This window comes from Frigoribacterium sp. NBH87 (genome assembly GCF_014217665.1).
Classification (GTDB): domain Bacteria; phylum Actinomycetota; class Actinomycetes; order Actinomycetales; family Microbacteriaceae; genus Frigoribacterium; species Frigoribacterium endophyticum.
Genome location: NZ_CP043650.1, coordinates 2,833,756 through 2,949,098 on the forward strand (window position 1 = coordinate 2,833,756; position 115,343 = coordinate 2,949,098).

The 115,343-nt window shown below is 73.4% G+C and carries 99 protein-coding genes, 5 tRNA genes, 1 other RNA gene and 1 pseudogene (2 of these 106 only partly in view); 79 read left to right on the forward strand and 27 right to left on the reverse strand.

Annotated elements, in window-relative coordinates:
* Window positions 1-188: the 5' end (the start) of a TrkA family potassium uptake protein gene (locus tag F1C15_RS13245; RefSeq protein ID WP_056052929.1), read on the reverse strand. 484 nt of this gene lie to the left of the window's left edge; 188 of the gene's 672 nt are visible here — the first part of the coding sequence; the start codon lies at window positions 186-188; its stop codon lies off the left edge, out of view.
* Window positions 181-1,629, reverse strand: a complete 1,449-nt coding sequence (locus F1C15_RS13250; protein WP_369814244.1) for a TrkH family potassium uptake protein — start codon at window positions 1,627-1,629, stop codon at window positions 181-183. Before F1C15_RS13250 ends, F1C15_RS13245 begins: the two co-directional genes overlap by 8 nt.
* A 43-nt stretch (window positions 1,630-1,672) precedes the next feature.
* On the opposite strand from F1C15_RS13250, the gene F1C15_RS13255 reads away from it, so the two are divergent.
* The 4 genes from F1C15_RS13255 to F1C15_RS13270 all read left to right on the forward strand — a co-directional run bounded on the left by F1C15_RS13255 (window position 1,673) and on the right by F1C15_RS13270 (window position 3,342).
* A complete protein-coding gene (locus F1C15_RS13255) occupies window positions 1,673-2,194 on the forward strand; it encodes a helix-turn-helix transcriptional regulator (RefSeq protein WP_056052936.1) in 522 nt (173 codons plus the stop codon).
* A gap of 146 nt (window positions 2,195-2,340) precedes the next feature.
* Window positions 2,341-2,481: a helix-turn-helix domain-containing protein gene (locus F1C15_RS13260; RefSeq protein WP_056055643.1), complete on the forward strand. Its 141-nt coding sequence runs from the start codon at window positions 2,341-2,343 to the stop codon at window positions 2,479-2,481.
* 108 nt (window positions 2,482-2,589) lie between these two features.
* A complete protein-coding gene (locus F1C15_RS13265) occupies window positions 2,590-2,688 on the forward strand; it encodes a 30S ribosomal protein bS22 (protein WP_003792170.1) in 99 nt (32 codons plus the stop codon).
* A gap of 387 nt (window positions 2,689-3,075) precedes the next feature.
* Entirely contained in the window at window positions 3,076-3,342 is a 267-nt protein-coding gene (locus tag F1C15_RS13270; protein WP_056052939.1) for a glutaredoxin family protein, read from the forward strand.
* 146 nt (window positions 3,343-3,488) lie between these two features.
* Here F1C15_RS13270 and aspS read toward each other — a convergent pair whose 3' ends face one another.
* Window positions 3,489-4,823, reverse strand: coding sequence for an aspartate--tRNA(Asn) ligase (aspS, locus tag F1C15_RS13275; protein ID WP_185231744.1), 1,335 nt, complete (start codon window positions 4,821-4,823; stop codon window positions 3,489-3,491).
* A 108-nt stretch (window positions 4,824-4,931) separates the two neighbouring features.
* Here aspS and F1C15_RS13280 point away from each other — a divergent pair, with 108 nt between their 5' ends.
* From F1C15_RS13280 to ccsB, 5 genes are read left to right on the forward strand one after another with little or no spacing between them, the layout of a single operon-like run.
* Window positions 4,932-5,579 carry a histidine phosphatase family protein gene (locus F1C15_RS13280; RefSeq protein WP_056052943.1) on the forward strand — a complete coding sequence of 216 codons (648 nt, stop codon included), beginning with the start codon at window positions 4,932-4,934 and terminating at the stop codon, window positions 5,577-5,579.
* Window positions 5,576-6,238 (forward strand): TlpA disulfide reductase family protein, encoded by a 663-nt coding sequence (locus F1C15_RS13285; protein WP_255465273.1) that lies wholly within the window; start codon window positions 5,576-5,578, stop codon window positions 6,236-6,238. The genes F1C15_RS13280 and F1C15_RS13285 overlap by 4 nt, the downstream gene beginning before the upstream one ends.
* On the forward strand, window positions 6,239-7,003 hold the full coding sequence (locus F1C15_RS13290) for a cytochrome c biogenesis CcdA family protein (protein ID WP_056052949.1): 765 nt from the start codon (window positions 6,239-6,241) through the stop codon (window positions 7,001-7,003).
* Window positions 6,987-8,846, forward strand: coding sequence for a cytochrome c biogenesis protein ResB (locus tag F1C15_RS13295; RefSeq protein ID WP_185231746.1), 1,860 nt, complete (start codon window positions 6,987-6,989; stop codon window positions 8,844-8,846). The genes F1C15_RS13290 and F1C15_RS13295 overlap by 17 nt, the downstream gene beginning before the upstream one ends.
* Window positions 8,843-9,862, forward strand: a complete 1,020-nt coding sequence (gene ccsB, locus F1C15_RS13300) for a c-type cytochrome biogenesis protein CcsB (RefSeq protein ID WP_370543595.1) — start codon at window positions 8,843-8,845, stop codon at window positions 9,860-9,862. Before F1C15_RS13295 ends, ccsB begins: the two co-directional genes overlap by 4 nt.
* Before the next feature lie 37 nt (window positions 9,863-9,899).
* Here the strand turns inward: ccsB and F1C15_RS13305 are convergent, their stop codons facing one another.
* Window positions 9,900-10,913: an o-succinylbenzoate synthase gene (locus tag F1C15_RS13305; protein WP_185231748.1), complete on the reverse strand. Its 1,014-nt coding sequence runs from the start codon at window positions 10,911-10,913 to the stop codon at window positions 9,900-9,902.
* A gap of 42 nt (window positions 10,914-10,955) precedes the next feature.
* Between F1C15_RS13305 and F1C15_RS13310 the strand changes: the two genes are divergently transcribed.
* From F1C15_RS13310 to F1C15_RS13325, 4 genes are all read left to right on the forward strand, one after another.
* Window positions 10,956-11,369 carry a hypothetical protein gene (locus F1C15_RS13310; RefSeq protein WP_185231750.1) on the forward strand — a complete coding sequence of 138 codons (414 nt, stop codon included), beginning with the start codon at window positions 10,956-10,958 and terminating at the stop codon, window positions 11,367-11,369.
* A 115-nt stretch (window positions 11,370-11,484) separates the two neighbouring features.
* Window positions 11,485-12,393 carry a 1,4-dihydroxy-2-naphthoyl-CoA synthase gene (locus F1C15_RS13315; protein WP_056052957.1) on the forward strand — a complete coding sequence of 303 codons (909 nt, stop codon included), beginning with the start codon at window positions 11,485-11,487 and terminating at the stop codon, window positions 12,391-12,393.
* A 28-nt stretch (window positions 12,394-12,421) separates the two neighbouring features.
* A complete protein-coding gene (locus F1C15_RS13320; protein ID WP_185231752.1) occupies window positions 12,422-13,561 on the forward strand; it encodes an AMP-binding protein in 1,140 nt (379 codons plus the stop codon).
* A 31-nt stretch (window positions 13,562-13,592) separates the two neighbouring features.
* Entirely contained in the window at window positions 13,593-14,537 is a 945-nt protein-coding gene (locus F1C15_RS13325) for a 1,4-dihydroxy-2-naphthoate polyprenyltransferase (protein WP_056052963.1), read from the forward strand.
* Here F1C15_RS13325 and F1C15_RS13330 read toward each other — a convergent pair.
* Window positions 14,534-14,884, reverse strand: a complete 351-nt coding sequence (locus F1C15_RS13330; protein ID WP_185231754.1) for a DUF4229 domain-containing protein — start codon at window positions 14,882-14,884, stop codon at window positions 14,534-14,536. The two genes, F1C15_RS13325 and F1C15_RS13330, sit on opposite strands and share 4 nt — an antisense overlap.
* Before the next feature lie 107 nt (window positions 14,885-14,991).
* On the opposite strand from F1C15_RS13330, the gene F1C15_RS13335 reads away from it, so the two are divergent.
* The 3 genes from F1C15_RS13335 (at window position 14,992) to F1C15_RS13345 (ending at window position 18,140) form a co-directional block, all read left to right on the forward strand.
* The gene (locus tag F1C15_RS13335) at window positions 14,992-15,351 is read left to right on the forward strand and encodes a PLD nuclease N-terminal domain-containing protein (RefSeq protein WP_056055651.1); all 360 of its coding nucleotides are present in this window, start codon (window positions 14,992-14,994) and stop codon (window positions 15,349-15,351) included.
* 172 nt (window positions 15,352-15,523) lie between these two features.
* Window positions 15,524-17,197, forward strand: a complete 1,674-nt coding sequence (gene menD, locus F1C15_RS13340) for a 2-succinyl-5-enolpyruvyl-6-hydroxy-3-cyclohexene-1-carboxylic-acid synthase (protein WP_255465607.1) — start codon at window positions 15,524-15,526, stop codon at window positions 17,195-17,197.
* Between the two features lie 91 nt (window positions 17,198-17,288).
* The gene (locus F1C15_RS13345; RefSeq protein ID WP_185231756.1) at window positions 17,289-18,140 is read left to right on the forward strand and encodes a PPK2 family polyphosphate kinase; all 852 of its coding nucleotides are present in this window, start codon (window positions 17,289-17,291) and stop codon (window positions 18,138-18,140) included.
* A gap of 33 nt (window positions 18,141-18,173) precedes the next feature.
* Here F1C15_RS13345 and F1C15_RS13350 read toward each other — a convergent pair whose 3' ends face one another.
* Both F1C15_RS13350 and F1C15_RS13355 read right to left on the reverse strand, forming a co-directional pair.
* Complete coding sequence (locus F1C15_RS13350) at window positions 18,174-19,640, reverse strand: MFS transporter (RefSeq protein WP_185231758.1); 1,467 nt, start codon at window positions 19,638-19,640, stop codon at window positions 18,174-18,176.
* Window positions 19,637-20,869, reverse strand: coding sequence for an isochorismate synthase MenF (locus tag F1C15_RS13355; protein WP_185231760.1), 1,233 nt, complete (start codon window positions 20,867-20,869; stop codon window positions 19,637-19,639). Before F1C15_RS13355 ends, F1C15_RS13350 begins: the two co-directional genes overlap by 4 nt.
* 52 nt (window positions 20,870-20,921) lie before the next feature.
* Here F1C15_RS13355 and ubiE point away from each other — a divergent pair, with 52 nt between their 5' ends.
* From ubiE to cls, 5 genes are all read left to right on the forward strand, one after another.
* On the forward strand, window positions 20,922-21,656 hold the full coding sequence (gene ubiE / locus F1C15_RS13360; protein WP_056052980.1) for a bifunctional demethylmenaquinone methyltransferase/2-methoxy-6-polyprenyl-1,4-benzoquinol methylase UbiE: 735 nt from the start codon (window positions 20,922-20,924) through the stop codon (window positions 21,654-21,656).
* 43 nt (window positions 21,657-21,699) lie between these two features.
* Window positions 21,700-22,785: a polyprenyl synthetase family protein gene (locus tag F1C15_RS13365; protein WP_056052981.1), complete on the forward strand. Its 1,086-nt coding sequence runs from the start codon at window positions 21,700-21,702 to the stop codon at window positions 22,783-22,785.
* Between the two features lie 119 nt (window positions 22,786-22,904).
* The gene (locus F1C15_RS13370) at window positions 22,905-24,281 is read left to right on the forward strand and encodes an FAD-dependent oxidoreductase (RefSeq protein WP_056052984.1); all 1,377 of its coding nucleotides are present in this window, start codon (window positions 22,905-22,907) and stop codon (window positions 24,279-24,281) included.
* A gap of 159 nt (window positions 24,282-24,440) precedes the next feature.
* Window positions 24,441-24,929: a YajQ family cyclic di-GMP-binding protein gene (locus F1C15_RS13375; RefSeq protein ID WP_056052987.1), complete on the forward strand. Its 489-nt coding sequence runs from the start codon at window positions 24,441-24,443 to the stop codon at window positions 24,927-24,929.
* Between the two features lie 6 nt (window positions 24,930-24,935).
* Entirely contained in the window at window positions 24,936-26,402 is a 1,467-nt protein-coding gene (cls, locus tag F1C15_RS13380) for a cardiolipin synthase (protein ID WP_235491142.1), read from the forward strand.
* A gap of 216 nt (window positions 26,403-26,618) precedes the next feature.
* On the opposite strand, the gene F1C15_RS16245 is transcribed toward cls, so the two are convergent.
* Window positions 26,619-26,984, reverse strand: a complete 366-nt coding sequence (locus tag F1C15_RS16245; protein ID WP_255465277.1) for a hypothetical protein — start codon at window positions 26,982-26,984, stop codon at window positions 26,619-26,621.
* On the opposite strand from F1C15_RS16245, the gene F1C15_RS16250 reads away from it, so the two are divergent.
* A complete protein-coding gene (locus F1C15_RS16250) occupies window positions 26,964-27,212 on the forward strand; it encodes a hypothetical protein (RefSeq protein ID WP_255465278.1) in 249 nt (82 codons plus the stop codon). The genes F1C15_RS16245 and F1C15_RS16250 overlap by 21 nt on opposite strands.
* A 231-nt stretch (window positions 27,213-27,443) precedes the next feature.
* On the opposite strand, the pseudogene F1C15_RS16370 reads toward F1C15_RS16250, so the two are convergent.
* Window positions 27,444-27,530 (reverse strand): annotated as a pseudogene (locus F1C15_RS16370) (hypothetical protein); the annotation flags it as partial.
* A gap of 397 nt (window positions 27,531-27,927) precedes the next feature.
* Between F1C15_RS16370 and F1C15_RS13390 the strand changes: the two are divergent.
* From F1C15_RS13390 to F1C15_RS13400, 3 genes are all read left to right on the forward strand, one after another.
* Window positions 27,928-28,009, forward strand: a tRNA-Tyr gene (locus F1C15_RS13390).
* 116 nt (window positions 28,010-28,125) lie between these two features.
* Window positions 28,126-28,977, forward strand: a complete 852-nt coding sequence (locus F1C15_RS13395; protein ID WP_185231764.1) for an inositol monophosphatase family protein — start codon at window positions 28,126-28,128, stop codon at window positions 28,975-28,977.
* Window positions 28,978-29,199: 222 nt separating this feature from the next.
* On the forward strand, window positions 29,200-30,390 hold the full coding sequence (locus F1C15_RS13400; protein ID WP_185231766.1) for a M23 family metallopeptidase: 1,191 nt from the start codon (window positions 29,200-29,202) through the stop codon (window positions 30,388-30,390).
* 64 nt (window positions 30,391-30,454) lie between these two features.
* Here the strand turns inward: F1C15_RS13400 and F1C15_RS13405 are convergent, their stop codons facing one another.
* Window positions 30,455-32,212 (reverse strand): glycoside hydrolase family 13 protein, encoded by a 1,758-nt coding sequence (locus tag F1C15_RS13405; RefSeq protein WP_082514251.1) that lies wholly within the window; start codon window positions 32,210-32,212, stop codon window positions 30,455-30,457.
* A 110-nt stretch (window positions 32,213-32,322) separates the two neighbouring features.
* Between F1C15_RS13405 and F1C15_RS13410 the strand changes: the two genes are divergently transcribed.
* A complete protein-coding gene (locus F1C15_RS13410) occupies window positions 32,323-33,255 on the forward strand; it encodes an aldo/keto reductase (protein WP_185231768.1) in 933 nt (310 codons plus the stop codon).
* Here the strand turns inward: F1C15_RS13410 and F1C15_RS13415 are convergent.
* Window positions 33,252-33,851, reverse strand: coding sequence for a 2'-5' RNA ligase family protein (locus F1C15_RS13415; RefSeq protein ID WP_185231770.1), 600 nt, complete (start codon window positions 33,849-33,851; stop codon window positions 33,252-33,254). The genes F1C15_RS13410 and F1C15_RS13415 overlap by 4 nt on opposite strands.
* A gap of 125 nt (window positions 33,852-33,976) precedes the next feature.
* Here F1C15_RS13415 and F1C15_RS13420 point away from each other — a divergent pair.
* From F1C15_RS13420 to F1C15_RS13440, 5 genes are all read left to right on the forward strand, one after another.
* A tRNA-Thr gene (locus tag F1C15_RS13420) sits at window positions 33,977-34,051 on the forward strand.
* Between the two features lie 31 nt (window positions 34,052-34,082).
* Window positions 34,083-34,156, forward strand: a tRNA-Met gene (locus F1C15_RS13425).
* A 194-nt stretch (window positions 34,157-34,350) separates the two neighbouring features.
* Window positions 34,351-35,604: a type III polyketide synthase gene (locus F1C15_RS13430; RefSeq protein ID WP_185231772.1), complete on the forward strand. Its 1,254-nt coding sequence runs from the start codon at window positions 34,351-34,353 to the stop codon at window positions 35,602-35,604.
* Window positions 35,601-36,362, forward strand: a complete 762-nt coding sequence (locus F1C15_RS13435; RefSeq protein ID WP_255465282.1) for a methyltransferase domain-containing protein — start codon at window positions 35,601-35,603, stop codon at window positions 36,360-36,362. The genes F1C15_RS13430 and F1C15_RS13435 overlap by 4 nt, the downstream gene beginning before the upstream one ends.
* Window positions 36,359-37,519, forward strand: coding sequence for an NAD(P)/FAD-dependent oxidoreductase (locus tag F1C15_RS13440; protein WP_185231774.1), 1,161 nt, complete (start codon window positions 36,359-36,361; stop codon window positions 37,517-37,519). Before F1C15_RS13435 ends, F1C15_RS13440 begins: the two co-directional genes overlap by 4 nt.
* Before the next feature lie 88 nt (window positions 37,520-37,607).
* Here the strand turns inward: F1C15_RS13440 and F1C15_RS13445 are convergent, their stop codons facing one another.
* Complete coding sequence (locus F1C15_RS13445; protein WP_185231776.1) at window positions 37,608-38,453, reverse strand: UbiA family prenyltransferase; 846 nt, start codon at window positions 38,451-38,453, stop codon at window positions 37,608-37,610.
* Window positions 38,454-38,568: 115 nt separating this feature from the next.
* A complete protein-coding gene (locus tag F1C15_RS16255; RefSeq protein WP_056055668.1) occupies window positions 38,569-38,778 on the reverse strand; it encodes a DUF3072 domain-containing protein in 210 nt (69 codons plus the stop codon).
* Window positions 38,779-39,033: 255 nt separating this feature from the next.
* Here F1C15_RS16255 and F1C15_RS13455 point away from each other — a divergent pair, with 255 nt between their 5' ends.
* From F1C15_RS13455 to F1C15_RS13465, 3 genes are read left to right on the forward strand one after another with little or no spacing between them, the layout of a single operon-like run.
* A complete protein-coding gene (locus F1C15_RS13455; protein WP_185231778.1) occupies window positions 39,034-39,483 on the forward strand; it encodes a MaoC family dehydratase N-terminal domain-containing protein in 450 nt (149 codons plus the stop codon).
* Window positions 39,480-39,911, forward strand: coding sequence for a MaoC/PaaZ C-terminal domain-containing protein (locus F1C15_RS13460; protein WP_185231780.1), 432 nt, complete (start codon window positions 39,480-39,482; stop codon window positions 39,909-39,911). Before F1C15_RS13455 ends, F1C15_RS13460 begins: the two co-directional genes overlap by 4 nt.
* A gap of 23 nt (window positions 39,912-39,934) precedes the next feature.
* Window positions 39,935-40,999: a UDP-N-acetylmuramate dehydrogenase gene (locus F1C15_RS13465; RefSeq protein ID WP_185234372.1), complete on the forward strand. Its 1,065-nt coding sequence runs from the start codon at window positions 39,935-39,937 to the stop codon at window positions 40,997-40,999.
* A 61-nt stretch (window positions 41,000-41,060) separates the two neighbouring features.
* Here the strand turns inward: F1C15_RS13465 and F1C15_RS13470 are convergent, their stop codons facing one another.
* Window positions 41,061-42,263, reverse strand: coding sequence for a pyridoxal phosphate-dependent aminotransferase (locus tag F1C15_RS13470; protein WP_185231782.1), 1,203 nt, complete (start codon window positions 42,261-42,263; stop codon window positions 41,061-41,063).
* Between the two features lie 156 nt (window positions 42,264-42,419).
* Here F1C15_RS13470 and F1C15_RS13475 point away from each other — a divergent pair.
* The 6 genes from F1C15_RS13475 to F1C15_RS13500 all read left to right on the forward strand — a co-directional run bounded on the left by F1C15_RS13475 (window position 42,420) and on the right by F1C15_RS13500 (window position 46,157).
* Window positions 42,420-42,492, forward strand: a tRNA-Trp gene (locus F1C15_RS13475).
* Between the two features lie 136 nt (window positions 42,493-42,628).
* On the forward strand, window positions 42,629-42,910 hold the full coding sequence (gene secE / locus F1C15_RS13480; RefSeq protein WP_056053021.1) for a preprotein translocase subunit SecE: 282 nt from the start codon (window positions 42,629-42,631) through the stop codon (window positions 42,908-42,910).
* Window positions 42,911-42,996: 86 nt separating this feature from the next.
* Window positions 42,997-44,085, forward strand: coding sequence for a transcription termination/antitermination protein NusG (gene nusG, locus F1C15_RS13485; protein ID WP_056053024.1), 1,089 nt, complete (start codon window positions 42,997-42,999; stop codon window positions 44,083-44,085).
* A 178-nt stretch (window positions 44,086-44,263) separates the two neighbouring features.
* The gene (rplK, locus tag F1C15_RS13490) at window positions 44,264-44,695 is read left to right on the forward strand and encodes a 50S ribosomal protein L11 (protein WP_056053026.1); all 432 of its coding nucleotides are present in this window, start codon (window positions 44,264-44,266) and stop codon (window positions 44,693-44,695) included.
* 100 nt (window positions 44,696-44,795) lie between these two features.
* On the forward strand, window positions 44,796-45,485 hold the full coding sequence (gene rplA / locus F1C15_RS13495) for a 50S ribosomal protein L1 (RefSeq protein WP_043592944.1): 690 nt from the start codon (window positions 44,796-44,798) through the stop codon (window positions 45,483-45,485).
* 135 nt (window positions 45,486-45,620) lie between these two features.
* Window positions 45,621-46,157 carry a GNAT family N-acetyltransferase gene (locus tag F1C15_RS13500; protein WP_056053030.1) on the forward strand — a complete coding sequence of 179 codons (537 nt, stop codon included), beginning with the start codon at window positions 45,621-45,623 and terminating at the stop codon, window positions 46,155-46,157.
* Window positions 46,158-46,187: 30 nt separating this feature from the next.
* On the opposite strand, the gene F1C15_RS13505 is transcribed toward F1C15_RS13500, so the two are convergent.
* The 3 genes from F1C15_RS13505 to F1C15_RS13515 all read right to left on the reverse strand — a co-directional run bounded on the left by F1C15_RS13505 (window position 46,188) and on the right by F1C15_RS13515 (window position 49,294).
* Window positions 46,188-47,153, reverse strand: coding sequence for an NADP-dependent oxidoreductase (locus F1C15_RS13505; protein ID WP_370543596.1), 966 nt, complete (start codon window positions 47,151-47,153; stop codon window positions 46,188-46,190).
* A 157-nt stretch (window positions 47,154-47,310) separates the two neighbouring features.
* On the reverse strand, window positions 47,311-48,015 hold the full coding sequence (locus F1C15_RS13510) for a YqaJ viral recombinase family protein (protein ID WP_235491144.1): 705 nt from the start codon (window positions 48,013-48,015) through the stop codon (window positions 47,311-47,313).
* Between the two features lie 88 nt (window positions 48,016-48,103).
* Window positions 48,104-49,294: an ROK family transcriptional regulator gene (locus tag F1C15_RS13515; protein WP_185231784.1), complete on the reverse strand. Its 1,191-nt coding sequence runs from the start codon at window positions 49,292-49,294 to the stop codon at window positions 48,104-48,106.
* Window positions 49,295-49,468: 174 nt separating this feature from the next.
* On the opposite strand from F1C15_RS13515, the gene F1C15_RS13520 reads away from it, so the two are divergent.
* From F1C15_RS13520 to rplL, 12 genes are all read left to right on the forward strand, one after another.
* Window positions 49,469-50,206, forward strand: a complete 738-nt coding sequence (locus F1C15_RS13520; protein ID WP_255465284.1) for a sugar phosphate isomerase/epimerase — start codon at window positions 49,469-49,471, stop codon at window positions 50,204-50,206.
* Window positions 50,203-51,357 (forward strand): Gfo/Idh/MocA family protein, encoded by a 1,155-nt coding sequence (locus F1C15_RS13525; protein WP_056053041.1) that lies wholly within the window; start codon window positions 50,203-50,205, stop codon window positions 51,355-51,357. Before F1C15_RS13520 ends, F1C15_RS13525 begins: the two co-directional genes overlap by 4 nt.
* A gap of 243 nt (window positions 51,358-51,600) precedes the next feature.
* The gene (locus F1C15_RS13530) at window positions 51,601-52,869 is read left to right on the forward strand and encodes an extracellular solute-binding protein (protein ID WP_185231788.1); all 1,269 of its coding nucleotides are present in this window, start codon (window positions 51,601-51,603) and stop codon (window positions 52,867-52,869) included.
* A gap of 77 nt (window positions 52,870-52,946) precedes the next feature.
* Complete coding sequence (locus F1C15_RS13535) at window positions 52,947-53,945, forward strand: carbohydrate ABC transporter permease (protein ID WP_082514255.1); 999 nt, start codon at window positions 52,947-52,949, stop codon at window positions 53,943-53,945.
* Window positions 53,938-54,777: a carbohydrate ABC transporter permease gene (locus F1C15_RS13540; RefSeq protein WP_056053048.1), complete on the forward strand. Its 840-nt coding sequence runs from the start codon at window positions 53,938-53,940 to the stop codon at window positions 54,775-54,777. The genes F1C15_RS13535 and F1C15_RS13540 overlap by 8 nt, the downstream gene beginning before the upstream one ends.
* A gap of 122 nt (window positions 54,778-54,899) precedes the next feature.
* Window positions 54,900-55,943 (forward strand): Gfo/Idh/MocA family protein, encoded by a 1,044-nt coding sequence (locus tag F1C15_RS13545; protein WP_197981125.1) that lies wholly within the window; start codon window positions 54,900-54,902, stop codon window positions 55,941-55,943.
* A gap of 137 nt (window positions 55,944-56,080) precedes the next feature.
* On the forward strand, window positions 56,081-57,094 hold the full coding sequence (locus tag F1C15_RS13550; protein WP_056053051.1) for a sugar phosphate isomerase/epimerase: 1,014 nt from the start codon (window positions 56,081-56,083) through the stop codon (window positions 57,092-57,094).
* Between the two features lie 15 nt (window positions 57,095-57,109).
* Window positions 57,110-58,075 carry a PD40 domain-containing protein gene (locus F1C15_RS13555; RefSeq protein WP_185231791.1) on the forward strand — a complete coding sequence of 322 codons (966 nt, stop codon included), beginning with the start codon at window positions 57,110-57,112 and terminating at the stop codon, window positions 58,073-58,075.
* Between the two features lie 145 nt (window positions 58,076-58,220).
* Window positions 58,221-58,979, forward strand: a complete 759-nt coding sequence (locus F1C15_RS13560) for a response regulator transcription factor (protein WP_235491201.1) — start codon at window positions 58,221-58,223, stop codon at window positions 58,977-58,979.
* Window positions 58,976-60,634 (forward strand): cell wall metabolism sensor histidine kinase WalK, encoded by a 1,659-nt coding sequence (locus F1C15_RS13565; protein WP_082514256.1) that lies wholly within the window; start codon window positions 58,976-58,978, stop codon window positions 60,632-60,634. The genes F1C15_RS13560 and F1C15_RS13565 overlap by 4 nt, the downstream gene beginning before the upstream one ends.
* Window positions 60,635-60,888: 254 nt before the next feature.
* Window positions 60,889-61,404 (forward strand): 50S ribosomal protein L10, encoded by a 516-nt coding sequence (gene rplJ, locus F1C15_RS13570; RefSeq protein WP_056053061.1) that lies wholly within the window; start codon window positions 60,889-60,891, stop codon window positions 61,402-61,404.
* Window positions 61,405-61,455: 51 nt separating this feature from the next.
* A complete protein-coding gene (gene rplL, locus F1C15_RS13575; protein ID WP_056053063.1) occupies window positions 61,456-61,839 on the forward strand; it encodes a 50S ribosomal protein L7/L12 in 384 nt (127 codons plus the stop codon).
* Window positions 61,840-62,009: 170 nt separating this feature from the next.
* Here rplL and F1C15_RS13580 read toward each other — a convergent pair whose 3' ends face one another.
* Both F1C15_RS13580 and F1C15_RS13585 read right to left on the reverse strand, forming a co-directional pair.
* Complete coding sequence (locus F1C15_RS13580; RefSeq protein ID WP_185231793.1) at window positions 62,010-63,461, reverse strand: APC family permease; 1,452 nt, start codon at window positions 63,459-63,461, stop codon at window positions 62,010-62,012.
* Between the two features lie 91 nt (window positions 63,462-63,552).
* Window positions 63,553-65,151 (reverse strand): LuxR C-terminal-related transcriptional regulator, encoded by a 1,599-nt coding sequence (locus tag F1C15_RS13585; protein ID WP_056053068.1) that lies wholly within the window; start codon window positions 65,149-65,151, stop codon window positions 63,553-63,555.
* A 228-nt stretch (window positions 65,152-65,379) separates the two neighbouring features.
* On the opposite strand from F1C15_RS13585, the gene F1C15_RS13590 reads away from it, so the two are divergent.
* Window positions 65,380-67,302, forward strand: a complete 1,923-nt coding sequence (locus tag F1C15_RS13590) for an ABC transporter ATP-binding protein (RefSeq protein WP_056053070.1) — start codon at window positions 65,380-65,382, stop codon at window positions 67,300-67,302.
* On the opposite strand, the gene F1C15_RS13595 is transcribed toward F1C15_RS13590, so the two are convergent.
* Window positions 67,299-68,039: a DUF305 domain-containing protein gene (locus F1C15_RS13595; protein ID WP_255465287.1), complete on the reverse strand. Its 741-nt coding sequence runs from the start codon at window positions 68,037-68,039 to the stop codon at window positions 67,299-67,301. The genes F1C15_RS13590 and F1C15_RS13595 overlap by 4 nt on opposite strands.
* Window positions 68,036-68,698 carry a DUF3105 domain-containing protein gene (locus tag F1C15_RS13600; RefSeq protein WP_255465288.1) on the reverse strand — a complete coding sequence of 221 codons (663 nt, stop codon included), beginning with the start codon at window positions 68,696-68,698 and terminating at the stop codon, window positions 68,036-68,038. Before F1C15_RS13600 ends, F1C15_RS13595 begins: the two co-directional genes overlap by 4 nt.
* Before the next feature lie 397 nt (window positions 68,699-69,095).
* Here F1C15_RS13600 and F1C15_RS13605 point away from each other — a divergent pair, with 397 nt between their 5' ends.
* From F1C15_RS13605 to F1C15_RS13640, 8 genes are all read left to right on the forward strand, one after another.
* Entirely contained in the window at window positions 69,096-70,460 is a 1,365-nt protein-coding gene (locus F1C15_RS13605; protein WP_185231797.1) for a cystathionine beta-synthase, read from the forward strand.
* Between the two features lie 76 nt (window positions 70,461-70,536).
* Window positions 70,537-71,715, forward strand: coding sequence for a cystathionine gamma-synthase (locus F1C15_RS13610; protein WP_185231799.1), 1,179 nt, complete (start codon window positions 70,537-70,539; stop codon window positions 71,713-71,715).
* Window positions 71,716-71,744: 29 nt separating this feature from the next.
* Window positions 71,745-73,130, forward strand: a complete 1,386-nt coding sequence (locus tag F1C15_RS13615; RefSeq protein WP_185231801.1) for an MFS transporter — start codon at window positions 71,745-71,747, stop codon at window positions 73,128-73,130.
* A 112-nt stretch (window positions 73,131-73,242) separates the two neighbouring features.
* Window positions 73,243-74,262, forward strand: a complete 1,020-nt coding sequence (locus tag F1C15_RS13620; protein WP_255465289.1) for a LacI family DNA-binding transcriptional regulator — start codon at window positions 73,243-73,245, stop codon at window positions 74,260-74,262.
* A 407-nt stretch (window positions 74,263-74,669) separates the two neighbouring features.
* Entirely contained in the window at window positions 74,670-76,193 is a 1,524-nt protein-coding gene (gene mmsA / locus F1C15_RS13625; protein WP_056055678.1) for a multiple monosaccharide ABC transporter ATP-binding protein, read from the forward strand.
* The gene (gene mmsB / locus F1C15_RS13630; RefSeq protein WP_082514259.1) at window positions 76,190-77,563 is read left to right on the forward strand and encodes a multiple monosaccharide ABC transporter permease; all 1,374 of its coding nucleotides are present in this window, start codon (window positions 76,190-76,192) and stop codon (window positions 77,561-77,563) included. Before mmsA ends, mmsB begins: the two co-directional genes overlap by 4 nt.
* A 108-nt stretch (window positions 77,564-77,671) precedes the next feature.
* Window positions 77,672-78,769: a sugar-binding protein gene (locus F1C15_RS13635; RefSeq protein ID WP_167258530.1), complete on the forward strand. Its 1,098-nt coding sequence runs from the start codon at window positions 77,672-77,674 to the stop codon at window positions 78,767-78,769.
* 99 nt (window positions 78,770-78,868) lie between these two features.
* Entirely contained in the window at window positions 78,869-79,462 is a 594-nt protein-coding gene (locus F1C15_RS13640; RefSeq protein WP_255465291.1) for an MOSC domain-containing protein, read from the forward strand.
* Window positions 79,463-79,544: 82 nt separating this feature from the next.
* On the opposite strand, the gene F1C15_RS13645 is transcribed toward F1C15_RS13640, so the two are convergent.
* Entirely contained in the window at window positions 79,545-80,114 is a 570-nt protein-coding gene (locus F1C15_RS13645; RefSeq protein ID WP_056053096.1) for a TetR/AcrR family transcriptional regulator, read from the reverse strand.
* A 265-nt stretch (window positions 80,115-80,379) separates the two neighbouring features.
* Here F1C15_RS13645 and F1C15_RS13650 point away from each other — a divergent pair, with 265 nt between their 5' ends.
* Genes F1C15_RS13650 through F1C15_RS13660 form a run of 3 tightly spaced genes read left to right on the forward strand, consistent with a single transcriptional unit; the run spans window position 80,380 to window position 84,230 of the window.
* On the forward strand, window positions 80,380-81,609 hold the full coding sequence (locus tag F1C15_RS13650) for a multidrug effflux MFS transporter (RefSeq protein WP_056053098.1): 1,230 nt from the start codon (window positions 80,380-80,382) through the stop codon (window positions 81,607-81,609).
* A gap of 27 nt (window positions 81,610-81,636) precedes the next feature.
* Window positions 81,637-82,362: a phosphatase PAP2 family protein gene (locus F1C15_RS13655; protein WP_185231804.1), complete on the forward strand. Its 726-nt coding sequence runs from the start codon at window positions 81,637-81,639 to the stop codon at window positions 82,360-82,362.
* Complete coding sequence (locus tag F1C15_RS13660) at window positions 82,359-84,230, forward strand: helicase HerA-like domain-containing protein (protein ID WP_185231806.1); 1,872 nt, start codon at window positions 82,359-82,361, stop codon at window positions 84,228-84,230. The genes F1C15_RS13655 and F1C15_RS13660 overlap by 4 nt, the downstream gene beginning before the upstream one ends.
* 16 nt (window positions 84,231-84,246) lie before the next feature.
* On the opposite strand, the gene F1C15_RS13665 is transcribed toward F1C15_RS13660, so the two are convergent.
* Entirely contained in the window at window positions 84,247-84,873 is a 627-nt protein-coding gene (locus tag F1C15_RS13665) for a hypothetical protein (RefSeq protein ID WP_056053109.1), read from the reverse strand.
* A 205-nt stretch (window positions 84,874-85,078) separates the two neighbouring features.
* The gene (locus F1C15_RS13670; protein WP_185231808.1) at window positions 85,079-85,450 is read right to left on the reverse strand and encodes an RNA-binding S4 domain-containing protein; all 372 of its coding nucleotides are present in this window, start codon (window positions 85,448-85,450) and stop codon (window positions 85,079-85,081) included.
* 102 nt (window positions 85,451-85,552) lie between these two features.
* On the opposite strand from F1C15_RS13670, the gene F1C15_RS13675 reads away from it, so the two are divergent.
* Window positions 85,553-85,637 (forward strand) — tRNA-Ser (locus tag F1C15_RS13675).
* On the opposite strand, the gene F1C15_RS13680 is transcribed toward F1C15_RS13675, so the two are convergent.
* Window positions 85,628-86,299, reverse strand: coding sequence for a GNAT family N-acetyltransferase (locus F1C15_RS13680; protein WP_185231810.1), 672 nt, complete (start codon window positions 86,297-86,299; stop codon window positions 85,628-85,630). The genes F1C15_RS13675 and F1C15_RS13680 overlap by 10 nt on opposite strands.
* Before the next feature lie 64 nt (window positions 86,300-86,363).
* Between F1C15_RS13680 and F1C15_RS13685 the strand changes: the two genes are divergently transcribed.
* The 4 genes from F1C15_RS13685 to F1C15_RS13700 all read left to right on the forward strand — a co-directional run bounded on the left by F1C15_RS13685 (window position 86,364) and on the right by F1C15_RS13700 (window position 91,581).
* Complete coding sequence (locus F1C15_RS13685) at window positions 86,364-86,582, forward strand: hypothetical protein (protein WP_056053120.1); 219 nt, start codon at window positions 86,364-86,366, stop codon at window positions 86,580-86,582.
* A gap of 91 nt (window positions 86,583-86,673) precedes the next feature.
* Window positions 86,674-88,110: an amino acid permease gene (locus F1C15_RS13690; protein ID WP_185231812.1), complete on the forward strand. Its 1,437-nt coding sequence runs from the start codon at window positions 86,674-86,676 to the stop codon at window positions 88,108-88,110.
* 82 nt (window positions 88,111-88,192) lie between these two features.
* Window positions 88,193-90,391, forward strand: coding sequence for a phosphate acetyltransferase (gene pta / locus F1C15_RS13695; protein ID WP_056053128.1), 2,199 nt, complete (start codon window positions 88,193-88,195; stop codon window positions 90,389-90,391).
* Entirely contained in the window at window positions 90,388-91,581 is a 1,194-nt protein-coding gene (locus tag F1C15_RS13700) for an acetate/propionate family kinase (RefSeq protein WP_185231814.1), read from the forward strand. The genes pta and F1C15_RS13700 overlap by 4 nt, the downstream gene beginning before the upstream one ends.
* 105 nt (window positions 91,582-91,686) lie before the next feature.
* Here F1C15_RS13700 and F1C15_RS13705 read toward each other — a convergent pair whose 3' ends face one another.
* Entirely contained in the window at window positions 91,687-92,367 is a 681-nt protein-coding gene (locus F1C15_RS13705; RefSeq protein WP_185231816.1) for an SDR family oxidoreductase, read from the reverse strand.
* A gap of 54 nt (window positions 92,368-92,421) precedes the next feature.
* Between F1C15_RS13705 and ffs the strand changes: the two genes are divergently transcribed.
* The 4 genes from ffs (at window position 92,422) to recR (ending at window position 107,296) form a co-directional block, all read left to right on the forward strand.
* An RNA gene (ffs, locus tag F1C15_RS13710) (signal recognition particle sRNA small type) lies at window positions 92,422-92,518 on the forward strand.
* Window positions 92,519-93,118: 600 nt separating this feature from the next.
* On the forward strand, window positions 93,119-104,137 hold the full coding sequence (locus F1C15_RS13715; protein ID WP_185231818.1) for a hypothetical protein: 11,019 nt from the start codon (window positions 93,119-93,121) through the stop codon (window positions 104,135-104,137).
* Between the two features lie 144 nt (window positions 104,138-104,281).
* Window positions 104,282-106,693: a DNA polymerase III subunit gamma and tau gene (locus F1C15_RS13720; protein WP_185231820.1), complete on the forward strand. Its 2,412-nt coding sequence runs from the start codon at window positions 104,282-104,284 to the stop codon at window positions 106,691-106,693.
* Window positions 106,694-106,696: 3 nt separating this feature from the next.
* Window positions 106,697-107,296 (forward strand): recombination mediator RecR, encoded by a 600-nt coding sequence (gene recR, locus F1C15_RS13725; RefSeq protein WP_056053137.1) that lies wholly within the window; start codon window positions 106,697-106,699, stop codon window positions 107,294-107,296.
* Between the two features lie 24 nt (window positions 107,297-107,320).
* Here recR and F1C15_RS13730 read toward each other — a convergent pair whose 3' ends face one another.
* A complete protein-coding gene (locus tag F1C15_RS13730; protein ID WP_185231822.1) occupies window positions 107,321-108,127 on the reverse strand; it encodes a DUF1206 domain-containing protein in 807 nt (268 codons plus the stop codon).
* Window positions 108,128-108,261: 134 nt separating this feature from the next.
* On the opposite strand from F1C15_RS13730, the gene F1C15_RS13735 reads away from it, so the two are divergent.
* The 6 genes from F1C15_RS13735 to F1C15_RS13760 form a co-directional block, all read left to right on the forward strand.
* Window positions 108,262-109,527, forward strand: coding sequence for an aspartate kinase (locus tag F1C15_RS13735; protein WP_056053143.1), 1,266 nt, complete (start codon window positions 108,262-108,264; stop codon window positions 109,525-109,527).
* 88 nt (window positions 109,528-109,615) lie between these two features.
* Window positions 109,616-110,686 (forward strand): aspartate-semialdehyde dehydrogenase, encoded by a 1,071-nt coding sequence (locus F1C15_RS13740; protein WP_056053146.1) that lies wholly within the window; start codon window positions 109,616-109,618, stop codon window positions 110,684-110,686.
* A gap of 67 nt (window positions 110,687-110,753) precedes the next feature.
* Window positions 110,754-111,434, forward strand: a complete 681-nt coding sequence (locus tag F1C15_RS13745; RefSeq protein WP_185231824.1) for an SGNH/GDSL hydrolase family protein — start codon at window positions 110,754-110,756, stop codon at window positions 111,432-111,434.
* Between the two features lie 166 nt (window positions 111,435-111,600).
* Complete coding sequence (locus F1C15_RS13750) at window positions 111,601-113,031, forward strand: malate:quinone oxidoreductase (RefSeq protein WP_255465608.1); 1,431 nt, start codon at window positions 111,601-111,603, stop codon at window positions 113,029-113,031.
* 49 nt (window positions 113,032-113,080) lie between these two features.
* On the forward strand, window positions 113,081-114,193 hold the full coding sequence (locus tag F1C15_RS13755) for an Rv2578c family radical SAM protein (protein WP_185231828.1): 1,113 nt from the start codon (window positions 113,081-113,083) through the stop codon (window positions 114,191-114,193).
* A gap of 126 nt (window positions 114,194-114,319) precedes the next feature.
* On the forward strand, window positions 114,320-115,343 hold the 5' portion of the coding sequence (locus tag F1C15_RS13760; RefSeq protein ID WP_185231830.1) for a sensor histidine kinase. Its footprint extends 254 nt past the window's final position; only the first 1,024 of its 1,278 coding nucleotides appear in the window; the start codon lies at window positions 114,320-114,322; its stop codon lies beyond the right edge, outside the window.

Consider the following 115,343-nt stretch of genomic DNA (forward strand, 5'->3'; position numbering starts at 1 on the left):
TCGATGCTGCGGGCGTCGGCCTGCACCGCGTGGGTGACCCGGTCGGCCCACTTCTGCACGAGGCCCGCGTCGGTGTCGACGGCGAGCACGTCCCTGTCTTGTCGCTCGAGCTGGCCGGCGGTGGCGGCGCCGAACCGGCCGAGGCCGATGACGAGCACCGGGGCGTCGTGCTTGATCTTGTCAACCAACGATCGGTCGCTCCTCGGCTCGCGTGAACAGCTGGCGTCGCTGGCTGGCGGCCAGGGCGACGGAGAGTGTCACTGTACCAACGCGGCCCATCCACATCGTGACCGCGAGGATGTACTTGCCGGAGTCGGGGAGGCGGTCGGTCAGCCCCGTCGACAGGCCCGAGGTGGCGAAGGCCGAGATCGACTCGAACAGCACGTGGTCGAGGGGCTCCTTGGTGATGTGCATGATCAGGATGCTCGACACGGCGACGATCGTCGCGCCCCAGAGCACCACGCTGACCGACAGGCGGAGGACGTCGCTCGGGATCCGGCGGCCGAACGCCTCCATCGAGCGGTTGCCCCGGGCCTCGGCGAACGCGGCGAGGAAGAGGACGGCCAGGGTCGTCACCTTGATGCCGCCGGCCGTCGACGCCGACCCGCCGCCGATGAACATGAGCATGTCGGTGACGAGCAGCGACGACCCGTTGAGCTCGGAGATGTCGATGGTCGCGAACCCGCCCGACCTCGTCATCGTGCTGAGGAAGAGCGACTGGAAGATCGTCGGGCCCGCCGCGATGTCGCCGAAGGTCTCCGGGTTGTCGAACTCGAGCACGATGTAGAGGACGGTGCCCGCCAGGAGCAGGACTCCGCTGGTGACCAGCGTGAGCTTGACGTGGACCGACCAGCGTCGCGGGTTGCGGGGGTTGCGGGCCAGCGCGTAGATGACGGGGAACCCGATGCTGCCGAGGAAGACGCCGACCATGATCAGCGACAAGAACCAGTAGTCGTCGGCGAACGGGGCGAGCCCGTCGGCGTTCGGCGTGAAGCCCGTGTTCGTGAAGGCCATCGCCGAGTAGTAGAAGCTGTCGAGCACCGCGTCGCCGAGGGGGATGCCGTCGAGCAGCACGCGGGGGATGAGCAGCAGTGCGATGACGGTCTGGATCACGGCCGAGCTGAGCGCCACGGTGGCGAGCAGCCCGCCCACCTCGCCGAGCCGCACGGCCTGGCCCTCGGGCACCGGGCCCGCGTGCACGCGGAGCGGGTTGCTGTCGGAGGCGGCCATCAGCCGGGCGCGGAGGCCCAGCTTCCGCGAGACCACCAGCCCCATGATCGACGCGAGCGTCAGCACGCCGATGGCGCCGATCTGCACCCCGACGAAGATGACGACGTGCCCGAACAGCGACCAGTGCGTGGCCATGTCGACGGTCGCGAGCCCGGTGACGCAGATGACCGAGACGGCGGTGAAGAGGGAGTCGGCCAACGGCGTCCTGCTGCCCTCGGCCGACGAGACCGGCAGCGAGAAGACGAGCGTGAAGACCACGATGAGGCCGGTGAAGATCATGATGGCGAACCGCGCCGGCGAGTGCCGCCCGATGTCGTCGATCCACTCGGAGAGCCGCGCGAAGGGGCTGCGGGGGTCTCGACGGGGCAGGCGCCGATCGGCGACGGAGGGGCGCGACACGGTCGTCATGGTACTCGGGGGCCGTGGTCGTTACTGTGGCTGCATGCCCGACATCTTCAGCGTGATCGCCGACGGGACGCGCCGCGACCTCCTGAAGGTGCTGCTCGACGCGCACGTCTCGGCCGACTCGGCCACCGGCGACGTCAGCGTCGGCGAGATGGTCACGGCCCTCGGCCTCAGCCAGCCGACGGTGTCGAAGCACCTCCGCGTGCTCCGCGACGCCGGGCTCGTGCACGTCCGCGAGGTCGGCCAGCACCGCTACTACGGCATCGAGACCGTCCCGCTCGAGACCGTCGAGGACTGGCTCATCCCCTTCCTCGGCGCGGGCGCCGCGGACGAGCTCGACGGCGTCGCCTCCGGCGCGTTCGCCGCGTGGGCGGGGGTGGCCATGCCGGCGCCCATCCGCCGGGCGGCCGAGAACCTCCCCGACGCGGGCGACGTCGGGAGCACGCTGGGCCGTGCCGTCGCGGACGCGCAGCACCGCGCCTCCTCGGCCCTGCACGACGCCCAGAGCGCCCTCGACGAGCGGGTCATCGAGCCGGTGCGCAAGCGCCTCGGCCGCTGACGACCGATCCGTTGCACGGGGTCGGCCACGCCCCTAGAGTGGCCACGACCCGGGAGCTGCCGCTGCCGGTGCCCGACGACGAAGGTGGACCCGTGGCGCACGACCTGTCAGACGTGAGGTTCCTCACGGTGGCCGAGGTGGCCGACATGATGCGCGTGTCGCGGATGACCGTGTACCGCATGGTGCACTCCGGCGAGCTGCCCGCGATCCGCTTCGGCCGCTCGTTCCGGGTGCCCGAGTCGGCCGTCGCGGCCGTCCTGCAGATCGGCGTCGCCGACGTCGGCTGACGCCACTTCGACATTCGGGTCCGGCCCTTGTAGACTGCCCCGAGGTATTTTTCCGCGGTTCTGTTTCGGACCCGGTTGTTCCGATCCAGTCCAATCAGCGAGGTCCACATGGGTTCTGTCATCAAGAAGCGTCGCAAGCGCATGGCGAAGAAGAAGCACCGCAAGCTGCTCCGCAAGACGCGCCACCAGCGTCGCAACAAGAAGTAGTCGCAACTGTTCGCGTGCCCCTGGCCCTTCGGGCCAGGGGCCGCTTTCTTTTCACGACCTACTTCCGTGCCCATGGCGCCCTGCCGGGCGCGGCGCCCTGCCGGGCGCGGCGCCCTGCCGGGCGCGGCCCTGCGGGCCAGTCGCCGACGCCGTAGCTTCCTGCTTCCCTTCCCTGCTGATGCTGCTGCTGCGGCTTCGTCGTTGGTGACAGCAAATGCCGACCGATCTGCAGCTTGGACTCGTCCAGGGCGTGGATTTTCCCGTATCAGGAGGCCGTGAGTCGGCAATTGCGACAGAGGGGAGAGGAAGCGGGGAGCAGGGGAGCTGGGGATCGGTGGCACATCACGCCGCGGGATGCGCGGAGGTGGGGGCCGGTAGGGTCGGGGCGTGAGTGCTCCCCGCCTGTCCCTGCTGACGAAGCCCGGCTGCCACCTGTGCGACGACGCCCGGACAGCCCTCGACGCCGTGCTCGCTGAGCCGGAGTTCGCGGCCCACGACCTCGGCTACGTCGAGACGAACATCCTCGACGACGCCGCCCTCCGCGACGAGTACGCGGAGGAGATCCCCGTCGTCCTCATCGACGACCGGGTGCACACCATCTGGCGCGTCGAGCCCGACCGACTCCGCACCGCGCTGCGCAAGGCCGTCCTCTGAGGGGCTGATGCCCCGGCGCTCCGCCGCTGCTGTCCCGGCCGCACCGCACCGCACCGCTCGGCGACCCCCTACCACGACGGGCCCGACGAGATCGCTCTCGTCGGGCCCGTCGCGGCGTCGCGCTCCGCCCCGCGGGGCGGTGTCGACTACGGCGTGAGGCGCGTCGGCCCGCGGAACAGGTACGTCACCTCGCGGAGGTTCGGCTGGTGCAGCATCAGCATCAGCACGCGGGCCAGGCCCATGCCGAAGCCGCCGTGCGACGGGGCGCCGTAGCGGAAGAAGTCGAGGTAGCCGCCGAGCTCCTCCGGCTTCATGCCCTTCTCGCGGATCTGCGCCTCGAGCACCTCGACGCGGTGCTCGCGCTGGGCGCCCGTGGTGATCTCCGTGCCGTTGTAGATGAGGTCGTAGCTCTTCGTGAGCTGCGGGTCGTCGTCGTGGCGCATGTGGTAGAACGGCCGGATCGACGCGTCGTAGTCGGTGAGGAAGACGAAGTCGTGGTCGAACGTCTCCTTCACGTAGGCGGCGATCTGGCGCTCGCCCTCCGGGTCCATGTCGGCGTCGGCGCGGGGCACGACGTAGCCGCGGTCGGCGACGATCTGCTTCGCCTCGGCCAGGGGGATGCGCGGGAAGGGCGTCGTGGGCACGGTCAGCTCGACGTCGAAGAGCTCCGCGATCTCGGCGCCGTGCTTCTCGACGACGGCCGTGAACGCGGCGACCAGGAGCTCCTCCTGCATCTGCATGACGTCCTCGTGGGAGTCGACGTAGCTGATCTCGGCGTCGACGCTGGTGTACTCGGTCGCGTGCCGCGAGGTGAACGACGGGTCGGCACGGAAGACCGGGGCGATCTCGAAGATCTTGCCGAAGCCCGCCGACTGCGCCATCTGCTTGAAGAACTGGGGGCTCTGCGCGAGGAAGGCGCTGCCCTCGAAGTAGTCGACCTTGAAGAGCTCGGCGTTCGACTCGCTGGCCGACGCCATGATCTTGGGGGTGTGGATCTCGATGTACCCGCGCTCGACCCAGTAGGTGCGCATGGCGTGCTCGAAGGTCGTCTGCACGCGGAAGATGAGGGCGTTCCGCGGCACGCGCAGGTCGAGGAAGCGCCAGTCCATGCGCTTGTCGATGCCGCTGTCGGCGGCGATCGGGGTCTCGGGGTCGGCGAGGCTGTCGACGACGAGGGTGTCGATCTTCACCTCGATGCCGCCGAGCTTGACCCGCTCGTCGTGCTTGAGCTGGCCCGTCACGGTGACGAAGCTGCCCTGCGAGAGGCCGGAGATCGCGTCGGCGACCTCGTCGGTCTCGCCCGCCTCGGCGAGGACGTCGGCCGCGGTGCGCGGGCGGACGAGCTGGACGGCGCCGGACTCGTCGCGGAGGACGACGAACTGCACCTTCTTCTGGTCACGGACCGTGTCGACCCAGCCCGCCACCGTGACGGTGCCGTCGGGGAGGGGAGCGAGGTCGTTGATGAGGGTGCGTTCGATCACGAGGCCCGAGTTTACCGTGCGCGGGCGTCCCTGCGGGCCCCGCACCGCGCCTCCTGTGGGTCTCCCCGGTGGGAGGTGTGCGCCGGGCCCCGACCTAGACTGGGGCGCATGCCCGCCCAGCAGATCCACCTCGTGCGCCACGGTGAGGTGCAGAACCCCGACCACGTCCTCTACGGCCGACTCGAGGGCTTCGGGCTCAGCGAGCTCGGCCACCGCATGGCGGCCTCGTCGGCCGCGATGCTGCAGGCGCAGGGCGCCCCGGTCGCCGCGATCGTCGCCAGCCCGCTGCAGCGCACGCGCGAGAGCGCGGCTCCGTGGGCCGAGGCCTTCGAGCTGCCGGTGCAGGTCGACGAGCGCCTCATCGAGCCGACCAACAAGTACGAGGGGCGCCGCAGCGACTTCACGGTCGCGAAGCAGCTGGCCGTGCCCGCCGAGTGGCCGTGGATCGTCAACCCGCTCAAGCCGAGCTGGGGCGAGGCCTACGTCAGCATCGCCGCCCGCATGCTCGCCGCGGTCGACGAGGCCTGGTCGAGCGTCGACGGCGGCGACGTCGTCCTCGTCAGCCACCAGCTGCCGATCTGGATGGTGCACCGCAGCGTCACCGGCGCGCGCCTCTTCCACGACCCGCGTCGCCGCCGCTGCTCGCTGTCGAGCGTGACGACCCTCGAGCGCCGCGGCGACCGCTTCGTCGAGGTGGGCTATCAGGATCCCGCGGCAGACTTGCTCGCGAACGCCGTCGACCTGGGAGCAGTGTGACCACCCGAACACCGTCCGACGGGGCCTCCGCGGCTCCGTCCACCACCCGTCCGTCCCTGCGTCGGCGCACCGTCCGCGGCCTCGCCGCCGCGGCCGTGCTCGCCCTCGCCCTCACCGGCTGCACGTCGGCGAACGACGGCCTCGCGCAGCAGTACGCCGACGGCGGCACCGAGAACTACATCTCCGGCGAGGGCACCGTGACGGAGGTCCCCGTCGACGAGCGACGCGACCCGGTCGAGTTCACGGCGACGACCGACGCGGGCGACGAGGTCTCGCGCTCCGACCTCGACGGCCAGGTCGTCGTGCTCAACTTCTGGTACGCCAGCTGCCCGCCCTGCCGGCAGGAGGCGCCCGACCTGCAGCAGCTCAGCGAGGCCCACGAGGGCGACGGCGTGCAGTTCCTCGGCGTGAACGTGCGCGACCAGGCCAAGACGTCGCTCGCCTTCGCCGAGAAGTTCGGCGTCACCTACCCCTCGGTCGTCGACACCAACGACGGCACCGTGCAGCTCGCGCTGGCGGGCACCATCGCCCCGAACTCCGTGCCGACGACGATCGTGCTCGACAAGCAGGGCCGCATCGCCGCGCGCATCCTGGGCGGGCTGCAGGGCCCCAGCATCCTCGACCAGCTGATCAAAGACGCCGTCGTCGAGCAGGCCTAGGTGTACCAGGGCAACCCCTTCTTCGACGCGGTCGCCGGCGGGCAGCTGGCCGTCGCGCTGCCCGTGGCGGTGCTGGCGGGCCTCATCTCGTTCCTGTCGCCCTGCGTCCTCCCGCTCGTGCCCGGCTACCTCGGCTACGTCGGCGGCCTGACCGGCGGCGCCCGTGACGACGCCGGCCGCGCCCGCGACCGTCGCCGGGTGGTCATCGGCGTGCTCCTCTTCATCGCCGGCTTCTCGGTCGTGTTCGTCGGGGCGAACCTCGCCTTCGGCGCCGTCGGCTTCTGGCTGATCCAGTGGCGCGAGCTGATCGTGCGCGTGATGGGGCTCGTCGTGATCGCGCTCGGCCTCGTCTTCATCGGCCAGTTCACGGTGCTGCAGCGCACCCTCAAGCCGGGCTTCACCCCGGCGACCGGCCTCGCCGGCGCCCCGCTGCTCGGCATCGTCTTCGGCCTCGGCTGGACCCCGTGCGTCGGGCCGACGCTCGCCGCGATCACGGCGATGTCGCTGAACACCGGGTCGGTCGGCCAGAGCGTGCTGCTCGGCGTGGCCTACTGCGTCGGCCTCGGCGTGCCCTTCCTGCTCGTCGCCCTCGGCCTCGGCTGGGCGTCGCGCTCCATCTCGTTCGTCAAGCGGCACATCCGCGTCGTCAACATCGTCGGAGGTTCCGTCCTGGTGGTCATCGGTCTTCTCATGGTCACCGGGCTCTGGTCCGCGCTGATGTCCGAGGTCGGGGCGGTGATCGCGGGCTATGGCACGATCGTCTGACCGAGCGCCCGGCGCGACCGGCACCCCCGACGCCGTCGACAGCACCGAGGTCACCGACGGCTCCGACGCCGTCGGCGACCCGCTGAGGCCGAGCGACCACTACGACTCGGTCGCCCCCGCCGAGCCCGCCGCCGGCGACGCGGCCGCGTCCGCCGGTGGCGACCGCGACGGCGGGGTCACGAACCCGCGCCTCGGCCTGGTCGGCTACCTGCGCTTCTTCTGGCGCCAGCTGACGAGCATGAAGACGGCGCTCTTCCTCCTCATGCTGCTCGCGGTGGCGGCGATCCCCGGCTCGCTCGTGCCGCAGCGCACCTCCGACCCGAACGGCGTGGTCCAGTACCGGGCCGACCACCCCGACCTCTTCCCCGTGCTCGACAAGCTGGGCGTCTTCGACACCTACTCGTCGCCGTGGTTCTCCGCCGTCTACCTGCTGCTCTTCATCTCGCTGATCGGCTGCATCATCCCGCGCACGAAGCACCACTTCGAGGCGCTCCGGGCCCGCCCGCCGAGGACGCCCGCGCGGCTCTCCCGCCTGGCCGGCTACCGCTCGGTCACGCTGGAGGCCGGCGAGGGAGGCGCGTCGGGCGTCGACCTCGACCCCGCCGCCGCCGTCACGGCGGCCCGCGCCCAGCTGAAGCGCGCCGGCTACCGCACCGAGGTCTTCGGCGACTCGGTCAGCGCCGAGCGCGGCTACCTCCGCGAGACCGGCAACCTCGTCTTCCACTCGGCGCTCGTCGGGGTGCTGCTCACGGTCGGCGTCGGCGGGGGGTTCGGCTACACCGGCCAGCGCGTGATCGTCGAGGGCCAGACCTTCACGAACGCGCTCGTGTCGTACGACTCGTTCAACCCCGGCCGGTGGTTCAGCGACTCGCAGCTGTCGCCGTACAACATCACGCTCGACAAGTTCCGCACGACGTACGAGGAGACCAACACCGACGCCCTGGGGCAGCCGACCGACTACACGGCCGACGTCACCACCCGGACGCAGGGCGGCGACCCGCGGTCGACCCAGATCAAGGTCAACAGCCCGCTCGCCATCGGCGGCTCGACCGTCTACCTGCTCGGCAACGGCTACGCGGTCGACGTGACCGTCACCGCGCCCGACGGCAGCGAGCCGTTCACCGACACGATCCCCTTCCTCCCGCAGGACGCGAACCTCACGTCGCAGGGGGTCGTCAAGGTGCCCGACGGGCTCTCCGAGCAGGTCGGCATGATCGGCTTCTTCTACCCGTCGGCGGTCGAGACCGGGGACGGCTCGGGGATCCTCGCCTCCAGCTACCCCGACCTCCTCAACCCGGTGCTGAGCCTCAACGTCTACGACGGCGACCTCGCGCTCGACGACGGCGTGCCGCAGTCGGTCTACTCGCTGAAGACCGACGACATGACCGAGATCGCCGGCGCGGGGGCGGAGAACGGCCAGAAGGCCCTCCAGCTCAGCCCGGGCGAGACGGTCGACCTGCCGAACGGCCTCGGCACGATCACGTTCAACGACGTGAAGCGCTTCGCGTCGCTCGACGTGCACCACGACCCCTCGCAGGTGTGGGTGCTGCTCTTCGCCGTGCTCACCTTCGGCGGCCTGCTCACGGCCCTCTTCGTGCCCCGTCGCCGCGTCTGGGTCAAGGCCACGGCCACGGCCACCGGCACCGGCCTCCGGCTCGAGTACGCCGGCCTCGCGCGCGGGGAGGACCCGACGCTCGACCGGGCCGTCGGCGAGGTCGCCCGCACGCACCTCACGACCCTCGGCGTGCCCGCCGAGGCGGCGAGGGCGGCGTCGCGCCCCGGCTCGACGTCGAACGACACGGGGCCCTCCGCGTCGCGCGGCGGACGTAGGATCACTCCGTGACCGCCGACCTCGCCTACTACTCGCTCGTCGCCGTCTACTCGGCGATGGCGATCTACACGATCTCCTTCGTGACCTTCGCCCTCGACCTGGCGAAGCGCTCCGGCGACGCCCAGCAGGCCGCCTCGGCCGTCGCCGTCCCGGCCGCCCCGGTGGGGTCGTCGGGCGGCACGCTCCGCAAGGGCGCCGGCGGGGGCAGCACCATCGTGCTCGACCGTGCCGACACCGTCACCGGCGGGGGCGACGTGCCCGGCGCCTCCGGCGGTCGTCGTGCCTCGAAGTTCGAGCGCGTCGCCACGTCGCTGCTCGTGCTCGGCCTGCTCGTGCACGTCGCCTCGGTCGTCATGCGCGGCGTCGCCGCGGGTCGTGTGCCGTGGGCCAACATGTTCGAGTTCTCGCTGACCGGCACGGCGATCATCGTCGGCGTCTACCTCGTGGTGAAGCTCTTCGTCGACATCTCGTACCTCGGCGCCTACGTCACCGGGCTCAACCTCATCCTGCTGGCGATCGGCACGGTCAACTACTACGTCGCCGTCTCGCCGCTGCAGCCCGCGCTGCAGTCGGCCTGGCTGGTCATCCACGTGCTCGTGGCCATCCTCGGCACCGGGTTCTTCGCGATCGCGGCCGGCCTCTCCGTCGCGCAGCTGATCCAGACCAAGCGCGAGCAGGCGAAGCTGGCGAACCTCCGCTTCATGGACACCCTGCCCGCGGCCGACCGCTTGGAGGACCTGGCGTACCGCGTGGCCCTCGTCGGCTTCGTGCTCTGGACCTTCACCCTCATCGCCGGCGCCGTCTGGGCCGAGCGGGCCTGGGGCCGCTACTGGGGCTGGGACACCAAGGAGGTCTGGACCTTCATCATCTGGGTCCTCTACGCCGGCTACATCCACGCCCGCGCGACGCGCGGCTGGCGCGGTGCCCGCTCGTCGTGGCTGTCGATCATCGGCTTCGCGGCCGTCATGTTCAACTTCTCGATCGTCAACGTGTTCTTCAAGGGCCTGCACGCCTACTCGGGCCTCTGATCCGACCGCCGGCCCGTGCGGGCCGGCGCCGGGACCCTCAGGAGTCGCGGGTCGCGGAGAGCACGTCGTGGCAGGCCCGCAGCCGCTCACGCCACCAGCGCACCCTCTCGTCGGGGGCGGCGTGCTCGCGCAGCAGGTCGTGGTCGACCTCGACCCGGCGCACGTCGATCGCCCCGTCGACCGGGAGCAGTGGCTGCCGGGTGACGTCCGCCGCGAGGAGCGCGGCCGTGCCGAGGCCGCAGTCGTGCTCGAGGCCGGGCAGCGCCGCCGCGAGGTGGGCGCCCGTGCTGAGGCCGACGGAGGTGTCGAGGGCGCTCGAGACGACGACGGGCAGGCCCGCCGCCTCGACGACCTCGAGCGCTGCACGGATCCCGCCGAGCGGCTGGGCCTTGATCACGAGCAGGTCGGCGGCGCCCGCCCGGGCGACCGCCAGGGGGTCGTCGGCTCGCCGCACGCTCTCGTCGGCCGCCACCAGGACCCCGAGGCCGGCCGTGCGGCGTCGCAGCTCGGCGAGCTCGGGCACCGTGGCGCACGGCTGCTCCGCGTACTCCAGGGCGTACGGGGCCAGCGCGAGCAGCGCCTCCTCGGCCTCGTCGACCGACCAGCCGCCGTTGGCGTCGACCCGGACGCGGCCCTCGGGGCCGACGTGTCGGCGGGCGGCGGCGACGCGGGCGACGTCGTCGGCGAGCGTCTGGGTGCGGTCGGCGACCTTGACCTTCACGGTGCGGCAGCCGGGGAAGCGTGCGAGGACGCCGGGGACCTCGGCAGGGCCGACGGCGGGCAGGGTCGCGTTCACGCGCACGGTGTCGGCCCGGACGACGTGCGGGGCGCCCCAGCCGAAGTCGACGGAGGCGGCGAGCCAGGTGGCGGCCTCGGCCGGGAGGTACTCGACGAACGGGCTGAACTCGGTCCAGCCCCGCGGCCCCTCGACCAGCAGGGCCTCGCGCACGACGATGCCGCGGAACCGCGTGCGCAGCGGGAGGGCCACGACGTGGGCGCCGTCGAGCAGCTCGCCGACGGGCGGGAGGACGGCAGGTACGACGCTCGGCACGTCTCCAGTCTGTCACCGGGTCGGCCGCTAGGGTCGGTCACCATGGCCGTTCCCGAGACCGACCCGACCGAGCCCCGTGACGCCCGGCAGCGCTCCGGGCAGCCCGGCTCCGCCGCCGCCGACGACGGCCTCACCGTCTTCGACGAGGCCACTCACGACGAGGCCGCCCAGCCGGCCCGCAGCCGGCGGCTCGGCGTCGTGACCCTCGGCCTCGGCCTCCTCCTCCTCGCGCTCGACGGCCTGGCCGTCGGCCTCCTCGCCGCCGACCTCGTCGCCGCGGCCGCCTCGATCGCGCTCGTCACGATGCTCGCCTCGGTCGTCGTCGGGGTCGTCGCGCTGGTCGCCGTGGCCCTCCGCCGCGGCCGCTGGCAGGGCGTCGCCGCCGTGCTGGTCTGCGTGCTGGCGAACCCGTTCGTCTTCGTCTACCTGCTGGGCCGCGCGCTGCCGCAGTTCTAGGCCCGTCGAGCCGGGGACGCGGCCGTCGCGGAGGGCCCGTTCCCGGCCGGGCCCTGCTCCGAGCGCAGGCCCCGCGCGAGGCCCCGTCCCCGCCGCCGGTCGTAGGCTGGCGGGCATGCGCGACACCGTCTCCGACCTCTTCGACCCGACCGAGTGGCGCGAGGTGCCCGGCTTCGCCGACCTCACCGACGTCACGTACCACCTCGACGTCGAGGGCCGCGTGGCGCGCGTCGCCATCGACCGCCCCGAGGTCCGCAACGCCTTCCGGCCGCGCACGGTCGACGAGCTCTACCGCACGCTCGACCACGCCCGGCAGCAGAGCCGGGTCGGCGTCGTGCTGCTGACCGGCAACGGCCCCAGCGCGAAGGACGGCGGCTGGGCCTTCTGCAGCGGCGGCGACCAGCGCATCCGCGGCCGCGACGGCTACAAGGCCGAGGGCGACGAGGCGAACGTGGCCGACCCCGCCTCGGCCGGCCGCCTCCACATCCTCGAGGTGCAGCGGCTGATCCGCTTCATGCCCAAGGTCGTCGTCGCCGTGGTGCCCGGGTGGGCCGCGGGCGGCGGCCACTCGCTGCACGTCGTGTGCGACCTCACGATCGCCAGCCGCGAGCACGGCAGGTTCAAGCAGACCGACGCCGACGTCGGCTCGTTCGACGCCGGGTACGGCAGCGCCTACTTCGCGAAGCAGATCGGCCAGAAGCTCGCCCGCGAGGTCTTCTTCCTCGCCGAGGAGTACAGCGCCGACCGTGCCCACGAGATGGGCGCGGTCAACCGCGTCGTGCCCCACGCCGACCTGGAGAAGGAGGCGCTGGCGATGGCGCGCGTCGTGCTCACGAAGTCGCCCACCGCGATCCGCATGCTCAAGTTCGCGTTCAACGCGACCGACGACGGCATCGTGGGCCAGCAGGTCTTCGCGGGCGAAGCGACGCGCCTGGCGTACGGCACCGACGAGGCCGTCGAGGGCCGGGACTCCTTCCTCGAGAAGCGCGAGCCCGACTGGTCGCCGTTCCCGTGGCAGTACTGAGGGCGGCGGGGCCGGGGAGGCGCGGGGCATGACCCGGCCCCTGGTCGCGGTCGACGCCCGCTCGCCCGAGCGCGTGCTGCTCGCGCTCCGGGCAGCGCTCGCGGGCGGCCCCGCCGTCGCCCCGCGGACGGACGACGTCGTGCCGGCCGACCTGCCGACGACCGTGCCGCTGCCGGTCGCCCTCGTGATCGAGACGAGCGGCTCGAGCGGCCGGCCCAAGCGGGTCGCGCTCGGCACCGACGCGCTCCTGGCCGGCGCGGCCGCCGCCGACGGGGCGCTGGGCGGGCCGGGGCAGTGGCTCCTCGCCCTGCCCGCGCACTACGTGGCCGGCACGAACGTGCTCGTGCGCTCGATCGCCGCCGGCACCGAGCCGGAGCTGCTCGCGCCCGGCCACTTCGACGCCGCGACGTTCGCGCGGGCGGCCGCCCGCCTCACGCACCCGGTGCGGTACACCTCGCTCGTCCCGGCGCAGCTGGTGACCGCGCTCGACGCCGCCGAGCACGACGAGGGCGTCGCCGCGGCGCTCCGCGGCTTCACGGCCGTGCTGGTGGGCGGGCAGGCGACGCCGGCCTCCGTCGTCGACCGGGCCCGCGCCTCCGGCGTCCCCCTGGTGCGCACCTACGGGTCGAGCGAGACGGGCGGCGGCTGCGTGTACGACGGCCGTCCGGTCGGGCAGGCCCGGGTGGCCGTGGTGGGCGGCCAGGTCGAGCTCTCCGGCCCGTCGCTCGCCGAGGGCTACCTCGACGACGAGGCCCGGACGGCCGCCGCGTTCGTCGAGCGGGACGGGCGGCGTTGGTACCGCACGGGCGACGCGGGCACGGTGAGCGACGAGGGCCTCCTCACGGTGACCGGGCGCCTCGACGACGTCGTGGTCTCGGGCGGCGAGAAGGTGTCGCTCGGCGCCGTCGAGCGGGTCGTCCGCGAGCTGCCGGGCTGGGCCGGGGCCGTCGTCGTCCGGTCGACGCACGAGCGCTGGGGCGAGGTCCCCGTCGTCGTGCGCGCGGGGGAGGGCCCGGACGGCGGGACGCTGGCCGAGCTCCGCGCCGCCGTGGTGGCCGAGGCGGGCCGTGGCGCCGCGCCCGACCGGGTGGTGGTCGTCGAGCGGCTGCCCCTGCTGCCGAGCGGCAAGCCCGACCGGCTCGCGCTGGAGCGCCTCGTCGCGCCCTGACCGCGATCGGGGCGGGAACTACACTCGTCGGGTGGCCAAGACGACGACATCCAGGACGAAGCGCAGCGGACGACCGGGCGGCCGCCCGGGGAAGCAGCCCGCACGTCGGGTCACGGCCCGCGACTGGATCGGCGGGGCCCGGCTCCGCACCCTGCCGCTCGCCGTCGCGCCCGTCGCCCTCGGCACCGGGGTCGCCCGCGCGAACGGCGACTGGGACCTGCTGCTCGCCCTGCTCTGCCTCGCCGTCGCGGTGTTCCTGCAGGTCGGCGTCAACTACTCGAACGACTACTCCGACGGCATCCGGGGCACCGACGAGTTCCGGGTCGGGCCGGCCCGCCTGACGGGCTCGGGCGCCGTCCGGCCCCGCACGGTGCTGCGCGTCGCCCTCGTCTCGTTCGCCGTCGCCGCGGTCGCCGGCGTCGCGGTCGTCGTGCTCACGCAGCAGTGGTGGATGCTGGCGGTCGGCGCCGCCGCCGTGGTCGCCGCCTGGTTCTACACCGGGGGCAAGCGGCCCTACGGCTACAACGCGCTCGGCGAGGTCTTCGTCTTCGTCTTCTTCGGCCTCGTGGCGACGGTCGGCACGACCTTCGTGCAGCTCGGGCGCTTCCCCGCCGACGCCTGGGTCGCGGGCGTCTCGGCCGGGCTGTTCGCCTGCGCGGTGCTGATGGTCAACAACATCCGCGACATCCCCCAGGACCGCGCGGCCGGCAAGCGCACCCTGGCGGTCGTCGTCGGCGACCCGGTGGCCCGCGCGCTGTACGCGTCGTTCCTGCTGCTGCCGTTCCTCATCCTCGTGTACTTCGGCTTCCTGTACTTCCACGCGCCGTACGTGTACTTCACGCTGCTGACGGCCGTGCCCGCGGCCGTCATCGGCGTCACGGGCAAGACCCCGAAGGAGCTGATCCTCGCCCTGCAGCTGGCGTCGCTCACGGCGCTCCTGTACGGGCTCGCCCTCGCCGCCGTGCTGTTCGCCTAGGCGCCGCGGGCGGGGCCCTCGGGACGGTCGTCGGCGGGGCGCGACCCGGCGTCGTCCGGGGCAGCGGGGGCGGCGTCGGCCTCGGCCAGACGGGCGTCCTGCTCGGCGAGGTCGTCGTCCTCCGCCAGGGTGTCGCGGTCGAGGGGCTCGGGCCGCGAGCGACGATCGGCCAGCTCGAGCGCGACCTCGCGCCGCAGGCCGGCGAAGAAGATGTACGAGACGCAGAACGCCACCACCGCGGCGAGCAGGGTCGCGAGGTAGGGGTTCGGCAGCAGCAGCACGAACAGGACCAGCGCCACGAGGAAGATGCCGAGGCGCAGGACCGTGTACTTGACCCAGGGTTTCACGCGCTGATCCTAGCCGCGGCCGCCGGTGCGCCCGCCGTGGGCCGCTCTCCGGCACCGGGCGTCGCGTGCCCAGCCGACCCCCGGGAGCGACGCCTATGATCGTCGCCATGGTCAAGTTCTGGGTGGTGGCGGTCGTCGCGGCGTCGGCGTTCGTGATCTACGCCCTCGTCGACTGCCTCTTCGCGGAGTCGAGCCGGTTCCGGGCGCTGAACAAGCCCCTCTGGGCAGCGATCATCGTCCTGCTGCCCGTCGTCGGCGCCGTACTGTGGTTCCTGCTCGGCCGGGCCCGCAAGGCGGGCCGGGGCCCGCAGCGTCGCTTCATCGCCCCCGACGACGACCCCGACTTCTCCGGCCGCTCGGCCGCGACGGTCACCGACCTCGACCGGGAGACCACCGACGAGCGCATCCGGCGCCTCGAGCAGGAGCTCTCCGAGCTCGACAACGACGACAAGACCGGCACGGCCTGAGGCCGTGAGCACCGACTCCTCGGGCTCCGTGCTGCCCGACGACCACGACGCCGTCCGGGGCGAGGCGGAGGCCGACACCGACGGGGCCGCCTCCAGGCCCGTCGAGACCGGCACCGCTCACGGCCTCCCGGCGGAGCGCTCCGGCAGCGTCGCCACCGACTACGCCGTCGCGCTGCTCGCCGCGCTCGTCGACGCGGGCGTGCACGAGCTCGTCCTCAGCCCCGGATCGCGCTCGCAGGCCCTGGCGCTCGCCGCCGCCGAGTTCGAGCGGGCGGGCCGGCTCCGGCTCCGCGTGCGCATCGACGAGCGGAGCGCCGGCTTCACCGCCCTGGGCCTCGCCGTCGAGACCGGCCGCCCGACCGCGGTCGTGACGACCTCCGGCACGGCCGTGGCCAACCTCCACCCGGCCGTCCTGGAGGCCCACCACTCCGGCGTGCCGCTCGTCCTCCTCACCGCCGACCGGCCGGTCGAGCTGCGGGGCGTCGGCAGCAACCAGACGACCGTGCAGCCCGGTCTCTTCGGCCCGGCCGTCCCGTGGGTGCGCGACGTCGAGGCCCCCTCCGAGGGCGACGTCGACGTCGAGGCCGTCCGTCGGCTCGCCCGGGCGGCGGTCGCGGCCTCGCTCGGGGTCGGCGGCGACGACGGCCGTGACACTCCCGGCCCGGTCCAGCTCAACGTCGCCCTGCGCGAGCCGCTCTCGGCGGCCGTGACGACGCTGCCCGCGGCCCGCCCGGGCGAGGTGACCCGCCCCTCCGCGGGGCCCGCCCGCCTGCTCTCCGTCGACGACGACCCGGCCACGCTGGTCGTGGCGGGCCACGACGCCGGTCCCGACGCCGAGCGCCTCGCCCGCGAGCTCGGCGCCCCCCTCGTGGCCGAGGTCTCGAGCGGCGCGCACTTCGGGCCGAACCTCGCTCTCGGCTGGCGCACGCTGCTCGCCGACGCGGAGTTCGGCGGGCTCGTCCGCCGCGTGGTGGTCGTCGGCCACCCGACCCTGACCCGCCAGGTGCCCGCCCTGCTGGCGCGCCCCGACGTCGAGGTCGTCGTCGTCCGCGGGCGCACCGCCGACGCCTACGACCCGAGCCGCCGCGCGACCGTGGTCGCCGCCGTCGAGGTCGCCCCCGGTGGGGGAGGCGCCCCCGACGACCGCGCCCACCGGGCCTGGGTGGGCCGCTGGGTCCACGCCGGCCGCGCGCTCGTCGGCGACCAGGAGCAGGCGCCCGACCTCGACGCCGCGACGAGCGACGACGCCTCGGTGCGGGCGGAGTTCCTCCGCGGCGAGGTGCAGCTGCTGCGCCGCGGGGTCACGCGGCGTGCCCTGGCCGAGACGCTCTGGCGCGTCACGTGGCCGCACGACCGGCTCGTGCTCGGCGCCTCGCGGCTCATCCGCGAGGTCGACGAGGTGGTGCCCGGCAAGAAGGTGCCCGTCCACGCGAACCGCGGCCTCGCCGGCATCGACGGCACGGTCGCGACCGCGACCGGGATCGCCCTCGCCAGCCAGCTCGACGAGGCGCGCCCGGGCGTGACGCGCGTGCTGCTCGGCGACCTCACCCTGCTGCACGACGTCGGCTCGCTGCTCCTCGGCGACGGCGAGGTGCGGCCCCGGCTGCAGGTCGTCGTCGGCAACGACGGCGGCGGCACGATCTTCGACGGCCTCGAGGTGGCCGCGACGGCCCCCGCCGACGCGATGACCCGGGTCCAGTTCACCCCGCAGAGCGTCGAGCTCGCCCCCCTGGCCGCCGCCTACGGCTGGCACCACGTGCGGGCCGCGACGCGGGCCGAGCTCGACCAGGCCCTCGCCCGCCGCTGGGACGGCCCGGTGCTGATCGAGGTCCCGCTCGCGCGCTGACGCCCCGCGGCCGACGGGCGTGCCCGGACTCGGCGGCCGCACCGCGACTCCGCCCGGCCCCTGCCCGCCCGCCGCACGTAGGCTCGGCCGCATGGCCACCACCTGGACGTCCGAGCCCGCCGAGATCCTCCGTGCGGGCACCGACTTCGCCCTCGCCGACGTCGACCCCCGGTCGACGCCGGGCTTCGCCGGCGACAAGGGCTACGCGCGGCAGGTGCTCGAGTCCGGCCGGGAGGCGCTGAGCGACCTCCAGGAGCGGCTCTTCGCCAGCAGCCGGACGGGCGGCGACCAGGGCTCCGTCCTCCTCGTGCTGCAGGGCACCGACACCTCGGGCAAGGGCGGTGTCGTCCGTCACGTCGTGGGTTCCGTCGATCCGCAGGGCGTCGCCCACCACGCGTTCAAGCAGCCCACCGAGGAGGAGCTCGCGCACGACTTCCTCTGGCGCGTGCGCCGCGAGCTGCCCGGCCCCGGCATGATCGGCGTCTTCGACCGCTCGCACTACGAGGACGTGCTGATCGGCAAGGTGCGCCGCCTCGCGTCGCCCGAGGAGGTCGAGCAGCGCTACGACGACATCGTCGCCTTCGAGCGCGAGCTGGTGGAGTCGGGCACGACCATCGTCAAGGTCATGCTGCACATCTCGCGCGACGAGCAGGGCGAGCGGCTGCGCGCCCGTCTCGACGACCCGGAGAAGCACTGGAAGTACGTGCCCGGCGACCTCGACGACCGCCTGCTCTGGTCCGACTACCAGGAGGCGTACGAGACGGCGGTCCGGCGCACGAGCACGGAGGCGGCGCCGTGGTTCGTCGTGCCCGCCGACCGCAAGTGGTACGCCCGCGTCGCCGTGCAGCGGCTGCTGACGGCCGCCCTGCGAGCGCGGGACCCGCAGTGGCCGGCCGCGCCGTACGACGTCGAGCTGGAGAAGGTCCGGCTCGCCTCCACCTGATCCGTCGGCGGAGCGCCCTCGGGGGCCACTCCGTCAGGAGGCGCGGCTCCGGAGGGCGTCGCCGGTTCCCCGCGGCAGACGGAGGCCCTCCGGCAGGCTGAGCAGGGCGAGCGCCGCGAGCACGACGAGGGCCACCTGGTAGCCGGTCGCCGGGTCGGAGCCGCCGTCGGCGGAGGCCGCCAGGTCGGCGAGGCGGACGGCGAGGGCCGTCACGGCGACCCCGAGGCCCACGGCGAGCTGGCTCGTGATCGACGCGATGGCGTTCGCCGGGCCGATCATCGGCGCGGGCACGTCAGCGAACTGCAGGGTGTTGTAGGCCGTGAAGCCCACCGAGCGGAACACGCCGCTCAGCAGCAGCACCGCCGCGACCAGCACCGGTGAGTCGTCGGGCCGCACGAGCGCCGTCGCGACGAAGGTCGCGGCGAGCCCGACGGTCGCGACGACGATGATCGGCACGACCCGGAAGCGGTGCAGCAGGGGAGTCGTGAGCGGCTTGACCGCCAGGTTGCCGACGAAGACCCACATCAGCATCACGCCGGCCTCGACCGGCGACCAGCCGAAGCCGTCCTGCAGCAGCAGGGGCACGACGAACGGCACGCCGTTGACGACCGCGCGGTAGAGCGAGCCGCTGAGGTTCGTCACGCGGAACGAGCCGATGCGGAACGCCGCGAGGTCGAGCAGCGGGTGACGCGCACGTCGGAACCACCGCACCGCCGCCACGCCGGCGAGCAGCGCGACGGCCACGAGGGCCACGCCGACGGCGACCGTCGACGGGGCGCCGAGCAGGTCGAAGGCGACCACCAGCGAGACGATCGACGTCACGACGAGCAGCAGGCCGACGACGTCGAGAGGCTGGGGGTCGCCCGGCTCCGGGCTCGGCACGACCCGCCACGCGACGACGAGGAGGGCGACGCCGACCGGCACGTTGACCAGGAAGACCCACTGCCAGCCGAGGTGCTCCGTCAGCAGCCCGCCGATCAGCGGTGCGACGACCGGGGCGACGAGCGCCGGCCAGGTCAGGTAGGCGATGGCGCGGATGAGCTCGGACTTCTCCGTGCTGCGGAGCACGATCAGCCGCCCGATCGGCACCATCATGCTGCCGGCGAGGCCCTGCACCACCCGCGACGCCGTCAGCGAGACGAGGTCGCCGCTCAGCGCGCAGGCCACCGACGCGAGCGTGAAGAGCACCACGGCGGCGAGGAACACCCGTCGGGCCCCCCACCGCTCCGCGAGCCACGCGCCGAGCGGGATGAACGCGGCGACGGCGACGAGGTAGCCGGTGACGGCGATGCCGAGCTGCGCGGGCTGCACCCGGAAGTCGGCCGCGACGGAGGCGGTGGCCGTCGACAGGATCGTGGCGTCGAGGTTCTCCATGAAGAAGGCCGCGGCGACCACGAGCGCGACCGGTCGCGACCAGCCCTGGCCGGCCCGCGCCTCCCCGGCTCCGGCCCCCTGCGGAGCGTCCTGCCCCGCGCCCCCTCGTGCCCCCGGTGACGTCACTGCGAGAACGCCTGCACGACGGGCTGGAACTTCATGGTGGTCTCGGCGACCTCGCGCTCGGGGACGGACTCGGCCACGACGCCGGCCCCGGCGAACGCGCGCACCTCGCCCTCGGGCGAGACCTGCGCGCAGCGCAGGGCGATCGCCCACTCGCCGTCGCCGTCGGCGCCGACCCAGCCGACCGGCCCGGCGTAGCGTCCGCGGTCGAACGGCTCGAGCTCGCGGATCAGCGCGAGCGCCTCGCGGGTCGGCGTGCCGGCCACGGCGGCCGTGGGGTGCAGCGAGTCGATCAGGTCGAGCGAGCTCGACCCGTCGGTCAGGCGCCCGCGCACGTCGCTCGCCAGGTGCCAGAGGTTGGGCAGCTTGAGGGTGAAGGGCTGCTCGCCCGTCACGACGTCGGTGGCGTGCGGGCCGAGCGAGAGCAGCAGGCTGCGGAGCGCGAAGGCGTGCTCGTCGAGGTCCTTCGGCGAGGTGGCCAGGGCGTGGGCGGCGCGCTCGTCGCTCACGGCGTCGACGCCCCGCGCGGCGCTGCCCGCGAGCACGCGCGCGGAGACCTCGCCGCGCTCGGAGCGCACGAGGGTCTCGGGGCTCGCGCCGATCAGCCCGTCGACCGCGAACGCGTAGCAGTCCGGGTAGGCGGTGAGCAGCGTGGCCGCGACGAGGCGCAGGTCGGCCTCGGGCGGCAGCTGGCCGACGAGGTCGCGGGCGAGCACCACCTTGCTGACGTCGCCGGCGCCGATGGCGTCGACGGCCCGGGCGACGGCGTCGGCGTAGCCCGCGGCCGACAGCTCGCCCTCCCGGAGGCGGAGGCGCACCGAGGCCCCCACGGGAGTGCCCGCGGGCAGCTCGGCCCCGTCGACGCGGGTGATCCACGCCACGCCGTCGCGGCGGCCGATGACGATGCTCGGCACGATCAGCACGCTCGTGTCGGCGGACTCGTCGTCGAAGGCGAACGAGCCGAAGGCGATCAGGCCGGTGCCCGGCACGCGGACCTCGTCGTCGACGGTCGCCCGGCCGGCCAGCTCGCGCCAGGCGGCCGCCGCGTCGCGCATGCGCGAGGGGCCGGAGAACTCGAGCCGGACGGCCTCGCCGATGCCGGCCATGCCGGCGCCGCCGCGCACGAAGACGAGCGGGGAGCTGCGGTCGACGACGTCGAGCAGGGGGCTGATGTGGTCGATCCGGGTGGTGCGGACGGAGAGGGAGGGGACGCGCGGCGACGGGAGATCCACCGCGTCAGCCTACTCGGGCAGCGCCCAGTGCATGCCGGTAGGATCGACCATCGTGACCAAGGCCGATATGAACAAGCAGCCCAGCGAGGTCGCGTCCATGTTCGACGGCGTCGCCCAGCACTACGACCGCACGAACGACGTGCTCTCCGCGGGCAACGCCGTCCTGTGGCGCGTCGCGACCGTGAAGGCCATCGGCGCGGGCCCGGCCGACAAGGTCCTCGACATCGCCGCCGGCACCGGGACGAGCTCCGTCGCCATCGCGCGCCGCGGGGCCGAGGTGATCGCGCTCGACTTCTCGCACGGCATGGTCGAGGTCGGTCGCCAGCGCCACCCCGAGATCGAGTTCGTCGAGGGCGACGCCGAGTCGCTGCCCTTCGACGACGACACCTTCGACGCCGTCACCATCTCGTTCGGCCTCCGCAACGTCAACCGGCCGAAGGTCGCGCTCGCCGAGATGCACCGCGTGCTCAAGCCCGGCGGCCGCCTCGTCGTGTGCGAGTTCTCCACGCCGCCGTTCGGCCTGCTCCGCGCGGCGTACCACGCGTACCTCCGCGTCGGGCTGCCCCTGATCTCCAAGGTCACCAGCAGCAACAGCCCCGCGTACTCGTACCTCGCCGAGTCGATCGAGAAATGGCCCGAGCAGCAGGTGCTCAGCCAGTGGCTGCGCGGCGCCGGCTTCACCCGGGTGGCGCACCGGAACCTGAGCGCGGGCATCGTGGCCCTGCACCGGGGTCGCAAGCCCTCCTCGACGCCCTCGCGCGCCTCCTCGTCCTCGACGGCGAAGTAACCGACCCACGCCGGTCCTCCCGACCAGACGACAAGGTGACCCCATGAACCCGAGCGTGCCGCTGACCCGCAACTCCCTGAGCGCGAGCCTGGGCCTCGGCGAGAAGCTCTTCGCCTCGCCCGCCGAGCGCCGCTTCGTCGCGGCCGTCGACGACGGCCTCGAGCTGGTCGAGGCCGGCCTGCTGCGCGAGATCGCCTTCGCCGACGAGATCGCCGACGCGACGACCCGGTACCTGCTCGCCGCCGGCGGCAAGCGCGTGCGGCCGACGCTGACGCTGCTCATCGCCCAGCTCGGCGAGGGGGCGACCCCCGGCATCGTCGCCTCGGCGCAGGCGACCGAGATCACCCACCTGGCATCGCTGTACCACGACGACGTCATGGACGAGGCGCAGATGCGCCGGGGCGTGCCGAGCGCGCAGACGGTCTGGGGCAACAACGTCGCCATCCTCAGCGGCGACCTGCTCTTCGCCCGCGCCAGCACGATCGTCTCGGGCCTCGGCCAGGAGGCGATCCTGCTGCAGGCCGAGACGTTCGAGCGCCTCTGCCTCGGCCAGCTGCACGAGACGATCGGGCCCAAGGCCGACGACGACCCGATCGCGCACTACATCGACGTCCTGGCCGACAAGACCGGCTCGCTCATCTCGACGGCCGCCCGCGCCGGCGTGATGTTCTCCGGCGCTCCCCGCGAGTACCTCGAGCCCGTCGCGACGTTCGGCGAGAAGATCGGCATCGCGTTCCAGCTGATCGACGACGTCATCGACCTCTCCGACCCCGCCGACCACACCGGCAAGGCCGCCGGCACCGACCTCCGGGCCGGCGTCGTCACCCTGCCGCTCCTGTACCTCCGCAAGGAGGCGCAGACCGACATGGAGGCCGCGGCCCTGCTCGGCCTCATCGAGCGCGTCGTCGAGGTCACCCAGGCCGACGACGACGAGGCGCCCCGCGTCGACGAGGAGGCGTTCGCCGACATCGTGCGCCAGCTCCGCGAGCACGAGGTCACCGAGCGCACCCGGCTCGAGGCGCACCGCTGGGCCAACGAGGCCCTCGAGGCGCTGGCGCCCCTGCCGTCCGGGCCGGTCAAGAAGGCACTGACCCGGTTCGCCGACCGGGTGGTCGAGCGCTCCGCCTGACCGGCACCGCGCCTCCCGGGGCCTCGGCTCCGAACCACGACAGCACCACCACGACCTGCGGTGCCCCGCACCGACCACCGGCCGGCACCCCCGCGCCACCCACCAGAGGGAGAACCCCCGTGACCACCTTGCGTCTGGCCATCGTCGGCGCCGGCCCCGCCGGCATCTACGCCGCCGACATCCTGCTCAAGGCCGAGAAGGCCTTCGACGTGTCGATCGACCTCTTCGAGCAGCTGCCCGCGCCCTACGGCCTCGTCCGCTACGGCGTCGCCCCCGACCACCCGCGCATCAAGGGCATCGTCAACGCGCTGCGCGACGTGCTCGACAGCGGCGACATCCGCGTCTTCGGCAACGTCCGCTACGGCGTCGACATCACCCTCGATGACCTGAAGGCGCACTACAACGCCGTGATCTTCTCGACCGGCGCCATCAAGGACGCCGACCTCGACGTGCCCGGCATCGACCTCGAGGGCAGCTACGGCGCCGCCGACTTCGTGAGCTGGTTCGACGGCCACCCCGACTTCCCGCGCACGTGGCCGCTCGACGCGCAGTCGGTCGCCGTGGTGGGCGTCGGCAACGTCGCGCTCGACGTGTCGCGCATCCTCGCGAAGCACGCCGACGACCTGCTGCCGACCGAGATCCCCGACAACGTCTACGAGGGGCTCAAGCAGTCGTCGATCACCGACGTGCACGTCTTCGGGCGCCGCGGGCCCGCGCAGGTGAAGTTCACCCCGCTCGAGCTCCGTGAGCTCGGCGAGGTGCGCGACGTCGACATGATCGTCCATGACGAGGACTTCGACCACGACGAGGCGTCGAAGACCGCCATCGCGACGAACAAGCAGGTCTTCGTCATCGACAAGGTGCTCAACCAGTGGCGCCAGCGCGAGGTCGGCACGGCGTCGCGCCGCCTGCACCTGCACTTCTACGCCAAGCCCGTCGAGGTCGTCGGCGACGAGCAGGGCCGTGTGGCCGCCTTCCGGTACGAGCGCACCCGGCCCGACGGCCAGGGCGGCGTCGAGGGCACCGGCGAGATCCGCGACGTGCCCGTGCAGGCGATCTACCGCGCCGTCGGCTACTTCGGCTCGCCGCTCGACGGCATCCCGTTCGACGAGCGTCGCGGCGTGATCCCGAACCACGAGGGCCAGGTGATGGACGACGAGAACCAGATCGTCCCCGGCGTCTACGCCACCGGCTGGATCAAGCGCGGGCCGGTCGGCCTCATCGGGCACACGAAGTCCGACGCGATGGAGACCGTCGCGCACGTCATCAACGACCAGGCGAGCTGGTGGCAGCCCGCCGACCCGTCGGAGGACGCGATGCCGGCCCTGCTCGCGCAGCGCGGCGTGGCCTACACCGACCTCGAGGGCTGGCACCGCCTCGACGAGCACGAGCAGGCGCTCGGGTCGGCGCACGAGCACGAGCGGGCTCGCGTCAAGGTCGTCGAGCGCGACGAGATGGTGCGCGTCTCGCGGGCCGTGGAGTCCGCCGACGCGTAGGCGACCCGCCCTGTCGACCTCGACGCGCCTCCGGCGTCCTCCCCTCGCGGGGCGGGCCGGGGGCGCGTCGTCGTGGTGGGGGAGGCGCGTGGCGGCCGCCGCGGTCGACGTCCCGACCGCGGCGGGCCGTGACCGCCCGTCGCCGCTAAGCTGGCCGGCATGGCAGACAGCTCCTTCGACGTGGTCAGCAAGGTCGACAAGATGGAGGCGGACAACGCCCTCCACCAGGCACAGAAGGAGATCGAGCAGCGCTACGACTTCAAGAACGTCGGCGCCTCGGTCGACTGGAGCGGTGAGAAGCTCCTGCTCAAGGCCTCGACGGAGGAGCGCGTCAAGGCCGTGCTCGACGTCCTCGAGTCGAAGTTCATCAAGCGCAGCATCAGCCTCAAGCACCTCGACGTGGGCGAGCCCTTCGCGAGCGGCAAGGAGTACCGCATCGAGGCCGCCCTCAAGGAGGGCATCGAGCAGGAGCACGCGAAGAAGATCGGCAAGATCATCCGCGACGAGGCCCCCAAGAGCGTCAAGAGCCAGATCCAGGGCGACGAGCTGCGCGTCACGTCGAAGAGCCGTGACGACCTCCAGGCCACGATGGCGCTGCTGAAGAAGGCTGACCTCGACGTCGACCTGCAGTTCGTCAACTTCCGCTAGCCCTCCGTGACCGAGCCCGCGTGGCTGCCCGCCACCATCGCGGTGCTCGGTGTCGTCTTCGACATCGCCATCCGCGTCTTCGCGATCGTCTACGTGCCGATCAACCGTCGGCCCACGACCGCGACGGCCTGGCTGCTCGCGATCTTCCTCATCCCGTACGTAGGGTTCCTGCTCTTCCTGCTCTTCGGGAGCACGAAGCTGCCGCGCCGTCGACGCGAGAAGCAGCAGGAGATCAACACCTACATCGTCGAGACGACCGAGGGCATGGAGCGCGTCACCCGCGACCACCCCTGGCCCCTCTGGCTCGACTCGGTGATCGCGCTGAACCGCACGCTCGGCGCCATGCCCCTCGTGGGCGGCAACACGGCCGAGCTGCACTCCGACTACGCGAGGTCGATGGAGGCGATGGTCGAGGCCGTCGACGGAGCCCACCGCTGGGTGCACGCCGAGTTCTACATCACCAGCCTCGACGCGACGACGGAGCCGTTCTTCGTCGCCCTCGAGAACGCCCGGCGCCGTGGCGTCACGGTGCGGGTGCTGATGGACCACATCGCGAGCCGGGGCTACCCCGGCTACCGGCGGACGCGTCGCCGCCTCACGCGCATGGGCGTCGAGTGGCAGCTCATGCTGCCGGTCCAGCCGCTGCGGGGGCGCTACCAGCGGCCCGACCTGCGCAACCACCGCAAGCTGCTGGTGATCGACGGGCAGGTCGCCTTCACCGGCTCGCAGAACATGATCGAGCGGGGCTACCAGCGGCGCGGCAACCACCGGCGCGGGCTGCAGTGGAAGGACTTCATGGTCCGCTTCGAGGGGCCGATCGTCGCGGGCGTCAACGCGCTCTTCGTCACGGACTGGTACTCGGAGACCGACGAGCTGCTGCTCCGCGAGGCCGACCCCGTGGTCGTCGCCGACGACGCGCCGACGGTCGACTGCCAGGTCGTGCCCAGCGGGCCGGGCTTCGACGGCGAGAACAACCTGCGGCTCTTCAACACGCTCCTCTACAACGCGCAGGAGCGCATCATCATCACGAGCCCGTACTTCGTGCCCGACGAGTCGATGCTCTACGCGGTCACGACCGCGGCGCAGCGGGGCATCGAGGTGCAGCTCTTCGTCAGCGAGATCGGTGACCAGGCCGTCGTCTACCACGCGCAGCGGTCGTACTACGAGGCGCTGCTGCGGGCCGGCGTGCGCATCTTCCTGTACCGGTCGCCCACGGTGCTGCACGCGAAGCACCTCACCGTCGACGACGAGGTGGCCGTCATCGGCTCGAGCAACATGGACATGCGGTCGTTCAGCCTCAACCTCGAGATCTCGGTCATGATCCGCGGCCGGAGCTTCGTGCGGCAGCTGCGCGAGGTCGAGCAGTCGTACCGCGACGCCAGCCGCGAGCTGCTGCTCGACGAGTGGCTCGTCCGCCCCTTCCGCTCGAAGGTGCTCGACAACGTCGCCCGGCTCACCTCCGCGGTGCAGTAGCCGGGCGCCGGCGGCTGCCCGCCTCCGCCCGCCCCGCGCCTCCGCCGGCCCCGCGCCTCCGCCGGCCCCGCGCCTCCGCCCGCCCCGCGCCTCCGTCCGCCCCGCGCCTCCGGCTCGTCCGCCCCGCGCCTCCGCCCTGCCCCTCCTGCGGCCCGTCTCACCTCCCATGGTTCGTAATTTGAGAGTGATCGGCGGTCCAGGGCGCTCAGAGGCCAGTCATCGAAGGAGTCGCACCTCGGGTCTCTCTCCCTTTGCGATGCCGAGGGTCCACATGGCCGACTCGACCGTCGCGAGGGCACAGCCCCAGTCGAACTGGATCTCGGGGTAGGGCAGTTCGACAGCGGTGTACCCCAGCTGCACGAGGTGAGCGATGCGTCGGCGGTCGGCGTTGAACTTGCTCGATCCGGCGTGGTGCTCGACGCTCACGCACTCGACGACCAGACGGTCGCCGACGAGGAGGTCAGCCCGGATCCCAGGCGCGAGGACGGGTTGGACCAGCGTGGGGATGCCCGCCTCGAGGAGGCGCACCCGAGTGATCGACTCCGTCCCGGCCTCGGACCGGTGGTCGGCGAGGTCGAGCACCCCCTGGAGTCGCCGGGGAAGGCGTCGACGCAGTTCTTCGAGTGCTGCGTGCTCTCGAAGGAGACCGACGTGCTGGAGGGAGTCGAGGACGGCGACGGCCTCCCAGGCAGGCAAGAGGCGGACGGTCTGCGCGACGGCGGTGACCCGCGAGACCACGGCGCGTTCGGCGATGGGATCGAGCTGCTCGCGGTCGCGGACGACGACCACCGTGGGGTCGTGTCGGCGTAGTCGCCGACCCGCGTCGTCCGGGTCGCGGAGGCGATGGTCGTTCGCTCGCGCACTGACGAACAGCGGCGCGCCGTGCGGTTGCCAGGCGCCGGACTGAGCGACGGCCGAAGGCCCGGCGAGCGGTCCGCCGACGCGAGCCGCCCTGATCACGGGCACAGGCAGCTCAGGGTCGCCGTAGAGGCCGTGACGGATGCGGAGGACCTCGCCAGCGCGCCAGGCGGCATCGATCTCGCCCTGCGACAGTCCGTGTCGGAGCAGATCGGCACGGGTGACGAGACCGGCGTGGGCGATGAGAGCAGAGCTGATCCTGGGGTCCATCGGGGTGAGCCTCGTGGCGTTCGCCGTCCTGATCGCGCCCCAATCGTCCGTCGGGGGAGAGTCGGCTGGTTCGTCAGAATGAGGAGGGCGCCTGCATGGGTCGGTTGTGGAGACCCCGACAGCCGCGCTCGGAGAAGCCTTCTCGGACGTCCGCTCCGTAGAACGAGAGTGATCCGCGCACACCCATCGCAGGCATCGGCCTTCCACGACCTCACCGGGCCGATCACGCTCAAATTTGAGAACGTGGCGCCCGGGGGTGGCTGGTGGTGAGTGCGAGGCGGAGCGGCGAGCTGGCCACGGAGGGGGGCGGGGGAGGCGGGGTGGTCGTGAGGGGGCTCCGGAGGCTGTATATTTGTCTGGCGCCTCCGGTCGGTGAACACATGGGCCGGGCGTGCATGGCAAGTTACCCAAGTGGCCAAAGGGATCTGACTGTAAATCAGCCGGCGTAGCCTTCGGGGGTTCGAATCCCTCACTTGCCACCCCCGCTCGACGTGATCACCCACGTCGGCACCACGGAACGGACTCGAGACCTCGGGTCCGTTCCGTCGTTCCGGGCACGTCCCGGGCCGGGTCCGGCACCGACCGACGGAGCACCATGACCGACCAGCCCGCGACCCCGCTCGCCGACGCCACCGCCGCCGCCGCGACCACGCCCGCCGCCCTCCTCGACGTCGCCCGCACGGTCGCCGTCGAGGCGGCGGCGCTCGCGGCCCGCCGCCGCTCCGAGGGCGTCGCCGTCGCCGCGACGAAGAGCAGCCTCGTCGACGTCGTCACCCACACCGACCGCGAGGTCGAGGAGCACCTCCGTGCCCGTCTGGCCGAGCTGCGCCCCGGCGACGGCTTCCTCGGCGAGGAGGGCGCCGAGCACGGCTCGACGACGGGCCTCACCTGGGTCGTCGACCCCATCGACGGCACCGTCAACTTCCTCTACGGCATCCCGCAGTGGGCCGTCAGCGTCGCCGTCGTCGAGGGCGACCCGGTGCCGGGCGCCTGGCGGGCGCTCGCCGGCTGCGTCGTGAACCCGCTGTCGGGCGAGACCTGGACGGCGTCCCGAGGGGGAGGCGCGTGGCTGGGCGACCAGCGCCTCCGTCCGTCCTCCCCGGCCACGCTGGCGGAGTCGCTCGTGGCGACGGGCTTCTCGTACGAGGCCGAGCGCCGCGTCGAGCAGGTCGCGGCCGTCGGGCGGCTGATCGGGAAGGTGCGCGACATCCGGCGCCAGGGGGCCGCCTCGCTCGACCTCTGCGCGGTCGCGACCGGACGGCTCGACGCCTACGTCGAGCGCGGGCTCAAGCCGTGGGACCACGCCGCGGGAGCCCTCGTCGCCGAGGAGGCGGGCGCCGTCGTCCGGGCCTCGGACGATTCCGCCGAGGGCGGACGCCTGACCTCCGCCGCCGCTCCGAGCATCGCCGACGAGCTCTGGCGGGCGGTGGCCGAGGCCCGGATCTGAGCCGATCGGGCGGGGTCGACGGCCCTGTTCCTCGGCGACGGGACACCGCATCTGACATGCCACGGTGGCCGTGACCCCCTGACTCGGGTAGCCATCCGTGGCCTGAGCGGCTACCCTTGACTGGTTCGTTACTTTTCCGTGACCTGAGTCACCGGTGTAGCGGCCGAGAAGAAGAGGGTGCATCCGCCTCTCCGTCCCGACGACCCCGAGGACCATCACGACGTGTCGAACCCCCAGACCTTCGCCGAGCACGACCGCGACGAGACTCCGTCGCCCCGAGCCGACGATGCTCTGACGACACCGACCGCCGAGGCCGCCTCGCCCGTCTTCCTCACCCGCCGCGAAGCCCGCGAGGCCGAGCGCCGCGCCGCAGCAGCAGCAGCAGCTCCCCGTGCCGTCGCCGCCCCCGAGGCCGCAGCCACCCTGGCCGCGGAGCCCGTGGTCGTCGAGACCGCGGTCCCGACCATCGCGGCCCCCGAGGTCGCCACGGCGCAGGCCCTGCCGACCCGCGCCTCCCTGCGTGCCGCCGAGGCCGCCTCCCGTCGCGGCCGCACCGCTCCCCAGCGTCCCGCGACCTCGCCCCGCACGGCGTCCGCCGCGCGCCCCGCCGCGGCCGCGCGTCCCGCCGCCGGCCCTCGCCGCACCCGGTCCGCGAGCCCCGTCGTCGCGACCACCGCCTCCGCCCGGTCGACCCCGGCGGCCCGCACGGCTCCCTCCGCGTTCCAGCGCACCTCGAAGCGCGTGACCGTCGTCGGCGCCATGATGTTCGCCGGCGCGATGCTCGTGGCGACCTCGGTGCCCGCCAACGCCTTCTTCGTCGACACCCCCGAGGCCACCGTCGCCAAGAAGAGCGCCGCGGCCGCGCAGAGCTTCGTCGCCGGCGGAGCGACCGACGACGACGTGAGCCGCGACGGCTACTCGGTCACCGAGATGAAGGTCGCCTCCGAGTACGCCTCCACCAGCTCGAGCACGTTCTCGAACGACATGGCCGGCACCGTCCAGTGGCCCTTCCAGACCGGCGTGCCGATCAGCAGCGGCTTCGGTGCCCGTCAGGTCTCGAACTGCAGCTTCTGCTCCACCTTCCACGAGGGCCTCGACTTCGTGCCCGGCGCGGGCTCGCCCATCCAGGCCATCGCCGACGGCACCGTCAGCGTCGTCACCGGCCCGTCGGGCGCCTTCGGCAACCACGTCGAGATCGAGCACGTCATCGACGGCCAGAAGGTCACGTCGACCTACTCGCACATGCAGACCGGCTCGGTCGAGGTGAAGGTGGGCGACACGGTCACCGTCGGGCAGCTCGTCGGCAAGGTCGGCAGCACCGGCAACAGCACCGGCGCGCACCTGCACTTCGAGATCCACCTCGCCGGCGTCCCCGTCGACCCGTACCCGTGGCTCCAGGCCAACACGAACTGACGCACCTCGTGCACGACGAAGCCCCCCGACACCGGCCGGGGGGCTTCGTCGTCGGCGGGCGGCGTCAGTCGGTGACGCCCTCCGCCCGCAGCCAGACGGCGGCGTTGGCGGGCAGCGCCGGGCCGTCGAGCGCCATCGTCGAGAGCAGCACGTCGGCGACGGGCAGCTCGACCGGCACCTCGCCGGTGTTCGCGAGCACCACGACGTCGCCGCTGCGGAAGGCCACCACGTCGTCCGACCAGCCGCTCAGCCACTCGAGACGCCCCGAGCCGAGCTCGTGCTCCGAGCGGAGGGCCAGGGCCGAGCGGTAGAGCTCGAGGGTCGACCCGGGCACCCCGCGCTGCTCGTCGCGCGCGTAGGTGCTCCAGTCGTCGGGCTGCGGCAGCCAGGAGGCGCCGGTCTCGCTGAACCCGAAGGCGGGCGACCCCGACTCCCAGGGCAGCGGAACACGGCAGCCGTCGCGGCCGTAGCGCTCGCCGTCCGTGCGGAACCACGTCGGGTCCTGACGCGCCTCGTCGGGCAGGTCCACCGCCTCCGGCAGCCCCAGCTCCTCGCCTTGGTAGAGGTAGGCGCTCCCGGGGAGGGCGAGCATGACGGCCGTCGCGGCACGGGCCCGTGCCAGGCCGAGCTCGGGGATCGGCAGGCCGGGGCTGCGCGGGCCGATGCCGTGACCCTGCGGGTTCTCGGCGGTGAGGGCGAGCCGGCTCGCGTGGCGCACGACGTCGTGGTTGCTCAGCACCCAGGTGCTCGGGGCTCCGACGCTCGCGAAGACCTCGATCGACGCGTCCACCACGCGGCGGATCTCGGCGGCCGACCAGCCCGTCTCGAGGTACGCGAAGTTGAAGGCCTGGTGCATCTCGTCGGGGCGCACCCAGTTCGCCAGCTTCGAGAGCGGCTCGACCCAGGCCTCGGCGACGAGCACGCGGTCGCCCTCGTACTCGTCGAGCACGCGACGCCACTCGCGCCAGATCTCGTGCACGCCGTCCTGGCCCCAGTAGGGCGGGGTGCGGTCCTCGCCGAGGCCGCCGCCCATGCTGCCCGCGTCGGCGGGCGGGGTGTAGTCGGGCAGGCCCTCGGCCTTGACCAGGCCGTGGGCGACGTCGACCCGGAACCCGTCGACGCCGCGGTCGAGCCAGAAGCGGAGCACGTCGAGGAAGGCGGAGCGCACCCACGGGTTCGTCCAGTCGAGGTCGGGCTGCGACGAGTCGAAGAGGTGCAGGTACCACTGGCCGGGGCTGCCGTCGGCCTCGGTGACCCGGCTCCACGCCGGGCCGCCGAAGATCGACTCCCAGTTGTTCGGCGGCAGCTCGCCCGCGGCCCCGCGGCCCTCGCGGAACATGTAGCGGGCACGCTCGGGCGACCCGGGCGACGCCGCCAGGGCCTCGCGGAACCACACGTGGGCCGACGACGAGTGGTTGGGCACGAGGTCGACGATGAGGCGCAGGCCGAGCTCGGTCGCGCGGGCACGGAGGGCGTCGAAGTCGGCCAGCGTGCCGAAGAGCGGGTCGACGTCGGTGTAGTCGGCGACGTCGTAGCCGGCGTCGGCCTGGGGCGAGGTGTAGAAGGGCGACAGCCAGACAGCGTCGACGCCGAGCTCGACGAGCGCGTCGAGCCGGGCCGTGATGCCGGGCAGGTCGCCGACGCCGTCGCCGTCGCCGTCGGCGAAGGAGCGCGGGTAGACCTGGTAGATGACGGCGGTGCGCCACCACTCGAGGTCGTCGGCGGACGTGGCGAGGCCTTCCGTCTCGGGATCGGCGGGTGCCTGGACGTCGGTCTCGGAGGGGGAGTCGAGCGTGTCGCCCGTGGTCTCGGTAGAGGACATGCGCCCACGATACGGCAGGCTCGGAGGCCCCCATCCAGTACCGTTGACCACACCTCACGACCCCGAACGGAGCGCTCCTGGACGCCTCGACCACCCCCGTCGCCGACGCCGTGTTCCCCGACGGCGACGGCTTCCCACTCGCCCTCGGCACCAACGTGTTCGGCTGGACGGTCGGGGCCCCCACCGCGCTCGAGGTGCTCGACGTCTTCGCGGGCGACGGCGGGCGCCTGATCGACACGGCCGACGTCTACTCGGCCTGGCTGCCCGGCAACTCCGGCGGCGAGTCGGAGGCCATCATCGGCCGCTGGCTGGCGCGCCCCGGCAACCGCGAGAAGGTCGTCATCAGCACCAAGTGCGGCCAGCACCCCGACGCTCCCGGGCTCGGCCGGGCGAGCATCCGCCGGGCCGTCGAGGCGTCGCTCCTCCGGCTGCGCACGGACCACATCGACCTCTACGCGACGCACTTCGACGACGACGAGACCCCCCTCGAGGAGACCGTCGGGGCGCTCAGCGAGCTCGTCGACGAGGGCAAGATCCGCTGGCCCGCCGCCTCGAACTACACCGGCGCCCGGCTGCGCCAGGCGCTCGCCATCGCCGACCGCGACGGGCTCCACCCGTTCGCCGCCGTCCAGGCCGCCTACAACCTCGTCCGCCGCGGCGACTACGAGTCGGACGTCGCCCCGATCGTCGACCACTTCGGCCTGGCCGTCCTGCCGCACTCGTCGCTCGCGAGCGGGTTCCTCACCGGCAAGTACCGCGGCGACGCCGGCCGCGGCGACTCGCCCCGGGGCGGCCGGGCGATGAGCTACGTCACCCCGCAGAACCAGGGCACCGTCGAGGTGCTCGTCGAGATCGCCGAGCGCCAGGGCGTCCAGCCCGGAGCCGTGGCCATCGCGTGGCTCGCCAGCCGCCAGAACGTCATCGGCGCGCTCGCCAGCGCCCGCACGGTGATCCAGCTGGAGGGCCTGCTCGAGTCCGCCGACGTCGAGCTCACGGCCGACGACCTCGCGAGCCTCGAGCTCGTCTCCACCCCGCTCGACTAGCGGGCGGGGCCCAGCGCGACCACGGCCCTGCGGTCGCTGTCCCAGCGGCGCATCGCGGCCAGCCGGGTCGTCGAGGAGTCGCGGGCGGGGTCGCCGCCGACCCGCGCCTCCTCGAGGGTCGCCGCCTCGCGTGCTGACGCAGCGTCGGCCAGCGCCTCCAGCGCGGTCGCCACCCCGGCCGGGGTGAGGCGTCGGGCCAGGGCGACGTGCGGCGTCCACGCGTCGGGCCGGGTGTGCTCGACGGTCTCGTCGCTGCCCCGGCCGCGCCCCACCAGGTCGTGGACGGCGCGGTGCAGCCCGAGGAGGCGGTCGGTCGGCACGACGGACCGCACCAGGACGAGCCCCCGCCGCCCGGTGCCGAAGACAAGGGGAGCGCCCAGCTCGACGGGCAACGGGAGGGTCGCGGCCGCCAGCTCGCGGAGCGCGGCGTCGGCCTCGTCGTCGAGGGCGGGCCGGGCGAGCAGCGTCACGTGGGGGGCATTGGTCTCGCCCGTGTGCTCGCCGAGCGACGGCAGTCCCGCCGCGGAGAGCATGGCCCACTCGGCGCGCACGGCGTCGTCGGCGGCGGGATCGAGCAGGACCTCGAGGCTGTGCATGACCCGATCCTGGCCTCGACCGCCGACACCCGGACGGTGTCGTCACGGTGTGCACGAGAGCTCCCGTGTTCTGCTAAAGTCGTCAGGTGCCGATCGGCAGCAGCTCGTCTGCGGCCCGGTCTCACGCCCCGATAGCTCAGTGGTAGAGCACTTCCATGGTAAGGAAGGGGTCGTCAGTTCAAACCTGACTCGGGGCTCCAGCTGGTCACGCCCACCGTGGCGACAGCTTGCGGCGGGGTAGCTCAGTTGGTTAGAGCACACGGCTCATAATCGTGGTGTCGCGGGTTCGAGTCCCGCCCTCGCTACCGCAGTTCTTCTCGAGAGGTCATCCTCCGCCGCCCCACCTCGGCGGCGTCACCTCGACACCGTCTCCTCGACACCGTCTCCTCGTGTCGGCAGGTGCCGCGAGCTCCGTCCGCCCTCTGAACAGCCGCGCCTCCGACGGCAAGCCCTGCGCCCGCCCGGGCCGACGCTCGGGGCCCCGGGCATACCATGACGCATGCCCGTGAGCATCCGAAGCATCGGAACAGCCCTGCCCCCGACCGTCATCGACCAGCCCCACATCCGCGACGTCTTCCGGTCGCAGCCCGGCCTCGGCAGGCTCGCTCCGCGGCTCATCGGGGCCGTCTTCGACGGTGCCGCCATCGACACCCGGCACACCGTCATCGCCGAGCTCGGCGCCGAGCCCGCCGGCGCGGGCGGGGCGCCCGACGCGGCCCCGCTCTCGGCTGACGGCGGTCCCGACGACGACGCCGCGACTCCCACGTTCTACGACCGGGCCGAGGGCCGCATCCTCCGCCCGACGACGGGGACGCGCAACGACGTCTACGTGGCCGAGAGCCCCGACCTCTTCGCCCGGGCCGCCGAGGAGGCGCTGGCCGGCGCCGCGGGGATCACCGCGGCCGACGTCACCCACGTCGTGACCGTCTCGTGCACCGGCTTCTTCGCGCCCGGGCCCGACTACCTGCTGGTGCGCCGCCTCGGCCTGCCGGCGACGACGCGGCGGCTGCACATCGGCTTCATGGGCTGCTACGGAGCGTTCCCGGCCCTGCGGTCGGCCCGCGACACCTGCCTGGCCGACCCGGACGCCGTCGTCCTCGTCGTCTGCGCCGAGCTCTGCACCCTCCACCTCCGCAGCAGCGACGACCCCGACGCGATCATCGCCTCCTCCGTCTTCGCCGACGGCGCGGCGGCCGCGGTCGTGACGGCGCGCCCGGCTCCGGCCGGCGAGACGGTGCTCGACCTCGACGTGCTCGAGACGGTGCTGACCCCGGTGGGGGAGGACGACATGGCCTGGAGCATCGGCGACCAGGGCTTCGACATGGTGCTCAGCAGCTACGTGCCGCACATCGTCGAGGAGAACATCGACGACGCGCTCGTGCCGTTGCTCGCCGCGGAGGGCGTCGGCGTCGGCGACGTGACGCGCTGGGCGGTGCACCCGGGCGGGCGGAGCATCCTCGACCGCGTGCAGCAGCGGCTCGGCCTCAGCGACCCGCAGATGGCGCCGTCGCGCGAGGTGCTGCGCACGCGGGGCAACATGTCGAGCGCGACGGTGCTGTTCATCCTGCGCGAGCACCTGGTGCCCGACGCCGTGCCCGTCGCCGCTGCCGTCGACGTGGGCCTCGCCGGGGGCGCTGCCGCTCCGACCGGCGCTGCGGACGTCGCGCCTGCCCGGGAACGCGTCTGCGCCATGGCGTTCGGCCCCGGCCTCACCGTCGAGACGAGCCTGCTCACGCGTCGGGTCGCGGCGTGACGTCGCTCCTGCCCGACCTGCGCGGGCGGGCGGAGCACCTCGCCGAGCTGATGGACGACCCCGACTGCGACCCCGCGGCCCTGCGGCGCACCTACGCGGTCTTCCCGCTCGTCAACGGGCTCGTGGCCGGCTGGCGGCGGGCCTGGACGGAGCGCCTCCGGCCCCTCGTGGCCTCGGCCGGCGCCCCGACCACCCTCCTCGACCTCGGCTCGGGCGGCGGTGACCTCGCGAGGGCGCTGGCGCGGTGGGCCGAGCGTGACGGGCTCGCGCTGCACGTCACGGCGGTCGACCCCGACGAGCGGGCCCACGACTTCGCGTCGGCCCGGCCCCGACGCGGGGTCGACTACCGACGGGCCTCGAGCGCCGACCTGGTGGCGGCGGGCGAGACCTTCGACGTCGTCGTGTCGAACCACGTCCTGCACCACCTCGACGACGCCGCCCGCACGGCCGTCCTCTCCGACAGCGAGCGGCTGGCCCGGCGGCTCGCCCTGCACAGCGACATCCGACGCTCGCGGGCGGCCTACGCCGCCTACGCGGTCGGGACCCTGCCGCTGGCGGGGTCGTCGTTCGTCCGGGTCGACGGCCTCCGCTCGATCCGCCGCAGCTGGCGCGTCGACGAGCTCCGCGCCGTGGCGCCGCCGCGGTGGCGCGTGCTGGCCCGGCCGCCGATGCGGGTCTGGCTGACCTGGGAGCCGCTCCGCGCCTCCTCGGAGCCGGGGGGAGTCGCGGGTCGGGCGGCCGCGGAGGTCGCCTCGTGATCACGCACGACGTCGTGGTCGTCGGCGGCGGGCCCGTCGGGGTGCACGCCGCGGCCCTCTTCGCGCACCTCGGCCTCGACGTCGCCGTCTGGGAGCGCCGCACCGACGAGCCGCAGCTCTCGCGCGCGATCGGCGTCCACCCGCCGTCGCTCGACGCCCTGGCCGCCGTCGGCGCCGCCGAGGAGCTCGTGGAGTCGGCCGTGCGCATCCGCCGCGGCGTCGCCCGGAGCGCCGGCCGCACGCTCGGCACCGTCGACTTCGACCGCCGGCCGGGAGCGCGCTGGCCCTTCGTCGCCGCCGTGCCCCAGCACCGCACCGAGGCCGTGCTGCGCGCCCGTCTCGAGGCGCTGGCCCCCGGGGCGCTGCGCCGGGGCGTGAGCCTCACCGGCCTCGTCGAGGAGGGCGAACGGGTCGTGCTGACCGGCGAGGGCCCGTCGGGGCCGGTCGAGCTCGCCGCGCGCTTCGTCGTCGCCGCGGACGGCTCGCGGAGCGGCGTCCGTGACCTGCTGCACGTCGACGCGCCCGTCCGCCGCTACCGCGACCGCTTCGTGATGGGCGACTTCGCCGACGAGACCGGTGACGGTGCCGACGCCGTCGTGAACGTCGAGGGCGACGGCGTGGTCGAGTCGTTCCCGTTGCCGGGCGGCGTGCGCCGCTTCGTGGTGTCGCTGCCCGAGGGCGGGCCCGCCGGCCCCGACGTCGACGAGGTCGCCGGCCTCGTCCGGCGCCGCACGGGCCTCCGCGTCGACGCCGCCTCGTCGACCATGCTGAGCGCGTTCTCGGTGCAGCGGCGGCTGGCCGCGCGCACCGCGGTCGGGCGCGTCCTGCTGATCGGCGACGCCGCCCACGAGATCAGCCCCATCGGCGGGCAGGGCATGAACCTCGGCTGGCTCGACGCCGTGGCCTGGGCCCCCGTGCTCTCGCGGGCGCTCCGGACCGCGGGCGGTCGTCGACACGACCCGGGCGCGTTCGGCGCCGTCGAGGCGTCCCGGCGACGCGCCGCCCTCCGGGCCGCCCGCCAGGCCGAGCTCAACATGTCGCTCGGCCGACCGGCGGGCCCCGCCGCCCTGGCCGTGCGTCGCGCGGGCCTGACGGTCGCCCTCCGGTCGCCGGCCTCGCGCCTCCTCGCCGACACCTACGCGATGCGCTTCGCCTGATCGGTCACAGGCGCCCGTCCGGCGCCGAGGCCGGGCCGGGGCCGGGGCCGTGGCCGTGCCGGGTCGGGGGCCGGAGCTGCGGCGCGGCTCAGGCGACGATCGCCGCGCCGCTCAGGGCGAGCTGCCCGACGAGCACGAGGGCGGCCACGATGATCAGCCGGAAGAGCAGGCGCGTGTCGCCGCCCCGCACGACGACGACCGTGCCCGCGGCGGCGATGCCGAGCACGACGACGAAGCCGAGCACGGCCACGACGGGGCCGGCGGCCGTGGCCCCGCTGCCGAGCTGGCCCGCGAGGGTGAGGCAGGCCGCGACCGCGAGGGCGGCGAAGGCGACCACCCCGGCGGGCAGGCGGCCGAGGCGGTGCGGCAGGCCCGCCACCCCGGTGGCCGCGTCGTCGCCGAGGTCGGGCAGCACGTTGGTGAAGTGGATGGCGACGCCGAAGACGGCCCCGACCCCGAGGGCCCAGGCCGCGGGAGGCGCGGGAGGCGTGAGCGCGAGGGTCACCACCGCGGGCAGCAGCCCGAAGCTCACCACGAACGGGACGACGGAGGCGGCGGTGCGCTTCAGCCCGAGGTTGTAGGCCCAGCCGGAGGCGACGAGCACGAGGTGGGCGAGGCCCGCGGGCACCGAGAGGAGGAACGGGGCGGCGACGCCGACGACGAGTGACGCGACCGCGGCCGCGCCGACCACGCCGGGGGAGACCTGGCCCAGGGCGAGGGGCTTGTCGGCCCGGCCGACGCTGCGGTCACGGTCGAGGTCGACGAGGTCGTTCGAGAGCCCGATCGAGACCTGGCCCGCCAGCACGGCGACGGTGACCACGACGAGCGGCCCTGCCTCGAGCGAGACGGCCAGGCCGAGCACGAGGCTGAGGAGCGTGACGGTCGCCGTGGGGCCGGGGTGGGTGCTGCGCACCAGCGCGGAGACTGTCGACATCGGACCCAGCCTGGCAGAGGTCGGGCCGGTCGGCCCGACGGGTGGGGCCGGGGAGCCCGACGGGCGGAACGGGGGTGACCCCTGGCCCCACGGGCCCGGGGTCACCCGGTGGGGATCAGGCCCCGCGACCGGTCTTCTGCTGCAGGCGGTCGATGTTCTCGCTGGCCTCGGCCTTCGTCATGTCGGCCGGGAGCTCCTCGCCGGCCTCGCGGGCCAGCGTGTCGAGGTAGCTCGCCTGCGGGCCGGTGATGGGCTCGTCGCCGGTGACCCACTGCTCAGGGTCCTTCGAGGCGGTGTTGGAGGAGTCGGGGCGCTCGCCGCCCAGGGTGGCGCCGGCGGGCGGGGTGCCCTGCGACTGGTCGGAGCCCTCGGCGGGGCCGGGGGCAGCGTTCTCGTCGGCCTCGGGGGCCGCGGGATCGACGGGCGTGATGTCGGGATCGATGTTGGCGTCGCTCATGGGGAGAACGTACGCCGCCCCTCCGACAAAAGCCCCGCTCCCTCCTGGGACGAAAGGCCTCCGCCCTCCCTGGACGAAGGGCCTCCGCCCTCCCCGGACGACGGCCCTGGCTAGACTCGACGGGTGCCAGTGAACCCCGAGCTCCGAGGGCGGGTCTTCCCGCCGACCGCCCCGTACCTCGTCGGCCGTGAGAAGGTGCGCGAGTTCGCGCGCGCCACCGCGTCCACGAGCCCGCTCTCGCTCGACGTCGAGGCGGCCCGCGCCGCCGGCCACGCCGACCTCGTCGCCCCGCCCACCTTCCCCGTCGTCGTGCAGGAGGCCACGCTCGCGCAGCTGCTGGCCGAGCCGGGCGCCGGCATCGACTTCTCCCGCGTGGTGCACGGCGAGCAGCGCTTCAGCTACTCGCGACCGGTCGTCGCCGGCGACGAGCTCACGGCCACCCTCACGGTGACCGGCGTCAAGACCCTCGGCGGCAACGCGATGGTCACGGCGTCGTCCGCCATGGTCGACCAGACCGGCGCGCACGTCGTGACCGCCGTCTCCACCCTCGTGGTCCGGGGGGACGACGCGTGAGCGCCCTGCAGGTCGGCCTCGTGGTCGCCGAGAAGTCCTACGCGGTCTCCCGCGACTCCCTCGTCCGCTACGCCGGCGCCTCCGGCGACTTCAACCCCATCCACTACCGCGACGACGTCGCGGAGTCGGTCGGCCTGCCGGGCGTGCTCGCCCACGGCATGCTGACGATGGGCACCGCCGTGCAGCCCGTCGTGGAGTGGCTCGACGGTGCGGGCGACGACGCCGGCGTGCTGGGCTGGGTCAGCGACTACCAGGTGCGCTTCACGCGACCCGTCGTCGTCGACCCCGCCGACGGAGCAGAGATCACCGTCACGGCCACGGTCGGCGCGCTGGACGCCGAGGCCGGCACCGCGCGCATCGACCTCCGGGTGTCGTCCGCGGGCCAGACCGTGCTCGGCAAGGCCCAGGTCGTGGTGACGCTGGCGTGACCTCCCTCGCCGACCTGACCACGATGCGCGTCGGCGGCGAGCCGAGGCGGCTCGTCGAGGCCGCCACGACCGACGAGCTGGTCGAGCTCGCCCGGGAGGTCACGGCCGACGGCGACGACTGGTTCGTGCTCGGCGGCGGCTCGAACACCCTGGCCGCCGACGAGGGCTTCGACGGCACCGTGCTCCGGGTCGCCACCCGGGGAGTCGAGCGCCTCGACGACGTCGACGGCCGCGTGCGCCTCCGCGTCGCGGCGGGCGAGCCGTGGGAGGACCTCGTCGCCCACACCGTCGACCAGGGCTGGTCGGGCTTCGAGGCCCTCAGCGGCATCCCGGGCTCGACGGGCGCCTCGCCGATCCAGAACATCGGGGCCTACGGCCAGGAGGTCGCCCAGACGCTCGTCTCGGTCGACTTCCTCGACGCCGAGACGGGCGAGTTCGTCCGCGTCCCGGCCGCGAACCTGGGGCTCGGCTACCGCACGAGCGTGTTCAAGCGCGGCCGACGCGGCGTCGTGACCGCGGTCGAGTTCGCCCTCGTCGACGACGGCGGCACCAGCGCCCAGGTCTCGTACCCGCAGCTGGCGACCGCGCTCGGCGTGGGGCTGGGCGACCGGGTGCCGGTCGCCGACGTGCGGGCGAGCGTGCTGGCCCTCCGCGCCTCCAAGGGCATGGTGCTCGACCCCGCCGACGCCGACGCGACCTCGTGCGGGTCGTTCTTCACGAACCCGATCGTGCCGCGTCAGGTCGCCTCGGCGCTGCCGTCGGCGGCGCCGCGCTGGCCCGTCGACCCGGAGCCGGAGGCGCGGGTCGTCCCCCTGGGCGACGCGCCCGCACCGCCGCCCCCTCCGTCGTCGGGCCTGGTGAAGCTCAGCGCCGCCTGGCTGATCGAGCAGGCCGGGATCGGCCGGGGGTTCCGGCTGCCGGGCTCCGGCGCGGCGATCTCGTCGAAGCACACGCTCGCCCTGACGAACCGGGGGAGCGCCACCGCGGCGGACGTCGCCGAGCTGGCGCGCTTCGTGCAGCAGCGCGTCTCGGCCGAGTTCGGGGTCGTGCTGCACCCCGAGCCCGTGCTGCTCGGCCTCTCGCTCTAGGTCGGCCCGGCCGAGACCTGCCCGGAGCAGGCCGACCCGGTGGGCCCCGGCCCCGGCCGACCTAGGAGAACAGGCGCTGGAGGCGCTGGACGCCCTCGAGGAGCTGGTCGTCGCCGAGGGCGTACGACAGGCGGAGGTAGCCGCTCGGGCCGAAGGCCTCGCCGGGCACCGTGGCCACGTCGGCGTGCTCGAGGATGAGGTCGGCGAGCTCGAGCGACGTCGTCGGGGTGCTGCCGGCCCACTCGCGGCCGAGGAGGCCCCGCACGTCGGGGTAGACGTAGAAGGCGCCCTGCGGCGTCGGGGTGACGATCCCGTCGACGGCGTTCAGCTCGCGGACGATCACGGCCCGGCGGGCGTCGAAGGCGAGGCGCATGGCCTCGACGTCGTCCTGCGGGCCCGTCAGGGCCGCGAGGGCAGCGCGCTGGGAGACGTTGGAGACGTTGGAGGTCAGGTGCGACTGGAGGTTCGACGCCCCGGCGATCACGTCGGCGGGCCCGACCATCCAGCCCACCCGCCAGCCGGTCATGGCGTAGGTCTTCGCGACGCCGTTGACGAGGATCGTCTGGTCGGCGACCTCGGGCACGGCGGCGGTGATCGAGACGGCCTCGACGCCGTCGTAGGTGAGGTCCTGGTAGATCTCGTCGCTGATGACCCAGACGCCGGCCTCGACGGCCCAGCGGCCGATGGCGGCCACCTCGTCGGGCGTGTACACCGACCCGGTGGGGTTGGAGGGGGAGCAGAACAGCAGGACCTTCGTCCGGCTCGTCCGCGCGGCCTCGAGCTGGTCGACCGTGACCTTGTACTGCTGGTCGGCGCCGGCGAAGACCTCGACGGTGACGCCGCCCGCGAGCTTCACGGCCTCGGGGTACGTCGTCCAGTACGGCGAGGGGAGGAGGACCTCGTCGCCCTCGTCGAGGAGCGCGGCGAAGGCCTGGTAGACGGCCTGCTTGCCGCCGTTGGTGACGACGACCTGGCTCGCCGTGACCGCCGTGCCGCTGTCGCGGAGGGTCTTCTCGACGATCGCCTCACGCAGCTCGGGGAGGCCGGCCCCGGCGGTGTAGCGGTGGTTGCGCGGGTCACGGGCGGCCGCGACCGCCGCCTCGACGATGTGGTCGGGGGTCGGGAAGTTGGGCTCGCCCGGGCCGTAGCTGATGATCGGCCGGCCCTCGGCCAGCAGGGCCTTGGCCTTGGCGTCGACCGCGAGCGTCGCGGACGGGGCGATGGAGGCGATGCGGGACGAGAGGCGGCGCGCTGGCGTGGTCACGGGGGTCAGCCTAGCTGCGGCGGCCCCGGAGGCGGCAGGGCCTCCGCCCGTCGGCTTTGCACCGCGGTCGGGGTTCGCCTACACTTGCCGAGGCGCCGACGAGCGCGGAGTTCCTGCGCGCCTCACGGTGTCGCCGGGCCCTGATCGTCAGCCCGAAGGGCGGTGGCTCAATTGGTAGAGCAGCGGTCTCCAAAACCGCAGGTTGCAGGTTCGAGTCCTGTCCGCCCTGCAGCCCGGCCGGGTCGTCGCGACCGACACTAGTCAGAGCGGCGGCCCGGGACACCGGACGACCGTCCGGTCCCCGGACGACTGTCCGTCCATCGGACACCAGGCCCCGCGGGCCGAGCTCGGAAGGTACCCAGACAGTGGCGAGAAAAGACCTCGACGTCCCCAGTGAGGACGTCGTCGAGAAGGCGAAGAACGACGTCGCCGTCCGGCGCAGCCCCTTCGCGCGCATCGCGCTGTTCATCCGTCAGGTGATCGGTGAGCTGAAGAAGGTCGTCACCCCGACCCGCAGAGAACTCCTGAGCTACACGGGCGTCGTGCTCGTCTTCGTCGTCATCATGATGGCCCTGGTCACCGGCCTGGACTCCCTCTTCGGCCTCGCCGTCGGGTACGTCTTCGGCAACGGCCCGACCGGCAGCTGACACGACACCGCGCGGTCCCCTCGACCGCGCCGCGCGACCGCCGCGGCGGTCGCCAGCCCGACACCCCACGAACGGAAGAAGAACCCTTGCCTGAGAACGAGCGCGACGACATCGACCTGGCCCCCGCCGCCGAGCAGTCCTCGGAGGTCGGCGAGACCCAGGAGGGCGACGTCCTCGACGTCGACACCGACGGTGACGCGGGCTCGGCGGAGGAGAGCGCGATCTCGATCGTCGACGAGGGCGACGAGGGCACCGACGACTCGGGCGACCTCGACGAGCTGCTCGACACCCTGGCCGAGGCGTCCGACCCCGAGGCCGACGCCGTCGTCGACGACGCGCTCGACATCGACGACGCCGCCGAGGCGGAGGCCGCCGTCGAGGCGACCGACGACGAGGCCGACAGCGAGGCGGAGGAGCTGGCCGCCGAGGGCGACGCCAGCGGCGCGGACGCCGTCATCGCCGAGGCCGAGCAGTCCGTTCAGGACGCCGACGCCGAGGCCGCCTTCGACGACGTCGCCGTCGACGTCGAGTCGGAGGAGGTCGACGACGAGGCCGAGGTCGACCCGTACGAGGCGTTCCGCTACGACCTGCGCGGCAAGCCCGGCAAATGGTACGTCATCCACAGCTACGCGGGCTTCGAGCGCCGCGTGAAGCAGAACATCGAGAACCGCATGGTCTCCATGACCATGGAGGACTACATCTACCAGGTCGAGGTCCCGATGGAGGACGTCGTCGAGATCAAGAACGGGCAGCGCAAGCTGGTCACCCGCGTGCGGATCCCCGGCTACGTGCTCGTCCGCATGGACCTCAACGAGGACTCCTGGTCGGTCGTCCGCCACACCCCCGGCGTCACCGGCTTCGTGGGCAACGCCCACAACCCGACGCCCCTCCGCTTCGAGGAGGCCTTCAACATGCTGAAGAGCCTCGTCCAGGTGCAGGAGGCGGCCCCGACCGCGAAGGGCGGCGCCAAGGGCAAGCAGACCCAGCGCGTCATCCCCGCCGAGGTCGACTTCGAGATCGGCGAGACGATCACGATCAAGGAGGGCTCGTTCGCGGGCCTCCCCGGCACGATCAACGAGATCAAGCCCGAGAGCGGCAAGCTCACCGTGCTCGTCTCGCTCTTCGAGCGCGAGACCCCGGTCGAGCTCAGCTTCGACCAGGTCACCAAGCTCTAGCACCACGTCGCCCGTCGGGGGTGTGATCCACGCCCTCGTCCAGTACGCTGTGTCGAGTGCCGGCCTCGTCCGCACCTCCCCCCAGTCTTGACACCTCACCGGAGTCCGTCCCCACGGGCCACCGGGAGAGCCAGCGGCAGCCGCCGTCGGCTCGAACCCCAGAAGAAGGAAAAGAACAATGGCACCGAAAAAGAAGGTCACGGGTCTGATCAAGCTTCAGATCAACGCCGGCGCCGCGAACCCCGCCCCGCCCATCGGCCCGGCCCTGGGTCAGCACGGCGTGAACATCATGGAGTTCTGCAAGGCCTACAACGCCGCGACCGAGTCGCAGCGCGGCAACGTCGTGCCGGTCGAGATCACGGTCTACGAAGACCGCTCGTTCACGTTCGTCCTGAAGACCCCGCCCGCCGCCGAGCTCATCAAGAAGGCTGCCGGCGTCGCCAAGGGCTCCTCGACCCCGCACACCGCCAAGGTCGGCACGCTGACCATGGAGCAGGTCCGCGAGATCGCCACGACGAAGCAGGCCGACCTGAACGCCAACGACATCGACGCCGCGGCGAAGATCATCGCCGGCACCGCCCGCTCCATGGGCATCACGGTCGACGCCTAAGCAGCACCCCTCCGTTCAGGCGACCCGCCTGCACGACCCAGACACCAGTGGGAGAGCCGGCCAGGCTCGCTACCACGTCCCCAGTACGAAGAGGTCCAACATGGCTCAGAAGTCCAAGGCGTACCGCGCCGCTGCCGAGAAGATCGAGGCAGGCAAGTTCTACAGCACCAGCGAGGCCGTCGCCGTCGCCCGCGAGACCGGCTCGAAGAAGTTCGACTCGACCGTCGAGGTCGCGCTCAAGCTCGGCGTCGACCCCCGCAAGGCGGACCAGATGGTGCGCGGCACCGTCATCCTCCCGCACGGCACGGGCAAGACCGCTCGCGTCATCGTCTTCGCGACGGGTGCCGCCGCTGAGGCCGCCATCGCGGCCGGTGCCGACGAGGTCGGCGGCGACGAGCTCATCGAGAAGGTCGCCGGCGGCTACACGTCGTTCGACTCGGCCGTCTCCACGCCCGAGCTCATGGGCAAGGTCGGCCGTCTCGGAAAGGTGCTCGGCCCCCGCGGCCTCATGCCCAACCCGAAGACCGGCACCGTGACCCCGAACGTCGCTCAGGCCGTCAACGACATCAAGGGCGGAAAGATCGAGTTCCGTGTCGACAAGCACAGCAACGTGCACTTCGTCATCGGCAAGGCCGGCTTCTCGGAAGAGCAGCTGAACACCAACCTCGACGCCGCCCTCGAAGAGGTCGTCCGTCTGAAGCCGTCCTCCTCCAAGGGCCGCTACATCACCAAGGGCACGCTGTCGACGACCTTCGGTCCCGGCATCCCCCTCGACATCAACGTCTTCTAGGTCTCACCGACCCAGAGCGCAGTGTCTCCCGAAGGCCGCCCCTCTCTCGAGTGGGGCGGCCTTCGTCGTGCCCGTCGACACGTGCCGGGGCATCTGTGGTCAGGACAGGAGGCGCGGGTGCGGCACCATGGGCAGATGACCGTCATCGTCCGCCCCGCCATGCCCGCCGACTCCGCCCTGCTCGCCGAGGTGGCGGCGGTGACCTTCCCCCTGGCCTGCCCGCCCGGCTCGTCGTTGACGGACATCGCGCGCGTCGTGACGACGACCCTGTCCGAGGACGCCTTCTCGCGGTACCTCGCGGACGACTCCCGGACGGTGCTGCTGGCCGTGGACCCGGCCACGACGGGCGCCCTGGGCTACAGCATGCTCGTGGCGGGCGACCCCGCCGACGCCGACGTCGCCGCCGCCGTGTCGTCCCGGCCGACGGTGGAGCTGAGCAAGTTCTACGTCATGCCCCAGGGGCACGGGACGGGCGCGGCGTCGACCCTGATGGCCGCGACCCTCGACGCGGCCGGCGCGACGGGCGCCTCCTCGGTGTGGCTCGGCGTCAACCAGCAGAACGACCGTGCACTGCGCTTCTACGCCAAGCACGGCCTGGAGCGCGTCGGCACCCGCACCTTCGCCCTCGGCGACGACCCGCAGGCCGACTTCGTGCTCGAGCGTCGCCTCTAGGCCCCCGCACGGGCCCCGCCCGACGCGACGTCACTCGTCGGCGACGCGGAGCACGAGCTTGCCGCGCGTGTGGCAGCGCTCAAGCCGGGTGTGGGCGTCGGCCGCCTCGTCGAGGTCGTAGACGTCGTCGACGTAGACGCGCAGGTCGCCCGAGTCGAGCAGCCGGGCGATGACCGAGAGGGTCGCGGCGTCGGGGCTCACGGCGAAGCCGGTGGTCCGGACGCCGGCGGCCTCGGCCGCGACGGAGGCCCCGGCGAAGGAGGCGGTGGGCGCGTGCACGACGACGCCGCCGGGCCGCAGCACGCGCAGGCTGGCCTCGGCCACCGCGACGTCGTCCACGAGGGTGACCACGACGTCGACGTGCCGCACCGTCCGCTCGAGGTCGACGGCGTCGTAGTCGACGACCTCGGCGGCCCCGAGCTCGCGGAGCCAGCCCGCGTTCCGCTGCGAGCCGGTCGCGACGACGTGCGCCCCGAAGTAGGCGGCGATCTGTACGGCGAAGTGCCCCACGCCCCCGGCCCCCGCGTGCACCAGGATGCGCTGGCCCTCGTGGGCCTTGGCGACGTCGACCACCATGCCCCAGGCGGTGAGGGCGGCCAGCGGCACGCCCGCGGCCTCGACGTGCGAGAGCGTCGCGGGTTTCCGCGCGACGGACGACGACGGCACGCTGACGTACTCGGCGTAGCTGCCGCCGGCGCGGGGGAAGGGCGCCATGCCGTAGACGGCGTCGCCCACGTGGAGCGCGTGCGCTGCGTACGGCACCTCGACGACGACGCCGCTGAAGTCGTGCCCGAGCACGGCCGGGAACACCGGGACGCCGGCGCTGTCGCCCAGGCCGGCCCGCGCCTCCGCGTCCACCCGGTTGACCCCGGCGGCGAGCACCCGCACCAGCACCTCCGAGCCGACCCGCGTCGGCACGGGCACCTCCGCCGCGACGAGCTGCTCGGGCCCGCCCGTCCGCTCGATGACCATGGCCCGCATCGTCGTGTGCGTCATCGCACCCTCCCTGTCGTCGCGGAGCGCTCGGTGACGAGCAGGCTCCCTGCACGACCCATCAGACAGGGCGGATGGGTCGGTCGTGTTTCGGCCGCGTCACGGGGGCGGAAAACCTCGCCGCGGTCGAGGGGGAGGGCAGCGGGTCAGCGCGAGCGGATCAGCGCAGCGGGTCGTAGGGCGGCGGCTCGTAGGCCCGCACGCCCGGGGCGAACGGGTCGACGGGCGCCTGGCGCGCCAGGGTGTCGAGCACGGTGTCGGCGAGGCCCACGAGACGGTGGATCTCGTCGTCGTCACGGTCGACCCACCGGCACATCGGCACGGCGTCGAGCGGCACGAAGTCGACGTGCTGCTCCCAGACGACGAGCGTGCGCTCCGCCCCGAGCACGTACTGCTGCCAGAACACCTGGCGGAGGTACGAGCGGGGGATGCTCGTCCACGCCTTCTTCGTCGTCTTGATCTCGCAGAGCTCCACCGCGCCGTCGGCCCGGACGGCCACGCCGTCGGGGGTGGCGAGGTGGCGCGGCCGGTCGGCGGCGTGGAAGAGCTTCGAGCTCGGGGCGATGCGGTGCTCCGCGAGCACCCAGCGCGCGATCTCGGGCTCCCGGGCCCGGCCGTGGTCGGTGTAGGCGTTGCCGCCGAAGCCGTTGCCGTAGAGCTTGTCGAGCACCACGGCCTGCACGGCCCGCGGGCTCGAGAGCCGTGCGACGTCGGTCGCGGTGATGCCGCGGCTGCGGGCCCGGAGCCACGCGATCCGGTCGCTCGAGTCGGCGAGCACGCGCTGCTCGTGGGCGGGCCGTGCCGGAGGCGCGGGCGGGGTCGGTTCGTCGTCCCACAGGGAGAGCATGGGCTGGACGATCGACATGCCTCCATGCTCTCACCGGACCGGCGGCGGGCGCGACACCGCGCCTCCTCGTGTCTCGACGTCGTGCGACGCCGGCGGGGCGACCGGCCTAGACGGCGGCGGCCAGCTCGTCGATGGCGGCGGGGGAGAGCGCGTGGTGGATGGCGAGCATGCTCGCCCCGATGATCGCGGCGCGGTCGCCGGCCCGCGACTGCACGATGCTGAGGTGCTCGGTGGCGAGGGGCATCGAGCGTGAGTAGACGACCTCGCGGACCCCGGCGATGAGGTGCTCGCCGGCCTGGGCCATCGAGCCGCCGATGGCGATCACCGACGGGTTGATGAGGTTGACGCACGCCGTCAGCACCTCGCCGAGGTCGCGCCCGGCCTGGCGGACGGCCATGATCGCGTCGAGGTCGCCGGCGCGCACGAGGTCGATGACCTCCTTGCCGCCCGGCACGTCGCGGCCGGTGCGGCGCAGCGAGGCGGCGATGGCGGGGCCGGAGGCGACGGCCTCCAGGCAGCCGACGTTTCCGCAGTGGCAGGGGATGCCCGCGCCCCGGGGGATCTGCACGTGGCCGATGTCGCCGGCGATGCCCTGGGCACCCCGCTGCAGGCGCCCGCTCGAGATGATGCCCGAGCCGATGCCCGTGGCGACCTTGACGAAGAGGAAGTGGTCGGTGCCGGCGAAGGCGTGGCTCCGCTCGCCGAGGGCCATGATGTTGACGTCGTTGTCGACGAGCACGGGCACGTCGAGGTGGCGCCGCACCCAGCCGGGCACGTCGAACCCGTCCCAGCCGGGCATGATCGGCGGGTTGACCGGGCGGCCGGTGCTGAACTGCACGGGGCCGGGCAGGCCGATGCCGACGCCGATCAGGTCGTCGCGGCTCCGGCCGAGGTCGGCGAGCAGGGCGTCCGCCTCGGCGACCATCGTCGTCAGCACGGCCTCCGGCCCGTCGGCGATGGCGAGCTCGACGTGGCGGCTGAGCAGCACCTCGCCCATCAGGTCGGTGAGGGCCGTCGTGAGGTGCCCGGCGCCGAAGTCGGCGCCCAGCACGACGCGGGCCGACGGGATCATCGCGACGCGCGACGGCGGGCGACCACCGGTCGAGACGGCGTCGGCGAAGGGGCCGACGAGACCGAGGGCGCTCAGCGCGTCGAGCCGGAGCCCGACCGTCGACCGGGCGAGACCGGTCATGGCCGCGAGCTCGGCCCGGGTGCGAGGCCTGCCGTCGCGCAGCAGCTGGAAGAGCTCGCTGGCTCCCGTGCTGCCGAGGGCGGACGGCCGCGTCGTGTCGGACATGAAGGCAGTAAAGCACAGGCCCCGACGACGTTCGAGACAAGGGTGGCGATGATTCGTCGACTTTTGCTTGCGCTCCGACAGAAGTGGTCCTATCGTCGGTCTCGATCAGCGGTGATCGACCCCCGTCGGGGGGTGGACCACCCGCATCCACCTACTCGAAGAGGAGTCTCCCAGGTGACATCACCGATCTCGGTCCAGCTCTACACGGTGCGGGACGCCATCGCGGCCGACCTGCCCGGCACCCTCCGCCGCCTCGCCGACATCGGCTTCACGCAGGTCGAGCCCTGGGGCTTCGTCGAGCGCGTCGACGAGTACGCCGAGGCGCTGCCGGCGGCCGGGCTGACCGCGCCGAGCGCCCACGCCAAGCTCGTCGGCCAGGACCTCGAGCCGATCTTCGCCGCGGCCGTCCGCCTCGGCGTCGGCACGGTCATCGACCCGCACGTCGACGAGACCCGGTGGATCACCCGCGAGGACGTCGAGTCGGTCGCCGCCGACCTGGGGCGCATCGCCGAGCAGGCCGCCGAGCACGGGCTCACGGTCGGCTACCACAACCACGCCTTCGAGCTGGAGAACACCATCGACGGCACCCCCGCCCTCGAGGTCCTCGCCGCGGCCCTGCCCCCGACCGTCGTGCTCGAGATCGACACCTACTGGGTCGAGGTCGGCGGCGTCGGCGCGGCCGAGCTCCTCGCCCGCCTGGGCGACCAGGTCCAGTTCCTCCACGTGAAGGACGGCCCCCTGACGAAGGACGACTCCGAACAGGTCGCCGTCGGCCGCGGCAGCATGCCCGTCCGCGACATCCTGCGCGCGGCGCCGCAGGCCCTCGCCGTCGTCGAGCTCGACGACCACGCGGGCGACGTCTTCACCGCCCTCACCGACAGCTTCGAGTACCTCCAGGGAGTCCGCGCATGACCGACACCACCACGGCCGACCGGGCCACCGCCTCCTCGTCCGGAGCCCCGCGCACGGGGCCGGTCGGCGTCGGCGTCGTCGGCGCCGGCGTGATCAGCGACCAGTACCTCGGCAACCTCACGCAGTTCCCCGACCTCCGGGTGCTGTTCATCGCCGACATCGACGAGGAGCGCGCCGCGGCCCAGGCCGAGAAGTGGGGCGTGCCCGGCAGCGGCTCGGTCGCCGAGCTGCTCGCCCACGACGACGTCGAGATCGTCGTCAACCTGACCATCCCGGCCGCCCACGTCGAGGTCGCCCTCGCCGCGGTCGCCGCCGGCAAGCACGTCTGGGGCGAGAAGCCCTACGCGCTCGACCGCGAGAGCGGGCAGCGACTGCTCGCGGCCGCGCAGGAGGCGGGGGTCCGGGTGGCCGTCGCCCCCGACACCTTCCTCGGCGCGGGCCTGCAGACGGCGCTCCGCGTCGTGCGCCAGGGCGACATCGGCGCCCCGCTGACCGGCCTCGCGCTCTTCCAGGTGCCCGGCCCCGAGTCATGGCACCCGAGCCCGGAGTTCCTCTTCGCGCACGGCGCCGGCCCGATGTTCGACGTCGGCCCGTACTACCTCACGACCCTCGTGCAGGTCTTCGGCCCCGTGGCGAAGGTCACCGCGACGTCGTCGAAGGCCCGCGAGACCCGCGTCATCGGCTCGGGCCCGAAGGCCGGGACGGAGTTCCCGGTGGAGGTGCCGACGCACGTCAGCGCCCTGCTCCAGTTCGAGAGCGGCGCCAGCGCGCAGGCCGTCTTCAGCTTCGACTCGAAGCTCGCCCGCGCCGGCTTCGTCGAGATCGCCGGGACGGAGGGCACCGCGGTGTTCCCCGACCCGAACATGTTCGACGGCGACACGCTGGTGCACACGGGCGGCGACGAGCCGACCGTCGTGCCGGCGTCGGGGTCGACCTTCACCCGGGGCACCGGCGTCGCCGAGCTCGCCCAGGCCATCCGCGGCGGCCGTCGCGAGCGGGTGCCCGGCGAGCTCGCGTTCCACGTGCTCGACGTCATGGTCTCGCTCGCCGAGTCGGCGGAGCGCGACGAGAGCGTCGTCGTGGCGTCGTCGCTCGAGCCGACGCCCGAGCTGCCCGAGGACTGGGACCCGTCGGTCGCCACCCTCAGCTAGTCGTCGACGGGCCGGCGTCGACGACGAGGCCGGCCCGTCGCGGGGGCACCCGCCCCCACCCCTCACCAGCCCACCACCGAGACAGCACCACCCGCAGCACAGCACCACCGCAGCACCCCGAACACAGCACTTCCCCCACTCGATGAAGAGACCTCTCGAAGAAGAGACACCAGGAGAAGACATGAACACGAAGAAGTTCCGCTGGGTCGCCGCCTCGCCGTCGGCGTCGTGGCAGCCGGGTCGATGACCGCCTGCTCCGCCGACGGCGGCAGCGACGGCGGCGACGAGACCATCACGTACTGGGCCAGCAACCAGGCACCGACCGTCGAGCGCGACGCCGAGGTGCTTCAGGAGTCGATCGACCGGTACACGGAGGAGACCGGGGTGAAGGTCGACCTCGAGGTCATCCCGTGGTCCGACCTCTACAACCGCATCCTCACCGCCGTCTCGAGCGGCGAGGGCCCCGACGTGCTCAACATCGGCAACACCTGGGCGGTGTCGCTGCAGTCCAGCGGCGCGTTCGTGCCCTGGGAGGGCGACGCCCTCGAGGCCATCGGCGGCCAGGACCGCTTCGTGCAGTCCAGCTTCGCGACCGGCGGTGCCGAGGGCCAGGCCCCGACCTCCGTGCCGCTCTACGGCCTCGCGTACTCGCTGTACTACAACACGGCCATGTTCGAGGCCGCCGGCATCACCGAGCCGCCCGCCACCTGGGACGAGTTCGTGGAGGACGCCAAGAAGCTGACGATCGACACCGACGGCGACGGGCAGATCGACCAGTGGGGCGTCACGATGGCGGGCTCGAGCATCTCGAACAACGCCCACCAGGCGTTCGTCCGCGGCCTGCAGAACGGCGGCGAGCTCTACAACGAGGACGGCGAGCCCGACTTCGGCAACGACGGCGTCGTCGCCGGCGTCAAGGAGTGGGTCGACCTGATGGCCGTCGACAAGGTCGTCTCGCCCTCCGACGCGGAGAGCGTCAACGGCTCCGACATGGCGGCGACCTTCGCCGACGGCCAGGCCGCGATGTTCTTCGACCAGGCCCCGACCGACAACCTCAAGAGCCGTGACTTCACCGACTACGCGGCCGCTCCGGTGCCGATGGAGTCCGCCGACGCCACCGGCCTCGAGGGCACGCAGAGCCACGTCGCCGGCATCAACATCAGCGTCTTCGAGAACAGCGGCAACAAGGACGCCGCGATCGACTTCGTGAAGCACCTGACGAGCGACGACGAGCAGAAGTACCTCAACGAGTCGTTCGGCGCGCTGCCCGTCGTCACGGCGGCGTACGACGACCCGGCGTTCCAGTCGGAGGCCATCAAGCTGAAGCAGGTCACGCTCGCCGACCACGCCCAGCCGATGCCCCTCTACCCCTCTGAAGGACAGATGGAGACCCTCGTCGGCACGGCGATCAAGGACCTCCTCGCGTCTGCAGCCCAGGGCGAGTCGGTCAGCGAGGACGACGTCAAGTCGGCCCTCGAGGACGCGGCCAGCCAGATGAGCTCGGGTCAGTAGCCCGTCCCACCGCCGCGCGCCGGGGCGGCCGGTCACCACGACCGGCCGCCCCGGCACCCGCACCCGAGAGGACCCTCATGACCGTCAACCTGCTGCCGCCCGCCCCCGCCGAGGAGGCGACCCCGCCCGACCGACACCAGGCGGCGCCCCTCCAGCCCGCCCAGAAGCGCAAGGCGCACCGCTCGCCGCTCGCGTACTTCCTGGTCGCGCCCGCCGCCCTCGCCGAGCTGCTCGTCCACATCATCCCGATGGTGCTGGGCGTCTGGATCGCGTTCATCACGCTCAACCAGCTCAGCATCGCCAACTGGGTCAACGCGCCCTTCGTCGGCCTCCGCAACTTCGTCACGGCCCTCGACCCGAGCTCGCCGATCGCCGGCCAGCTCTACGGGGCCCTCGGCCGCACCCTGCTCTTCACCGTCATCGTCGTGGCCATCGCCTGGAGCATGGGCATGCTGGGAGCAGTGCTGCTCACCAGCTCGTTCAAGGGCCGCGGGATCCTCCGCACGCTCTTCCTCGTGCCCTACGCCCTGCCGTCCTACGTCGGGACGATCGCGTGGGCCTTCATGTTCAACCAGCGCGACGGGGCCATCAACCGGTTCCTGGTCGACGACCTGGGCATCCTCCAGGACCGCCCCTTCTGGCTGCTCGGCGGCAACTCGTTCTGGGCGATCGTCATCGTCACGGCCTGGCAGTTCTGGCCGTTCGCCTTCCTGATGCTCCTCGCCGCGCTGCAGAACATCCCGGGCGACGTCTACGAGGCCGCGAGCCTCGACGGCGCGAGCCTCTGGAAGCAGTTCACGCAGATCACGCTGCCCATGGTGAAGCCGGCCAACGCCGTGCTGCTGCTCATCATGAGCCTCTGGATCTTCAACCAGTTCAACGTGCCCTACGTGCTCTTCGGCCCGGCGTCGCCCGAGCAGGCGACGCTCATCTCGCCGCTGATCTACCAGCAGAGCTTCAACAACTGGAACTTCGGCCTCGGCGGCGCCATGAGCGTGATGCTCCTGATCGTCCTGCTGATCGCGTCGGCGTTCTACATCCGCATGGTTCTCCCGAAGGGACAGCACGATGATTGAGACCCGTGGCTTCAAGATTTTCCGGTTCTTCGGGCTGGCCTTCCTGTCGCTCGTCGTGGTCGTGCCGCTGTACGTGGTGCTGACGACGTCGATCAAGCCGCTCGCCGACGTCCAGGGGCTCTTCACCTGGATCCCGACGCGGGTCACGCTCGAGCCGTACGTGCAGATCTGGCAGACCGTGCCGCTGGCGTCGTACTTCAAGAACAGCCTCATCGTCACGGTCTCGGCGACGGTGCTCTCGGTGGCCATGGCGGTGCTGGCGGCCTACTCGCTGGCCCGCCTGCGCTTCCGCGGGCAGCGGAGCTTCAGCCTCGTGGTGCTGTCGACCCAGATGTTCCCCGGCATCCTGTTCCTGCTGCCGCTCTTCCTCATCTTCGTGCAGATCCAGCGCACGGTCGGGGTGCAGCTCACGGGCAGCTACCTCGGGCTGATCATCACCTACATGACGTTCAGCCTGCCGTTCTCGATCTGGATGCTCACGGGCTACTTCGCCTCCATCCCGAAGGAGCTCGAGGAGGCGTCGATGATCGACGGGACGGGCCGCCTCGGCGCGCTCTTCCGCGTCATCATCCCCGTCGCGAAGCCCGGCATCATCGCCGTCGCGGTCTACGCCTTCATCACGGCGTGGGGCGAGGTCCTCTTCGCCTCGGTGCTGACCAGCAAGGACACGCGGACCCTGTCGATCGGCCTCCGGGCGTACGCGTCGCAGCAGGACGTCTACTGGAACCAGCTGATGGCCGCGTCGGTGGTCGTCTCGCTGCCCGTGCTGATCGGCTTCATGCTCGTGCAGAAGCACCTGATCACGGGGCTCTCCTCGGGCGCGGTCAAGTGACCCGGCCGGGAGGCGCCGCCCCGGTCGTCACGGTCGGGGCGGCCCGCCCCGCCCCCGCCGTGGAGGCCGGAGGCGCCTCCCGGCCCGGGCACGTCCGCGTCGGCATCGTGGGCGGCGGCTTCATGGCGCGCGTCCACGCCGCCGCCGCCCGCACCGCCGGCGCCGAGGTCGTGGCCCTCGCGTCGTCGACCCCGGAGAGCGCCGCCCGCGCGGCGGCCTCGCTCCGCGTCGCCCGGGCGCACGCGTCGGTCGCCGACCTCGTCGACGACCCCGCCGTCGACGTCGTGCACGTCTGCTCGCCGAACGCCAGCCACGCCCCGGTCGCGCTCGCCGCGCTCCGGGCCGGCAAGCACGTCGTCTGCGAGAAGCCCCTCGCGACGACGAGCCAGGAGGGGGAGGCGCTGGTCGCCGCCGCCTCCGCCGCGGGTCGCGTCGCCGCGGTGCCCTTCGTCTACCGCTACCACCCGATGGTCCGGGAGGCGCGGGCCCGCATCGCCCGGGGAGACACCGGCCGGGTGCTGAGCGTCCGGGGGAGCTACCTGCAGGACTGGCTGCTCGAGAGCGACGACGTCGACTGGCGCGTCGACTCGGCCGCCGGGGGCCCGTCTCGGGCCTTCGCCGACATCGGCAGCCACCTCGTCGACCTCCTCGAGTTCGTGCTCGGCGACGCCGGCCGCCTCGTGCGCTTGTCGTCGACGACCACGACCGTGCACCGCGAACGCGGCGGTCGGCCCGTCGACACCGAGGACGAGGCCGCCGTCGTCTTCGAGACCGTCGGGGGAGCGATCGGCACCCTCTTCGTGTCGCAGGTCGCGCCGGGGCGCAAGAACCGCCTCCTCATCGACGTCGCGGGCACGGTCGAGAGCCTCGAGTTCTCGCAGGAGGAGCCCGAGACGCTGTGGGTCGGCCGGCGGCGCGGCACCGAGGTGCTGGCCCGCGACGCGGCGGCCCTGTCGCCCGACGCCGCGCGCCTGTCGATCGTGCCGGCGGGCCACCCGCTCGGCTACGTGGACGCCTTCGCGGCGTTCGTCGCCGACGTCTACGACGCGGTCGACGGCGGCGCGCCCGAGGGGCTCCCGACCTTCGACGACGGCCTCCGGGCGATCCGCGTCACCGAGGGCGTCCTGGCCGCCGCGGCCGGGCGTCGCTGGGTCGACGTGCCCTGACGGGGCCCCGCCCCCTGCCATGCTGGCGGGGACGCCGGGTCGGCACCCCCGCCTCCGCCCGCCCTGCACGACCCCGCCTCCGCACCACCCGCACCACCCGCACCGCCGCACCGCCCGCCCCGCCCGGAGAGGACCCCATGAGCGAGAGCTCCCGCCCCGTCACCCTGTTCACCGGCCAGTGGGCCGACCTGCCCCTCGAGGAGGTCGCGGCGCTCGCCGCGGGCTGGGGCTACGACGGCCTCGAGATCGCGGCCTCGGGCGACCACCTCGACCTCGAGCGGGCCGACCAGGACGACGCCTACCTCCGCTCGCGCCTCGACGTGCTCGACCGCCACGGCCTGCGCGTGTGGGCGATCTCGAACCACCTCACGGGCCAGGCGGTCTGCGACGACCCGATCGACTTCCGCCACCAGGCGATCCTGCGGCCGTCGACCTGGGGCGACGGCGACCCGGAGGGCGTGCGGCAGCGCGCCGCGGAGGACATGAAGCGGGCGGCCCGCGTCGCCCGCAAGATGGGCGTCGACACCGTCGTCGGCTTCACCGGGTCGGCGATCTGGCCGTACGTCGCGATGTTCCCGCCCGTGCCCGCCAGCGTCATCGACGCCGGCTACGAGGACTTCGCCACGCGCTGGAACCCCATCCTCGACGTGTTCGACGCCGAGGGGGTGCGGTTCGCGCACGAGGTGCACCCGAGCGAGATCGCCTACGACCACTGGACGAGCGTGCGCACGCTCGAGGCCATCGAGCACCGCGAGGCGTTCGGCTTCAACTGGGACCCGTCGCACATGCTCTGGCAGGGCGTCGACGTCGTCGGCTTCATCACCGACTTCGCGTCGCGGATCTACCACGTGGACTGCAAGGACACGCGCGTGCGCCCCGCGTCGGGCCGCTCGGGCGTGCTCGGCTCCCACCTGCCGTGGGGCGACCCGCGCCGCGGCTGGGACTTCGTGTCGACCGGGCACGGCGACGTGCACTGGGAGGACGCCTTCCGCGCCCTCGACGCCGTCGGCTACGACGGCCCCATCTCGATCGAGTGGGAGGACGCCGGCATGGACCGCCTGCACGGCGCCCCGGAGGCCCTGGCCCACGTGCGCTCGCTGCTCTGGCCGCGGCCCGCCGCCTCCTTCGACTCCGCGTTCTCGAACCAGTAGCAGGGAGACCGACCCGTGCCCCGACTCCTCCTCCCCGGCCAGACCAGCCGCCTCCTCGTCGTCGACGCCGTCACCGGCGAGGCCGAGGTCGCCTTCCGCAGCGGGCGCGTGCTCGTCGAGGCCCCGAACTGGAGCCCCGACGGCCGCTGGCTCGTCGTCAACGGCGACGGCCTGCTCTGGCGCCTGCCGGCCGACGCCCGCGACGCCGACGAGACCGACCTCGTGCCCGTGCCGCTCGGCGACGTGCCCGAGATCAACAACGACCACGTGATCGCGCCCGACCAGCGGACCGTCGTGGTGAGCGCGCGCGACGGGCACCTGTACGAGGTGCCGTGGGACGGGGTGGAGCCGGGCGGGAGCGCCCGTCGGGTGACGCGCGACCACCCTCCGGGCAGGAACCACAAGAACTACCTGCACGGCGTCTCGCCCGACGGCACCCAGCTCAGCGTGGTCGTCGGCGCCCTGCCGGCGCCGGTCGACGACCCGGACGGCGAGGAGGCGCGGGCCGGCTGGCGGACGGACGTGGCGCTGGTCTCCGTGGCCGACGGCACCGCGACCGCCGTCACCGCCGACGAGCACCCCGACGACGGCCCCGAGTTCTCGCCCGACGGCCGGTGGCTGTGGTGGAACTCGGAGCGCGCCTCCGGCGGCGTCGCCGGGCACGCCCGGCTGTTCCGGGCCGCGGCCGACGGCGGCGACCTCGTGCAGGTGACCGACGACGAGCGGGTGAACTGGTTCCCCCACCCCTCGCCGGACGGCCGCACGCTGCTCTGGCTGGCGTACGAGCCGGGCACCACCGGGCACCCGGCCGACCGCGACGTGGAGCTGCGGACGATGCCGCTCGGCGACGACGGGCTGCCCGTGCCGGGCTCCGAGCCGCGCACCCTGCGGGCACTGCAGGGCGGCCAGGGCACGGTCAACGTGCCGTGCTGGGCGCCAGACTCGCGGCGCTTCGCCTGCGCGGACTACCCGCGGGGCTGAGCGGAGGGGCCACGACCGTAGGCCACGCGTCGGTGCATCCCGGACGCGACCCCGGTGCGACCCCGGTGCGCCGCCGATGAGAGCCCTGTGAGGAGTGCACGGCTCACGCATGGCGCCACCACAGCCGCCTCATAGGAATCCCTCGATACTGGGGAAGGTGACCACTTCGACCCCCGCCACCGCAGCCGCCCCGAGACTCACCCGGGCCGACGGATCGCCCCTCCGCGTCCTCGTCGTCGACGACGAGGCCAGCCTCACCGACCTGCTCTCGATGGCGCTCCGCTACGAGGGGTACGACGTGAAGGCGGCCGCCGACGGCCAGGGCGCGCTCGCCCTCGCCCGCGAGTTCCAGCCCGACGCCATCGTGCTCGACTGGATGCTGCCCGACATCGACGGCATCCAGGTGCTCGGCCGGCTCCGTCAGGGCGGCGACGACACCCCCATCCTCTTCCTCACGGCGAAGGACAGCGTCGAGGACCGCGTCTCGGGCCTCACCGCGGGCGGCGACGACTACGTCACGAAGCCCTTCTCCCTCGAGGAGGTCGTCGCCCGGCTGCGCGGCCTGATCCGCCGATCCGCCTCCGCGATCAGCGAGCACGGAGACTCGCGGATCGTCGTGGGCGACCTCGTCCTCGACGAGGAGAGCTACGAGGTGTCGCGCGCCGGCCGCGAGGTCGAGCTCACCGCCACCGAGTTCGAGCTGCTGCGCTTCCTGATGCGCAACCCGCGTCGCGTGCTGAGCAAGGCGCAGATCCTCGACCGGGTCTGGAGCTACGACTTCGGCGGCAAGTCGAGCGTCGTCGAGATCTACATCTCGTACCTGCGCAAGAAGATCGACGCGGGCGAGGAGCCCATGATCCACACCGTGCGCGGCGTCGGCTACGTCATCAAGCCCACGTCGTGAGCGACGCGCTGCCCGCCCGGGTCGGCGGGCGGCTACGGGGGGCCCTCGGCCGGGTCCCCGCCCCCGGGGCCCCGCTGACGCTCCGCAACCGGCTGATCCTGAGCATCGTCGCGCTCGTCGTGCTGCTCACGGTCGTGATCGGCGCGGTGAGCGTGGTGGCGCTGCGCGGGTCGCTGATGAACCAGCTCGACGCCGACCTGTCGCAGGCCGTGCAGCGTGCGGTCGCCGGGTCGGGCCCGGGCACGGGCGGCCGCCCGACGGTCTCGCCCGACTACGAGGACCTCAGCGGGCCCCGTCAGGCTCCCGGCACCTTCACCGCCCTCCTCCAGGGCGACAGCGTCGTCCAGGTGCACATCGACGACGACGGCCAGGTCACCACGCAGACGAGCACCTCCGACGACACGGCGGTGCAGCGCGTGGCGCAGTCGGCCGTGCCGGTCACCGCCGACCTCGGCGGCGACCTCGGCAGCTACCGCCTGCAGGCCGTGCCCGTGCAGATCCGGACGAGCTCCGCCTCCGTCAGCACCGTCGTCGCGGCGACCCTGGTGGTGGGCCTGCCGACCGACACCGTGTCGCGCACGGTCACCAGCCTCGTCACGATCATCGCCCTGGTCACGCTCGTCGGGCTCGCCCTCGCGGTCGTCATCGCCTACGGCGTCGTCAGGTACGCCCTCCGCCCGCTCGAGCGGATGACCGACACGGCCCTCCGCGTCGCCGAGCTGCCGCTCGACCGCGGCGAGGTCGCCCTCGCCGAGCGCGTCGCCGAGCCCGACGCCGACGTCCGCACCGAGGTCGGCCGTGTCGGCGCGGCCTTCAACCGCATGCTCGGCCACGTGGCCGGAGCGCTGGAGGCGCGTCAGCAGAGCGAGAACAAGGTGCGGCAGTTCGTCGCCGACGCCTCGCATGAGCTCCGCACCCCGCTCGCGTCGGTGCGCGGCTACGCCGAGCTCACCCGACGCATGGGCACCGACCTGCCGCCGGACGTCGTCTACGCGATGGGCCGGATCGAGTCGGAGGCCGTCCGCATGACCTCGCTCGTCGAGGACCTCCTCCTGCTCGCACGCCTCGACGAGGGCCGCGACCTGGTGGTCGGCGACGTCGACCTGACCCGCGTCGTGCTCGACGCCGTCAACGACGCCCACGTCGCCAGCGACTCGCACCCCGTCGACGTCGACCTGCCCGACCGGCCGGTCGTCGTGCCGGGCGACGCCATGCGCCTCCACCAGATCGTCGCGAACCTGCTGACCAACGCCCGCACCCACACCCCCGACGGCACGAGGGTGCACGTCGCGCTCGGCGTCGACCCGTCGGGCAGCCAAGCGCTCGTCACGGTGGCCGACGAGGGCCCCGGCATCGAGCCGAGCGTGCTGCCGGTGCTCTTCGAGCGGTTCGCGCGCGCCGACAGCTCGCGGTCGCGCACGGCCGGGTCGACCGGGCTCGGCCTCGCCATCGTCGAGGCGGTCGTGCACGCCCACGGCGGGCACGTCTCGGTCGAGAGCAGCCCCGCGGGTGCCGTCTTCACGGTGCGCCTGCCGCTCGAGGGGCCGGCGGAGCCCGACGCGGCGGCGACGTCGCGGGCGACGGGGCCGATGACCGGGTCCGCGCCGGGGCAGGGGCAGGGGCAGGGCGAGGAGGCCCGACTTGCGCGAGCGTGAGTCGTGCGTCTACTCTGTACCCAGCCCAAGACCGCCGGTTGTCATCGCCTGCGCTCAGCCTCGCTGAGACAGACGGAGACCGAAGGTTCTCGAGAGAGAGCGACCAGCGCAGGTGTGTGAAGTCGTTCCTCTTCTCGAAGAGACTCAGCTCCGTGCGCCCGCGCCGGAGCTTTTTTCTTTGCCCCGGCACCGATCTCGGTGTCGTGGGCCTCGAGGTCCCGGGGGCTGCCGGCACACCCACGTTTAGGAGAGCCATGGCGAACAAGGAAGCATCGGTCGCCGAGCTCACGGAGAACTTCCGTGACTCGACCGCCGTCCTGCTCACCGAGTACCGCGGTCTCACTGTCGCTGAGCTCAAGGAGCTCCGCAAGTCCATCAGTGCAGACGCGACGTACGCCGTGGTGAAGAACACGCTCAGCAAGATCGCGGCCAACAACGCCGGAATCAGCTCGTTCGACGACGAACTCGTCGGGCCTTCTGCGATCGCCTTCGTGCACGGTGACCCTGTCACCGTCGCCAAGAGCCTGCGTGACTTCGCCAAGGCACACCCCGCTCTGATCGTGAAGAACGGTTACTTCGACGGTAACCCTCTCTCGGCAGACGAGGTCAACAAGCTCGCCGATCTCGAGTCGCGGGAGGTGCTGCTGGGCAAGCTGGCCGGCGCCTTCAAGGCTTCGCTCTTCGGTGCTGCTTACCTGTTCCAGGCTCCGCTCTCGCAGGCCGTCCGCACGGTCGAGGCGCTGCGCGCGAAGCAGGACGCCGACAGCTAACAGCTGTCGTCGCAACCACCACCACTTCAAGAACACAACAAGGAGAACACCATGGCGAAGCTCACGCAGGACGAACTGATCGAGGCCTTCAAGGAGCTCACGCTCATCGAGCTCAGCGAGTTCGTGAAGAAGTTCGAAGAGGTCTTCGAGGTCACCGCTGCGGCCCCCGTCGCCGCCGCCGGTGCCGCCGGCCCCGCCGCCGCTGCCGAAGAGGTCGAGGAGAAGGACTCCTTCGACGTCGTCCTCGACTCGGTCGGCGACAAGAAGATCCAGGTCATCAAGGAGGTCCGCGCGCTCACGAGCCTCGGCCTCGGCGAGGCCAAGGCCGTCGTCGACGGTGCGCCCAGCACCGTCCTCGAGGGCGCCAACAAGGAGACCGCCGAGAAGGCGAAGGCTCAGCTCGAGGCTGCCGGCGCCACCGTCACCCTCAAGTAGTCGGCGGGGCCCACGGCCCCACCGCTCCTGCACCACAGCAGAAGGCGTCGCCCCTCGGGGCGGCGCCTTCCGCCGTTCCCGGGGGCACTGCGGCGGCACCCGGAGCCGTCTCGCGGGCCGGGCAGCCGGGAGGCCCTGCGCAGCCGGGAGGCCCCGCGCAGCCGGGAGGGCTAGGAGGCGCGGCCCACGACGGAGTGCCGACGCCCGTACCCGAGGTACACCGCGGTGCCCACGACCATCCAGAGCGCGAAGGCCACCCAGGTGATCCAGCCGAGCGTCACCATGAGCAGCACGCACGCGGCGAACCCGAGCACCGGCACGACCGGGTACAGCGGCACGCGGAACGTGCGGTCGAGCTCGGGCCGGTTGCGCCGCAGCCAGATGACCGACACGTTGACCAGCGCGAACGCGAAGAGCGTGCCGATGCTCGTGGCGTCGGCCAGCGCGCCGAGCGGCACGAGGGCCGCGGTGAGGGCGACCGCCCCGCCGACGATCAGCGTGCCCGCCACGGGCGTGCGCGTGCGCGGCGAGACGCGGCCCAGCACGCGCGGCACGAGTCCGTCACGGGCCATGGCCACGAAGATGCGGGTCTGGCCGTAGAGCACCGTCAGCACGACGCTGGCGATGGCGGCCACGGCCGTCACGGCGAACAGGAAGGCCACCCACGGCTGGCCCGTGATGTCGGCCACGATCGTCACGAGGGTCGCCTCGCCGTCGGTGAACTCCGTCCACGGCCTCGCGCCGATCGCCGCGACCGCCACGAGCACGTAGAGCACGGTGATGATCACGATCGAGGCGATGATGGCCCGGGGCAGGTCGCGCCGGGCGTCACGGGCCTCCTCGCCCGCCGTCGAGGCCGCGTCGAAGCCGATGTAGGAGAAGAACAGGCGGGAGGCGGCGGCCGAGACCCCCGCCGCGCCCATCGGGGCGAGGGGCTCGAAGTTGCCCGAGCGGAACGCCGAGAAGGCCACGACGACGAAGAAGACCAGCAGCCCGACCTTGACGACGACGAGGACGGTGTTGACCCAGGCCCCCTCGCGGGCGCCGGGCAGCAGCACGACGGTGGCGAGCAGCACGAGCACGGCCGCGGGCAGGTTGAGCAGGCCGCCGGCCCCGGGCGGGTCGGCGAGGGCGGCCGGCAGGGCGAGGCCGACCACGTCGAGTGCCTCGTTCACGTACTGGCCGGCCCCGACGGCCACCGCGGCGACCGACACCGCGTACTCGAGCACGAGGCACCAGCCGCAGACCCAGGCCAGGCCCTCACCGAGCGTCGCGTAGGCGTAGCTGTAGCTCGACCCGGAGACGGGCACGCTGCCGGCCATCTCGGCGTACGAGAGGGCGGAGAGCAGCGCCGCGACGCCGGCGAGCACGAAGGCCATCCAGACGGCGGGGCCGGCCAGGGGCACGGCGGTGCCGAGCACCACGAGGATGCCCGTGCCGAGCGTCGCGCCGATGCTGATCGCGGTCAGGTGCCAGACGCCGAGGGTGCGTCGAAGCGCCGGCTGGCCCGAGGCCTCCTGGTCGTCGGCGAACGACTCCAGGGGCTTCCGGCGGCGCAGCTGGACGCCCAGCGAGGGGCGGACGGAGGGCGCGGGGGAGGAGGGGGCGACGTCGTCAGGCACCCGCGAGAGGTTACCGCACGGCCGGCCCGCGACTCCCGCGCCCGGTCACGGCCCGGCCGGTCCCGCTCGGGCCGATCCGCGCCTCCCGCGGTCAGTCCGCCTCGACGTCCAGCCCGAGCTGTCGGACCCGCGCCATCGCCTCCCGGCGCGACGTGGCCTGCAGCTTGCGGTAGATGCTCCGCACGTGGCTCTTCACCGTGTTGACGGAGATGTAGAGCTGGTTGCCGATCTGGCCGAGGGTCTGGCCGGTGGCAAGGTGCCGGACGATCACGAGCTCGCGGTCGCTGAGCGGCTCGGCCAGCTCGTCGACCGCGTCGCCGGTGGCGCCGCGCAGGCGGTCGAGGGCCCCCTGGATGACGTCGGGCTGGTCGCGCTGCGCCGCCCGCGACGCGAGGTGGTCGAGCGTCTGCACGGGCAGGGTCGCGAACGGCCAGAGCGAGCCCATGCGCGCGACGGAGAGCAGGGCGCGGTCGAAGGCGATGTCGGCCCGGCCGCCGTCGCCGGTCAGCGCGTGCGCCGCCGCGGCGATGGCGTGCACGTGGCCCATCGTCCGCTCGGTGTGCAGGTCGCCGAGGGCGAGGCAGCCCTCGAGGGCGTCGAGCGCCGCCTCGGGCTCGCCCGCCTGGAGGTGCACGAGGGCCAGCACGCGGCTCGGGCAGAGCACGTGGCGGTCGCTCGGCGCGAGCGGGGCGGCGAGGCGACGGGCCTCCTGCGGCTGGCCGAGCGCGCGCATCGTCTCGGCGCGCAGGGCGGCCACGGACGACGGCACGACGGGGTGGCCCGTGAAGCCCTGGGTCAGGCGCGTGATCCGCCCGAGGTGGTCGAGCAGCTCGATGTACCGCTGCTCGACGAGGCAGACGTGGGCCTCGGCGAGCCAGCCGAGCGCCTCCCAGTCGCTCCCGCGCGACGACTCGCGCACGGCGGCGACGATCTGCTCGACCTCCGCGAGGGGCCGGTCGCGCTCGAGGGCCACGTGCAGCCGGGTGATCTGCGCGAGCGCGCCGAACGAGCTGACCAGGAGGTCCGTCCCGGCGGCGAGCTGCTCCGCGTGGGCGACGTGCTCGTCGGCGACGGCGAAGTCGCCGAGCAGCATCGCGACGTAGGCGAGGGCGGAGAGGCACTCGACGCGCTCGGCGGTGCTCAGGTGCTCCTCGCCGAGGCCGGCGGCGAGGCCCAGGGCGAAGAGGGCCTGGTCGTACTCGCCGTAGTGGACGCGGATCAGCCCGAGCTGGAGGCTGAACGAGGCGCTGAGGCCGATGCGGGCACTGATCGCCTGCGCGAGGTCGGTCTCGATCATCGTGCGGGCGATCTCGAGGTGCTCGTGCGCGACGACGAAGTTGCCGAGGGTGCGCAGCGTGGCCGCGAGGTGGACGTGGTAGCCCGCCCGGACGTCGAGGCCCAGGGTCGGGTCGGCGTCGATGGCCTTGGCCACGCCGCGGAACCACGGCAGCGCGGCGCTGGCCGAGCGCGAGCCGACGGAGCGGTGGCTGGCCGCGAGGGCGAGCAGGATGCGCGGCCGGGAGCGCCACTCCTCCTCGGGGAAGGAGCGCACGGCCTCGCGGAGGCGGGCGCCCTGCACGGGCGCGATGCGGCTCCAGCCGTCCTCGATGGCGTCGAGGGACGCCCGGTGGTCGGTGAGCTGCAGCTCAGCGCTCGGGGGTGCGACGGACGTGTCGTCAGGCGTGTTCACGGGTCCTACCTCTGCCACATCGGGTAGTTCTCCGTCGGGTACGGAGAATGCGGCCACGGGGTGCGGTGAACCACCCCGGAGCCCATCCTAAACTGAGTGTTCTTCCTGGTCACTGCGAAAACGTCGGCCGACCCGAACTGGGGTGGGCAGAAAGGTCGTTCGTCGGCGTGGCGAGGCCCCGGGAGGCGGTGGTCCGGCGGTGTCGTCGGCACGGCGTACCGTGACGGCATGAGCAGGACGAACTCGGTCGCCGCGGGCGGCGTCCGCGGCGGCGGCCGCATCTCGAGCGGCGACGCGCAGGCGCAGAAGGCCGCGAACGCCGCGGCGCCGCGCATCCCCGACCTCTTCCGGCGCATCCGGGGCCTGTTCGACCCGTACCGCCGGGCCCTCGTCGTCACGGTCGTCCTCGTGCTCATCGGGGCCGCGATCAGCGTGCTGCCCCCGCTGCTGACGAAGCAGGCGTTCGATCTCGGGCTCTTCCCCGCGGGCGGCCCCGACGTCCCCGTGCTGCTGGAGCTCGTGGGCGCCATGGTGCTGCTCTGGGTGCTGAGCGCCGGCATCGGCGTGTGGCAGACCTGGCTCACCGCGACGGTCGGCAACCAGGTGATGGGAGCCCTCCGCATCCGGCTCTTCGGGCACCTTCAGCGGATGGAGCTGGCGTTCTTCACGCGCACGAAGACGGGCGTCATCCAGTCCCGGCTGCAGAACGACGTCGGCGGCGTGGCCAACGTCCTCAGCAACACGATCTCGAGCGTGCTCGGCAACACCGTCACGGTGATCGCGGCGTTCGTCTCGATGCTCGTGCTGAGCTGGCAGATGACGGTCGTGACCGTCATCCTCCTGCCGCTCCTCGTCGTCGCCCAGCGTCGGGTGGGCCAGGTGCGCGCGCGGATCGCCACGAAGACGCAGGAGTCCCTCTCCGACATGACCGCCATCACGCAGGAGGCGCTCAGCGTCAGCGGCATCCTGCTCGCGAAGAGCTTCAACCAGCAGCAGGCCGAGGTCGAGCGCTACTCGGCCGAGAACCGCACCCAGATCGGCCTCCAGGTGCGGCAGCAGATGAGCGGCCAGTGGTTCTTCGCCGTGGTCCAGATCTTCCTGTCGGTCATCCCCGCGCTGATCTACCTGGTGGCCGCCTGGCTCATCCTCCGCGACGTGCCCGTGACCGCCGGCACGATCGTCGCCTTCACCACCGTGCAGGCGCGCCTGACCTTCCCGCTGATGGGGCTGCTCCGCGTGGCCCTCGACCTCCAGACCTCGGGGGCGCTCTTCGCCCGCATCTTCGAGTACCTCGACCTGCAGCCGGCCATCACCGAGACGGGCACGCCGCGGCGCGTCGACCGCTCGGCCCTCGGCCGCGTCGAGTTCGACGACGTCGTGTTCAGCTACCCCGACGCCGAGCCGGGCCAGAAGACCCTCCGCGGGGTCAGCTTCGACATCGAGCCGGGGCAGTTCGCGGCCTTCGTCGGGCCGAGCGGGGCGGGCAAGACGACGGTGTCGTACCTCATCCCGCGGTTCTACGAGGCGTCGTCGGGGGCGGTGCGCTTCGCGGGCACCGACGTGCGCGAGCTCGACCAGGAGGACCTCGTGGCGAACATCGGCATCGTCAGCCAGGAGACGTACCTCTTCCACGCGACGATCGGCGACAACCTCCGCTACGCCCGCCCCGACGCCACCGACGAGCAGCTCGTCGCGGCCGCGCGGCAGGCGAACATCCACGAGACGATCGTGTCGTTCCCCGAGGGCTACGACACGGTCGTGGGCGAGCGCGGCTACCGCCTCTCCGGCGGCGAGAAGCAGCGCATCGCCATCGCGCGCGTCCTGCTCAAGGACCCGGCCGTGCTGGTGCTCGACGAGGCGACGAGCGCTCTCGACACGGTGAGCGAGCGCGTGGTGCAGCAGGCGCTCGACGCCGCCGCCCGGGGTCGCACGACGATCGCCATCGCCCACCGGCTCTCCACCGTGCGCGCGGCGGACGTCATCTTCGTCGTGGCGGCCGGCGAGGTCGTCGAGCGCGGCACGCACGACGAGCTGGTGCAGCGCGGCGGGGTCTACGCCGACCTCTACGGCCAGCAGGTCGCCTCGGTCGAGGCAGGGGCGGGCTCCGTCCCCGCCGGCGCAGCCGGTGGCGCGGCGGCGGGGGAGGCCTAGGCGCGCGCTGCGAGCATCTGCTCCATCGCGTCGATGTCGCTCTCCTGGGTCATGATCATGCCCCGGGCGAAGTCGCCGACCTGACGGTCGTCGCTCCGGGCCAGCACGGCCTCGGCCATCTCGATGCCGCCCCGGTGGTGGGCGATCATCAGGGTCAGGAAGAGGCGCTCGGCGTCGACGCCGTCGGCCGCGCGCAGCTCGGCCATCTGCTCGGGGGTCGCGAGGCCGGGCATGGGGTCGCCCGGGGTGTGCGACGGCGCCGACGACCCGTTGGTCGGCGCTGCGCCGGCCGTGTGGTCGTGGTCGCCGTAGCTGCCGTCGAGGGTGGGCCGGGTCATCCACGTCATCGTGGGCTCCGTCGGCGCCTGCGAGTCGCCCCAGAGCTCGAGCCACGCGTACATCTGCCCGGCCTGCTGCGACTGCGCGGTCGCGATGTCGTAGGCGATGGTCCGCACGTCGTCCGCGTCGCTCCGGTCACGGACGGCCATGGCCATCTCGACCGCCTGCTCGTGGTGCACCTGCATGTCGCGCGAGAAGCCCGCCTCCACGCTGCGCTCGCCGGGCACGACCGGCGCCGGCGCGCTCAGGCGGCCGACGGCGACGCCGGCCACGAGCACGATCGCGAGGGCGAGCACCGCCGCGACCACGAGACGGAGCCGACGGGCCCCGGAGTCGCGGGGCGCGCCTCCCTGACCGGTCGCGTCGGAGCGCGTGGTGCCGTCGCCCGCGTCGGTCACGAGACCCGGCCGGGCCCGTCGACGCCTCCGCTGCACGCGGCACCGGGCTCGGGGGCGGCGCTGGACTTCCAGTACTTGGTGACGAAGTCGGCGACGGCCGGGTCGGCCGGGTCGTCGAAGGCGAGCTGGGCGCCCCAGGCGCTCACGTACATCGGGCTGTCCATGCCCTCGTACGGCGAGACCACGGAGTAGGTCGAGGGCGCCAGGTCGGTGACGGCGGCGATCTGGTCGTCCGTCACCTGTGCCGGGTCGTAGGCGAACCAGATCGCGCCGTGCTCCAGGTCGTGCACCGCGTTCTCGTTCGGCACCTGCTCGGTGTAGACGCCGCAGTTCATCCAGACGCCCGCGTGGTCGCCGCCGGCCGGCGGGGTCATCTCGTAGTCGACGGAGCCCGTGACGTGGTTCGCCGTCAGGTCGTCCCAGGTCTGCACGCCGGCGACGGTGATGTCGTCCGGGTCTTGCCGGGGCTGGCCGCTCGTCACGACGAAGGTGACGAGCAGGGCGACGGCCGCGGCGCCCGCGACGGCCGCGATCGAGATGCCCACGACCCGGTTGCGCTTCTGGACGGCCTGCTGGCGCTTCAGCGCCGCGACCTTCTCCTGGCGGCGGGCGTCGCGCTGCTGCTTGACGCTGGGCTTGTTCTTGTCGGTGCTGGCCACGGTGCTGGTCCTCTGCGATGGGGGATCGGTGGTCGGGGGCGGTCCTCGTCGTGCGACGCCGGACGAGCTCGCCGCTCCGGCGCACGCTCGTCTCCGCGAGACCAGTCTGCGTGACGGAGGCCGGGAGCACGAGGGCCCCGGCGCGGCCGGGGCCGCGGACGGTCGTGGATGCGTCACCGACATTCTCCCCAGGCCCGTCTGGGAAGAGCGTCCACAGGGCGCGTGTCGGCGAGGCCCGTCCCCGCCGCCCGTCGTCCACCGTCACACGTCGGAGGGCCGCCGGTAGACTCGGGGGGCGGGTGAACCTCCCGCCCCCGACCCTCACCACAGGCCCCGCCCCGTGCGGCGGCCACCGATCCGCGAGCCCCACGACGGCGGCGGAGAACCCGGAGACGCCGTGAAGTACGCCGAGACCGTCCTCGACCTGGTGGGCGACACCCCGCTCGTCAAGCTGAACAAGGTGACCGAGGGCATCACGGCCACGGTGCTGGTCAAGGTCGAGTACCTCAACCCGGGCGGCTCCTCGAAGGACAGGATCGCGACGCGCATCGTCGACGCCGCCGAGCGCGACGGCCTGCTGAAGCCCGGCGGCACGATCGTCGAGCCGACGAGCGGCAACACCGGCGTCGGCCTCGCCCTCGTGGCGCAGCAGCGCGGCTACCGCTGCGTGTTCGTGCTGCCCGACAAGGTCGGCGACGACAAGCGCAACGTGCTCAAGGCCTACGGCGCCGAGATCGTCGTGACGCCGACGGCCGTCGAGCCCACCAGCCCCGAGTCGTACTACAGCGTCTCCGACCGGCTCGTCCGCGAGATCCCCGGTGCCTTCAAGCCGAACCAGTACGCCAACCCGGCCGGGCCGCAGAGCCACTACGAGACGACGGGCCCCGAGATCTGGCGCGACACCGAGGGGCGCGTGACCCACTTCGTCGCCGGCGTGGGCACGGGCGGCACCATCAGCGGAACCGGCCGGTACCTGAAAGAGGTCAGCGGCGGCGCCGTCCAGATCATCGGCGCCGACCCTGAGGGCAGCGTCTACAGCGGCGGGACGGGCCGGCCGTACCTCGTGGAGGGCGTCGGCGAGGACTTCTGGCCCTCGGCCTACGACCCCAGCGTCGTCGACCGGATCATCGCCGCCTCCGACGCCCGCTCGTTCGAGCTCACGCGTCGGCTGGCCCGCGAGGAGGGCCTGCTCGTCGGCGGTTCGTCGGGCCTCGCCGTGGCGGCGGCCCTCGACGTCGCCCGCGACCTCGGACCCGACGACGTCGTCGTCGTGCTGCTGCCCGACGGCGGCCGCGGCTACCTCGGCAAGATCTTCAACGACTCCTGGATGCGCGCCTACGGCTTCAGCGAGAGCGTCGACGGGCGCACCGTGCGCGACGTCCTCGCCGCGAAGGAGAGCGAGCTGCCCGACCTGGTGCACGCGCACCCCACCGACACCGTCCGCGACGTGGTCGGCATCATGTCGCGCTGGGGCGTCTCGCAGATGCCCGTCCTCACGGCCGAGCCTCCCGTCGTCATCGGCGAGGTCGTCGGCGCCGTCGAGGAGAAGGCGCTGCTCGAGCACGTCTTCACCGGGGCGGTCAGCATGGACGACACGCTCGACGGCGTCGTCGGGGCCGCCCTGCCGCTGATCGGCGTCAACGAGTCGCTGGCCGGGCTCCGGGCGTCGCTCGAGACCGCCGACGCCCTGCTCGTCACCGACGACGGCGCCCCCGTGGGCGTCGTCACCCGCCACGACGTGCTGGCCTTCCTCTCCGCCTAGGCCGCCGGCCCGGCCCGCCCCGGGCTCCGGCACCCCGCTCCCTCACCGACCTCCTGCTCACCCCGAAAGGCGCCCCATGAGCGACACCAGCTACGACCTCGGCTCCGCCGGCTTCTCCACCCGGGCGATCCACGCCGGCCAGCCCTTCGACCCCAGCACCGGCGCGGTCGTGCCGCCCATCTACCAGTCGTCGACCTTCGTGCAGGACGGCATCGGCGGGTTCCGCGGCGGCTACGAGTACGCGCGGTCGGCGAACCCGACCCGCGACTCCCTGCAGGAGCTCCTGGCCGCCCTCGAGGGCGGCACCGCGGCCTTCAGCTTCGCCTCCGGCCTGGCGGCCGAGGACGCGCTGCTCCGGTCGGTGCTGAAGCCCGGGTCGCGCATCGTGATGGGCAACGACGTCTACGGCGGGACCCACCGCCTGGTGAACCGGGTCTGGACCCCGTGGGGCGTCACGCTCGAGACGGCCGAGATGACCGACCTCGACGCCGTGCGCGCCGCCGTCCGCCCCGGCGAGACGGCCGTGCTCTGGGTCGAGACCCCCAGCAACCCGCTGATGAAGATCAGCGACATCGCGGCGCTCGCCGAGATCGGCCACGCGGCCGGCGCGCTCGTGGTGGTCGACAACACCTTCGCCTCGCCCTACCTCCAGCAGCCCCTCGCGCTGGGCGCCGACGTGGTCGTGCACTCGACGACGAAGTACATCGGCGGGCACTCCGACGTCGTCGGCGGTGCGCTCGTCGTGAAGGACGAGGCCCTGGCCGAGGCGATCGGCTTCATCCAGTTCGGGGCCGGCGCGGTCTCGGCGCCGATGGAGGCGTGGCTCACGGTGCGCGGCATCAAGACCCTCGGCGTGCGCGTCGACCGGCACTCGTCGAACGGGCTGGCCCTCGCCCGGGCCCTCGAGGCGCACCCGGCGATCGACCGTGTCTACTACCCGGGCCTCGAGTCGCACCCCGGCCACGAGCTGGCGGCCCGCCAGATGACGGCCTTCGGCGGCATGATCTCGGTGTCGCTCGCCGCGGGCCCCGCGGCGGCCCGTCGCTTCGCGGAGTCGACGGAGCTCTTCCAGCTCGCCGAGTCGCTCGGCGGCGTCGAGTCGCTCATCGGCTACCCGACCGAGATGACCCACGCCTCCGTGCGCGGCACCGAGCTCGAGGTCCCCGACACCGTGGTGCGCCTGTCGGTCGGCATCGAAGACGTCGCCGACCTGCTCGCCGACGTCGAGCAGGCGCTCGACCGCAGCGCCTCCTGAGCACCGCGGCACCGGCCTAGGCTGGCCGCATGAGCACCGTCGCCCCCTCCGCCGAGCGCGAGGGCGGCGTCCTCTCGCGGCGCTACCTGCTGGCGACCCTCGGCATGGTGGCGCTGATCGGCATCGCGGCCTTCGAGTCGCTGGCGGTCACGACGGTGATGCCGGTCATCGCCCGCGAGCTCGACGGCGAGCAGCTGTACTCGCTCGCCTTCGCCGCCCCGTTGGCGACGGGAGTGGTCGGCATGGTGGTGGCCGGCAACTGGGCCGACCGCAGCGGGCCCCGGGTGGTGATCGTCGCCTCCGTGCTGGCCTTCGGGGTCGGCCTGGCGATCGTCGGCACGGCGCCCGACATGGTCGTGCTGCTCGCCGGGCGGCTCGTCCAGGGGCTGGGCTCGGGCGCCGTCATCGTCGGCCTCTACGTGATGGTCTCGCGGCTCTACCCGCCGGCGCTCCACCCGTTGATCTTCGCGGGGTTCGCCGCGGCCTGGGTCGTGCCCGGGCTCGTCGGGCCGGTCGTCGCGGGCACCGTGGCGGAGACCGTCGGCTGGCACTGGGTGTTCCTCGGCGCGCTCGTGCTCGCGGTGCCCGCCTTCCTCATGATCCTGCCGAGCCTCCGTCGGGTCGGCCCGCCGGTCGTCGCCCCGGGAGAGCCCCGCGTCGCGTGGAGCGTCGGCCGCATCGCGTGGTCGGGGGGAGCGGCGCTCGCCGTGCTGGCGCTCAACCTCCTCAGCGAGCTGCCCCTGGGGGCGGCCGCCGCGGTGGTCGTCGTGGCGGTCGTCGTGCTCGGCGTCGCGCTGCGGCCGCTGCTGCCCCGGGGAACGCTCCGGGCGGCCCCGGGCGTCCCCACCCTCGTGCTCCTCCGCGGCCTCGTGGGCGCCGCCTTCCTCGGCAGCGACGTCTACCTGCCCTACATGCTCTCGTCCGAGTACGGCTTCTCCGCCTCCGCGTCGGGCATCACCCTGACGCTCGGCGCCGTGGCCTGGGCCGGCGCGAGCTGGGCGCAGGGGCGCCTGGGCGCCCGGGTGCCGCAGCTGCTCGGCATCCGGATCGGCGTCGCGTTGGTCGTGGTCGGGGTGCTCTCGGCCGTGGCCTCGCCGCTCCTGCACCTGACGCCCGCCGTGGTCATCGTCGGGTGGTCGCTCGCGGGGGCGGGCATGGGGTTCATGTACCGCCGCTTCTCGGTCCTCGTGCTGCGGGGCTCGGGCGACGACGAGAAGGGCTTCAACAGCTCGGCGCTCACGATCGCCGACTCGTCGGGCTCCGCCGTGGCGCTCGCCGTCACCGGGGCGGCGTTCGTGCAGCTCGGCGGGGCCGCCGAGCCGATCGCGTTCGTGGCGTGCTTCGCCGTCGCGCTCGCGGTGGCCCTGCTCGCCTTCGCGGTGACCGGGCGGGCCGTGCCGCGCGACGTGACCTGACCGGCCGCGGGCACCGCGCCTCCCCGGCCCGCGGTCGTCGTCGTCGGAGCAGCGCTGCATAATGGTCTCCGCGCGATGTGTACGGTCACATCGCCATCAGCGATGGAGCGACGTGAAACCTGAGGTCGACAAGGTGCGCGCTCCCAACATCCGCGACGTCGCGGCACTGGCGGGGGTCTCGTACCAGACCGTCTCGAGGGTGCTGAACGACAGCCCGAGCATCCGGCCGGCCACGCGGCAGCGCGTCCTCGACGTCATCGAGCAGATCGGCTACCGCCCGAACCAGGCGGCCAGGGCCCTCGTCACGAGCCGCTCCCGGGCGATCGGCGTGCTCACGCTGCAGAACGTCCACTTCGGCCCGCAGACCATGGTGAACGCCATCGAGCTCGAGGCGCGCGCGGCCGGCTACCGGCTCAGCATCGCGAGCACGACGCGCGCCGACGACGACGTCCGGGCCAGCGTCGACCTGCTGACCAACCAGGCGGTGGAAGCGATCATCGTCATCGCCCCCCAGCGCAAGTTCTTCGACGTGCTCGACCAGCTCGACCTCGGCGTGCCGATCGTCGCCCTCGACAGCACGCGCCGCACCACGGCCCACAGCCTCTCGGTCGACCAGCACGCCGGGGCCCGCCTGGCCACCCGGCACCTCATCGACCTCGGCCACAAGCACATCGTCCACGTCGCCGGCCCGCAGGACTGGATCGAGGCCGACGAGCGCATGCAGGGGTTCCTCTACGAGATGGGCGAGGCCGAGCTCTCGATCGAGCCGCCCATCCTCGGCGACCTCACCGCCGACTTCGGCTACCTCGCGGGCAAGGAGCTGCTGCGCCGCCGCGACTTCACGGCGGTCTTCTCCGCGAACGACCTCATGGCCGTCGGGCTGCTGCACGCGTTCCGCGAGGCCAGCGTCGACGTGCCGCGGGAGGTCAGCGTCGTCGGCTTCGACGACTCCCCGACGGCGGCGCACCTCTGGCCGCCGCTGACGACCGTGCGGCAGGACTTCGAGCTGATCGGGCGACGGGCCGTCGAGCTCGTCGTCTCCGAGCTCGAGGGCGGCACGGTCGTCGACCGCACGCTGGTCGCGCCCGAGCTGATCGTGCGCGGCTCCACGGCCCGCCCGTGGTTCCTCTGAGGGCACCGCGTCGACGCTCCGCCCCGACCGCCGACGTCGCCCGCCCGCGGCGGTCGTGACACCGTTGTCGGCTGACGGTGACGGACCTGGGGGAGTCGCGCCCCGCCTCCCTCGGACCGGCGCGGATAACGGAACGGCAACGGCATTTGACAGCGGCCATGAGCGGGTCTAGCTTTGCTCCAGTCGCGGTGTGAACGGTCACATCCGGTGTCACAGGAGCCAGGTCGTCCGACCTGGCCGCCAGGTCCGGACAGCGACGAGTCAGGACGAGCCCGCCGCACCCGAGAGGGGCGGTCGGCCGACGAAGAGGTCGAACGTGGAGGTCAGTGTGCCCAGTGCACCGAACACGATGAGCGGGATCCCCGGGGGTGCCGGCCGTGGCCGTTGACTCTCCCGTCATCCTCGAGATGCGCTCCATCACCAAGGAGTTCCCGGGCGTCAAGGCGCTCGACGACGTGTCGATGCAGGTGCGTGCCGGTGAGGTCCACGCGATCTGCGGCGAGAACGGCGCCGGCAAGTCGACGCTGATGAAGGTGCTGTCGGGCGTCTACCCGTACGGCAGCTACAGCGGCGACATCGTCTACCAGGGCGACGTCATGCGCTTCCGCGACATCCGCTCCAGCGAGTCGCAGGGCATCGTCATCATCCACCAGGAGCTGGCGCTCATCCCCGAGCTCTCGATCACCGAGAACATCTTCCTCGGCAACGAGCCGACGAAGTTCGGCGGAGCCATCGACTGGCGCGCGGCGAAGACCCGTGCCGTCGACCTGCTGGCCCGCGTGGGCCTCGGCGACGACCCCGACACGGCGATCAAGAACCTGGGCGTCGGCAAGCAGCAGCTCGTCGAGATCGCCAAGGCGCTGAACAAGAACGTGAAGCTGCTCATCCTCGACGAGCCCACCGCGGCGCTCAACGAGGCCGACTCGCAGCACCTGCTCGACCTGATCCGCGGGCTCAAGGGCCGCGGCATCTCGTCGATCATGATCAGCCACAAGCTCAACGAGATCGAGGCGATCGCCGACTCGATCACGATCATCCGCGACGGCAAGACGATCGAGACGCTCGACGTCAAGGCCGACGGCGTCAACGAGGACCGCATCATCCGCGGCATGGTCGGCCGCAACCTCGCGAGCCGCTTCCCCGACCGCACCCCGAAGATCGGCGAGGTCTTCTTCGAGGTCAAGGACTGGTGGGTCCGCCACCCGCAGACCGCCGAGCGCTTCGTGTGCAAGGGCTCGAACATCTCCGTGCGCCGCGGCGAGATCGTCGGTCTGGCGGGCCTGATGGGCGCTGGCCGCACCGAGCTCGCGATGAGCATCTTCGGCCGCTCGTACGGCCAGTTCGTCTCCGGCCAGATCATCAAGGACGGCGAGACCGTCCAGATCAAGAACGTCTCCGACGCCATCGACAACGGCCTCGCCTACGTCTCGGAGGACCGCAAGGTGCTCGGGCTGAACCTGCTCGACGACATCAAGCGCTCCACGGTCGCCGCGAAGCTCTCCAAGATCTCGAAGGCCTCCGTCGTCAACACGTACGAGGAGCACTCGATCGCGGAGGAGTACCGCAAGAGCCTGCGCGTCAAGACGCCCACGGTCGACGAGGGCGTGGCCAAGCTCTCCGGCGGCAACCAGCAGAAGGTCGTGCTGGCGAAGTGGATGTTCACCGACCCCGACCTGCTCATCCTCGACGAGCCGACCCGCGGCATCGACGTGGGCGCGAAGTTCGAGATCTACAACATCATCAACCAGCTCGCGGCACAGGGGAAGGGCGTCATCGTCATCTCCTCCGAGCTGCCCGAGCTGCTGGGGCTCTCCGACCGGATCTACACGATCTTCGAGGGCACCGTCACCAACGAGATGGACGCGTCCGAGGCCGATGCCGAGACGCTCATGAGAAGCATGACTTCGAAGAAGAGGGAGAACGCCGCATGAGTGGCATCAAAGACCTGAAGAAGGTGTTCGGCGGCAACCAGTCGAACGCTCGCCAGTTCGGCATGATCGCGACGCTCGTCGTGGCCATCCTGATCTTCCAGTTCCTCACCGGCGGGCTCACGCTCGACCCGACCAACCTGATCGCCCTGGTCAGCCAGTACTCGTACATCCTCATCCTCGCCATCGGCATGGTGATGGTCATCGTGGCCGGCCACATCGACCTCTCGGTCGGCTCGGTCGCCGCCTTCAGCGGCATCATGGTCGCCACGTCGATGACGAGCTGGAACTTCCCGTGGCCCGTAGCCATCGTGTTCGGCCTCGTCGTCGGTGCCGTGATCGGCGCCTGGCAGGGGTTCTGGGTCGCCTACGTCGGGGTGCCCGCGTTCATCGTGACCCTGGCCGGCATGCTCCTCTTCCGCGGTGCGAACCAGTTCGTCGGCAACGCCGACACGCTGCCCGTGCCCGAGGGCTTCACGGTCATCGGCGCCGGGTACCTGCCCGAGTTCGGCCCGAACACGGGCTACAACAACGCCACGCTGCTGCTCGGCCTGGTGCTCGCACTCGTCGTGGTCTACCGCGAGTTCCGCCTCCGCCGCGTCCAGCGCGCCATGGGCTCCGAGATGGCGCCCCTCTGGGTCAGCGTCCTCAAGCTCGTCGTGCTCGTCGGCATCATCGCCTACGCCGCGACCCTCTTCGGCGGCGGCCGCGTCGGCACCTCCTTCCCGATCTCGGGCATCATCCTCGGCGTCCTCGTCCTGGTCTACGGCTTCGTGACGCAGAACACGATCTTCGGCCGCCACATCTACGCGGTCGGCGGCAACTCGCACGCCGCCGAGCTCTCCGGCGTCAAGGCGAAGCGCATCAACTTCTTCGTCATGATGAACATGTCGGTGCTCGCCTCGCTGGCCGGCATGATCTACGTCGCCCGGGCCGGTGCCTCCGGCCCCCAGGACGGCCTGAACTGGGAGCTCGACGCGATCGCCTCGGTCTTCATCGGCGGCGCCGCCGTCGCCGGCGGCATCGGCACCGTGACCGGCTCGATCGTCGGTGGCTTCGTCATCGCCGTCCTGAACAACGGCCTCCAGCTCATGGGCGTCGGCTCCGACAAGGTGCAGATGATCAAGGGCCTCGTGCTGCTGATCGCCGTGGCCGTCGACGTCTACAACAAGAGCCAGGGCCGCCCGTCGATCACGGGCTTCCTCACCCGGGGCCTCCGCCGCGACAAGAACGGCGTCGCCGCTCCCGCCGACGGCGCCCTGGCGAGCAACCAGTCCGGCGTCGGCACGAGCCCGGAGAGCACCACGCCGGCCCTGCAGCCGAACGGCGACCTGAGCGACGTGCAGCGCCCGAAGGCCTCGACCCCCAACTAGACCCACCCGCGGACCGACCACCGACGGTCGGCTCCGCCTCCCCGGGCGGTCGTCACCACGACCGCCCCCCGCACCACCAAGTGATCCCTACGAGAAAGTAGACACAGCATGCGCAAAATCGCGCTGGCGACCATGGCGGTCGCCGCAGCAACGACGCTGATCCTGAGCGGCTGCTCCAACTCCGCCCGCACCGACGCCGGTTCCGGCGACGCGGCGTCCGGCTTCGAGCAGGGCTCGACCATCGGCGTGGCGCTGCCCGCGAAGACCAGCGAGAACTGGGTCCTCGCCGGCGACCTCTTCACCGAGGGCCTCACCGAGGCGGGCTTCAAGCCCGACGTGCAGTACGCGGCCGCCTCCGGCACCGTCGCGAACCAGCAGGAGGAGATCCAGTCCATGGTCACCAAGGGCGCGAAGGTGATCATCATCGGCGCGGCCGACGGTGCCCAGCTCGGCACCCAGGTCAAGGCCGCCCACGACGCCGGCGCCGTGGTCATCGCCTACGACCGCCTCATCCTCAACACGGAAGACGTCGACTACTACGTCGCGTACGACAACTTCAAGGTCGGCGAGCTCCAGGGCCAGGCCCTGCTCGACGGCATGGCCGCCAAGAAGGCGGAGGGCCCGTACAACGTCGAGCTCTTCTCCGGCTCGTCCGACGACGCCAACTCGAAGGTCTTCTTCGACGGCGCCATGAGCGTCCTGCAGCCGAAGATCGACGACGGCACCGTCGTCGTCGCCTCGGGCCAGACCGACATCAAGCAGACCGCGACCGACGGCTGGAAGGCCGAGAACGCCCAGCGTCGCATGGACTCGCTGCTCACCAGCACCTACGGCTCCACCGAGCTCGACGGCGTCCTGAGCCCCAACGACACCCTCGCCCGCGCCATCATCACCTCGGTGAAGCAGGCCGGCAAGACGGTCCCCGTCGTCACGGGTCAGGACTCCGAGGTCGAGTCGGTCAAGTCGATCATGGCCGGCGAGCAGTACAGCACCATCAACAAGGACACGCGCAACCTGGTCAAGCAGGCCATCGCGATGGTCTCCTCGCTGTCCGAGGGCGACACCGCCGAGACGAACGACGACGAGTCGTACGACAACGGCAGCAAGATCGTCCCGGCCTACCTCCTGCCCCCGCAGATCGTCACGAAGGACAACGCGGCCGAGGCCTACGCCAACGACCCGACCCTCGAGCCGCTGACGAAGTAGTCCCACCGGCAGCACAGCGCCACAGCAGCACAGCAGCGAGAGCCGATCGCCCCTCCGGGCGGTCGGCTCTCGTCGTCCCGGCCCCGGTACGGTGGTGCCGTGACCGGAGGCGCAGGGCAGGGCGGAGGCCCCGAGGAGGCGCGGGGCGGCCAGGCCGGCCCGCCCCGGTCGGTGCGCGTCACGGTCGAGCTGCTGCTCGCCTCGCCCCGTTCCCGCTACGTGGGGCGGCCCGCCGACGGCGCGGAGCCCGCCCTCGGGCCGGAGACGCCGAGCTCCGTCGAGGTCCGGGCCGGGCTGGGCATCGTCGGCGACCGCTACTTCGGCCGGGCCGCCCACCGCGGCGCTCAGGTGACCGTGTTCGCGGCGGAGTCCCTCGAGACGGTGGCGCGCCTCCTCGGGGTCGACGGGCCGCTCGACGCGGCGGCCACCCGGCGGAACGTCGTGCTGCGCGGCCTCGACGTCGACGCGCTGCGCGGCACGACGTTCAGCGTCGACTCGGGGGAGGGGCCGGTGCGGCTGCGCGCGACCCGCGCGGCGAACCCGTGCGCGTGGATGGACCACGAGCTCGCGCCGGGCGCCTTCCGCGCGATGCGGGGCCGCGGGGGCGTGCGCTGCGAGCCGCTCAGCGACGGCGTGCTGCGGCTCGGCCCGGCCGTCGTGCAGCTCGGGCTCGCCGACGACACGGGTCGGTGACGGCCCGGCTCAGCGACGGCTCGGCTCAGCGACGCCGGGCTCCGCGCTGACCCGCAGCGACGGAGCGTCGGTCAGTTCGGGGTCACTGCCACCAGCTGGGCACCATCGCCACGATGGTGTCGAGCAGGGTCTTGCGGCTGGTGCGCTTGCCGCCGAGCCAGGCCTCGACCGCGCCGACCAGGGCGTGGGCGAAGAACCCGGCCGCGATGTGCACCGACAGGCCCTCGGGCAGGGCGCCCTCGGGCAGGCGCGAGATGTGCTGCAGCGACGAGGTCTCGAAGTGGCCGGCGAGGGCCTGGTGGATCGACGCGTCGAGGGGGTCGGGCAGCGCGAGGCGGTACATCTCGCGGTAGCGCACGACGTGGTCGACGACCTTCTCGACCCCGCGGCGGGTGATCTCCGCGCCGTCGGCGTCGGGCGCGGCGTCGCGGGCCGCGGCGTCGGCCGCCCGGATCGCGTCGAGCTCGGGGGTGATCACCGCGGTCAGCAGCGCGCCGGGGGAGGTGGCGTGGCTGTAGAACGTCGCCCGGTTGATGCCGGCGGCGCGGGTGACGTCGGCCACGGTGATGGTCGACACGGGCTGCTTCGACGCGAGGTCGACGATGGCCGTGTGCAGGGCCTTCGTGGTCTGCACGATGCGGGCGTCCACCATGGTGACCTCCAGTCGGTACGGGTGCTGGGGCCGAGCTTAGGGGGTCGCCGACGGTCGTCGCGCTAGCCGACATCGGGTGTCGGTCGGGGCTGTCGGAGCCCGCCCGCTCGCCGGTAGTCTCGACGAGGCGGCCCCGCGTCGACGGGCCGACCGCCGCCTCCCCCTCCCTCCTCACCGCCGGGAGCCCACGCCGTCCACTCGAAACGATTCGAGCCCGGCGGGCCCGGCCGCCCGTCCCCTCCCTCCTCGACCACGAAGGCACCGTGTGACCACCGTCCTCCACCCCGGCGACGCCCTGACCCGCCGTCAGCGTCTCGTCTACGTGATCGTGCTCGGCGCGCTGACCGCGCTCGGCCCGTTCACCATCGACCTCTACCTGCCGGCGTTCCCGGCGCTCGAGGACGACCTGGGGGTGTCGACCGGGCTCGTCCAGCTCACGCTGACCGCGACGACGATCGGCTTCGGCGTCGGGCAGCTGCTCGTCGGCCCGTGGAGCGACAAGGTGGGCCGGCGGGCGCCGCTCATCGCCGCGACCGCCCTGCACGTGCTGGCGAGCATCGGCGCCGCCGCCGCGCCCGACATCGTCTGGCTCGGCGTCTTCCGGGTGCTGCAGGGCATGGGCGCCGCGGCCGGCGGCGTCGTCGCCCTCGCCATGGTGCGCGACCTGTTTGGCGGCCTGCCGCTCGTCCGGATGCTCTCGCGCCTCGCGCTCGTCAACGGCCTCGCGCCCATCCTGGCGCCGGTCATCGGCTCGCAGCTGCTCGCCTTCACGAGCTGGCGCGGCGTCTTCGTCTTCCTCGTCGCGTACGGCGCCCTCGTCATCGTCGCGGCGATGTTCCTCATCGTCGAGACCCTGCCGAAGGAGCGCCGCCACGAGCCCGGGCACTCGAGCCTCGGCCAGCGCTACCGGGTGCTCTTCGGCGACCGGGTCTTCGTCGGCGTCGCCCTGATCGGCGCGATGGTCTTCTCCGGGCTCTTCACCTACCTCTCGGCGTCGTCGTTCCTCTTCCAGGAGGTCTACGGCCTCGACGCGCAGCAGTACGGCTACCTCTTCGCCGTGAACTCGCTCGGCATCGTGGCGGGCGTCCAGATCAGCTCGCGCCTGGCACGGCGGTACGGTCCGCAGTGGATCCTCGCGGCGGCCACCGCCGTCCTGCTCGTCAGCGCGACCACCATCGTCGTGCTCGACTCGTTGCAGGTGGGCCTCCTCGGCATCCTCGTGCCGCTCTGGTTCTTCATCGCGGCCTGCGGGTTCACCTTCCCCCAGGTGCAGGTGCTCGGCCTGGCGAACCACGGCAAGGAGGCCGGCACGGCCGCCTCCCTCCTCGGCGCCCTCAACTTCGGCCTCGCGGGGCTCATCTCCCCGGTCGTCGGGTTCCTCGGCATCGGCTCCGCCGTGCCGATGGGCAGCGTGATGATCTGCACCTCCGTGGTGGCGATCGCCGCGCTGTGGCTGCTGGTGCGCCCTCGGACGGTGCCGGCCCTCGGGCACTGACCCGCGACTCCCCGGTACGTTCTGGGGATGACGACCGACCCGCTCTCGCCGAAGCCGCCGACCCCCGCCGAGGAACGGGTCGCCCGCCGCGTGCAGCGCCGGTGGTGGGTGGTGAGCGCCCTCGGCGCCATCGGGGTCGTGCTGCTGCTCGGCGTCGTCATCACGGCCCGGGCCGGCAGCCTCGGCATCGACGAGGAGTTCATGGGCGAGGTCGTCGAGCACCGCAGCCCGTTCTGGCAGGCGCCGGCGCTCGTCTTCAACGTGATCGGTGCCGGCGTGATCGGCGTCTTCGTCGTGCCGCTCGGGGTGGCGGCCGTGCTGCTGCTCCGGCGCCGGCCGTGGGCGGCCCTGTACTGGATCGCGTCGTGCGCCCTCAGCGCGGGCGTCGTGCAGGTGATCAAGCACACCTTCGGGCGGGCGCGGCCGGAGGAGATCCTCGTGGTGAGCGACTACGGCTCGTTCCCGTCGGGGCACACCGCCAACGCCGCGACGCTCGCCGTGGTGCTCGGGGTGATCCTGCGCCGCGCGTGGGTCTGGATCCCCGGCGTCGTCTACACCGTGGCGATGCTGCTGAGCCGCACGTACCTCGGGGCGCACTGGCTCACCGACACGGTCGGCGGCCTGCTGATCGGTGCAGGCGTGGCGGTCGTGCTCTGGGCGCCGGTGGCGCATCGGCTGCTCGCCGAGCAGGAGCGTGTGCGGGGCCGCGGCTGGGCCTGGCAGCACCGCGACCGTGCGGCGGTGACCTCGTGAGCGACGAGCTGGCCCGGGCCCGCGCGGAGGCCGAGGCCGCGGAGGCCGTCGCCGCCGCCGCCCGCGCCGCGGCGGACGCTGCCGTGGCCCGCGCCCGCGTGCTGGCGCTCGAGGCGGAGGCGGCCGGCAGCGAGGGGTCCGACGGGCCGGCCGCCCCGGCCGCCCCAGCCAGCCCGGCCAGCCCGGCCAGCCCGACCGTCCCGCCCGCCTCGCCCGCCGACGTGCAGGCCCCGCCCGCGGGCCCGCTCAGCCAGGCCGCCGTCGACGCGGTCCGCCGCGGCTACGCCTCGACCGGCCCCGTGCTCGAGATCGGCGCCCTCGTCAACGGCGAGGCCCGGCCCGACGTGCCCGTGCGGGTGCCCGTCGGCATGCTCACGCGGCACGGCCTCGTGGCCGGAGCCACGGGCACCGGCAAGACGCGCACGCTGCAGGTGCTCGCCGAGCAGCTCTCGGCCGCGGGCGTCCCGGTGTTCGCCGCCGACGTGAAGGGCGACCTCTCCGGCATCGCCCGCCCCGGCGCCCCGAGCGACGCGCTCCTCGACCGGACGCGGGGCATCGGGCAGGACTGGTCGCCCGAGGCCGCCCCGACCGAGTTCTTCGCGCTCGGCGGCGTCGGCACGGGCGTGCCCGTGCGGGCCACCGTCAGCGGCTTCGGGCCCCTCCTGCTCAGCAAGGTGCTCGGCCTCAACGACACGCAGGAGTCGAGCCTCGGCCTCGTCTTCCACTGGGCCGCCCGCGCCGGGCTTCCCCTCGTCGACCTCGCCGACCTGCGGAGCGTGCTCACCCACCTGGCCAGCCCCGCGGGCAAGGCCGAGCTGGCCGACCTCGGCGGCCTCAGCACCGCGACCGTCGGCGTCGTGCTCCGCGAGCTCGTCGCGTTCGCCGACCAGGGCGCCGACCGGTTCTTCGGCGAGCCCGAGATCGACACGGCGGAGTTCCTCCGCGTCGCCGCCGACGGCCGCGGCGTGGTCAGCCTGCTCGAGGTGCCCGGCGTGCAGGACCGACCGGTGCTCTACTCCACCTTCCTCATGTGGCTGCTCGCCGACCTCTACAACGACCTGCCCGAGGTGGGCGACGTCGCGCTGCCGAAGCTCGTCTTCTTCTTCGACGAGGCCCACCTGCTGTTCCGAGACGCGTCGCGGGACTTCCTCGCGCAGGTGACGCAGACGGTACGGCTGATCCGCTCGAAGGGCGTCGGGATCGTCTTCGTCACGCAGACCCCAAAGGACGTGCCCGGCGACGTCCTCGCGCAGCTCGGCTCGCGCATCCAGCACCAGCTGCGCGCCTTCACGCCCGACGACGCCAAGGCCCTCCGCGCGACCGTCTCGACGTACCCGACGAGCGACTACGACCTCGCCGAGGTGCTGACCAGCCTCGCCACGGGGGAGGCGGTCGTGACGGTGATGAGCGAGCGCGGCGCCCCCAGCCCGGTCGCCTGGACCCGCCTGCGCGCCCCGCGCGGCTCGATGGCGCCGACCCCCGCCGACGAGATGGCGGCCGACGTCGCGGCCTCGCCGCTGACCGCCGTCTACGGCACCGCCGTCGACCGGGACTCCGCCCGCGAGATGCTCGCGCGGAAGCTCGACGCGGCGGCCGCGGCCGACCGCTCCCGCGAGGAGCGCGAGGCCGAGCAGGCGGCGACGCAGGCCGAGTACGACCGTCAGCAGCGCGAGTTCGAGCGGGCGGAGGCGACCGCGTCGCGGCGGGAGCGGCGCACGGGCTCGACCCGCGCCTCCGGCGGCTCTCGCACCTCGCGCTCCCGGAGCGACGACGGCGGGCTGCTCGACGACGTGCTCGGCTCGTCGGCCGGCCGCGCGGTCGTCCGCGAGGTGGTGAAGGGGATATTCGGCACCCTCCGGCGCCGCTGACGCGCCGGGCCGCCGGTCAGGAGCCGGAGAGCACGCCCCAGAGCACCGTGAGGCCGCCGGCCGCGAGGGCGAAGACGACCACGACGGCGAGGGCGGCGAGCACGGGCCGGCCCTCGTACCACGAGCGGCTGCCCGGGTACTGGCGGTACAGCTCGCTGAACGAGAGCGGCTTCGGCACCGTCGTGGTGGGCGAGCCGAGGGTCTCGGCGACGAGCGCGATGGCCTCCTCCGACCAGTACGTGCCGCGCATGCGGAAGAGCGGGGCACCGCCGGCGTCGGTCGCGAAGAGCTGGGGCACCGTGTCGGCCGAGTCGGAGCGGTAGGTGCGCACCACGACCACCGCCGCGATCCGCTCGCGGCGCAGCCGCACGAACCCCGGCAGCCAGCCGCGCTTGATGAACTCGTCGGCCGTGACCCCGACGAACGAGACGCTGTACCGCCAGTAGCAGACCAGCCCGACGACGACCGCGACGTCGGCCGCCCAGATCACCGCCGGCCAGTGGGCCGTGCCGCGGGTCAGCCAGAGCAGGGCGAGCACGACGGGCACGAGGCCGAAGACGGCCGTGAGCACGGCCGTGCGGGCGACGGAGGCGCGCGGCAGCGCGTACGCCTCGAAGTCGTCGCGTGCGACGCCAGCCCTCATCCCGTCCCCCTGTGCGGCACGACGACGCCCCCGCCCGCGGAGGAGGACCGCCACCCCTGACAGTCCTTCGTGCAGCTCCGAGCCTACGGGATCGGCCCCCTCTCGACCGCACCGGGCGGTGCGGTCACGGCACCCCAGACCGGGCAGCCCGCGAACGGGGGGAGTCGCGGGTCGAGCCCCCGCAGCACCCGCCCCGGGCCCCGGCTCAGCGGTCGCGGAGGCGCTCCAGCTCGCGCCGCTCGCGCTTCGTCGGCCGCCCCGCCCCGCGCTCGCGCACCGGCACCGCGGCGACCTCCTCGCGCGGCGGGGGAGCCGGCGTGAGGTCGGTGACGGCCAGGGCCGCGACCGGTGCGCCGACCCGCTTCACGAGGCACTGGCGGACGACGAGGACCCGCTCGAGCCCCGCGAGGCGCACCCGCACCTCGTCGCCCGGCCGGACGGCCTGCGCGGCCTTGACGCGCTCGCCGTTGACCCGCACGTGCCCCGCCCGGCACGCGGTCGTCGCGGCCGACCGGGTCTTGACCACGCGCACGGCCCACAGCCAGGCGTCGACGCGGCAGGAGGCGGGGGAGTCCATCCGACGATGCTACGCGCGGACAACGCCCGGACCGTCCGCAGCACCCCTCCGCGTCCGCTACCATTGACGAGGTCGTGCGCCGGTCTCACCGTGCTCACCTCAGGAGGATTCGCCTAGTGGCCTATGGCGCACGCTTGGAAAGCGTGTTGGGTGCAAGCCCTCAGGGGTTCGAATCCCCTATCCTCCGCGACTGAATGGCCCTTCCCTACAGGAGGGCCATTCGTCGCTCTGTGCTGGTCTGGCGCCTCTCGGCGCTGGTGCGGGCGGCTTCGCCGCCGCACCGGAGGGGCGCTGGGCGGCTTCGCCGCCTCCGCGATCGGTCGGGGATGGGCGGTCAGGGGGCGGGTCGGCGGGGGCGTCGTCGAGGCGGAGGGTCATGTAGCGGAGGTCGAGCCAGCGGCCGAACTTCGTGCCGACCTCGCGCAGCAGGCCCGCGTCCTCGAAGCCGAGCGAGCGGTGCAGCCGCGCCGAGCCCTCGTTGCCCGCCTCCACCAGGGCGACCATCACGTGGTGGCCGGCCTCCCTCGACGACGCGATCAGCGACTCCATCAGGGCCCGCCCGGTGCCCCGGCCCTGGTGGCCCTCCCGCACGTACACGCTGTTCTCGACCGTGTGGCGGTAGCCCGGCTTCGCGTGGAACGGCCCGACGCTGCCGTAGCCGACGACGAGGTCGCCCTCCACCGCCACGATCGCGCTGCGCCCCGGCTCGCTGTGCGCGGCCAGCCAGTCGCGCCGGCCCTGCAGGTCGGGCGGCACCTCCGTGAAGATGGCGGTCGAGCGGGCCACGGCGTGGGCGTGGATCTCGAGCACGCCCGGCAGGTCGGCCTCGGTCGCGGTGCGGATCAGCATGCGACGAGCTTAGGAGGCGCGGTGCGGCCGGTCACGTCACCCGCGTCACGCGTAGGTTCGGCTCATGAGCGACGACACCTACACCGCATCCTTCATCGGCGAAGACGGCGCCGAGGTCTCCTCCGAGCAGCTCGCCTACATCGACGGCCTCCCGCAGAAGAGCGTCATGCGGCCCGGCGCCGACGACGGCGAGGACCTCAACTGGGAGCTCGACACCGACACCACCAGCGACGACGGCTTCGTCTACCGCTCGATGGGCGTCGCGCAGCACGACTACTCCTGAGCCCCCGGGCTCGGTAGGGTCGGTCGCGGGGCGGCACCCCGCTCCGTACGACCGACCGCGCACGACGGCGTGCGCGCAGGAGGAGATCGCCATGGCCCCGAAGGACGCGTCACGGTCCGTGCTCCGCAAGAAGCCCGTGCTCGAGATCGAGGACGAGACGAGCGGCACGGGCCTCTTCAAGAGCCTCGGGCTCTGGCAGCTGACCGCGATCGGCGTCGGCGGCATCATCGGGGTCGGCATCTTCTCGCTCGCCGGCCTCGTGGCCCACGGCGACGACGCGAACCCCGGCGTCGGGCCGGCCGTGTTGTTCTCGTTCCTCATCGCGGGCCTGGCCAGCGCCGCCGCCGCCCTGTCGTACGCCGAGTTCGCCGGCATGGTGCCCCGAGCCGGCTCGGCCTACACGTACGGCTACGTCGCCCTCGGCGAGATCGTCGGCTGGTTCATCGGGTGGGACCTCCTGCTCGAGTACGTCGCCATCGTCGCGGTCGTGGCGATCGGCATCTCCGGCTACTTCGACGCCTTCCTCTCCGGTCTCGGGCTCGACCTCCCGGCGTCGATCGCCTCGACGCCCGACGCGGGGGAGGGCGGCGTCGTCAACCTCCCCGCCATCGTCGTCTGCCTGCTCGTCACGTTCATCCTCAGCCGGGGCTCGAAGGCCTTCGGCCGGTTTGAGATCGTCGCCGTCGGCATCAAGGTGCTGCTCGTGCTCTTCATCATCGGGCTCGGGCTCTTCCACCTGAACGCCGAGAACTTCTCCCCGTTCGTGCCCAACGGGTTCGGCCCCGTCTTCACCGGCGCCGCCACCGTGTTCTTCGCGGTCTTCGGCTACGACGCGATGAGCACCGCGGCGGAGGAGAGCGTCGACGGCAAGAAGCACATGCCGAAGGCCATCGTGCTCTCGCTGATCATCGCGATGATCCTCTACGTCGCCGCCACCCTGGTGCTCACGGGCATGCAGGACTGGCGCGAGATCGACCCGGCCGCCGGCTTCGCGTCGGCGTTCACGAGCGTCGGCCTGCCCGTGGTCGCGACGATCATCTCTGTCTTCGCCGTGATCTCGATCCTCACCGTGATGCTCACCTTCCTGCTCGGCGTGACGCGCGTCTGGTTCTCGATGAGCCGCGACGGCCTCCTGCCCGGCTGGTTCGCCCGCACCGACCGCAAGGGCGTCCCGCAGCGCGTGACGTGGATCGCCGGCATCGCGTCCGCCCTGCTCGCCGGCGTCTTCCCGATCCGGGCCGTCGCCGACCTCACGAACATCGGCATCCTCGCGGCGTTCGTCGTCGTCTGCGTCGCCGTCATCGTCTTCCGGTACCGCAAGCCGGAGGCGCCCCGCACCTTCCGCCTCCCGCTCATGCCGTTCGTGCCCGCGTTCGGCGTGCTCGCCAGCGGCTTCCTGATCGCCCAGCTGCACTGGGAGACCTGGCTGCGCTTCGGCGTCTGGCTCGTCGTCGGCCTCGTCGTCTACTTCGGCTACGGCCGCCGTCACTCGCTGATGAACCCCGACAGCCCGCGCCTGCCCCGCTGATCCTCCCCGGTGTCCACCCCGGCTCTGTGCCGACCGCCGCCTCACCGGCGGCTCGGAGCCGGCCGGTCGTAGGCTGAGGGCCGTGTCGACCCGCATCTACATCACGTCCGCAGAAGGCCACACCGGCAAGTCGACGATCGCGCTCGGCGTGCTCGACACGCTCGGTCACGAGGTGGGCCGGGTGGGGGTGTTCCGGCCCGTCGCGCGCTCCACCGACGAACGCGACTACGTGCTCGAGCTGCTGCTCGCCCACGACAGCGTCGACCTCGCCTACGACGAGTGCGTCGGCGTCACCTACGACGACGTGCACCGTGACCCCGACGCCGCGCTCGCGACCATCGTCAGCCGCTTCGCCGCGGTCGAGCGCCAGTGCGACGCCGTCGTCGTGATCGGCTCCGACTACACCGACGTCGGCAGCCCCACCGAGCTCTCGTTCAACGCGCGGGTCGCGGCCAACCTCGGCGCTCCGGTGCTGCTCGTGCTCGGCGGCCGCACCGCCGACGGCACCGCGGCCCGCACCGGCATCGACATGCGCCAGGTCGCCGAGGTCACCACCGCCGAGCTCCGCAGCGAGCACGCCAGCCTCCTCGCCGTGGTCGCGAACCGGGTCGACCCCGAGCGCCTCGACGAGGTCGTCGGAGGCATCGGCTCGGCCCTCGAGACCGCACCCGGCGGCCGGGTGCCCGTCTGGGCGCTGCCGGAGGACCGCCTCCTCGTGGCTCCGACCGTCCGCGCCGTCCTGGCGGCCACCGGCGCGACGCTCGTCCGCGGCGACGACGCCCTGCTCGACCGCGAGGCGGTCGGCGTGGTCGTGGCGGCCATGTCGATGGAGAACGTCCTGCCGCGCCTCACCGAGGGCGCCGTCGTGGTCGTGCCGGGCGACCGGTCCGACGTGCTCGTCGCCACGGTGCTCGCCCACGCGTCGGAGACCTTCCCCTCGCTCGCCGGGATCGTGCTCAACGGCGGCTTCGACCTCGCCCCGCAGGTCGACCTGCTGCTCGAGGGCCTCGGCAGCTCGCTCCCGGTCGCCCGCAACGAGCTGGGCACCTACGACACCGCGCTCGCGATCACGCAGACTCGCGGCCGCCTCGCCGCCGACTCGCCGCGCAAGTACGACCTCGCCCTCGCCCTCTTCGAGCGACACGTCGACGCTGCCGAGCTGCTCCGCCTGCTCCAGGTGAGCCCGTCGGGCGTCGTCACGCCGCTGATGTTCGAGTACCAGCTGCTCGAGCGTGCCCGCGGCGCCGCGAAGCACATCGTGCTGCCCGAGGGCGACGACGACCGCATCCTCCGCGCCGCGTCGTCGCTGCTGCAGCGGAACGTCGCGAAGCTGACGCTGCTCGGCGACGAGACCGCGATCCGCGCCCGGGGGGCCGAGCTCGGCCTCGACCTCGCCGAGGCGCGGGTGCTCGACCCGTTCGACCCGAGCCTCCAGGTGCAGTTCGCGACGGAGTACGCGCGGCTGCGCGCCCACAAGGGCATCTCGGCCGCGATGGCGATGGACACCGTCACCGACGTCTCCTACTTCGGCACGATGATGGTCAAGCTAGGGCTCGCCGACGGCATGGTCTCCGGCGCGGCGCACACCACCGCCCACACCATCCGCCCGGCCTTCGAGGTCATCAAGACGCTGCCCGACGTCGGCGTCGTGTCGAGCGTCTTCCTCATGGCGCTCGCCGACCGGGTGCTCGTCTACGGCGACTGCGCCGTCATCCCCGACCCGACGGCCGAGCAGCTCGCCGACATAGCGATCTCGTCGGCGCAGACGGCCGAGCAGTTCGGCATCGAGCCGCGCGTAGCGATGCTCAGCTACAGCACCGGCGACAGCGGCTCGGGCGCCGACGTCGAGAAGGTCCGCGCCGCGACCGCCCTCGTGCGCGAGCGCCGCCCCGACCTCCTCGTCGAGGGCCCGATCCAGTACGACGCGGCCGCCGACCCGACGGTCGCCGCCGCGAAGATGCCCGACTCCGACGTCGCCGGCCGGGCGACGGTGTTCATCTTCCCCGACCTCAACACGGGCAACAACACCTACAAGGCGGTGCAGCGGAGCGCCGGAGCGGTCGCGATCGGCCCGATCCTCCAGGGGCTCCGCAAGCCGATCAACGACCTGTCGCGCGGCGCCCTCGTCAGCGACATCGTCAACACGGTCGCGATCACCGCCATCCAGGCCGGGACCCCCGCCGCGGAGGCGCGGGTCACCGCCGACCCCGCGGTCGCGGCCCTGCCCGCCCCTGTCACCACCGCCTCCACCCCCGCCCCCGCAGAAGGGAACACCCCGTGAGCGCAGTCCTCGTCGTCAACTCCGGATCGTCGTCGTTCAAGTACCAGCTGATCGAGCTCGACGGCGAGGCCACCCTCGCGAGCGGCCTGGTCGAGCGCATCGGCGAGGCCACCGGGTCGACGAAGCACCGCAACCACCTGACGGGGGAGGAGACCAGCAGCGACTCCGCCCCCGTCGCCGACCACGCCGCCGGCTTCGCCGCGATGCTCGACGCCTTCCGCGACCACGGCCCGTCGTTCGACGAGCACCCGCCCGTGGCGGTCGGCCACCGCGTGGTGCACGGCGGCGAGGAGTTCGACCGGGCCACCGTCGTCACCGACGAGGTCGAGGCTGCGATCGACCGCCTCTCGGCGCTCGCGCCCCTCCACAACCCCGCGAACCTGCAGGGCATCCGCGCCGCGAAGGAGGCCTTCGCCGACGTGCCGCACGTCGCCGTCTTCGACACCGCCTTCCACCAGACCCTCGCGCCCGCCGCGTACACCTACGCGATCGACGCCGAGCTGGCGTCGAAGCACCACGTGCGCCGCTACGGCTTCCACGGCACGTCGCACAAGTACGTCTCCGAGGCGACGGCGGCCTTCCTCGGGCGCCCGCTCGCCGAGCTCAAGATCATCGTGCTGCACCTCGGCAACGGGGCGTCGGTCGCGGCGATCGACGGGGGCCGCTCGGTCGAGACGAGCATGGGCATGACCCCCCTCGAGGGCCTCGTGATGGGCACCCGCTCGGGCGACATCGACCCGGCCGCGGTCTTCCACCTGCACCGCGAGGCCGGCCTCGGCTTCGACGAGCTCGAGACCCTGCTCAACAAGCAGAGCGGCCTGCTGGGCCTCACCGGCAGCGGCGACATGCGCGACGTGCAAGACAGCGCGTCGCGCGGCGACGCCGTCTCCGAGGCGGCGCTCGCCGTCTACCGCCACCGGATCCGGCACTACGTCGGCGCGTACGTCGCCCAGCTGGGCAGCCTCGACGCCGTCGTCTTCACCGCGGGGGTCGGCGAGAACAACGCGCTGCTCCGCCGTCGCACCCTGGCGGGCCTCGACTTCTTCGGCATCCGCGTCGACGACGACCGCAACGAGCTCTCCTCTCGCGAGGCACGGCTCATCTCGCCGGAGGGCGCGGCCGTCTCGGTGCTCGTCGTGCCGACGAACGAGGAGCTCGAGATCGCACGTCAGGCCGCGGCGCTCAGCTGACCGACCCGACGACGAGAGGGACCAGGGAGGCGCGGGTCGCGCCTCCCTGGTCCCTCTCGTCGTGCAGGGGGCTGACCTCCCGTCGTGGGGGAGGCGTGGGCCGGTTCAGTACTTGATCGTGGCGAGCGCGTCGGAGACGGGCGTCTCGCCGGAGACGAGCTCGAACTGCGTCTTCACCGCCGTGCCCTCGAGGATCGCGGTGGCGATGACCTCGGCGACGTCGGCCCGGGGCACGGTGCCGCGCTCGACCGTCGTACCGACCGTGACCTGTCCGGTGCCGGCGTCGTCGGTGAGGCCGCCGGGGCGCACGATGGTCCAGTCGAGGCCGTCACGGGCGCGGAGGTCGGCGTCGGCCTCGCTCTTCGCGCGCATGTACACCTGGTACACGGCGTCGTCGTCCTCGGCGGGCAGCTGGGCCTTCTCCGGGTCGAAGTCGTCGGTGCCGATGGCCGAGACCATCACGTAGCGCGAGACGCCCGCGGCCTCGGCGGCGTCGGCCAGCAGGACGGCCCCGTCACGGTCGATGGTGAGCTTGCGCTCGGCCCCGCTCCCGCCTCCGCCGCCCGCGGCGAACACGACGGCGTCGGTCCCGTCGAGGTGACCGGCGAGGGTCTGCACGTCGGTCTGCTCGAGGTCGAGCACGAGGGCACGGGCCCCCGCCGCCTCGAGGTCGGCCGTGTGGTCGGGGTTGCGGACGATGCCGACGGGGTCGTGCCCGGCGTCGGCGAGGCGGCGTTCGAGGAGCTGGGCGATCTTGCCGTGCCCTCCGGCGATGACGATTCTCATGCCCCCATCGAACGCCCCGTGTCGCCGGAGCCGCTCAGGAGCCGCTAAACTTCTCGAGGCTCCCCACGTGGCGTCATCCAGGCCAACTCCCCCAGGGCGGAAACGCAGCAAGGGCAACCTGGCTCTGGCGGGTGCGTGGGGAGTCTTTATTTTTCTCGCGCCGCCGCCCCTGCGGCGCGACGGGGCGCGGTGCGGGGGCGCGACGGGATCAGCGGGTCGCGATCCCGAGGGGGGCGCCGCCGCCCCTGCGGTGCGACGGGTGCGGTGCGGGGGACATCGTCGGGCCCGGAGCGAACGGGACGGCCGACGAGCGCAGGGCAGACCGCTCGGTCGGGGGACACGTGCCCCCCGGGATGGGGGCAGCGGAGGGATGTTCAGCTTCGTGCCGTCTGCATAGGATGACGTCACGACGAGACCCACCACCTCGTCGGCACGGCTCACCACCGTGCCGGTCCGCCCCTCACCAGGGCGGTCCGCCGACCGTGCGGCACCGCAGCCGCCCGACCGTCAGGATCAGGACGATGAGCCCCTCACCACGGCACGTCAGCAGCACCCGCAGGCGAACGACCCCGCGCACCCCGCGCTAGGCCGCTCGCCTCTTCGTCGTGCCCGCAGGGGCTCATCGGCGACGGCCCGGACACCCGAACACCCGAACACCCGAACCACAACTGAACACACGCACCCCTCCCGTCTCACCAGCGGGGGGTCCGGATCAGGCGGCGGGTCAGTCCCGCCAGGAAGAGGCACGCACATGCGACGTCATGTGGCGGAGCGCAGCACCCGCGAGCGCACCCTCAGCAAGGCCCTCGGGCTCAGGATCGCGGCGACCGCGGCCATCGCGGCCGTCGTCGGCGCCCTCGCGGTCGTCCCGGCGCAGGCCGCGACGACCGACGTCAGCGAGGCCGAGGCCTCGCTGCTGAGCGGCTCGGGCATCATCGGCCTCGACAGCATCGTGCAGCTCCAGGGCGCCTACTCCGCCACCGGTGCGGCCGGCTCCGGCGGGGTGGTGAACAGGGGCCTCTCGGTCGAGGCGCTCAACGCCCTCCAGGTGGGCCTCGGCCCCGTCGACCTCCTCGGGTCGAACGGCATCCTGAAGCTCGGCGTCGCCGGGCAGTACGCGAGCACGACGCCGACCGGCGCCTACGCGAGCGCCGGGGCCGTCGGCGCGAACGGGGCCATCGCCGTCGGCAGCGGCGCTCCCGGCACCGGGGCGTCGCTGAACCTCACGCCCCTGCTCGGTCGCGTGCCGGCCGCCAGCGGCGTCGTCAGCGACGTCACCCTCGGCCTCGGCGCGCTCTCGTCGTCGATCACCGAGACGCGCACCGCCGCCGGCTCCGACGTCAGCACCGCGTACCAGGTCGCGGGCGCCCGCTACACGATGACGAGCCCCGCGGTCTCCGCGCTCACCGGGCAGCTGCAGGCCAGCCTCCGCGGCGTCAGCACGGGCATCAACGGAGCCACGAGCGGCACCGGGCTGGCCGGTGCGACCACCGGTGTGGTGGCCCCGTTGACCTCGGCCCTCAGCACCCTCGGGCTCGGGGGAGCTGTCAGCCTCGACGGCACGGCCGTGACCGCCACCGCGACCGTCGACCTCGACTCCACCGTCGCCGCCGAGCTCGCGAAGCCGCTGACCTCCGGCCCCGTGACGATCACCCCGAGCACCGGCCAGGTGGTCATCGACGTGGGTGCGCTGAACAACCTCGGTCCGAACAGCGAGCTGCTGACGACCCAGCGGGTCACGGCCATCACGAACGGCATCGCCGACATCCTGGACGTCCAGCTGCCGACCAACCTCACGGCGGCCGTCGACCGGGCCGTCAAGGCCACCGCCGTCCGCGTCGGCCTGACCACCGACGTCCTGCTGAAGACCGGGATCCTGCCCCCCGTGCGCGTCGCGGGCCTGACCGTGACCGTCGACACGACCATCGGCCAGCTCCTCGCCGGCACGACCCCCGCCTCCGCGATCTCGGTCACGGGCACCGGCGCCCTCGACACCGTCCTCGTCCGGCCCCTCCTCCGCGGGGTCGTCGTGCCCGTCGTGACCGGCACGCTGCTGCCCGCCGTCGGCGCGGTCTACTCGCCCCTCGTCACCGGCGCGGGGCTCACGGCCACGACCTCGGCGATCACCACGGTGACCAGCGCGACGCTGCTCGCCCTGTCGCCCCTGACGGCCGTGCTCGGCCAGCTCGCCGGCGTCACGATCAACGCGCAGGACGCCCCCGGCTTCCGCGACCCCCGCGGCACCGACGCCGGCTCGCGCAGCGTCCACGCCGTCCGCCTCACCGTCCTGCCCGCGCTCGCGGGCGGGCTCCGCGTCGACCTCGCGACGTCGACGGCCCGTGCCGCCGCGTTCGTCGGCCTCACCGTGCAGACCCCCGCCCCCGGCCAGCAGTTCGTCGTCGCGGCGACGCCCGGGGCCACCCGCACCGTGACGCTCACCGGCACCGGCGAGCCCGGCGCGACCGTGCGCGTCAGCGTGCCCGCCCTCGTCGCGGGCGCCCCGGCCCTCACCGGCACCGCGACCGTGGCGGGCGACGGCACCTGGAGCGTGCCCGTCGCCGCCGTGCTCGCCGGCCAGCACCAGGCGACGGTCACCCAGACCGTCGGCGGCACCGTGACCGGCACGCAGACGCGCGCCTTCGTGGTGGTCGCGCAGCAGCCCCTCGTCGTCACCAGCCCGACCGCCGGCCGGGTCTACACGGTGCTCGACGGCGCGTCGACGACGCCCGTCGTCGTGGCAGGCACCGGCACCCCGGGCGCCGCGGTCGCGATCGACCTCGGCGGCGGGCGCACCGCGACCGCCACCGTCGGCCCCGACGGCAGCTGGACGACCACCGTCGACGGCGTCCCCGTCGGCTCGTACACCACCTCCGTCACGCAGTCGCTCGGCGGCGACACCTCCGCCGTCGTCACCCGTGCGTTCAGCGTGCAGGCGGGCACCGCGCTCGCCCTGACCGCCCCGACGCCCGGCACCGTCCTGCGCGTGCCGGGTGCCGACTCCACCCGTGACGTCACCGTGAGCGGCACGGGCCAGCCCGGCGCGACCGTGACGGTCACCCTGCCCGGCGACCGGACGCAGACCGCGACCGTCGCGGCCGGCGGCACCTGGTCGACGGTCTTCACCGCCCTGCCCGTCGGGGCCTACCCGGTCTCCGCCACGCAGACGGTGGGAGGCGCCACCAGCGCCCCGCTGACCACGGACGTCACGATCGAGGCCGCCGAGGGCGTCGCGATCACCTCGCCCGACGACGGCGCCGTGATCACCCTCGCCGACGCCGGCTCCGTCACCCCGGTGACCGTGACCGGCACCGCCGAGCCCGGCGCCCCCGTCCGCGTCGACCTCGGCGACGGACACCTCGCGACCACGACGGCGGACGCCGACGGCGACTGGACCGTGACGATCCAGAGCGTGCCCGTCGGGCCGCAGCGCACCGTCAGCGTGACGCAGACCGTCGCGGGCGTCGTCTCGAGCCCCGTCACCCGGGCGCTCACCGTCACGGCGGGCGCGCCCCTCGTGGTCGACGCCCCCACGCCCGGCCAGGCGTACCGGGTGCCCGCCGCGGGCTCGGTCACCACCGTGCCCGTCTCCGGCACCGCCGCGGTCGGCGCCACCGTCTCGCTGTCGCTCGGCACCGGACTGCCGACGCAGACCGTCGTCGCCGTCGACGGCACCTGGGCGACCACCTTCGAGGCCGTCCCCGTCGGCGGCCGCACCCTGACGGCGACCCAGTCGATCGGCGGCACGACGTCGCCGGCGCAGACGCGGCCGATCTCCGTGGTCGCGGGCGCCCCGCTCCTGATCGACTCGCCGACCCCCGGCACGGTCGTCGCCGTGGCCGAGGCGGGCGACGTCGCGGACGTCGTCGTCGCCGGCCGCGCCGACCCCGGCGCCGCGGTGCAGGTCGGCCTCGGCGCCCTCCTCGCCTCCACCGTCGCCGACCCGACGACGGGCGCGTGGACGGCGACGATCACCGGCGTGCCGGAGGGCACGTACACGCTCGGCGCGACGCAGGTCGTGGGCGGCGTGACGTCGCCCCGCGTGACCCAGCCGCTCACCGTCGAGGTCGGCGAGCCGATCGAGATCACCGGCCCCGCCGACCAGACCGTCTACTACGTTCCGGGCGCCACCGGCACGGCGACCGTCCCGGTGACCGGCACAGCCGAGCCCGGGGCCGCCGTGCTCGTCGACCTCGGCGGCGGACGCACCGCGCCGGTCACCGCCACCGCGGTCGGCACCTGGAGCGTCGACGTGGCCGGCGTGCCGATCGGCAGCTACGAGGTCGCGGCCACGCAGACGGTGAACGGCAGCACGTCGTCGGCGACGACGCGAGTGATCGTGGTGGAGCAGGGCGGCTTCGTCGTCATCACCGCCCCCGCGACCGGCAGCCGCCTCACCGTGGCCGACGCGGCCGGCAGCACCTCGGTCGTCGTCCGCGGCACCGGCGTCGCCGGCGTCCCCGTCACCGTCACGGTGTCGGGCGGGGTCGTCGGGCCCGTCACCCGGGACGGCGCGCTGTGGGAGGCGACCGTCACGGGCCTGGCCGTCGGCACGCACACGGTCGAGGCCCGGCAGGTGCAGGGCGGTCAGACGCTCTCGGCGGCCCCCACCACGTTCCAGGTGGTCGCGGCCGAGCCCCTCGTCGTCGTCTCGCCCGCCGACGGCGACGACCCCGTGCGGATCGTCGGCGCGGGGACCGCGTCGGTCCCCGTCACGGGCACGGCGGCGCCCGGCGCTGTCGTCGCCCTCACCGTCGCCGACGCCGACGGCGCCCCCGTCGGCGATGCGCCCGCCCCGGTCACCGCCGACGGCGCCGGCGCGTGGAGCGCCGTGCTCACCGGGCTGCCGGTCGGGCCGCTCACCGTCAGCGCGACCCAGACCGTCGGCGGCTCGACGTCGACCACCCCGGAGACCGTCGTCGTGCGCATCGAGCGCGCGGACGACCTCGTGATCGACACGCCCCTCGGCGACCCCGACTACGTCGTGCTCGACGCCGCGGGGGTGTCCGACGTCCTCGTGCAGGGCCGTGCGGCCGCCGGGGCGACGGTCGAGGTCAGCCTCGACGGCGCCCTCGTGGGTCGGACCGTCGCGGACGGCGCCGGCGCGTGGAGCCAGCTCCTGCAGGCCGTGCCGGTCGGCGACCACGAGGTCACCGCCACCCAGCTGCTCGGCGGCACGAGCCAGGGCGCCGGCCCGGCGACCTTCTCGGTCACAGCGTCGCCCCTCGCCGTGACGACGCCCGACGTCGTGACCCTGGCCGACGAGCTCGCCACGACCGCCGTCACCGTCCGCGGCACCGCCGCCGCCGGGGCCTCGGTGGCGGTCACGCTCGACGGCGTCACCGTGACGGTGACCGCCGCCGGGGGAGCGTGGTCGGCCGACTTCGACGACGTGCCCGTGGGCACGCACCAGATCACGGCCGTCCAGTCCCTCGGCGGCCGCACCTCCCTGCCGCAGACGGCGCAGCTGACCGTGCAGGCCGGCGCGCCCGTCACCGTCGACGCGCCCGTCGCCGGCTCCGTGGTCGAGGCGTTCGGCTCGCAGCTGCCGGCCACCGTCACGGTCACCGGCCGGGCCGAGCCCGGCGCGACGGTCGACGTCGCCCTCGGCGGCGTCGTCCGCCAGGTGGTCGCCGACGACGGCACCTGGTCGACGACCTTCCCCGTCGGGGCGGGCAGCGCCACCGTCACCGCCGTGCAGACGGTCGGCGGCACCACGTCGACCGTCCCCGCGACGACGACGTTCCAGGTCGTGGCCCTGCCCGACCTCGACGTCGTCGAGCCCGGCGGCGACCCGATCGTGGTCGTCGACGACGAGGCGACGGTGAGCGTGCCCGTCTCGGGCGCCGCGGCGCCCGGCGCGACCGTCACCGTCGTGCTCGACGGGACGGCCACCGCGACCGTCCAGGCCGACCCCGCGTCGGGCGACTGGTCGACCGTGCTCGAGGGCGTCCGCACCGGAGTCCACGAGGTCGTCGTGACCCAGTCGCTCCGCGACCTGGTCTCGGCCCCCGAGACCGTCGAGTTCACCGTCGAGGCCGGAGCTCCGCTCGTCGTCCTCGACCCGCAGCGCGACGCGACGGTCACCGTCCCCGACGCCGCCGCCCGCGCGGTCGTCACCGTGACCGGCACCGCCCAGCCCGGAGCCCGCGTCCGGGTCGACCTCGGCGACGACCGGGTCGTCTCGACCGACGCCGACGACGCGACCGGCGCCTGGTCGGTCGACGTGGCCGGCGTCCCGGTCGGGGTGCACGTGGTCAGCGTCACCCAGACGGTCGGCGGCACGACCTCCGCCGCCGACGAGCGCACCCTCACGGTCGCGGCCGCCCCGCCCGTCACCATCGCCACCCCGCAGGCCGGCGTCCCCGTCGTCCTGGCCGAGGCCGGCTCGGTGACCGACGTCACCCTCAGCGGCACCTCGGCGCCGGGCGTCGACGTCGTCGTGCAGCTGGGCGACCTGCCCGCCCGCACGGTCACCGCCACCGGCACCGAGGGCGGCCCCGGCACCGGCACCTGGACGCTCCTCGTCGAGGACGTCACCGTGGGCGACCGCGAGATCAGCGTCGTCCAGGTCGTCGGCGGAGCCACGTCGACCCCGGTCACGCAGCTGCTGCAGATCGTGGCCGGGGCCCCCGTCGTCGTCGCCGAGCCCACGGACGCGGACGACGTCGTCGTGATCGACGCCGACGCCACCGCCTCGGTGGTCGTCTCGGGCACGGCCCAGCCGCAGGCCGTGGTCACGGTGACCCTGGCCGGCACCACGGTGCCGACCCGGGCCGACGGCGAGGGCCGCTGGTCGGTCACCGTGCCGGGCGTGCCCGTCGGCGACCAGGTCGTCAGCGTCGTCCAGACGGTCGGCGGCACGACCTCGACGCCCGTGACCGTCGACCTCACCGTCCGCGCCGCGGGCGACCTGGTCGTCGAGCGGCCGGCCGACGAGCTCGTCGCCACCCTCGTCGACCCCGCCGGCGTCGTCGACGTGCCCGTCTCGGGCACGGCCGAGCGCCTCGCCACGGTGCGGGTCAGCCTCGGCGGCGACCTCGTCGTCGAGGTGCAGGCCGACGACCAGGGCGCGTGGAGCACCGTCGTGCCCGGCGTCCCCGCCGGCCGCTACGAGCTCGTCGTCGCGCAGACGGTGGGAGGCGCGACCTCGGCCCCCGAGACCCGCCCCGTCCTCGTCGCGGTCGCCGACGCCCTCGTCCTCGACGAGCCGGTCGACGGCACGGTCGTGCCGCTGATCGCGGCCGGCGACACCACCGACGTCACCGTCTCGGGCTCCGCGGACCCGGGGGCGACGGTCACCGTCGACCTCGGCGCGGCGGGCACCCGGACGGTCGTCGCCGACGACGTCGACGGCTCCTGGTCGACGACCTTCCCGGGCGTCGGCGTCGGCGAGTACGCCGCCACCGTCACCCAGACGGTCGACGGCCGCGTCTCCGCCGCCGTCACCGCCGACGTCTCCGTCATCGTGGCCGCCCCCGTGGTGGTCACGGTGCCCGACGTCGACGCCTCGTACACCGTCCCGGCGGCGGGCGGCACCGCCGACGTCGTCGTGGTCGGCACCGCCCAGCCCGGCGCCTCGGTCGAGGTCGTCGTGGTCGACGACGACGGCACGAGCCACACCGGCACCGGCACGGTCGGCGTCGACGGCGGCTTCGCCGTCACCGTCCCCGGCGTCCCCGTCGGGGAGCACACCGCGAGCGTCGTCCAGACGGTGCCCGCGGGCAGCTCCGACCCCGTGACCCGCGACTTCTCCGTCGTCGTCGCCGACGGCGTCGTCCTGACCGCGCCCGAGGCCGGCACGCCGTTCGTCGTCATCGACGCCGCGGCCACGACCGACGTCGTCGTCAGCGGCACGGCCGAGGGCGACGCCGAGGTCACGGTGACCGTCGGCGGGCTCCCGCCGGTCGTCGTCACCGCCGACGCCGAGGGGGCGTGGACGGCCACCGTGCCCGACGTGCCCGTCGGCACGACCACCATCTCGGTCGTGCAGCGGTTCGGCGGGGTCGTCACGACGCCCGTCACCCAGCCGCTCGTCGTCGCCGCGGCCGCCCCGGTCGTCGTGGCCGCGCCGGCCCCCGCCGAGCAGGTGGCGGTCCTGACCGCCGCCGACCTGGCCGACGTGACGGTGAGCGGCACCGCTCAGCCGGGCACCGTCGTCCGGGTCGACCTCGGGGGCGGCCGCGTGCTGACCGCCGACCTCGGCCAGTCGACCACCTGGTCGGTCCGGTTCGCGGACCTGCCGGTGGGCGCCTACCGGGCCTCGGTCACGCAGTCGCTCGACGGGGCCGTCTCGGCGCCCGTCACCCGCGACTTCTCCGTGGTGCCCGCAGCGGCCCTCCTGGTCGAGTCGCCGGCCGACGGGGAGGTCGTCACCGTGCCCACGGTCGACGGCACCGCCGACGTGACCGTCTCGGGCCGTGCGCAGGCCGGGGCGACCGTCCGCGTCGACCTCGGCGACGGGCTCGTCCGCACCGTGCGGGCGTCCGGCGACGGCACCTGGTCGGCGATCGTGGCCGGCGTCCCCGCCGGCGACCGCACCGTCTCGGTGACCCAGACGGTCGGCGACCGGACCTCGGCGCCCGACCGGCGACTCCTCAGGGTCGTCGCCCTCGCCCCGGTCGTGGTCTCGGCCCCGGCGGCGGGCGCGGTCGTCACCACCGCCGACCCGTCGGGCACCGCCGACGTCGTCGTGAGCGGGACGGCGGCGCCCGGCGCGACCGTCACCGTCGACCTCGGCGACGGCCTGGTCGAGGTCGTCACGGCCGACCCGACGACGGGCGCGTGGAGCGTCACCGTCGCCGACGTCCCGGCCGGCGACCGCACCGTGACCGTCAGCCAGGTCCGTGACGGGGTCACGAACGCCCCCGTCGCGCAGGCCCTCACCGTGGCGCTCGCCGAGCCCGTCTCGGTCGACCAGCCCGTCGACGGCGACACCGTCGTCGTGCTCGCCCCCGGCGACACGGCACCGGTGACCGTCCGCGGCGAGGCCCAGCCCGGGGCGACGGTCACCGTCGACCTCGGCGACGGCCGCACGGTCGACCTCCCGGTCGGCGCCGACGGCAGCTGGAGCACCGGGCCCGTCGACCTCCCCGTCGGCGGCACGACGGTCACGGTCACGCAGACGATCGACGGCTCGACCTCCGCTCCCGTGGTGGTCGACCTGACGGTCGCCGTCGCGGCGCCGGTCGTCATCGCGACGCCGCCCGCGGGCACGGTCGTGACGGTGCCCACCGCGGGCGCGACCACCACGGTCGTCGTCGCCGGCTCCGCCCAGCCGGGCGCGTCGGTCACGGTCGACCTCGGCGACGGCCTCGTCGGCACGGGGACGGTCGGCGTCGACGGCTCCTTCTCGGTGCCCGTGGCCGGCGTGCCCGTCGGCGACCGCGTGGTCAGCGTCACGCAGACCGTGCCGGCCGGCACGACGGCGCCCGTCGAGCAGCCGCTCACGGTCGTCGTCGCCGCGGCGGTCGTCGTCGAGACGCCGCGTGCCGACCGGCCCGTCGTGGTCGTCGACGACGCCGCGACCACCGACGTGCTGGTCTCCGGCACCGCCGAGCCGGGCGCGAGCGTCGTGGTCGGTCTCGACGGCGACCGGAGCCAGACGGTCTCGGCCGACTCGACGACCGGTCGGTGGGCGACCACCTTCCTCGCGGTCGGCGTCGGCACGCACGTCTTCTCGGTCTCTGAGCGGCTCGACGGGGTGCTCACCGCACCCGTGACCCGCACGCTGGTCGTGAAGGCCGCGACGCCCGTGACGGTGACGGCCCCCCTCGACGGCAGCAGCACCACCGTCGCGACGGCCGACTCCACCGCCGACCTGACCGCCGGAGGCGCGGCGCAGCCGGGTGCACCGGTGCGCGTCTCGCTCGACGGCGGCGACCCCGTCACCGTGACGACCGGGGCGGACGGCCGGTGGGCCCTCGCGCTCCCGGGACTCGCGGTCGGGCCCCACGAGCTGTCGGTCGTCCAGACCGTCGGCGGGGTCGACTCGCAGCCGGTGACCTCGCAGTTCGAGGTCGTGGTCGCGGCGGCCGTGGTCATCACGTCGCCGACCATCGACGAGCGCTTCGTCGTCGACGGGGCCGGCACGGCCGCGGTGGTCGTGCGCGGCCAGGCCGAGCCGGGCGCGCCCGTGTCGGTCTCGCTCGACGGCGACGACCCGGTGACGGTCACCGCCGACGCCCGCGGCGCGTGGCAGGTGAGCGTCGAGGTCCGCCCCGGCGTGCACCTCGCCTCGGCCAGCCAGGTCGTCGCGGGCGGGGCCACGGCCCCGGTCGAGGTCCGGTTCGTGGTCGACCCGGCGCCGACCGTGCCGGTCGCGCCCCTGGTCGTCACCTCGCCGGCCGCCGGCCAGCTCGTGGTCGACGCCGACGGCGACGGCACCGTCGACCTCGTGGTCACGGGCACCGGCCAGCCGGGCGCGGTCGTGACCGTCGACCTCGGCGCCGGCGTCGGGGCGACCGGCCAGGTGAGCCCGGAGGGCGACTTCACCGTCGTCGTCCCGGGCGTCCCGGTCGGGTCGCAGGTGATCACGGTCGAGCAGTCCGAGGGCGGTGTCGTCGTCGGCAGCGTCACCGTGCCCGTCACGGTGGCCCCGGCCGCCACGGTCGCGCCGCTGCGGATCGGCTCGCCCGCCCAGGGCGACGTCGTACCGGCAGGCACGGACGGCGTCGCGGACGTGGTCGTCCGGGGCACCGGTCAGCCCGGCGCGGCCCTCTCGCTGGTGCTCGACGGCGGCGACCCCGTCGCCCTCGAGGTCTCCGACGGCGGCACGTGGGAGCTGCCCCTCGTCGGGCTGGCCTCGGGCCAGCACGCCGTCGCGGTGACCCAGACCGTGGGAGGCGCGACCTCGGCCCCCGAGACCGTCTCGTTCTCGGTGGCCCCGGCCGCCGCGGTCGGCACCCTGACCATCACGGCCCCGGCCCCCGACGAGCTGATCCGCGACGCGGACGGCGACGGGCTCGAGGACGTCGTGGTCTCGGGCACGGGCCAGCCGGGCGCCGTGGTCGTCGTGGAGGTCGCCGGCCGCGACCAGAGCGTCGTGGTCGACGAGGCCGGTCGGTGGACGCTGCCCTTCCGGGCGGTGCCCGTCGGGGCGACCCGGGTGATCGCCACCCAGGTGGTCGACGGGGCGACGAGCGTCGTCTCGCAGGGCCTCGTCATCGCGGCGGTCGCGCCGGTCGTCATCGACGACCCGGCGGCGGGGGCGCAGCTCCCGGCCGGCGCCGCGGGCACCGCCCCGGTGACGGTGTCGGGCTCGGCCGAGCCGGGCGCGCTCGTCACGGTCGTCCTCGACGACGACCGGACGGCGACCGTGACGGCCGACCCGGCCACCGGAGCCTGGACCGTCGCGTTCGCGGACGTGCCGGTCGGCGATCACGTGGTCGCGGCGGCGCAGACCGTCGACGGCGCCACGGGCGACCCCGTGACGACCGGCTTCAGCGTCGTCGCGGCGGACGAGCCGGCACAGCCGGGCACGCCGGGCCAGCCCGGTCAGCCCGGCACGCCGGGGCAGCCCGGGTTCCCGGGCCTGCCCGGGCAGCCGGGCACGCCGGGCACGCCGGGTCAGCCCGGGGCCCCGGGGCAGCCGGGCACGCCCGGCCAGTCCGGCGCCTCGACCGCGCCGACCGTGGCGGGGTCGTCCGGCCTCGCCTTCACCGGACAGGACGCCCTCGGGTGGGCGTCCGCGGGTGCCGGCCTCCTCCTGCTCGGCCTGGGGCTGCTCACCGCAGCCCGGGTGCGCCGGGCCGTCCGGTCGAGGAGGGCCTAGCACCCCGCGTGCCTCGTCCCGTTCGGGTCGGGACGGGGCACGCCCCGACGGCCCCCGTGCAGCCCGCACGGGGGCCGTCGCCGTGCCCGGCGGGCGGTCGCCCGGCCGGGTCGCCCTGTCGGTGGCGGCGGCTACTCTTGGGGGGTGGTCACCGCCCTGTATCGCCGTTACCGGCCAGAGAACTTCGCCGAGCTGATCGGGCAGTCGCAGGTGACGGACCCGCTCCGCACGGCGCTCCGCACCGACCGCGTCAACCACGCGTACCTGTTCAGCGGCCCGCGCGGCTGCGGCAAGACGACGTCCGCCCGCATCCTCGCCCGCTGCCTCAACTGCGCCGAGGGCCCCACCGACACCCCGTGCGGCGTCTGCCCCTCCTGCGTCGAGCTCGCGCGCGACGGCGGCGGATCGCTCGACGTGATCGAGATCGACGCGGCGAGCCACAACGGCGTCGACGATGCCCGCGACATCCGTGACCGCGCCGTCTTCGCGCCGGCCCGCGACCGCTTCAAGATCTTCATCCTCGACGAGGCGCACATGGTGACCCCGCAGGGGTTCAACGCGCTGCTCAAGGTCGTCGAGGAGCCGCCGGAGCACGTGAAGTTCATCTTCGCGACGACGGAGCCCGACAAGGTCATCGGCACGATCCGGTCGCGCACGCACCACTACCCCTTCCGCCTCGTGCCCCCGGCGCAGATGCTCGAGTACGTCCAGGAGCTCAGCGCGAGCGAGCAGGTCGCCGCCGCCCCCGGCGTGCTGCCCCTCGTGGTCCGGGCCGGGGGAGGCTCGGTGCGCGACACCCTGTCGCTGCTCGACCAGCTGATGGCGGGCAGCGACGACGGCGGCATCGACTACGAGCGCGCCGTGGCGCTGCTCGGCTACACCCACGCCTCCCTGCTCGACGACGTCGTCGAGGCCCTCGGCGCCCGTGACGGCGCGGCGGCCTTCGCCGCCGTCGACCGGGTCGTGCAGACCGGCCAGGACCCCCGTCGCTTCGTCGAGGACCTCCTCGAGCGCCTCCGCGACCTGATCGTGGTCGGCGCCACCGTCGAGGGCGCCGCCGCCGTGCTGCGCGGAGTCACGCCGGAGGAGCTCGACCGGCTGACGGCCCAGTCGCATGCGTTCGGCGCCGCGGAGCTCTCGCGCTCGGCCGACGTGGTGAACCGCGCCCTCACCGACATGACCGGGGCGACCTCGCCCCGCCTGCACCTCGAGCTGATGATCGCGCGCGTGCTCGTGCCGGAGTCCGACGAGACCACCCGCGGCGCCCTCGCCCGGGTCGAGCGGCTGGAGCGCCGGGTCGGCGTCGACGGGGGAGCGGAGGCCCCGCGAGCCGCGGCGCCCGCGTCGTCGTCGCCCGCCGCCCGCGGCACGGCCTCGGCAGCGCCGCGAGCGTCGGCGCCCGGCCAGGTCGAGTCGGCGCCCGCCGCGTCGTCCTCAGCGTCGACGTCGTCGGCGTCGCCCGCCTCGGCGGCCGAGGCCTGGTCGTCGGTGGCACCCGCGGCCGCACCCGCCGCGCGGGAGAGCGCCGGCGCCGCGGCGAGCGAGCCGGCACCGCCGAGCGCTCCGCACTCCGCGGCCTGGGCCCAGGCCCCCGCCGTCGAGAACGCGGTGCCGCCGGAGCCCGAGCGCGCCTCGTCGCCGGTCGGGCCGGTCAGCCTCCAGCAGCTGCGCGACGCCTGGCCGGAGATCGTCGAGGTCGTCGAGAAGTCGAAGCGGACGGCGTGGATGGTCGTCGTCACGGCCACCGTGCAGGCCTTCGCCGACGACGTGCTCACGCTGACCTTCCCGAGCGCGCACGACGTCGAGAGCTTCAAGAAGCCCCAGGGCGCCGGCGACGGCGTCAGCGAGCACCTGCGACGCGCCATCCAGCACGTGCTCGGCGTGAAGGTGAAGTACATCGCCCGGGTCGAGGGCCCGACCGACGCCCCCGGCGCCCCCACGGGTGCGTCGGCGACGCCCGTGGCGTCCGCGCCCGTCGACGCGCCTGCTCCCGCTCCTGCTGCCGCCGCTCCCGCCGCCGCTCCGGTCGAACCTCCGGCTCGCCGCGAGGCGCCCGTCGCCGCGCCCGCGCCGACCCGCTCCGCGGAGCCCGTCGAGGCGCCCGCCGCCCCGGCACCGACGGCTCCGACGGCCGCGGCGGCGCCGCCCCGCCGCCCCGCCGCGGCTCCGACGCGGGCGACGTCGTCCGACCCGGTCACCGGCTGGGACGTCGCCCCGATCCCGCGGTCGGCTCCGCCGGAGCCCGACGAGCCCGAGCACATCACCGAGGAGCCCCCGGGAGGCGTGCCCACCGTCGACGCCGCGCCCCCGCCCGTCGAGGTCGCCGCCCCGCGCACGGCGCCGGCCGCCTCGGGCACCGGGCCGGCCCCCGAGGGCCGACCCGCGACTCCCGCCGGTCCGCCCGCGGCCGCCCGCCGCGCCGCCGCCGGCGACCCGCGCCGCGGCATCCCGAACGGCTCGCGCTACGGCGAGGCCGTCGTCCGCGAGATCCTCGGGGCCCAGTTCATCGAAGAAGAGACGGTCGCCCCCCGCGTCACGCCTCAGAGAAGCGAGTAGCCCGTGTACGAGGGAATCGTCCAGGAGCTGATCGACGAGTTCGGCCGCCTCCCGGGCATCGGGCCGAAGTCGGCCCAGCGCATCGCCTTCCACATCCTGCAGAGCGAGTCGTTCGACACGACGCGGCTCTCCGAGCTGCTGGTGGACGTCAAGACGAAGGTGCGGTTCTGCGAGGTCTGCGGCAACGTGACCGAGCAGGAGACCTGCGTGATCTGCCGCGATCCGCGTCGGTCGCCCGCGACGATCTGCGTCGTCGAGGAGGCGAAGGACGTCCAGGCGATCGAGCGCACCCGCGAGTTCCGCGGGCTGTACCACGTGCTCGGCGGGGCGATCAGCCCCATCGACGGCGTCGGGCCCGACGACCTGCGCATCCGGCAGCTGGTGCAGCGCCTCGCCGACGACACCGTCCAGGAGGTCATCATCGCGACCGACCCGAACCTCGAGGGCGAGGCCACCGCGACGTACCTCTCGCGGATGCTGGCCCCGTTCGGGCTCCGCGTCACCCGGCTCGCCTCGGGCCTGCCCGTGGGCGGCGACCTCGAGTACGCCGACGAGGTCACCCTCGGTCGTGCCTTCGAGGGGCGCCGGGTCGTCGGCGAGTAGCCGGCGGCCGATCGCGCCCGGCGGTCAGAGCCGGGCGCGGCGGGCCCGGACGAAGCTGTAGAGGCCGAACGCCACGAGCCCGACCGCGACGGCCGTGAGCACGACCGTGCCGAACGGCAGCTCGGCCAGCGACCGCAGGGCCCCGTCGAGCCCGCTGGCCTCCTCGGGGTCGGAGGTGATCGCCGCCACGGCGAAGAGCACGCCGACGACGGCCAGGGCGACGCCCTTCGCGACGTAGCCGGCCACGCCGAGCCCGACCGTCGCCCGCCCGGCGCTGCCCGACGGCACGACGAGGTCCTGGCGGAACTTCTGCCTGACCCCCTTGACCACGAAGTAAGCGCCGACGGCGACGATCGCCAGGGCCAGCACGACGAGGAGCACGACGCCGCCGGGCGTCGCGATCAGGCGTGCGCTCAGCGACTCGGTCTGGTCGGAGCTGTCGGAGGAGCCGCCCCGGGCGAAGGTGAACGCGGTGGCGCCGACGGCCAGGTACGCGACGCCCTTGCCGCCCTCCTTGGCCCGCGCGCCCCACGCCTCCCCGTCCGTCCCGCGCACCAGCGCGGCCTCGAGAAGCTGGAACAGGCCGAGGGCCCAGAGGCCGACGACGATCACCCAGAGCACGACGGCCCCGGCGGGCTGAGCGGCGAGCTGGCCGAGGGCGCCGCCCTGGTCGGCCTCGCCCCCGCCGCCGAAGGCGATGCCCACGGCGATGCCGCCGATGAGCACGTGCAGGACGCCGTTCATGGCGAAGCCCACGCGGGCGAGGGTCTGGAGGGCGCGGCTGTCCTGGACCCGCGAGGCGGCTCCGCGGGCGTCATCGGTGTCGGGCATGCCCCCACCGTACGGGGAGCGCGGCGTCGCGGGCCGCGCGACGTCACACGGCGCCCGCGCCGTTAGGATCGGACCACGCCCGCGCGGGCCCCGCCCGCCGCGAGCGGCCCCTCGTACCCGTCCCTGGAGTCCCCGTGAGCTTGATCGTGCAGAAATTCGGCGGGTCGTCCGTCGCCGACGCCGAGAGCATCAAGCGCGTGGCCAAGCGCATCGTCGAGACCCGCAAAGCGGGCAACGACGTCGTCGTGGCCGTCAGCGCCATGGGCGACACGACCGACGAGCTGCTCGACCTCGCGCACGAGGTCACGCCGATCCCCGGGGGCCGCGAGCTCGACATGCTGCTCACCGCGGGCGAGCGCATCAGCATGGCCCTGCTCGCCATGGCCATCCGCAGCCTCGGCGTCGAGGCCCGCTCGTACACCGGCAGCCAGGCGGGCATGCTCACCGACGCGCAGCACGGCAAGGCCCGCATCGTCGACGTGACGCCCGGCCGCATCCGCGACGCGCTCGACGCCGGGTCGGTCGCGATCGTCGCGGGCTTCCAGGGCTTCAACCGCACGACCGGCGACATCACCACCCTCGGTCGGGGCGGCAGCGACACGACGGCCGTGGCGCTCGCCGCGGCGCTCGACGCCGACGTCTGCGAGATCTACACCGACGTGGACGGCATCTTCACCGCCGACCCCCGCGTCGTGCCCAAGGCCCGCAAGCTCGACCGCATCACCAGCGAGGAGATGCTCGAGCTCGCCGCCGCGGGGTCGAAGGTGCTGTACATCCGGGCCGTCGAGTACGCCCGGCGGCACGGCGTCACCCTGCACGTGCGCTCGTCGTTCCACAACGGCGAGGGCACGCTGGTCGTCAACCCGAAAGAGGGAGAGAACGTGGAAGAGCCCATCATCAGCGGCGTCGCCGGAGACCTCAGCGAGGGCAAGATCACGGTCGTCGGCGTGCCCGACGTGCCCGGCAAGGCCGCGCAGATCTTCCGCACCGTCGCCAAGACCGGCGCCAACATCGACATGATCGTGCAGAACATCTCGGCGGCGTCGACCAGCCGGACCGACATCTCGTTCACGCTGCCGAAGTCCGAGGGCGCGACCGTCCTCCAGGCGCTCGAGTCCGACCGGGCCGAGATCGGCTTCGAGTCGCTTCAGTACGACGACCAGATCGGCAAGCTCGCGCTCGTCGGCGCGGGCATGCGGACGAACGCCGGCGTCTCGGCCCGTCTCTTCACGGCCCTCTTCGAGGCCGGCATCAACATCGAGATGATCTCGACCAGCGAGATCCGCATCTCGGTCGTCACCCGGGCCGACACGCTCGCCGACGCCCTCCGCGTCGTCCACACCGCGTTCGAGCTCGACGGCGACGTCGAGGCCGTCGTCTGGGCCGGCACCGGTCGCTGACCGCGCCGCCCGGCTCAGCCCCCGCCTCCGCCCCGCCCCCGTCCCCGCACCACCCGTCCCCGCACCACCCGTCACGAAGGAGCACGACATGTCCGACACCCTGAGCGAGCGGGGGCTGCGCGTCGGCGTGGTCGGTGCCACCGGCCAGGTCGGCAAGGTCATGCGGACGCTGCTCGACGAGCGGGACTTCCCGCTCCGTGAGATCCGCTTCTTCGCGACGGCGCGCTCCGCCGGCACGACGCTGTCGTTCCGCGGCGTCGACGTCGTCGTCGAGGACGTCGAGACCGCCGACCCGACGGGCCTCGACATCGCGCTCTTCTCCGCCGGCGCCACCGGCAGCCGGGCGCACGCCCCGCGCTTCGCCGCCGCGGGCGTGCTCGTCATCGACAACTCGAGCGCCTTCCGGATGGACCCGGAGGTGCCGCTCGTCGTCAGCGAGGTGAACCCGCACGCGATCGACCAGGCCGTCAAGGGCATCATCGCCAACCCGAACTGCACGACGATGGCCGCGATGCCCGTCCTCAAGGTCCTCGACGCGGAGGCGACCCTCGAGCGCCTGATCGTCAGCACCTACCAGGCGGTCAGCGGCAGCGGCCTCGCCGGCGCCGACGAGCTGCTCGGCCAGGTGCGCGCCGCCCTCGAGGGCGACACGGCCGGCCTCGTCCACGACGGAGGCGCAGTGCAGATGCCGGAGCCCGCCGTCTACGTGCGCCCCATCGCCTTCGACGTCATCCCGCTCGCCGGCTCGATCGTCGACGACGGCCTCGACGAGACCGACGAGGAGAAGAAGCTGCGCAACGAGAGCCGCAAGATCCTCGAGCGCCCCGACCTCCGCGTCAGCGGCACCTGCGTGCGCGTGCCGGTCTTCACGGGCCACTCGCTGTCGATCAACGCCGAGTTCGCCGACGCCCTCACGGCGGCCCGCGCGAAGGAGCTCCTCGCCGACGCCCCCGGCGTCGTCCTGACCGACGTGCCGACGCCGCTCCAGGCGGCGGGCTCCGACCCGTCGTACGTGGGCCGCATCCGGCAAGACGAGGGTGTGCCCGGCGACCGCGGCATCGCCCTCTTCATCAGCAACGACAACCTCCGCAAGGGCGCGGCCCTGAACGCGGTGCAGATCGCGGAGATCGTCGCGGCCCGTCGCCTCGCCGCCGCCTGAGCCCGGCAGGGGAGCGCGGGAGGCGCGGGGCACCGAACCCGCGCCTCCTGCGCTCCGAACAGCGAGCGTGACCCGTCTCGCTCGCTCCCTCGTCGCCGTCGCGTCCCTCCTCGTCCTCACCGGCTGCGCGCCCGACCCCGCGGCGCCGTCGGCCGGCGGCGGCAGGGCCGGCGTCCCGGAGGGAGACGGGCCGGTCGTCTCGTTCTACGGCGACTCGTACACGCTGGGCACCGGGGCGAGCGACCCATCGAAGCGGTGGTCGACCGTCGTCAGCGCCGAGCGCGGCTGGCGGGAGCACAACGAGAGCGTGAACGGCCTGGGCTTCGTCAACAACCGGACGTCGTTCGAGGGCGGCGACCTGCCGGGCCAGGTGATCGCGGCCGACCCCGACATCGTGATCGTGACGATGGGGCTCAACGACGCGTTCTCGTACGACAGGAGCGCCGACGAGATCCACGAGCAGATCGGCGTCGACCTGCACCGCCTCGACGACGCCCTGCCCGAGGCGCGCATCGTCGTCGTCGAGCCGTTCTGGTACACCGACGAGCGGCCGGAGAGCGTCGACGTCATCGCCGGGTGGGTGCGGGAGGCAGCCGACGAGATCGACGCCGACCAGGTGCCCGGAGCCTCGCGGTGGCTGACCGGCCACCCGGAGTGGATGGCAGCCGACGGGCTGCACCCGAACGACGACGGCTACGCCGAGCTGGCGCGGCGCATGGACGAGGCGCTGACCGGGCTCGGGCTCTGACCGGGCTCGGGCACCGACCGGCGGGGTCGTCGGCGGTCGTTCGACGTCGAGAGGCCTGCGCTGGCTCCCCGGGGCCGCTCGCCCCGCCGTGCGCGCGTCGGCCTAGACTGACGCCGTGACCGATGCACCGAAGCCAGTCGACGTCGCCCTGATCGGGGCGGGCATCATGAGCGCCACCCTCGGCGCGATGATCAAGCAGCTCGAGCCGACGTGGACGATCCAGATCTACGAGGCCCTCGGCGACGTGGCCCAGGAGTCGAGCAACCCCTGGAACAACGCGGGCACCGGCCACTCCGCACTCTGCGAGCTGAACTACACGCCCGAGCGCTCCGACGGCACGATCGACATCAGCAGCGCCGTCAAGGTCAACGAGCAGTTCCAGGTCTCGCGGCAGTTCTGGTCGCACCTCGTCGCCGAGGGCGCCCTGCCCGACCCGTCCGCGTTCATCTCGTCGACGCCCCACATGAGCTTCGTCTGGGGCGAGAAGAACGTCGAGTACCTGCGCAAGCGCCACGAGGCCCTGCGCGACCACCCGCTCTTCCGCGGTCTCGAGTTCAGCACCGACGCCTCCGTCATCCGCTCGTGGGCCCCCGTGCTCATCCCCGGCCGCTCGAAGGGGCAGCCGATCGCCGCGACCCGCATCGAGGCCGGCACCGACGTCGACTTCGGGGCGCTGACCCGGCTGCTCATCGAGCACCTCGAGGCGAACGACGCCCGCCTCGAGCTCGACCACCGCGTGACGGGCCTGAAGAAGCTCGGCGACGGCACCTGGCGCATCAAGATGCGCAAGCAGGTCGGCGGCACGCCCACGACGGTCGACGCCCGCTTCGTCTTCGTGGGGGCCGGGGGAGGCGCGCTGCACCTCCTGCAGAAGTCGCGCATCGACGAGATCAAGGGCTTCGGCGGCTTCCCGGTCAGCGGCGAGTTCCTCCGCACCGACGACCCCGAGGTCGTGGCGAAGCACCGGGCGAAGGTCTACGGCAAGGCCGCCGTCGGGTCGCCGCCCATGTCGGTGCCGCACCTCGACACCCGCATCGTCGACGGCGAGGCGAGCCTCATGTTCGGGCCCTACGCCGGCTTCAGCCCCAAGTTCCTCAAGAACGGCTCCGTGCTCGACCTCGTGATGTCGATCCGGCCGCACAACCTCTACCCGATGATCCGGGCGGGCCTCGCCAACCTCGGCCTCGTGAAGTACCTCGTCGGCCAGCTGGCCGCGAGCAAGGAGACCAAGTTCGAGGCGCTGCGCGAGTTCATGCCCGACGCCGACCCGGCCGACTGGTACCGCATCACCGCGGGCCAGCGCGTCCAGGTGATCAAGCGCGACGCACAGAAGGGCGGGGTGCTGCAGTTCGGCACCGAGGTCGTCGCCGCGGCGGACGGCAGCATCGCCGGCCTCCTCGGTGCCTCGCCGGGCGCCTCGACGGCCGTGCCGATCATGCTCGACGTGCTGGAGCGCTGCTTCCCCGACCGCATCGCGGGCTGGACCCCGGTGCTCCGGCGGCTCGTGCCGACCTACGGGGAGTCCGTCGCGACGGACGAGCAGCGGGCCGCCGCCACCCTCGGCGCGACCGCGGAGGCGCTGCGCATCCACGCCTGACCCCGTCGCCGGCGTCCCGGCCCGATCGAACGTGTGTTCTAATGGACGCATGCGGTGGAGCGGGCAGGCGATGGCGACGGAGAGCGACTCGGCCCTGCCCGGGCTCGCGAAGCTGTCGAACCTCGTGGCGTCGGTCACGACGCCGGAGTTCGCCGGCGTCACCTTCCACGAGATCCTCGCCAAGAGCGCGCTGAACCGCGTGCCCGGCGGAGACAGCGCCCTGCCGTTCGGCTGGACGGTCAACCCGTACCGGGGCTGCAGCCACGCCTGCGTCTACTGCTTCGCGCGACCCACCCACGAGTACCTCGACCTCGACGGCGGCGACGACTTCGACCGCCAGATCGTCGTCAAGGTCAACGTCGCCGAGGTCCTGGCCCGCGAGCTCGCCCGGCCGTCCTGGCAGCGGCACCCGGTCGCGCTCGGCACGAACACCGACCCGTACCAGCGGGCCGAGGGGCGCTACCGCCTCATGCCGGGCATCATCGCGGCGCTCGCCGACTCGGGCACGCCGTTCAGCATCCTCACGAAGGGCACCCTCCTGCGCCGTGACCTGCCGCTGCTGGCGGAGGCGGCGGAGCACGTGCCGGTCGACATCGCGATGTCCGTCGCCGTCCACGACGACGAGCTGCAGCAGTCGATCGAGCCGGGCACGCCCACGACCGCGGCGCGCCTCGCCACCGTCCGGGCGGCGACCGACGCGGGCCTCCGCTGCTCCGTCTTCATGATGCCGGTGCTGCCGTACCTCACCGACACGCGCGAACACCTCACCACGGCGCTCGAGGCCGTCCGCGACTCCGGGGCCACCACGGTGCTCTACAGCGCGCTGCACCTCAAGCCCGGGGTCAAGGAGTGGTTCTTCGCCTGGCTCGAGCGCGAGCACCCGGAGCTGTTGCCCAAGTACCGCGAGCTCTACGCGCACGGCACCTACGCGCCCACGGGGTACCGCCGCTGGCTCGCGGGGCGGATGCGGCCCCTGCTGGCCCAGCACGGGCTGCAGCGCGGCGAGGCCGACCCCTCGACCGGCACGACCCGGTCGCGGGCGCTCGACGACGCGGAGCAGTCGCTGCGGCTGATGAACCTCACCCCGACGTCGGCTCCCCGGTCGCTCCTGGCCGAGGAGCTCCCCGGCGGGGCACGCTCCGAACATCCCCGGCTCTTCTGAGCGACCGGGGCACAGATCACGACCCTCCTCCGAGTCGATCCGGGGGTGGCCCCAGATAACGGGGTACATGAGCTGGTCGATGTTCTGGCATGATCATCAGGCCAGCCACGGAGCGAAGGAGGCACGGTGCTGCTCGGACTGCCCGCCCACCTCGCTCCCCAGAGCACCGGTCGCGCGCTCGCGCGCTCCTGTCACGTGATCGCGTGCGTCGTCCTCGCCGGCGCGGCCCTCCTGCTGGTGAGCAACCAGGTGGGCATGCCGTCGCTCATCCTGTGGCCCGCCCTGGTCGCGGTCGTGACGATGGCGGCGCTCGTGCTCGTCGTCGCCACCTACCGCAGCGCCACGAGCTACGCCGCCTACCTTGTCCTCGGCTCGGCCTGCCTCTACTGGTACGCGCTCACCCTCTTCGCCCAGGTCCCGACGATCCAGGCCTCCGACGCCTTCTCGCTCTCGCTCCCCAAGATCGCCCTGGTCATGGTGGGGGCGAGCGGGGTGCGCCCGCGCCACAGCATCGCCTGGGCGACGAGCGGCCTCGTGCTCGGCGAGGTGGCCACCCAGCTCGCGACCTGGCAGACCGGGTCCGCCCCGAAGGTCGACGTGACGACGGTGGTGGCCTGGGCCGTCGTGGTCGCCACCCTCGGCTACGCCCTCGTCGCCCGCGACCGGGCTCGGCGGGCCCAGCCGAGCATCCACCGCGCCGCCGTCGACCAGCAGCTCCAGAGCATCCGTCACGACATGGAGCAGCAGGCCGCGGCGCTCGTCCACGACACCGTCCTCAACCACCTCGCCGCCGTCGCGACCGCGGGCCCCGGCCGGCTCGACCCGTCGCTCGCCTCGTCGATGGCGGCGGACCTCGAGACGCTCGTCGGCCAGGAGTGGCTGCGTGACCCCGCCCCGCCCGGGGTCGACGCCGCGACGGCCGAGTGGGACGACAGCCAGCTCGCCCGCGCGGTCGAGCAGGGGCGCGCCCGGGGGCTGGAGATCGGCGTCACGGGCGACGTCGCTGCCGTGGCCCGCCTGGCGCCCGTGGTGGGCCAGGCGCTCGGCCTGGCCGTGACCCAGTGCCTGACGAACGTCGAGAAGCACAGCGGGGTGCGCCGCGCGGAGGTCGTCGTCTACGGCGACGGCGGCGAGCTCTCGGTCATGGTCA

Excerpts from the sequence above, each read along its gene's own strand:
- F1C15_RS13655 (WP_185231804.1), top strand. The coding sequence starts at position 81,637 with ATGACGACCGACCCGCTCTCGCCGAAGCCGCCGACCCCCGCCGAGGAA.
- mmsA (WP_056055678.1), top strand. The coding sequence starts at position 74,670 with ATGCGCTCCATCACCAAGGAGTTCCCGGGCGTCAAGGCGCTCGACGAC.
- F1C15_RS13670 (WP_185231808.1), bottom strand. The coding sequence starts at position 85,450 with ATGGACTCCCCCGCCTCCTGCCGCGTCGACGCCTGGCTGTGGGCCGTG.
- F1C15_RS13255 (WP_056052936.1), top strand. The coding sequence starts at position 1,673 with ATGCCCGACATCTTCAGCGTGATCGCCGACGGGACGCGCCGCGACCTC.
- F1C15_RS13445 (WP_185231776.1), bottom strand. The coding sequence starts at position 38,453 with ATGTCGACAGTCTCCGCGCTGGTGCGCAGCACCCACCCCGGCCCCACG.
- mmsB (WP_082514259.1), top strand. The coding sequence starts at position 76,190 with ATGAGTGGCATCAAAGACCTGAAGAAGGTGTTCGGCGGCAACCAGTCG.
- F1C15_RS13730 (WP_185231822.1), bottom strand. The coding sequence starts at position 108,127 with ATGCCCGACACCGATGACGCCCGCGGAGCCGCCTCGCGGGTCCAGGAC.
- F1C15_RS13755 (WP_185231828.1), top strand. The coding sequence starts at position 113,081 with ATGCGGTGGAGCGGGCAGGCGATGGCGACGGAGAGCGACTCGGCCCTG.
- F1C15_RS13610 (WP_185231799.1), top strand. The coding sequence starts at position 70,537 with ATGAGCGACACCAGCTACGACCTCGGCTCCGCCGGCTTCTCCACCCGG.
- F1C15_RS13365 (WP_056052981.1), top strand. The coding sequence starts at position 21,700 with ATGAACCCGAGCGTGCCGCTGACCCGCAACTCCCTGAGCGCGAGCCTG.
- F1C15_RS13525 (WP_056053041.1), top strand. The coding sequence starts at position 50,203 with ATGACCGACACCACCACGGCCGACCGGGCCACCGCCTCCTCGTCCGGA.
- F1C15_RS13415 (WP_185231770.1), bottom strand. The coding sequence starts at position 33,851 with ATGCACAGCCTCGAGGTCCTGCTCGATCCCGCCGCCGACGACGCCGTG.
- F1C15_RS13740 (WP_056053146.1), top strand. The coding sequence starts at position 109,616 with ATGTCCGACACCCTGAGCGAGCGGGGGCTGCGCGTCGGCGTGGTCGGT.
- F1C15_RS13320 (WP_185231752.1), top strand. The coding sequence starts at position 12,422 with ATGACCCGGCCCCTGGTCGCGGTCGACGCCCGCTCGCCCGAGCGCGTG.
- F1C15_RS13615 (WP_185231801.1), top strand. The coding sequence starts at position 71,745 with ATGAGCACCGTCGCCCCCTCCGCCGAGCGCGAGGGCGGCGTCCTCTCG.
- F1C15_RS13465 (WP_185234372.1), top strand. The coding sequence starts at position 39,935 with ATGCGCGTCGGCGGCGAGCCGAGGCGGCTCGTCGAGGCCGCCACGACC.
- F1C15_RS13265 (WP_003792170.1), top strand. The coding sequence starts at position 2,590 with ATGGGTTCTGTCATCAAGAAGCGTCGCAAGCGCATGGCGAAGAAGAAG.
- F1C15_RS13530 (WP_185231788.1), top strand. The coding sequence starts at position 51,601 with ATGACCGCCTGCTCCGCCGACGGCGGCAGCGACGGCGGCGACGAGACC.
- F1C15_RS13510 (WP_235491144.1), bottom strand. The coding sequence starts at position 48,015 with ATGTCGATCGTCCAGCCCATGCTCTCCCTGTGGGACGACGAACCGACC.
- F1C15_RS13590 (WP_056053070.1), top strand. The coding sequence starts at position 65,380 with ATGAGCAGGACGAACTCGGTCGCCGCGGGCGGCGTCCGCGGCGGCGGC.
- F1C15_RS13680 (WP_185231810.1), bottom strand. The coding sequence starts at position 86,299 with ATGCTGATCCGCACCGCGACCGAGGCCGACCTGCCGGGCGTGCTCGAG.
- F1C15_RS13260 (WP_056055643.1), top strand. The coding sequence starts at position 2,341 with ATGATGCGCGTGTCGCGGATGACCGTGTACCGCATGGTGCACTCCGGC.
- F1C15_RS13395 (WP_185231764.1), top strand. The coding sequence starts at position 28,126 with ATGACCGACCAGCCCGCGACCCCGCTCGCCGACGCCACCGCCGCCGCC.
- rplA (WP_043592944.1), top strand. The coding sequence starts at position 44,796 with ATGGCTCAGAAGTCCAAGGCGTACCGCGCCGCTGCCGAGAAGATCGAG.
- F1C15_RS13315 (WP_056052957.1), top strand. The coding sequence starts at position 11,485 with ATGCGCGACACCGTCTCCGACCTCTTCGACCCGACCGAGTGGCGCGAG.
- F1C15_RS13545 (WP_197981125.1), top strand. The coding sequence starts at position 54,900 with ATGGCGCGCGTCCACGCCGCCGCCGCCCGCACCGCCGGCGCCGAGGTC.
- F1C15_RS13430 (WP_185231772.1), top strand. The coding sequence starts at position 34,351 with ATGCCCGTGAGCATCCGAAGCATCGGAACAGCCCTGCCCCCGACCGTC.
- F1C15_RS13645 (WP_056053096.1), bottom strand. The coding sequence starts at position 80,114 with ATGGTGGACGCCCGCATCGTGCAGACCACGAAGGCCCTGCACACGGCC.
- F1C15_RS13500 (WP_056053030.1), top strand. The coding sequence starts at position 45,621 with ATGACCGTCATCGTCCGCCCCGCCATGCCCGCCGACTCCGCCCTGCTC.
- F1C15_RS13535 (WP_082514255.1), top strand. The coding sequence starts at position 52,947 with ATGACCGTCAACCTGCTGCCGCCCGCCCCCGCCGAGGAGGCGACCCCG.
- F1C15_RS13540 (WP_056053048.1), top strand. The coding sequence starts at position 53,938 with ATGATTGAGACCCGTGGCTTCAAGATTTTCCGGTTCTTCGGGCTGGCC.
- F1C15_RS13295 (WP_185231746.1), top strand. The coding sequence starts at position 6,987 with ATGGCACGATCGTCTGACCGAGCGCCCGGCGCGACCGGCACCCCCGAC.
- F1C15_RS13550 (WP_056053051.1), top strand. The coding sequence starts at position 56,081 with ATGAGCGAGAGCTCCCGCCCCGTCACCCTGTTCACCGGCCAGTGGGCC.
- F1C15_RS13345 (WP_185231756.1), top strand. The coding sequence starts at position 17,289 with ATGGCCACCACCTGGACGTCCGAGCCCGCCGAGATCCTCCGTGCGGGC.
- F1C15_RS13375 (WP_056052987.1), top strand. The coding sequence starts at position 24,441 with ATGGCAGACAGCTCCTTCGACGTGGTCAGCAAGGTCGACAAGATGGAG.
- F1C15_RS13280 (WP_056052943.1), top strand. The coding sequence starts at position 4,932 with ATGCCCGCCCAGCAGATCCACCTCGTGCGCCACGGTGAGGTGCAGAAC.
- rplK (WP_056053026.1), top strand. The coding sequence starts at position 44,264 with ATGGCACCGAAAAAGAAGGTCACGGGTCTGATCAAGCTTCAGATCAAC.
- F1C15_RS13690 (WP_185231812.1), top strand. The coding sequence starts at position 86,674 with ATGGCCCCGAAGGACGCGTCACGGTCCGTGCTCCGCAAGAAGCCCGTG.
- F1C15_RS13310 (WP_185231750.1), top strand. The coding sequence starts at position 10,956 with ATGGCCGTTCCCGAGACCGACCCGACCGAGCCCCGTGACGCCCGGCAG.
- F1C15_RS13515 (WP_185231784.1), bottom strand. The coding sequence starts at position 49,294 with ATGTCCGACACGACGCGGCCGTCCGCCCTCGGCAGCACGGGAGCCAGC.
- rplJ (WP_056053061.1), top strand. The coding sequence starts at position 60,889 with ATGGCGAACAAGGAAGCATCGGTCGCCGAGCTCACGGAGAACTTCCGT.
- F1C15_RS13665 (WP_056053109.1), bottom strand. The coding sequence starts at position 84,873 with ATGAGGGCTGGCGTCGCACGCGACGACTTCGAGGCGTACGCGCTGCCG.
- F1C15_RS13335 (WP_056055651.1), top strand. The coding sequence starts at position 14,992 with ATGGTCAAGTTCTGGGTGGTGGCGGTCGTCGCGGCGTCGGCGTTCGTG.
- F1C15_RS13705 (WP_185231816.1), bottom strand. The coding sequence starts at position 92,367 with ATGAGAATCGTCATCGCCGGAGGGCACGGCAAGATCGCCCAGCTCCTC.
- F1C15_RS13685 (WP_056053120.1), top strand. The coding sequence starts at position 86,364 with ATGAGCGACGACACCTACACCGCATCCTTCATCGGCGAAGACGGCGCC.
- rplL (WP_056053063.1), top strand. The coding sequence starts at position 61,456 with ATGGCGAAGCTCACGCAGGACGAACTGATCGAGGCCTTCAAGGAGCTC.
- F1C15_RS13505 (WP_370543596.1), bottom strand. The coding sequence starts at position 47,153 with ATGACGCACACGACGATGCGGGCCATGGTCATCGAGCGGACGGGCGGG.
- F1C15_RS13750 (WP_255465608.1), top strand. The coding sequence starts at position 111,601 with ATGAGCGCCACCCTCGGCGCGATGATCAAGCAGCTCGAGCCGACGTGG.
- F1C15_RS13405 (WP_082514251.1), bottom strand. The coding sequence starts at position 32,212 with ATGTCCTCTACCGAGACCACGGGCGACACGCTCGACTCCCCCTCCGAG.
- F1C15_RS13635 (WP_167258530.1), top strand. The coding sequence starts at position 77,672 with ATGCGCAAAATCGCGCTGGCGACCATGGCGGTCGCCGCAGCAACGACG.
- F1C15_RS13715 (WP_185231818.1), top strand. The coding sequence starts at position 93,119 with ATGCGACGTCATGTGGCGGAGCGCAGCACCCGCGAGCGCACCCTCAGC.